Below are 115,343 nucleotides of genomic sequence, written 5' to 3' on the forward strand. Positions count from 1 at the left end.
GCAGTACCAGCGATAGTAGCAGCAGCAGTATGACCCATACCGATAGCTCCACCAAGAGCAGCAAGACCAAGACCAAGACCAGCAGCGATCATTGAGTAAGCCTTAAGTGTTTGGTTAGCAACATCGCCTTCAGCAGCGAAAGCAGCAGCAGAAAATGCTACCAATAAGAAAAGAATTTTTTTCATATATATCTCCATTAAATTATTACAATATCTTTCGGATAGCGTAACCCCATCGTTAAATGAAGCAACCCAAACATAAATGCCTAGATTTCCCTACTAGAAATTGATGGGCGCATTGTACCTAAAATCTAATAAAAAGTAACTTACGCTCTGCCTAGAGAGATTTTGTTACCTTTAAACTCCAATATTTCTACACTTATCTCTTCGCCCTCACTTAGAACATCGGAGACTTTCTCTACTCTTTGATCGGATACTTTTGAGATATGCAACAGTCCGTCTGTTCCATCTGGAAGCTCTATAAATGCACCGAAATCAACTATTTTTTTAACTATGCCTGGGTATTTATCGCCAACTTCATACTTGATTTTTGCAACTTTTGGAGTATTTACTATGCCTTCTATATGCTCTCTTGCTCCAGCAACACCGGTTTTATTTTTGCCGGTAACTTTTACTTTTCCTTCTTTTTTATCGATATCAATAGCAACTTCAAACTTCTCAATTATCTCACGAATTGTTTTACCTGCCTGACCGATTATCTCTCCGATAAAACTTGGATCTATATGAAAGAAGTCTGTACTTGGAAGAACTCCGTCATTAAACTCTATCTTTTGTTCAGCTTCTAGCATAATATCAATAATATGGCTTCTGCCTTCTTTGGCCTGATAAAGCGCTTCTTTTAAAACATCTAAAGAAATTCCACCGAGCTTGATATCCATCTGCATTGCAGTTATTCCGTCTTTTGAACCTGTTACTTTAAAGTCCATATCTCCATCATGGTCCTCTAGTCCCATGATATCCGATAGAATAGCATATTTATCACCCTCAGACACCATGCCCATGGCAATTCCGGCTACGGTATCAGAAGTTTCTATTTCAGCTGCGCGAAGTGCCATATAGCCACCACATACAGTTGCCATAGAAGATGAACCGTTAGACTCTAAAATCTCAGAAACCAAACGAACAGTCTGCCCATCTAAGTTTACTATAGGCTCCAATGCTCTTTTTGCTAGATTACCATGTCCTAATTCTCTTCTTTTTGTTCCCATGACAGGCGATGCCTCACCTACAGAAAATCCTGGAAAATTGTAATGAACCATAAAATTCTCATTTTGAGTTCCTTCATCTGTTAATGCTTCATACATTTGTGCATCTTTTGGTCCACCCATAGTAAGAACGACTAAAGCTTGAGTCTGTCCACGAGTAAACAGACATGATGAGTGAGCAGCAGGAAGGACATTTGTACTAATAGATATAGGTCTGATTTGTGTTAAAGTACGCCCATCTGCACGAACTCTTTCATTTAATATCTGAGATCTGACTTGCTCTTTTTTAACCTTTTCTATTGCATCTTTTAAAGCAACTTCTTGCTCAACATCTGCCCATTCCACTTTAGTGGTGATGATATTTTTTCTAAGTTGCCTTAGAGCAGTTGAACGCTCTGATTTTGCCATTTGATTCATAGCAGCTTTTATATCTGACAAATGATTTTCTCTAACAAAAGCGACCATCTCTTCATTTATTACATGTGCTTTATACTCTACAGTTAAAGTATCTTTTTTAAATGCTCTAAAAGAGTCTTCATATTTCGCATTAGACTCAAAAAGAACTATTTCAGTTTGCTCAAAAATTTTTATCAATTCATCTTCATTCATTGCATTTGAGGTATGGTTTACCAAAACAGGAACGCTCATAGTCGGGTCCATCAATGGGTCAACCATTAAAGTGTTATCAAATTCTTCACCGCCAAAACTTCTCATCTCAATCATAAGAAGGTCATCTTTTGTTCCGGATAAATATAAATCCAAAGTAGAACTATTAAGCTGAGACTGAGTTGGATTTAAAATCAACTCACCATCAACTTTAGCAGCTCTAACTGCAGATACTGAAGTGTTGATATCGATATCACTTATATATAGTGCAGCCGAAGCAGCATTAAGTGCCAATACTTGCAAATCTGACTCTTTATCAACACTAAACACCATTATTGTTATCTGTGTTGGATATCCGAAACCTTTTGGAAATAATGGGCGAAGTGAGCGGTCAACTATGCGAGATGTTAAAGTCTCAAAATCACTTGGTTTAGTCTCGCGTTTAAAAAATCCGCCTGGAATCTTACCTGCTGCATATGATTTTTCAATATACTGTACTGTCAGTGGTAAAAAATCATCTTTTACTATCTCTGTCTCATCAATTACAACCGTTGCTAGTATAACGGTATCACCACTTTTTATCCACGCCGAACCATTTGCCTGTTTTGCTACATCACCAAAATTATATTCTTCTTTTCTATTTAATAGCTCTACGCTCACATCATATTTCATTCTTATCTCCCAATAATTTTTCTATTCTCTCTTCATCAACTTTTTCAAAATCTTCATAATACAGTGATGTCTCAACATAATCATTTATACTATAAAGAAAAAATATATCATCTGCGAATGGCTCCAAAAGCTCAAGAACATCACTTGGTATCACAGGCACTGCAATATATACTGCTTTTGGTTTTTGAGCCAAAATAGTTTTAAGTGCCGTCATAAACTTCATACCAGTTTCACTGCCTTCATCTACAAGTAAAACTACTTGATTGTGCATTGATGCAAAAGGCTGACCTTTTCTATACTGATATATATAACTCAGTATTTTCTCTTCATGTTTTCTGCGTGCTTCACCGTAAATATAATCATACTGAATATTAAATGCAGAAACTAACTTTTCATTTATAACTATTTCTTCACTCTCACTAACTCTTGCAATTTCGCATTCACTGTTATTTGGGGCTTTTATAGATTCCGAAAATAAAAAATCTATACTGTTTTTGTATTTTTTACTAATATTATATGCGAGTTCTAAACCGCCTCTTGAGACTGAAATAAGCTTCCAGTTTTCATCTTTTAACCTCTGCATAGGTATAACTTCTGTGAGCTTTTGTGCAGCGTCATTGCGATCTTTTAATATATTTTTATACTTTTTCATAAACTTAGTTTCCTTTTGAACTGTCGGGAAGCTTGTATGCAAAACCAGAATTTTTATTCTCTGAAGTCATTATAGGTTTAAGCGCAATTGTCAGGTAAATATATCTATCGTAGATTGAACTTGAAGCTCCATTTATGTCAAGTATAGGTCTGTTGTTTTCAACATATCTGAGCCCAAAATCCCAACATCTTTTTTTATACAAAAATCCAACTTCCGCACTCTTTTTTTCACTACGCTCTAAGTCATAATCAAGCCTTACAAGATAAGAGTAATGTTTATTATACTTGTACTCAAGTCTTGAAGTTATGTAGCTGGTATATTTTGCATCATTGCTCTCCAAGAGAGAAAAGTTATTTCTATACATGTGAGAAATAGAAAAATCAAAACTCTTATCGTTATATGAGATTCTATTGAAATTTTTTGAAAAGTCATTTTCGTCATAATTATAAAACATGTTGTTATAAAAACTTATATTATCAGTAATCTGATAATCTAGCTCATTTTCTAACTCTCCGGCTCCTCCATTTATTTTTTCATAAGAGATGCTTTGAGCCAATCTGTGGTAAATTATCTGTTTACCGTCATCGCCATATATGTACTGTGAGAAATAAAACTGTACATTCTCTTCTATCTCTGAAATATTATAGAACTCACATATTGAATTATTTTGATTGGTTTCAATAGAACAATAATCCAACTGCTCTTCATAGTAACCATCTGCAGTATCAGAACCATCTACAGTATACTGGCTACCAAATTCTACTACATGTGTTAGTTCATCGTAAGCACGCGTAAGTTGTGTTGAAGCCGCAAATATATGATGAATTCTTCCAAAATATCCATCATTATATTCATTTAAAAATGGGTCTCCAAGCTCTGCGTCACCCTTAAACGAAGTATGTTGTGCATAAAGATATGGCTTATACGCTACATTTAAATACTCATCAAATAGTGATGTTTGAAGTGTGATTGGGATGTTTATATCTGTCTGGATAGCACTTTTACCAAGTTTTCTATAATAATTATTGCTTCTTACATCAAAACTATACAAAAGATGATCATCCAAAAATGTGTCTAAATAGCTGTGATATTGAATAGCCGGAAGATTTTGTAAAGTATTGTCGTTACTATCTAATGTCAAATCTTTATAATGTTTAAAATAAGCACCAAAATAATTATTGTCTGTATTGTAAAAAAGATTGATTCTTGAGAGAATCTGCGTTGTGGTTGCATTTTGTGTAGTGTCATTTGTTGAGAGATTAATATACTCAACATCGTTCATATTGGTTATGTCAGCGTATATACCTGATTGACCATCTAAATTTAGACCAAGCCACTGGTTCAAAAAATCACTGTTGTCATATTGAAAATTAAAACCATAATGGCTGTCATTTGCTAACTCTTTGTCTATAACATAATCTTGTTTTTCTTTGAAATATCCAAGTGATAATTCACCCTTTGAGACCTTGCTATCAACAAATCTAAATGTTGAATAGATACCCTCACCACGATTGGTTCTAACTTGAGGTTTTAACTCTAAATCCCACCAATTCTGCTCCGCAATAAAGAGTGCCTGCTCGTAGTAAAAACCTTCACTTTGAGAATATCCTATCATTGGAGGCAAAAGACCTGTTCTTCTTGTTGTATCTAAGGAGTAACCGAAATATGGAGTGTAAAAAACCGGAATATCATATATGTATATTTTTGTATTGTAAAGATTTAACCACTTAGTATCACTGTTGTAGTCAGATGAGCTAAACTCCATTTTCCAAAGCGGGTCATTGGGATTACACCCGCTCATAATACCGGACTCTATCTCCACATCTTTATCTTTTGAAAAACTTTTAGCTCCACTAAGCCAAACATTAGATTTTTTCTCTAACATGAAAAATGGTTTAAAGGTTCTCTCTTTTTGTCCTATGTTTAACCTGGCATAATCTCCAAGTACGCTAATCGAGTCTCCTTGAGTTGCACGAATATTTCCAAAAAGTTCCAGTTCACCGCTATTTCTGTCATAAACCGCTCTTTTGGCACTTAAATGATAGTCCTGATAAATTACAATTACTTCACCTGAAGCCTTTACAATATTACCTTGTGTATCCATTTGCGTAGCATAGACTTCAACTTTATCATTGGCGCTCAGATATGAAACCGTGAGTAAAAAAGCAAGAATAAACTTAAACATTTACAACCAATGTTTTAGCAGTTTTATCATGCCATGTTTGACGAGCAGGGTCCATCAATCCCCATACAAATCCAAGATAAAAGAGCATTTCGCTCACAACCCTAACTATCGCACGATTAAGTGCCACGATTACATTTGGTGTCTGCATTGTCTTAATCTCCACAACTCTTATTTTCATTGCTATTTTACCAAGTGAGGCACCATACTGCATAATAAAAAAAGCTTGATAAAAAATCTTCATAGCCATATATTCCAAGACAAATGTATTTGTAAGAATAATCATTTCCTCTACGGTTTTAGCCTCAAGAAAAGAGTCTCCCAAAGCAATAATAAGCAATAATGAAAGCAACATCTCGTCTATAAAAAAAGCCATAGCTCTCTTTTTTAAAGGCGCTAAAGTCATATCTTCACGATGAAGAATATTTTCAATCTCTTCGTTCACATTTCTACTTTCTACAGAGCTTGGTAAGCAATGTCTGTTCTTATCTTTTTACCTGCAAAATGAACTTGACCACATCTAAGATATGCTCTGTCTCTTGCCTCTTTTATACTATCACCAATGCCAACACAAACTAAAACTCTTCCACCATCAGCATAAAGAACATCGTCTTTTAAACTAACACCGGCAAATGAGATGTGAGTGTTTTTTTCTATCTCTTCATGATGAACATCATCTAAAATAATCTCAGCCGGAGTTGAACTACTATATGGATAGTTTCCGCTAGCCATAACAACACCTACAGCAAATTGCTTTGAGAACTCTACTTTAATCTCACCGAGTCTATTTGTTGCAGCTTTATAGAACATGTCACTTACGCTTGATGTCATAAGAGGCATAAGTATTTCACACTCAGGGTCTCCAAAACGAACATTAAACTCTAAAGTAATCGGCTCACCGTTTACAACCATAATCCCGATAAATAGTACGCCCTCAAAAGGTGCACCTTCTTTTTTCATACCATCTAAAGTTGGACGAATAATTCTGTCTTTTACTTTTTGATATAACTCTTCATCAACCAAAGGTGTTGGAGCATAAGCACCCATCCCCCCGGTATTTGGTCCCTCATCATTATCTAATAATCTTTTATGGTCTTGTGCTGCGGGGAGAAGTATGTAGTCATCTCCATCGCACACGGCAAACATAGAAAGCTCATAACCGTCTAAAAACTCTTCAACAATTACTTTAAGTCCTGCATCACCAAAACTTTTACCGCTTAACATTTCACTTATAGCGATTTTAGCTTCATCGTGATTTTGTGCGATTATTACACCTTTACCGCCACAAAGTCCATCTGCTTTTACAACAATTGGAGCAGTTAATGTATCTGTAAATTTAAAAGCATCTTCAATTGAAGAAGTCTCAATGTAGCGAGCAGTAGGAATATTATATTTTGCTAAAAAGTTTTTCATGTAAACTTTTGAACCCTCAAGCTGAGCAGCTTCTTTACTTGGTCCAAAAATTGTAAGTCCGTAAGATTTAAAGATATCAACAACACCATCAACAAGTGGAGCTTCCGGTCCCACTATTGTAAGTTCGATGTTGTTTTCTTTTGCAAATGCAGCTAACTCATTATAATCTTTAATATCTAAGTTAGTTCCTAAGTTGTTTGTTGCACCGTTTCCAGGTTGAAAAAAAAGCTCATGCTCAACTTTTTCGTTTGAGATTGCACGAGCTATTGAGTACTCTCTACCGCCATTACCTAAAATTAAAATCTTCATCCACGCCCCATAAAAATTAAAAATATTTTTTGAATTTACTAAATTTTTTAGATTATATCATATAGTGTATTAAAGTTAAATATTTGATTTAAAAGATGAAGAAAAGCCCGAGTGGCCGTCTCGCATTTGGCTTGGTTCTAAAAGCCGAATTTGGGTGAAGAGAGAACTCTCTAACGGCGGCAGTATCTCGACAGAGTTAACATATCTCAAACGATATCACCGACACACAAAAGCCCTACTTGTTCACAGTTTGAAAATGTAGAACCCTCATTAGTGCGATATCTCGAACCACTCAGACTATTAATATTATTATACTCTTTGCAAACTTGATTTTTTTTAAAGCGAAAGAGCTAATTCAATACAACTTTCAATAGAAGTCTTTTCGGATGTCAAATACTCTATACCATCTGGCAAAGAGTCGGCTGTTGTACTGCCAATAACGATAACTTTAGAATTCGGATTAATGGTATTGTTTTTTAAAAAGCACTCTATGGATGACGGAGATGTAAAGATAAGTGTAGAGTCATCATTTACTCTTACATCCAGTATCTCTTTTGAACATTCACTTACATAGCCTATCTCTTCATCTATATCGTAGCCGTCATTTTTACTTCTTTGAACAAAATCAGAAGCTATAAGTTGGGCTCTCAAATACAACCACTTAGTATCTTTGGGAAAATCTTTTATATTTTTAACAAGATTATCACCATAACCATCGCCGATATCTAAAATTTTACCGCCAATATTTTCATAAGCGGTTGCGGTTTTAACCGATACACATAGAGCAGGAATATTGATAAAATCTTTTTTATCATACTGCTCTAATGCTTTTACAGTCTGTTTTGATGTGATAATTAGATAATCATATTTGCTAAAATCGATTTTTGGTTTTAAAAACCTGACTTCAAGTGATTTTATACTCTTAGCATGTTCGCTTTTTGAGGTAGCAAATAAATAAATTTGTTTTTTCATGTAATGTATCCTAAATTAGTAATGATAAATAAAACGCTTAAAAAACTAAAATTTTTCTTAATTTATTCCCATTCGATTGTTGCTGGTGGTTTACTTGATATATCGTAAACTACGCGGTTAATTCCATCAACTTCATTTATTATTCTTCTGCTTATTCTCTCTAATAAATCATGTGGAAGATGGGCAAATGTAGCTGTCATTCCATCAACAGCCTCAACAACCCTGATACACACAGTATTGTCATAAGTACGGTTATCACCCATTACTCCAACACTTTTTACATTTAGTAAAACTGCAAATGCTTGCCAAGTCTTAGCATAATAGCCACTTGCTTTTAACTCATCAAGTAAAATAACATCAGCTTCACGAAGGATGGTTAAATCAGGTACATTTACATCTCCCATGATTCTAATTGCAAGTCCAGGTCCAGGGAATGGATGACGATTTATCATACCTTCTGGAAGACCAAGTTCTAAACCAATCTTACGAACCTCATCTTTAAAGAGTTCACGCAATGGCTCGATTAGTTCAAAATCCATCCAATCAGGTAAACCGCCAACATTATGATGAGACTTGATAACTTCAGATGGACCGTTTACAGAAATGGACTCGATAACATCCGGATAAAGTGTACCTTGAGCTAAAAACTTAATACCATCATGTTTCTTTGCCTCTTTTTCAAACTCTTCGATGAAAGTGTGACCAATGATTTTTCTTTTTTCTTCCGGATCAGAAACACCTGCAAGTTTGCCCAAGAAATTATCAACTGCATCTACGGTAATAAGAGGAGTTTTTAGGTTTATTTTGAAAACTTGTTCAACTTGTTCTCGTTCATCTTTTCTTAAAAGTCCGTTATCAACAAAAACAGGAATCAGTTGATCGCCGATTGCTTCGTAAAGCATCGCAGCAACAACAGAACTATCAACTCCGCCGCTTAATCCGCAAAGAACTTTACCATCACCTACTTTTTCACGAATGATTTTAATCTGTTCTTTTAAGAAGTGCTCCATTTTCCATTTTTCAGTAACTCCACAAATATTTTTTGCAAAGTTACGAAGCATCAAATAACCTTCCTCTGAGTGTTGAACTTCCGGATGATATTGCATAGCATATACGCGTTTTTCTTCATTTGCAATAGCTGCATATGGAGAGTTGGCAGAAGTTGCAATTGGGGTAAAGCCTTCTGGCAGCACATCCACTTTATCGGAGTGACTCATCCATACTATTCGGCCATTATCACAATCTTTTAGCAGAGGTGAGCAGTTATCTGCATCCTCTATATTGAGTTCAGCTTTTCCATACTCATGATGGTCTGAACGGATTACGCTTCCACCAAAATCAACTGCAATTCTCTGCATACCGTAACAGATACCAAGAACCGGAATACCCATCTTATAAACACCCTGGTCTACTTCATAAGCGTCTTTGTTATAAACAGAAGATGGACCACCGCTAAGAATGATGCCTTTAGGATTTTTTGCTTTAATCTCTTCAACTGAAGTATGATAAGGAAGAATCTCACAGTAAATTTTATCTTCACGAAGACGACGAGCTATAAGTTGAGTATACTGAGAACCGAAATCTAGAACTATAATGCTAACATTTGTCATTTAGTTGCCTTTTAATTTAATTTTAACGCCAAAGAAAGTAATTCCTTTAGCTACGCTAACCGCTATAGTACTAAAGCTTGCCTCGAAGAGGCAGAAGATTTTTAAAAATAATAAAAACTTTGAGATACTAAGACTAGCTTTGAGAGGGTATGTACCCTTTTCACATAGTGCAAGGATACAATAATTAATATTAATGTTTAATATAAAAACTTAATATCGCATACTAAACATACCGATACCGCTAGACCTATTTCTTAAGCGCTGCTATGCGTTCTTGTCATTTTTTTCTTCTAATATTGTATGTACACCGATTGATTTCTCTCTAGCCAATGCTGAAAGAACAATCTCTCTTGCGGTTAGTAATCGCAATTTTACAAGTTTGCCAATATTTTCTTTTAAAAGAGTATTGATTTGTTCTAAAGCCTTGTTTAATCCATCTTTTGTTCTTACAATCGAGACATTTTCCCACATTATTTTACGAAGTAGATTCTTCTTAGCTTTATCACCTTTTAGACTCATAACCTCATCACTTACTTCAAACTCTACAAATTTTTTCTTTCTGGCATCTTTTAAAATATGCTCTGCGGCTCTTTTTGCAAAAACCAAACCCTCTAAAAGTGAATTTGAAGCCAATCTATTTGCACCATGTACCTTTGTTGAAGCAACTTCACCAACTGCATAGAGGTTTTTTACATTTGGCACTCTACCATTCAAGTCAGTTTTTATTCCACCGATTGCATAATGAAATGCCGGAGATATAGGAACTCTCTGCGTTGGAACATCAAATCCTAAATCCTGCAGGTTTTTAAAAATATTTGGAAATCTTTGGATAAAGTAGTGATACTCAAAATTATTACATGAAAGATAAACTTTAAGACCTGTTTTTTTTCTGTAATCGTATAGAGCCTTACTTACTATATCTCGAGAAGCCAATTCGCCTCTTTCATCATAATCAAACAAAAATCTTCTTCCGTTTTCATCTTCTATTGTTGCACCCTCGCCGCGCAAAGCTTCGGTAAGTAAAAGTTTTTGAGCGTTTTCACTATTTACATATACCGTTGGATGAAACTGCATCATCTCCATATTTTCTAACTCTATGCCTTTTAAAACACTAAGTCCCTGCAAATCAGCACTAATGCACGGAGCATTTGTATGGTACTCATACAGCGAGCCGACTCCTCCACTTGCTATTATTACATTGTCAGCATAGATATTTCTGCTCTCTCTATGGTCAAGTACCGTAACGCCGTAGCATTCGCCATTTTTTATAAGCAAGTCAACTACTCTGGCATCTCCTAGCATAGGATGTGGATTTTTAGAGAGTAGAAAATGGTGCATATATCTACCCGTTGCATCTCCACCGGCATGCAAAATTCTTTCTCTTGAGTGCGCTGCCTCTTTTGTGTATAAAAGATTTCCATCTTTGTCGCTGTCAAATTCAAACCCGCTCTTTATCAAATCATCAATAGTACCTCTTGAGCTCTCGCTCAAAGTTCTTACTGCTTGCTCATCACAAAGACCGGCTCCAGCTTCTAGAGTATCTTTTACATGTAACTCAATATCATCATCGTCGACCGCAAGTGCAACACCGCCTTGTGCATAAAAACTATTACATTTAAAAGTCTCTCTTTTATTTATAATGAGGACTTTCTTATCGCGTGGCAAATACTGTGCAGCATAAAGTCCTGCTACACCTGCCCCGACTATTATTACATCATATTTCATCTATTTAGCATCACAACTTTCATTATTATCATTACGCTCATTTGTAGGTTTTTTAAGAATAAACTCTACATTTTCATCACTTACCGGTGCATCATCTACATAATATGGATTAGCTTTATAGCCACATCCATTCAAACTTAACAAAAACATTGCTATAATTGCTAAATGAAAAATGCTAGTCAAATTATTAACTCTATTCAAAATAAACCTCAATTTTCTAAACTATCTTATTATAAGTGTATCGATATAGTACAATCTATGTTTACGCCGCCTGTACAGAAGATGGTAAACTTTGCATATATAAAAAACAAAACTCTTTTTTTTGTATTTAATCACCCCGTTGGGAAACAAGAGTTTGATAATAATATACAAAGCATTAAAAGTGCTTTAAATTATCATATGCCTGATGAATGTGTGGACTGTGAAGATAAATTATTTGATGATATAAAAGCATTTGTTACACATACTCCTAAAAAAACTATACATGTACAAACTAAAGAGATTAAACAAACATATAAAGAGCGTGCAAGCGGAAATGTACATGTAGATATAAAAAATGAGAAACTAAATTCTCTTGTTCGAAGTATTCAAGAGATTATAAAAGCAAAAAATGACACTGACTGAGACCATAAAACAGCTCCCTGCTTCTGCCGGAATTTATCAATATTTTGACAAAGACGGACACCTGCTTTACATCGGCAAAGCAAAAAATCTATCTAGCAGAGTAAAAAGTTATTTTAACTTTACGCCATCGCTCAAAGCAAACTCAAACTTATCTGCCAGAATAACAAAGATGATAAGCCAAACTGCTTCTCTAAACTATATTGTAGTAAATAGCGAACATGATGCTTTGATTCTTGAAAATTCGCTTATTAAACAGTTAAATCCTAAATACAATATTTTACTTCGTGATGACAAAACATATCCCTATATTTATGTAGATAACTCACAAGAGTACCCAAGGTTTGAGATAACAAGAAAAATAGTCAAATCATCCGATATCAAGTATTATGGACCATACTCTGTCGGTGCTAGAGACATTCTGGACTCTATCTATGACATTTGCAAACTTGTGCAAAAAAAGGGCTCTTTAAAATCAAAAAAGCTTTGTCTTTATTATCAGATTGACAAATGTCTTGGTCCTTGCGAACTCGATATCTCCAAAGAGAGATATAAAAAAGAGTTAGATTTAGCTGTTGAATTGATTCAAAATAAAAAAACACTCATAAACAAACTAAAAGATAAGATGATGTTCTATGCTGAGCAAGAGCGTTACGAGGAAGCCGGTGAATTAAGAGACAGAGTTGAACGCATAAACAAAAGTGAAATTAAAAGTGAGATTGATTTTGCAACTAATGAAAACTACGATATTTTTGTACTTCAAAACACGCAAAACAGAGCAGTTGTAGTTAGAATATTTATGCGTAACGGTAAAATAATCTCATCCTCACATGATTACATACACTTAAATGAAGGTTATGATGAAAGTGAGTTGTATCAAAGAGTTTTAATGGAGTTTTACAAAAATGAAAAACCACCGATTATTGCACCTATTTTAGTTACTTCACAATTTGAAGGACTAGATGTTGTTCAGGAGCATTTAAGCACTGTTTTTGAGAAAAAAGCACAGATAAAAGTGCCACTAAAGGGAAATAAAAAGCATCTTATTGATTTAGCAATTTTAAATGCAAACGAGCTTTTAAAAAAAGAGAAAAATCAAGATAATACAAAGATATTATTAGAGATTAAAGAGCTATTTAATCTTGAGAGAATTCCATCTCGTGTTGAAATATTTGACAACTCTCACATGTCAGGAGTTGCAACTGTTGGAGCAATGGCAGTTTATGAGCATGGTAAGTTTGATAAAAAAAGTTATAGGATATATCATCTTGAGGCAAAAGACGAATATTCACAGATGAGAGAGACCCTCTCAAGAAGAGTTGAGAGCTTCTCGAAAAACTCTCCGCCAGACTTATGGGTTTTAGATGGTGGCGCAACCCTCTTGAAGTTAGCAGTAGAAATATTAGAATCAAACGGAATATTTTTAGATGTTATCGCCATATCAAAAGAGAAAGTGGATGCAAAAGCCCATCGTGCCAAAGGAAAAGCAAATGATATTTTATATACAAAAGATGATGTTTTTAGATTAAAAAATAGTGACAAAAGACTTCAATGGGCACAAAACCTTAGAGATGAAGCTCACAGGTGCGCTATAAACTTTCATAAAAAAACAAAATTAAAGCTGGATAAAGAGAGTAAACTTTTAACATTAAAGGGAATATCTCAAGCCAAAATAATAAAACTACTTAAACACTTTGGAACCTTTGAAGCATTAAAAGAGCTGAGTATTGAAGAGATTAGTTCAATTTTAAACCTAAAAGATGCAGAAATCATAAAAAAGATTTATATATAAGTTTTTTTTTAAACTATTAATGATATATTTAGTGCAATTTATAACAGTACTTAATAGAATGAAGGTTTTTTATGGACAAAATTGTACCTAAAGATGAAGAGTTTATATATGAAGGTAAAGTGGCAATCTCTCAGACAGATTTAAAGGGAAATATTACCTTTGTAAACAGAAAATTTTGTGAAATATCCGGTTACACAGTTGAAGAACTTGTAGGTAGCAATATAAATATCGTAAAACATCCAGATGTACCAGAAAAAACATTTGACAAAATGTGGATGGCTCTGCAAAGCGGACAAGTTTGGAACGGTCTTCTTAAAAATCTGCGTAAAGACGGTAGCTTTTACTGGGTTGACATGGAAATAGCACCTATAATGGATGAAAACGAACAGATAACAGGTTATATATCAGTAGGTAAGCCGGCTCCAAGAAAGAATATTGAAGATGTCGAAAAACAAAATAGTACAAAGTAAGGTGTTCATATGTTAATTTATAATTATAAAAAAGAGTTTTTAGGAATTGATGAGAGTGATTTAGAGGCTTTAGGACTTTCAGATTTAGCTCAGTTACGCGCTGAAGCTGGTGATTTTGCAGATTTGTTTGTAAAAACACCGGGTCATATACACAATTTTAAACATGTTCACTGGATTGATTATATTACATGTAACGAAACTGGTGTAGCGCCAAAAGTTATTATACATGTTAAAAACAAAAACTATACATCCAATATAGATGTCAAAACTATTTATCTTGTTGACAGCCCTTCTAAAAAAGCCTACATTGTAAACCTAACCAATCTTAGACCTCTCTCTCATACTCAAAGCGAGAAAATTTCTATTGATGTTTCACAAAGACCTGCCCCTACAGCAATGACTGAACCAGTTGAGCTATTTACAACTCCAGGTTCAATAGTTCATGAAGAGTCTCAAGAAGCTTCATTTGATCCATATGAATCAGATTTATCAGATACACCATCTAATCTTGTAGAAGATATTTATGAAAGCGATATACCGCCTGAAGATTTTGCTTCAGATGAGCCATTAGATATTGACTTTGGGGATGAAGAGATTGAAGTCGAAGATTTCCAAAAAAGCGAAACACAAGCGACACCTGAACCACAAGCTGTTGCTGAAGATAAAATTCAAGTCGATGAAAATGATCCTTTTGCAAACTATGTATTTGATCCGCATATTGCATCTGAAGAACTTGGTCTGCCGACTGACTTAGTTGAAGAGTTCATACAAGACTTTATTTCTCAAGCAAACAGTTTCAAAGAAGAACTATATGAAGCAACACAAAGAACAGACTTAGACAGTGTGAAAATTCAGTCTCATAAACTTAAAGGTGTTGCGGCAAACTTAAGAATAGAAGATGCCCTCGATGCATTAACAATCATAAATACTTCTGATGACACCAGCGTAATCAGTCATAATCTTGACAGACTATATAGAATAATTAATAAATTATCCAACACAGGCGCTGCTGTAAACCCAACTCCTGATATACAAAAAGAAACTACTGAAGAAGATGAAGAAGATTTTATTTTATCATTTAAAGATGATGAAGCTAAACCGGATGTTGAAGCTGACGAAATTAGTTTCGCTGATGATATTCCCGCTGCCAAAATTGAAATAGATGATTCGCAAGTTCCTGAGTCTATAGATATTCCTGAATTAGAAGATGATATGTTTTTAAAACAGGATGATAGTACGATACAAAGCGAAGTAGCTGATGAAGATTTATCTATACTAGATGATGTTTATGATACCCAAGAAGTTTTAGATACTACGATGCCATACGACAAAGAACTCGTGGCAAATGATATTGGTCTTGATATAGATAGTTTCAATGAGTTGTTTGAAGACTACATAAATGAATCTAGAGAACTTACAACATCTATGAAAAATGCCTTAACCGATGATGACTTCAATGCTTACAAACACTATGCGATTAAGCTAAAAGGCATGAGTGACAATATGAGAGTAAACAACTTTAATGATGACTTAGAAGCAATTATAAACTCTTCAGACATAAGCGCTACAGCTGATTCTCTTGATAATATTATACTAAAGCTTGAGCAAATCTCGACTACAGGAGATAAATAATGCAAATTGGATTAAAAAACAGACTAAGAGTAATCAGTCTTTTACCAATCATTGTACTAATCTCGGTAACAAGTTATTATGTTTATACCTCCTTTACAGAATACAAAATAGCACAGCAACTAGAAGACAGACTAGACCAAAACACTTTACTTAACGATGTTCTTGGTAATCTTGCTCGTGAGCGTGGTATGAGTGCCATGTATCTTGGTAATCAAACTGAAGGTATTAAAAAATCACTTATTGAGCAAAGAAAAGTCGTTGACCAAAAAGTAAATGCTTATCTTAGTTATTCAAAAAACAAAGAAGTCCTACATACGCATTCTGATTCTCAAGAAAAATCTACTTGTTTGGCTTGTAGCAACATAGAGACTGTGACTGAATCAATACAAAAAATAAAATCTATAAGACCTTTGGTAGATGAAAACAAGATAGATTTCACTGAAATGTTTATTGATATTTATAGTGCTGCTCAAGAGAAGTTTCTTAGACAGCTAGAGCAGATAACTACCAATCAAATAGATAAAGAGATCAATGAGTTATACGGCTTATACATCGCAATGGTTAATGCTAAAGAAGCTTCAGGTATTGAGAGGGGATATATGTCTTATAATATTTCCCGTTCAACAAAACTTACAGAAGATGATTTAAATAGATGGATATCCATTATCGGTAAAGCAGACTCACTAAGCTATGAATCTTTGCGCAACAAAGATTTAGTAAGCAAGCTTAATGCTATTTTCAAAAACGAAGAGAGTATTGAACTTTTTCAAGATATAAATGCAGAAAGAACAGCTATTATTACTGTTTCAGATACCGGAGAATATGATATTACTTCTGGTATCTGGTTTACTATGCAATCTGAAAAAATTAAAATTATTTCTCAAGCCGAAAACCTACTTTTATCAGCTATGGGTTCAAGAGCTGCAAAAGTTAAAGAAGAGACTCTGCAGTTCTTAATTCTTTCATTTACAATTTGGCTTGTTGCAATCGTTTTGGCAATACTGGGTTATTTACTATCAAATGAAATTGCTAAAAACATCAGACACCTTGAGGATGTACTCCAAAGGGTTGCTGAGGACAGCGAATCTGATTATTCTGATATTAACTTACAAACCGCAGAAGGTACAGATATGGCCTATGCACTTCTTGAAAATATCATTACACAAACAAAACAAGATAAAGAATCAGCTCAAGATGCAAGTGAAGCAAAATCTATGTTCTTGGCTAACATGTCACATGAGATTCGTACACCTCTAAACGGTATTGTAGGATTTACAGAACTTCTTAAAGACTCTGGTCTACAAGAAGAACAGAGCGAATTCGTAGATATTATTGAAAAATCATCTGAAAATCTTCTTGAGATTATCAATAATATTCTTGACCTTTCTAAAATTGAAAGTAACAAACTTGAGATTGAAGATATTGCATTTAATCCAATTGTTGAATTTGAGAGTGCGGTTGAAGTTTATGCCGTTAGAGCAAGTGAAAAACATATCAATCTTGGATGTTTTATAGATCCACAACTTGAGTTCCCTCTAAAAGGTGACCCTACAAAAATTAAAGAAATTATTATCAATCTTCTCTCTAACGCTGTTAAATTTACTAACAATGCCGGTTCTATTAATGTTAATATCAGAAAAGTTAAAAATACCGAGATTGGTAAAACAAAAATTAAGTTTGAGATTCAAGATAGCGGTATCGGTGTTACAAGTGAACAAAAAGCCAGAATCTTTGAAGCATTTAGCCAAGCTGATACATCTATTACCCGTAAATATGGTGGTACTGGTCTAGGACTTACAATTTCAAGTAGTTTTGTTGAGTTGATGGGTGGACAGCTTGATCTTGAAAGCCAGCCTGGTCAAGGTACTACATTCTTCTTTACACTTGAGCTTGAAGAAGTTGAAACACTAAATGAGAGTTCCCAAGATATGTTTAGCAGTCTTAACGCTCTAATTTTAAGTGATTCATTAAAACTTAAAAAACAAGACAAATATTTAAGAGAGTATCTTGATTATTATGGAGTGGGATACACAACTTTTAAAGATATAAGCAAAGTTCAACTTTTACAAAAAGACACGAACTATAATCTTGTGTTTGTTGATTATGATTATGTTACAGATGAGACGCTACCGGAATTTGCAAAACTTTCTCAAGAGCTTGTACTTTTAACAAAGTCTAATCTGATGAGAAAAGTAGATGCGATGGGTCTTGATATCTTTAAAATCCTATATGAGCCTATACACTCTACAAAAATTAAGCAAACATTAGAAAACTATACTCTTATGAATACGACTACACAAGTTGCTAAAAAGTCGAGTCGTAAAAAATTTGATTTACATACATCAAAATTTCATGCTAATGTTTTAGTGGCCGAGGACAATATAATTAACCAAAAGTTGATTCAGAGAACTCTTGAAGATTTAGGATTAACTATTACAATTGCAAATAATGGGCTTGATGCATTTCAAAAAAGAAAAGATGGAAATTTTGATATGATTTTCATGGATATACAGATGCCTTTTATAGATGGTGTTGAGGCAACTGCCGAGATACTGGAGTGGGAAGAGGATTATAATCAAGCACACATTCCTATTGTAGCATTAACAGCCAATGCTTTAAAAGGAGACAGAGAGAAATTCTTGGCTGCAGGACTAGATGAGTATACAACCAAACCTCTTGTGCGTTCAGAAATAATTGCTGTTCTTAACCAATTTTTATCTGATCATATAGTTGACGCCAATGCTGCTCCTAAAGCCTCTATTGAGATGCAAGAAGAGACAGATGAAGCTCAAGAGAAACCTGAAATAGCTGCAGATTTTGATGATCTTGAAACAATACATAATCAAGTCACTGAGCAGATTGAGCAAGAAAAACCTGAATATAGAGCAGATATATTAATTGCCAAAAAAAGTAACTTTGAGACAAAGCTTTATACAAAAGTAATTGAAGGAATGGATGGATTATCGTATGAAGTTGCTTCTTCGTTGATAGACTTTCAAGAGTTGATTCAAAATCACTCTTATAAAGTCGTTTTATTTGACAAAGAATATAGTGATTTAAATATAGAAGAAATAACATCAAGTATTAGAGAACTAAGCAGCTCTAACAATCTTGATTCACATATCGTAATGGTTGATGACTCATTGGAAAAAAATGCTGCTGAGTATGCAGGAAATGTTGATGAGATAATTAAAAACTCTGTAAATAAAGACTTGCTGAGATCTTTGTTTGCTAAATATATTTAAAAGGTAAACTTAATGTCAAAAGAACTAATAATTTTAGCAGTAGATGATGATATGATAAATCTGAAACTATTGAAGTCTATGTTAACGAAAAATCCGGATGTAAAAGAAGTGATAGAGGCAAAAAATGGTTCGGACGCCATAGGTCAGATTAAAGCTAGAAGCGATATTGATCTAATCTTGCTAGATATTATCATGCCTGTAATGAATGGCTTAGAAGTTCTAAAAGTTGTCCGCTCGGATGACAATATAGAGCAGATGCCTATTATAGTTTTAACAACTGATGAGACCAAAAGAAGTGAAGCTCTGGAGCTTGGGGCAAACGGGTTTTTAATGAAACCAATCAGAAATAATGATTTAATCGCAAAAATTAATTCTATTATAGTTTAATTATTAAAATAAAAGAAATGTTAGATTAAAATCTGATCTAACACTTCCTCTACTCTGCTAACAGGGATAATTTCCAAAGAGGCCTTAACCTCATCTGGAATATCATCCAAATCTCTTTCATAATTTTTTATCGGTATCAAGACTTTACTCATTCCAGCTTTATGTGCAGCTATTAGCTTCTCTCTTAATCCTCCAATTGGCAAAACATCACCGCTAAGTGAAACTTCACCTGTCATTGCAATTTCTGAACGAATTTTTTTGGAACTTAGTATTGATGATATTACACTAACCATTGCAATGCCGGCACTTGGTCCATCTTTTGGTGTTGCGCCGTCAGGAACATGTACATGTAAGTCGTAGCGTTTATAAACTTCGCTAGAATCTACTTTTGCCTTATCTTCTTTTTCTTTCAATGTAAGCGGGATATTTTTATCATCTACTTTGAGTTTATTGGTGTCTATAAGAGTCTTAACAACACTGTATGCTATTCTTGCCGACTCTTTCATTACCTCACCGAGACTACCGGTTAGCTGCATGGTCCCTTTGCCTTTTATGCGTATGCTCTCTATCTTTAAAACATCTCCGCCTACAGCTGTCCATGCTAAACCATTTGCAACTCCGATTACCGGAACTTTTGTAGTTTTTTCTATCTCAAACACAGTTTTGTCAAAATAATCTTTTAAATTTTTAAGAGTCAATGACACTTTAGAAATTTTTGGATCTTCCAATATTTCTCGTGCTACTTTCCTTGACATGTTAGCAAGACGGCGACGAAGATTTCTTACACCTGCTTCACGAGTATAGCTGTGTATCAACTCTTTTAATGCCGGCTTTGAAATACTTACTTCAGACTTTTTAAGTCCATGTTTTTTTAACTCTTGAGGAATTAAATATCTTGTAGCTATCTCAAATTTTTCCTGAGGAGTATAAGAACTTATAGCAATAAACTCCATTCTATCACGCAGTGGAGCAGGAATTCTACCAACATCGTTAGCAGTTGCAATAAATATAACTTTGGTAAGGTCAATATTGAAATTAAGATAATAGTCACGGAATTCTTTGTTTTGTTCAGGGTCCAATATCTCTAGAAGTGCAGCTGTAGGATCGCCTCTGCCTGTTTTAGCTACCTTATCTATCTCATCTAGTACAATTACAGGGTTCATCTTTTTTGCATCAATAAGCCCTTGTGTAATTCTGCCCGGCATTGCACCAACATAAGTTCTTCTATGCCCTCTTAACTCATTAACATCTTCTAAACCGCCAAGTGCAATACGAATAAGCGGACGCTTTAACGCTGTAGCAATTGAATTTGCCAGTGATGTTTTACCGACACCCGGAGGTCCTGAAAAACATAAAATTGCACCTGAGCTATCGCCGCCTTTTATTCCTCTTAGTTCCATCAACTCTTTTACGGCAAAAAATTCAGCGATACGCTCTTTTGGTTTTTCTAATGAAAAATGATCTTTATCTAATTGCTTTTCAACATCAGAAATTTTAAGTGCTCTTTTGCTCATCTCACCAAATGGAATCTCTAAAACCCAGTCCAAATATGTTTGAGTCATAGAAGCATCGGAAGAGTCCGGATGCATACGAGAAAATCTCTCTATCTGCTTATGAATCTCTTTATAAGCTTCTTCACTCATCTTGTCTTTTTTAGCTTCTAATTTTTTCTGATACTCTTCAATCTCCTCATCTCTTGAAGTATCCGATCCTAGTTCTTTTTGAATCTGTTTTAACTGCTCTTTTAAGAAGTATTCTTTGTTTACTTTTTCTATATGTGTATGAACTTTTGAACGAATCTCTTTTTGAAGCTTGTTCGCTTCGATTTCATCTATCAACTGCTCAATCAAGTCTAGAAATCTTTTCTCCGTATCAGCCTCTACAAACAGACTGTAAGCCTGATCTTTTTTTAACTTAATAGTGCTGCATATTAAATCAATGATGCGATTGTGATCATGATTTTCTTCTATGGTCTTAAGTAAATCCGGCGGAAAATAGTTACTTACACCAGAAAGTGTTCTAACCTTTTCTCTTACTATTTCTAAAATAGCATCAATTTTTAAAGAGTTTACATTTGTAGCATTTATAATATCCACATGTGCCACTAATGGATTTTCTGAAACCTTGCCAAAGGTTTTTGCACGAGCAAGACCTTGAAAAAGAACCTTAACTCTACCATCAGGCAGAGCTACTTTTCTCATGATAGAGCCAACTACACCGGCATCATAAAGCGAGTCAAAATCTCTCTGACCCTCTTTTGATGACTTTGTAGGACAGACTATCACTAATGAGCTCTCTTCTATTGCTCTTGTTGCAGCGGCAATATTGCTCTCATCGCTTAAAAAAAGCGGTGATATCATAAAGGGGTATAAAAATAGTTCATCTTCCGCTATTACAGGTATTTCTGCCGGGAATTCAGAATAATCACTAAGCTTCATAATTTTTTTTCTCTTTTAATTTATTTATATTATCTGCAAATGGATTCATAAAATCATACCAGTTAGATGTGTCATCTTCTTCTGTGTTAGACTCTGAGTTGAGCTCTTTGAGCTCATTTACTTCTGAAGCTTTTTTAGATTCATTAAGAGGCTCTGAATTTATTTCTTCCTCAGATATAGAGTTTCTTGAAACAACACTCTGTGTATCTGGAATCATAAAATCATACCAGCTAGATGTGCCATCGCCTTCAAACCATGCACGGTACCACGAGGCATTTGCTCTATCTATATCATCCCAAACTATCCAAGACTGTGGTTTCAATGATCTATAGTACTCAGCACTTTTAGGCTTATCGAGTCTTTCATACAAACTTACGATAGTCTCATTTAGAACTGCCTGTGCAAGATAAAGTCTTGTCATCATTGTATTTATAACTTCTATATACATCGAGTTTGGATAGTTGTTTTTAAACTTTATGCTCTCCTCTAGGGCTTCATCAATAAGAGCTTGATCGCGCCTAGGGTTTGGAAGAGCCATGTACTTTGCTTTTATCTTTAAAAATTCAGCTTCTTCTTTTTCATTTGCTGTTGCATATCTTTTTATATACTCATCCAAAAAATGCTCACTTAAAATGTACTCTTCATGATGCATATGCGCAATTGCCAAAATCATAGTAGCTTCAGGAAGCAGGGGTGAACCTATATGTTCACCTTGAAGAGAACTATAGTAATTGTCTGCTTGTTCTAAATCACCTGCAGAAATCTGCTCAACAATCTTAGAATACCAGTACATAGCCGGTTTATTATACTCTTCAACTTCTTTTGAACAACCTGTAAATAACATTGTCAATAGCAATGCACTTGCTATCAAATAACTTTTTAGTTTCATAAAATATATTCCTACTACATAATTAATTTGATATTCTATCTAAAAGATATATAACACTTATTAAACTAGGTACATTTTATGCTTTAGTATCTGATACAACAACTAAATTTAGTATAACTACTAAGAAAATAAGGGCTTTTATGAAATTTGATATATGCGCACCAATACTTGGCTTTGAAGATGTAAAACAAGTAACATTAGAAAAAATTGATGATATTTTTATGAAAATGCAATGTACGGACAATGAACATATTTCTTTTACTTTGATAAATCCTTTTGTTCTTCGAGAGTATGATTTTGAACTTCCAGATAAAATAAGTAAAACTTTAGATGCAAACAAGAATTCTAATCTTCTTGTCTTAAATATTGTTCTTATACAAACGCCTATTGAAGACTCTGTTGTAAACTTTATTGGACCAATGATTTTTAACACTGATAACAACAGAGCTGTACAAATACTATTGCCTGAATCCACAAAATACGGAGTTGCTGAGAAGATTTCTACTTTTTTAAAGAAGTAGAAACTATAACAAAAATATCGCTATTCAACTCGCCAAATTTATCTTTTAAATTATTTATATTTCTTTTAAATCAATGTTATATAGGCTAATACAAAGTATTAATATATCGCCATTATACTCGCCATATAATTATGATATAATTTGTTTAAATATTACAAAAGGATGTTAATGAACTTTACTCCGATAGCTCCTACAGATATAAATGGAAATATTAATTCTAGTCTTACATCTAAAGCTGATGAACTTTTAATCCAAAGCGCTAAATTAACGGGAACACATACACCACAAATTATTCAAACTGTAAAAAACCTTTTATACACAGTCAATAGTTATTATTCCAACAAGATAGAATCACAAAGTACTCATATAATAGATATAGAAAGAGCGATGCAAAATGATTACTCTAAAGACACAAAAGAGAGAAACTTGCAAATACTTTCACTTGCTCACATAGAGGTTCAAAAAGAGTGTGAAAACTATTTTAAAAACACTCCAAATAGCACACCGTATAGCAAAGAATTCATTTTAAATATTCACAAAAGCTTTTATAGTAAAAAAGGTATGGAAGCATTTTTACATGTATCACATAATGATTTAGAAGGCATAATAGTCCCTGGAGCTATTCGTAAACAAAGTGTTAAAGTTGGAAACCATATAGCCCCAAGCTATGATAAAGTTGAAAGTTTAATGAATGAATTTGAACATCTTTATAACAAATCATTAAACTCAAGTAATGCTCTTAAACTGATTTATGCACTTTCGTCTCACCATAGACTAATGTGGATACACCCATTTTTAGATGGTAATGGTAGAACTGCCAGACTGGCGTTGGATGGGGCATTTATAAGTATTGGCATGAGTGGCTATGGCATGTGGAATATATCGCGCGGACTTTCAAGAAATTCTCAAGAATATAAAAAATACCTCTCTCTCGCTGATATGCCACAACAAGGTCAGTTTGACGGTAAAGGCTCTCTCTCATCAAAAGCTTTATCGGAGTATGTGAATTTTATGCTTGATATTTCACTAGATCAGGTCTCTTTTATGAGTAAACATCTTAAACTGGATGCTCTTTCATCCAAGATTGAGTTATTTGTACAAAAAGCAGATGATGGCTTGCTAGATATAGAACCCCTGCCAAAACATAGCAATAAGATATTTCAATATTTACTGCTTAACGGCGAGTGTAAAAGAGGAAAAATCGCACAAATTATAGGAATGAAAGAGAGAACAGCCTCTAGGGTTACGGCTGAGCTATTAAAACGAAATTTTATAGAATCAGATTCAAAAGTATCTCCAATCAGATTAAAAATCGGAGCCTCCATGGCATCATTTCTTTTTCCTATGCTAGTTCCAGAAAAATAATATAGGCTCTGTAGTCAACTTATATGACCTATGATTTTTAACACCGACAACAACAGAGCTGTGCAAATACTATTGCCAGAATCCACAAAATACGGAGTTGCAGAGAAGATTTCTACTTTTTTAAATAATAAGTAATTTTTACATTTAAGAATTCACAATAAAAAATCATGTATAATATAACAGAGTGATTTAACAATCTGCTACTGAGCCCTGTGTTTGTGTGCAGAAAATTTCCTTCCATCCAAGGGGTCTGTTATGAATATTTTTACTAAAAAACTTTATTTCCCGCTGCTGTTTTTAACAATATTCTTTCCAACTTATATATTTGGTGCTGATGAATGTTCTAGTAGCGATTACAATTATTCTTTATCAGCTGCTTCTCCAACAACAACACATACTGTAGCAATGTCGGCGAATGAATCTATTAGCTACTATATACAGTCATCAGAGGCCGGAACTCTGACTATAACTACAAACAATGCTAACAATAAAATCAATTTAAATGGTTCAGAAAATAGCTGTCCAGCTGGAGTTGAATCTGGAACTACTTCTTTAGTATATACCCAATCCTTTGCTTTTGACATAAATATTGTTGTATTTGCAGATGGAGCTGCTACACATACATTAACAATTCAATTTACTCCTTTTGACTCATCTTCAGAAGGTCATCTAACTAAATATGAAAATCCATTTTCAATTATTTATGGTGGTGCTGGAACAAATATATATGGAGATTACTCTTCTATAGCTTCTTCTGTACAATGTGTTGATAATGGCGCTGGTGGATGTAATTATAACTATACTGGAGCACTATATAATGCTACAACAAAATATGAAAATAGCGTTGCAATTGCAACGATTCCGCTTAACTCATCTACTGAAACTTTAAATTTACCTGTTGATATTGATGGATCAGATATTTTATATGCTGGGTTATATTGGCAAGGTAACATTACTGGTCCAGATTCTAATGATTATGTAGTAGGAATAACTGGAAGAAATATTGTTTCACTTCTAGATTCAAGCGGTACAGTACACACTTTGACATCAGATGAACTTTGGTATCATGACTTTTGGGGAGATGGCACTGGTAGTGATGGAGGATATAGGTCTTTTTATCAAGGTTATAAAGATATAACGTCAATTGTACAAAATTCTTATGTAAAGGGAAATATAAATTCATATACTGTTGGTAATATTAAATCAACAATAGGTTCCGATTATGGAACATACTTTTGGGCTGATGATATATATGCTTATAATGGCATTAGAATTGGTTTTTGGGGAAATTGGAATTTAATTGTTGTTTATGAACACTCAAATGTCGGGGCATTATCTCCTCAACCAAAACCAAAAAATATTACTTTATTTCAGGGTTTTGATGCTCTTATTCCTCTTCAACAAGATAGCACTAAAAGTGTGAACCTTCCCTTAAGTGGATTCTTAACACCTTCATCAACACCAATTGAAGCAAAACTATTATTTTATGGTGCAGGGGCAGAAAAAGTACTGAATTATGATACATTTAAAATTCAAGATGGCACAACATCTAATTATATTGATCTGTCAAATGCTTTAAATCCTGTTGACAATGCTTTTAATGGCTCTGTAAGTAGTTTTGGTATTCCTATTGACCCTGCTATCAGTTACTATCCAGGTCTTGATAGTGATGAGTTTGATATATCTTTAGCTATGGTAATAAAACAGACATCAACAAGCTTAAGCTTAAGTGCTAAAAATGTAAGCGGTACAGGTGATCAAATTTTTCCTGGTCTCATAGCTTTTTCCACTGATGTATATGCACCAGAGTTTTGTTATGACTATGCTTATAAACAACAAGGCATATATTTTACTGAAGACAATAATGGAACACTAGATCCAAGAATATCTGGAGATGTTATAAGTGGTGAACCTATAGAAGTTAGTGTATTTATAAGAAACCTTGTTGATTCTGACATCGCTGTCACAGATATGTATGTCGATGTTTTAGATATCAATACAACACAAGCTACATATGTAACAAATACAACAAAACTTGCAAAAATTGGTGATTTAACTCCTACTGATTTGATTGATGGCACCGATATTACTATAGGGACAAGTTCTATAGAGGATATTACAATTGGAACCATAGACTCTAACGAACATTTTTATATTTATTACAGTCTAGATCCTAAGGATAGTTCTATTGATATGCCAATTAATGTTCAGACAAGATATAATCTAGTTGTTGGTGGAGAAACTATCCCATATACACTAAAACTTGGTTCCGAGATACCAATGTGTTCTTCCACTAACTTTACATATGAGCCAGAATATGGGTTATTTAATGTAGTTCATAATAGTTATTATAATTATGATACTGGAGGGGGTAATAGGTATTATAACCTTCCAACACAAGTAACAAATAGAGAAGGTAATTTTAAGGTTATTGCGATGGACCCGGCTGATCTAAATGAACTGCAAGGGAAGTCAACTTCTGTTGCAGTTGAATTGATAGATGCCTCAGCATTTCATGACACTTATGCATCTTGCCAAGAAGAAGAAAGTTCTATTAGTGAAAAAGTACAAGTATTTTTTGAGAACAATGCAACATCCGTTGCATTTAATCAAGCAGCACTACAAGATGCGATTAATGATGCTGTTACAAACTTAACTAGCACATCAGAGTTTTACTCAATGGCAAGAGAAAATGTTGCTTTTAGAATCTCTTATGGTCTAACAAATGATGGTAACGATTCTCTGGTACAGCATGAATACGATTCATCAAATGACGAGTTTAAAATACTAAACTTTACTCAACTTGTTCAAGATGTAGGAACTTGTGTACAAAGAGTAACTTACGACACAAGTCCTGTTAAAACCACAGAAAATGTTGCCGTTGCATGTGGTAATGCTGGAACATTTATATCTAAAAAACATTACTATGCATGTTTAGAATGCCTTTATGGAATCAACACACGATTTGAGTGTTCAAGAGACAATTTTGCCATAAGACCCGAAGCATTTATGATTAAAATAAATGATCAAAACCAAACAAATCCATCTTCACAGCTTAGACTTGCTGATAGTGTATCTGGTGTTGTTACCCCAGTAGCCACGGTTGTCGACTTGGCAGCTGGTTATGAGTATAATTTAGAAATAAACGCTACAAACCATTTAAACAACAACTCATCCACAGGATACACAAAATCTTTTGACCCAATTCTAACTGACAATGTTGAATATACCTGGCAACCTAGTGGTGCTCCTACAGGATGTAATGATGACAATAATCACTCAATTCCTATGAGATTTGTCAATGGTTCAGTTGATATAAACTCATCTCTTAATCAAGTTGGTGAGTATGGATTAAATATTACAGACACAACATGGACTATTGTTGATAATACACAGCCAGCTCACCATGTGGGTTCATACTTTTTAGGTGGAGCTGATTGTATTGCTAACAGCTCAACTACACAAGCTATTAATTCCGGTACTTTAAATGGCTGTAATATAAGTTCCAATCATGATAGTAGTGGTTCCTCTTTAAAATATAGAGACTATAACTTAGAGTTTAATCCATATAAATTCAATATAGGAATAACACCGTCACATGGTGAAAACAACAACACGATATTTGATGCAAATACTTTTATCTATATGTCTGACATGTCGCAAAGTCCAGAGATGTCTTTTCATTTAAATGGCTGGATTGGTGCAGTTGGTTATGATGATTCAACCTTAAGTAATTTTGTAGACAACTGCTATGCAAAACCGGTCACTTTAACCATAAATAAAAGCTTGGCTGACTCTAATGTAATTAATTATCAATACAATTTTCAAAATACAGACCCGGCGATAGTTGATAAAAATGGTACTATAAATGGCTTATCTGGTTTAATTAATTTAGCAACAAATGATTTTAATAAATCAAATAACGGTAATGTAAATACGGTCTTAAATCTAAATTTCGATAGAAATGTAACTACTGTTTTTAATCCAGAAGAGTTGACATTTACTACATACGATGCAAACTGTACAACTCCTGCGAATTGTAGAATGAATGCTGATTTAGATTCAACACATGAAGCAGAAGGTTATCGTGATTTAAATAGAACAGACATAGCAAATAATAGAATAACTCTCAAGCATTACTACGGTCGTACACATGCATCAAGACAGAGATATGACGGAAACACAGGAACAGCTAATATATACTATGAAGTATATTGTTTTGGCAGTATTAGCGGCAATACATGTAATCAGGCACTTCTTCAAAATCCTACAGGAACATTAAAAAGAACTGATGATATAAGATGGTTTATGAATGAAAATCACGATATCATAAATGACGGCAATGTTAGCATTGTTGTACAAAGAGGTGGAACAAACATCGCTGCTGATATTATAGATGCAACTGATAATCCTACTGGGAATCCATCTATCACCACTCTTAACTATGATGCAAGCAAAGGCTATCCATACAAAACTATAATGCAAAACATTGCTTCAGGTTGGTTGATATACAACCAAGATGATCCAACTGCTACAAGAAATGAATTTGCTGTAGAGTTTGAAGCTCCAGGAACTGGTTGGAGTGGCGAGCATGAAACAAATACTACTACTCAAGATGTAGGTGCAGTTAGAACAAATAGGAGAAGTAATTGGTAAGAAAAGCCGCTAGCAAACTTGCTTTTACTATGATTGAGCTGATATTTGCGATAGTTGTTATAGCGATATCTGTTATGTCTCTACCTATGATGATTCAAGTTACATCACAAGGAGTTGAAAGCAATATAGTCCAGGAGGCTATCTTTGCTGCATCTGCAGAACTTATGGGTGCTACTTCATACTATTGGGATGACAATTCTATGCAAGACATGAATATTAGCCATTTATCAAGAGTAATAGACATAAGTGGAGATTGCAATGGTGACAGACTAAGAAATGGACACATAGCCCAGCCGCTACATAGAAGATGCTTAGACTCAAATACAACAGGAGCCCGTAATGCTCCAGGCGGTATAGTTACTGATTTAAACGATGCAGCTATTACCCAGTCTATTTTTACCGATATTGGAAGCGCTGAGGGTTATAAAAATAACTATACAAGTACTATCAATGTTGCTCCTGATGGAGCTGATGCAAATATCAAGATAATTACATCAACTATAACAGATGCAAATGGAACCACTGTTGTAGTACTTAGAGCGCAAAGTGCCAATGTTGGTGAAATTGACTACTATAAGAGGAGATTTTAATGCGCCGTTGTGGTTTTACACTTTTAGAACTCATCTTTGTAATAGTTGTTATGGGTATACTTGCTAAATTTGGTGTTGAGTTTTTAAACCAAGCATACAGGGGTTTTATAGCTTCTAGTATTAACAACACTCTGCAAGCTCAAAGTGCTGCAGCAGTTGAGTCTGTTGCTTCAAGACTACAATACCGCATCAAAGATTCTGTCATTGGCAGAAAAAGCAGTGATGCTTCATTTTTACCAATAGGTAGTGCTAGTGGAAGTGAATATAATATCTTAGAATGGGTAGCAACTGACATAGAAAATCTTCGTGGAAACTCTCTTCCAAACTGGAGCGGAATTATAGATCTTTACCACCCATCAAGCACCTCCAATATTCTTGTTTCTCCAGGAACAGACACGACTGCCATAAATACAATGATACAAGTTCTTTCTCATAACAGTGGAACAACTATAAACAATGCAGCCCTTTATTTTATAGGTTCAGACAGTGATATCGTAAGTGGGTATGGATGGGATGGTAACTTAACTACTATCAATACTCAAAACGGAGCGATGCATCCTATAAATTCTGTAGGCGGACAACCAACTCAGTTTACTCCGGCCGTTGGCAATTTTACTGGTGTAGATGTATTTGAGTATTATCAGCTAGCATGGACTGCTTATGCAGTCGGTATAAGTGATTATAATGCCGGAACAGCTACTGGAACACTTATGCTTTATTATGACTATCAACCTTGGGAAGGTGAAAGTTATACAAATGGAAAAAGTGAAATTTTAATGGAAAATGTAAGTACATTTCAATTTAAATCAATTGGTTCTATTGTTAAAATACAAGTATGTGTAAACAGTGATGTAGTGGAGGATTATTCGTTATGCAAAGAAAAAACAATTTACTAAGAACTGCTACTTATAAAAAACAAGCTGGATTTAGATCTGGTATGGCTATGATTATGGCAATAGCGATTATAGTAATAATCGGTACTATAATGGCTCTTTCACTCGCACTTACTACACAAACAACTAAAAGAACAACTGATTTATATCTTTATGAGCAATCTGTTTTGTACTCCAAAAGTGCTGCTGAACTTGCTCTGTTGGATATCGCACAAGCAAATCCTTGTACGGTACCTACTGCAAACTATAGCTTTCCATCTGGATGTGTTGGTGCTGCATGTTTGTATGATGCCAATGTAACTATTAGATATGTGTATAGAGGTTTAGCTTGTGGTGATATTAATGGAGATGGTATCAATGATGACTACTTTACGACACTAACAACTGATGAACAAAACGGCTCTGTATTGATGGATATAACAGTCAGTACAAATGCTGGTACGGAACCTATACGATATTTTAGAAGAACTATACAAAAACTGTAGTTTATAAATCTTTATAAACCTTTTAATGCTATAATCCAAATATAATAACTTAAAAGGATTTTTAATGAATATCTCCCTAACTGGTAGACAATTAGAACTTACAGAGCCTATCAAAGCTCACATGAACGCATCTATCGAAACACTTAGAAAATACCACATGGATATTATCTCTGTAAATGTTGTAGCAACTGCTCAAACTAAAAAAGGCAAAGAACATTCAATGGTGGAATTCACTATACATCTTGCTCACAAAAACTCAATTATTATTAAACAAAATGATGATGACTTATATGCCGCTATCGATTTAGCTATTGCAAGAGCTCAAAAAGCTATGCGTCGTATGCATGACAGAGATACAAACCACTATAAAGATGGTATGAATGAAGCTAAAAACGAAGCTAACACTAAAATAGATTTAAGCGAAGCTAGTGAAGCTCTAGAAGATGAAATCGTTCCTGTTGAACTTAGTCTTTATAAACCTCGTGAGGTAGAAGATGTTTTAAATGACCTAAAAGAGACAAATAAAGTATTTGAAATATTTTTAGACAATGAAGATAAAACTCGTGTTCTTTACAAAAGAAATGACGGCAAATTCGGGTTGTATTAAACCTTATTAAGAAGTAAAGACTCCTTTACTTCTCTTACAATCTCTTCATCATCTGCCAAATCAACCCACTTAAACTGACTTCCACTTTGGTTGTGACCTTTTAGTAAATCACCGCTTTTTCTAAACTTTAAATCAAGATTTGCTATATCAAACCCGCTTGTTGTTTGTGTAAACTTATCCAATCTTACAGACTCGTTTTTATTTGTATATAAATAGCAGTAACCTTTAAGTCCGGTACGGCTAACACGACCGCGAAGTTGATGAAGTGTAGAGAGCCCCAATCTCTCTGCACCTACAATTACTACAGTTGAGAGCCTCGGAAGAGATATTCCCACTTCAACAACCGTTGTAGCTATTAAGATATCTCCTTTTTTACTAAACTCTGTTAATATTTCTTCTTTGTCTTTGTCTTTTCCGTGAGTAACATAAACATTTTCAAATTTACTCTCCCAGTATCCACGAGCCTCATCTATACTCTGATACTCTAAAACTTCACTCTGCTCTACTAATGGATAAACTAAAAGTACTTGATTTTTTTTAGCTATCTCATGTCCTATATGTTCCAGCAATTCCTTAAAATCACTCTTATGTATGACTTTACTGGTTATATCCTTTTTAAACGGAGTAGAAGTGATAAGAGATACATCAATATGAGCTGTCTCTATCATAGCCTGAGTTCTTGGGATGGGTGTTGCTGAAAACTGTAAGTAGTGTGGCTTCGCTTGTCCTCCTTGGTTGAGGGTTTCACCACTGCTTACAAGTTTTTCCAACATATTTCTTTGTGCTGTTCCAAAACGATGCTGTTCATCAACCATAACAAGTCCGGTTTTCTTGCCCTCCTTGGTTGAGGGTGGAAGTTCTCTATATAAAAGTGCGTGAGTCCCAATGATAAAATCATACTCATTTAAATCTATCTTTTTACTTTTATTCGTAATTAATACAGATTTGACATGTGGAAGAAATTTACGCGCTTCTTCAAAGAGTTGATTCGCAAGTATTGTCGTAGGTGCCATTAAGATAGAACGATTAGGCTGCATCATTACTACTGATGCTAAAATAACCATTGTTTTACCACTTCCAACATCTCCTACAATCATTCGTTTTGCTGCTATATTTTTACCAAAATCAGATTTAATGTCTTCAATTGCACCTATCTGCTCACCTGTTAGTTGAAACGGCAGAGTTAAGGCCCACTCTTTATAGTCTCTACATGTAGATGTTAAAGATTTGAAATATCTTCTTTTTGCAGATAGTTGTTTCATGTAAATAAATAGCTCCAAATACTTCAAAGCATTTATAGTATTTATATTTAAATCTTTTAAATTTGTAAGCGTTTCTTTTGGAAAATGTAATTTAAGTACTTCATCTATAATAGCATCACTTAAGCCCTCTGCTTTTAAGTTCTCTTTTGTAAGATTGTTTTGAATAAAACGAAGCATAACATCTGATCGTAAGGCTGATTTATACTTTGGCGTAATTGCCCCGACAGCTGTCACTTTTTTTGGCATACTCATACTGCAGACTCCAGTTTTACACTCAATCATTCCATAGTAATAATCTCTGTCACCGACTTTAAACTGATGAAGCATATAAGGTTTTGGACGGAATAAAACACCCGTAATTGCATGAGCAAAATTATGAGCATAAAAAGTTATCTGGATTGAATTTGGAGCACGATAAACTGACTCAACAGTTGCATCTATGAGTTGTAAAGTGTGTGTTTTTAGTTTGTTATGAAGTCGTAAATCCTCATAAGTGTAAGGTATCATAAGAGCAAGCTCGCACCAAGAGTTAATACCAAGTTTTTTAAATTTTTCTTCTTGCTCTTTTGTGAGGTTCATGTTAAATCTTTTTATAGAGTTATATATTAAAATACTACTCTAGTATCTCATTTTTGCTGTAAAATATTGCAAAATGAAATGTTTTAACTAATAATTTCTATTTTTTTCTGTAGTGCGATATAAAATAATTAAAAGAGTGTTTTAATGCCTTGTTTGTCAACTCTATAAAATCTTTTGCTTCTTTGTAGTTTTCTTCAGCTTTATGTGAGAATTCATCAAATTTTTCATGTGCTTCTTTATAAAGTTTCTCTAACTCTTTTGCACCGATATCAAACTGCTTCTTTGCTTCTACGCTTAAGTGAGAAGTAGCCTCTTTGAGCTCACTCATCTCTTTTTCAAACTGTTGTAACTGTTTTTTAGCCTCTTGAACCATCTCATCTTTTTTCATGATATATCCTTTTGAACTATAAGTTATTTATATAACTATAGCAGAAAAATTCTATTTTCTAAAGAAGTTTCACTTTGTAACTATCGCGAAACTCATTTCTAAAATCTCTTTATGCTCTTTTATGAACTTATTTAAATCTTTTAGTTTTAGTTTTTTTATCAGCTCCAGCTCTTTTTGAGAGTGATCCAACTCATGACCTTTGTAGTAGTCCATAAAAGTACGGTTTAGTCTTTGACTCATTGTCTCAACTCTTAGTGGCTCACTTCCAAGTAAAAACTTTTTAGTCTGTTCTAACTCTTCTTTTGTAACGCCGTTTTTTACAAAATCTGACATTACTTCATTAACTGTCTTTTTTGCATCTTCAAGAGAATCTAATTTTGTTTGAAGATAACCGCTCATATAAGAGCTTGATTTACTTACATGTACCTTTGCATATGCAGAATACGCTAGTCCTTTTTTAACTCTTATCTCTTCCATAAGACGAGAACCAAAGCCCCCGCTTCCCAAGATAAAAGTTGCAACTCTTGCCTTATAATAATCCTCCGAACCTACTGCCACATGATATGGAGAACCAAAATACATATAAGCCTGTTCTGTTTCTCTTATGAGTATCTTTTCTTTAGGTGATTTTCTAACTGAGTAGTTTTTTAGAGCAGTTGGTTTGCCTTTAGCCATTGTATCTATCACTTTAGAGATTTTATCTTTTACCTCTTGTAATTCTACATCGCCACCAAGAACAACAATTAGTCTAGAAGCAACTAGATGCTCTTTAACAAACTTTTTAACATCATCAACTTCGATGCTTTTTACACTCTGTACTGTTCCAGAAGATGGCTGTGCCAGTGCACTGCCTTCAAAAAGCAACGCTTTTAATTCAGTTGAAGCTATATAGTCAAAATCGTTCTCTTTTCTAGCTAAAGCACCAAGAGTTGTTGTTTTTACTTTACTTATTGCTTCTTCACTAAAGTTGGGGTCTTTTAAAAGTGAATCAAAATATTTCAAACCATTGTCAAACTCTTCTTTTAAACAACTAAGTTCCATAACAAAAGTCTCTTTACCTGTTGATGACGATATATGAATAGCTTTACTCTCAAGAGCCTCAGCAAAAGCACTGCTTCCAAGTTTTGAAGTACCCTCACCCATAACTCTTGCACTAAATTTTGCAAGTCCTGCTTTTGTGTCTGCTATACTTCCGCCATTTTCAAATATGAACTGCATAGTAACTAGTGGTAATCTTTTGTCTTCTTCAAAAATAAGAGGTATTTTCATACCTTTTACTTCAATATATTCTATTTTTGCTGCCATAATCGTTTGTCCTAACATTAGTAGTATAAGTAGTAGTATTTTCTTCATTTTATTCAAACTTTTCTAAAATCTCATAAGCTGTATTTCTCACAGCCGGAGTTTCACCTATGTCTTTTATGAGGTTTACCATCTCTTCTTTTGCCATTGTGTACGCAGCTCCTGCAGAGCTTACAACATTTTCTTCCATCATAGTAGAGCCCAAATCATTTGCTCCAAACATAAGAGCCATCTGACCTATGTATGGACCTTGTGTCACCCATGAACTTTGAATATTTGGCACATTATCAAGATAAAGCCTTGCAACTGCAAGAAGTCTCAAATAACGATTTGATGACGGCTTATCCATATCAGGTATCTGAGCCAGAAGTTCAGTGTTTTGCCCTTGAAAACTCCACATGATAAATGCTCTAAAACCACTTGTTTCATCTTGTAGATTTCTTACCATATCAAAGTGCTCTATTATATCTTCATCGCTCTCAACTGTTCCATACATCATAGTAGCAGTTGACATAATATCGAGCTTATGAGCTTGACGGTGAACATCTATCCAAACATCAGAGTCAATCTTTTTAGGTGCAATAATATCACGAACCTTATCAGAGAGAATTTCAGCTCCTGCTCCGGGAATTGATGCAAGACCTTTGGCTTTGAGACGAGCAAGAACTTCTTGAATTGTAATGCGAGAAACTTTTGCAATAAAGTCAAGTTCTATTGAAGAGAAACCATGGATAGTAATAGTAGGGTATTTGGTGTGAATATGTTCTACCAAATCTTCATACCACTCAATTTTTAGTTTTGGATGGACTCCGCCTTGAAAAAGTATCTGCGTTCCGCCGATTTCTAAAAGCTCATCTATCTTTTCATCAATCTCATCGAATGTTAAAACATAAGCATCCGCATCTTTTTCATGCCTGTAAAATGCACAAAACTTGCAATCAACCCAGCAGATATTTGTGTAGTTGATATTTCTGTCTACTACAAAAGTTGTTATACCTTTTGGATGTAACTCTTTTTTACGAGCAGTTGCCATTTTTCCCAACTCTTTTAAATCAGCATTTTTTATTAAGTCTAATGCCTCTTCTTTAGTTAATCTTTTTTGCATTGTCCCGCTTTAGTAGTTATTTTATCCATACCCGTGTTAACCTTCTGAACTTTTTTGGGGGCATCTATGTCATGTTTTTGTTCAAGCCATGAACCATCTCTATAAGCCATTTGAACACGATTTTCTTTATCTTTGTAAACAAGTATTCTAAGAGGAAGATCGAGTCCTATTTTCATCTCTTGGTTCATCAAAACAGTACCAAGTTTTGGATTCCCAAAAATTATCACTTTTGAAGGATTCATATCCATTTTGACCATATCTGCATTGGCTTTGTGATTTATAGTCGCAAATATAGTTGATCCATTTTTTTTAACTATTCGCTCAATATTTTCAACTGTTTCATCAAAACTGCATTGACTCTCTTTGACAATAATGTCATTTGCAAAAAGTGCTGTTGTAAAAACAACTAAAGCTATAATCTTCTTCATAAACTACTCTGGTTTGTCTTTGCTTATTGCGTCAAGAACACCATTAATAAATTTAGGGGATTGTTCTGTACCAAATGCCTTTGTAATCTCTACCGCTTCATTTATAACAACAGCAGAATCAAGTTCACCAAAAAGTATCTCATAAGTTGCTAGTCTAAGAGTAGCTCGCTCAATACTTCCGAGTCTCTCAAAATCCCAATCTTTTAAATGCTCAATAATCGCTTTATCACAAGCCTCAAGATTTGCCATAACACCCTCATAAAGAGCTAGTGCAAAGTCTTTTTGTTTGTTACGAATCTTTTTCTCTTCTAAAATCTCATCTGTGTGCTCTGCGATGTTTCCGTTACCTAAGTCATAAGCGTATAGCAGACTTACAACTGCCATTCTAGCGTGATGTCTAGTAGCCATTAAAGGTTCTCATACAAGTCAAGCATCTCAATAACAGTAGTCATTGCTTCAAAACCTTTATTTCCGGCTTTTGTACCGGCTCTTTCTATTGCCTGCTCGATTGTATCAGTAGTAAGCAGTCCGAATGAAACCGGTTTTTGATACTTAAGGCTCATAGTAGCGATACCTTTAGTCGCCTCAGCTGATACATAATCAAAGTGAGGAGTGGCTCCACGGATAACTGCACCTAAAGCACACACTGCATCATATTTACCAGATGCTAAAAGTTGGTCAACTATCATTGGAAGTTCAAATGCCCCAGGAACCAATACATGAGTCAAATCACTCTCTTCTCCACCATGACGATCAAATGCATCTTTTGCGCCTTCAACCAATCTGTCAACTATAAAGTGATTCCATCTTGTACTAACTATTGCAATTTTTTTGCCGTTTACTACTTTTAATTTACCTTCAACTAATTTCATACTATATCTCCTGTATCTTTTTAATTTTTATTATTAATTTTTCTAACTCATCAAGTTTTACCATATTTGGTCCATCGCTAAGTGCAATACTTGGGTCAAAGTGCGTCTCCATAAAAAAACCATCAACTCCAACCGCCGCTGCACCTTTTGCCAAGTATGGAACCATAGAACTGTCCCCGCCTGTTTTGCCGTCTTGTGCAGTTGGCATCTGAACAGAATGTGTTGCATCAAATATAACCGGTGCAAACTTTCTCATAGTGACTAAGTTTCTCATATCAACTACCATGTTGCCGTATCCAAAAGAGTTTCCTCTCTCACAAAGAAACACACCATGCTTTTTAGAGTTCTCATAAGTCGCCTCTGAACACCCTCTTGTTTGAAGGATTTTTAAAACTGGATAAAGCATAGCATCGCCGCTTAAAAACTGTCCTTTTTTGATATTGACTATTTTGTCGGTCTTTGCACAAGCTACCAGCAAGTCTGTCTGACGACATAAAAAAGCTGGAATTTGCAACATGTCAACTACCTCTGCTACTTGAGCAACTTGAGTAGACTCGTGTACATCAGTAACAATTTTATACCCAAAGTCATCTTTGACTTTTTGAAGTATACGCAGACCTTCATCGATACCAAGTCCACGAAAACTCTCTAATGATGTACGATTTGCCTTGTCAAAACTAGCTTTAAAAAAGAAGTCTATAGAATCATCTTCATGATACTGCTCTAAAGCTTTTGCAATTTTAAAAATATTTTCTTCACTCTCGATAACACAAGGTCCTGTGAGTAATGTCATTATTTACCTTTATAGCATTTAAAAATAGAGAGAGATTATATCATAATGGTTTTAATCTAAAATTACCACACCGTACTACTTAGTACGAGCAACCATAATTCCGGCAAAAACAATAAGAATTATTCCACATGTAGTTATCAAGTTAGGAAGAGAATCGCCGAGTAAAAGCCCTACTAATATAGCAAATACTATATTGCTGTAACTAACCGCTCCAACTATCCCTGCTTTGGTCTCTCCGTAAGCTTTTGTCATAAAAAATTGCGAGAGTGTTCCTAAAACACCCAAAGCGATAACATAAAACCAAACAATCCCCTTTGGCAAGACAAACTCACCAAGCATAAAATCAAGCTCTGACATGTAGAAATATTTTGATAATATAAAAAGGATAATCGGACCGATTGTTCCCACTAAAGTAAAGGATAAAACTATCGCTCTTGTGTCATAGTATTTTTTAAGTTCTCTAACAGAAGTGTAAGCCAGTGCCGCTCCGACACCGCTAAAGATGCCCAGAATATCATACTTTGTAAATCCAATCCCAGTTGGCCCAGTTATAAGAAGTATGCCTCCAAAACCGATAAATACAGCAAGCCACGCACTGAGTGAAAGCTTCTCTTTTAAAAACAGCCATGCAAATATTGCAGTAAAAATCGGTGCTGTTTTACTAAATGTGACTGCATCTCCAAGTGGAATATTTGCGATATTATAAAAGTAAGCCAATACGGCGACAAAGCCCATCACTCCTCGAAAAAGCAGTAAAAATGGCTTTCCGCCCTGCTGAATCATAGGTTTTTTGTATACAGCGTAGCCTATTATAGCCACGCCAAAGATATTTCTAAAAAAGACTACTTCGAGTGAACTCATATGTTCTGATGCAAGCTTGGCAAATGCACCCATAATTGCGAAAATAAATGATGCCAAAACCATATATTTAACACCACTGTTTAATTGTTTTATACTTTGCATAATGCAATTATAGCCATACTATTTTGTACTTTGTTTATTCAAATAGATTATGTTATAATTTATTTGAATTAAATAGGAGATGTTCATAATCATGAAAAAAAACAATAACATGTTATCGTTGCGCAACAGATATATTCCAGCTATGTTACTAGTTGCAATATTGTCGGTTTTTGCATACATAAATGTTGAGAGAATAATTGATTCGATTGAAAATGACTCTAGTATAATCAATACAAGCGGTCGTCAAAGAATGTTGTCCCAAAATCTTATACTTCTTGCAATAAAATATCTAGATAGCCCAACTCAAGAAAACAGACAAACTTTAGAAAAAAATATAAAACTTATGAAAGATTCTCATAACTATCTACTTAACAAAGATAAAAACACTCGATTAAAAATCATCTATGATGAAAAAAAACTATCCATAAAATTAAATACATTTTTAAATGAGCTTGGTGCAATTGTCAATCATAAAAACAAAGAAATTATTACAAAAATATCAGCTGATGCTGAACACTTGCTTCCTTTACTCTCAGAGGCTGTCCAAGAGTATGAAAATATAAACAATTTAAAAGTTGCTAATTTAAAACAAACTCAACTATACATCCTCATCATTACTCTGGCTCTTTTGATTTTAGAGGTAATTTTTATATTCCATCCGGCTAGTAAACAGATAAAAAAGAACAGTGATGAATTAAAAGAGCTTAACAGCAATCTACAAAAGAAAGTAAAAGAAGAAATTGATAAAAATAGAAAAAAAGAAGAACACTTAATACAACAATCACGAATGGCTCAAATGGGAGAGATGATTGCTATGATTGCTCATCAATGGAGACAGCCACTCGGGGCAATCAGCAGCATTAATTCTACTATTGAAGTAGATGCTATGCTTGACTCCTTAGATAAAGATGCAACCATAAAAAACACAAACAAAATATCTAAATTGGTACAACACCTAAGCCAAACAATAGATGATTTTAGAGAGTTTTTTAAACCAAACAAACAAAAACAAAAAACTAATTGTGACGAAGCCATAGCAAATACACTCAATATAGTTGGAAACTCTTTAAAAACCAAGAACATAACACTAAAAAAAGAACTAAACTGCAACGAAGATTTTCATACACATAGAAATGAGTTGATTCAAGTTGTTTTAAATCTAATAAAAAATGCCGAAGATGCCCTACTTGAGAATGAAATTAAAGACCCTTATATTAAACTATCTTCATATAATGAAAATGAAAAAAATATAATAGAAGTTTCCGACAATGCCGGTGGTATTCCAAATGATATTATTGAAAAAATATTTGATTCGTATTTTAGTACAAAAAAAGAAAAAGATGGCACCGGTCTGGGGCTGTATATGAGTAAAACAATTATAGAAGATCATTGCGGTGGAAAACTTACGGTTTTCAATAATACACAAGGTGCCGTTTTTCAAATATCTCTACCACAAAATAATTAATTACATATGGCATATTTAATTTAATAAAGATATAATTTAAAGACAATAACAAAAGGGGAAATTTTGTCCTTACGCATGATAGCTGTTTTGCTATGCTTGTTTTTAATTTCTCAAGCAGTTGCAGACACCAATACTACAACTCAAACTTTTGAAGAGTATATTGACGAAAAGCAAAAAAAGATATCAGAAAAAGTTGTTGACTGGTCATACAATATAGACAATGGACTAAGCCGCTGGATTTACAATGCAGATGATGAAGCTTATTGTGAAGAACAAGAAAAAATACTAAATGAAAGATTTTTTGAAGATAGTGACATTTCTGTTGATGATTTTTTTAAAAATGAGAAGTTTATTGAAGAGACTGAAAAAAGATTCGTTCGTGTTCGATTTGGTGCAGATTTTCAATCAAAAGAGTCAACTGACTTCAACTACAAAATAAGAGTTCAAATACCCCTGAGCAAAACCAAAAAAAATATTAAACTGTTTTTTGACAATGTAGAGCGAGATTACTTTACCGGTGATGCTTCTGATGAAGAAAAAACTCCAGATGTTGGACTTAGCTACTTTTCACCAGACTACTATAAACTTAAATCAAAATACTCAATAGGAACCAGCGGATTAAACGGGTATCTTCGTGCTAGATACTCTAGAGCTTATCTAAGCGGAAAATGGAAAATCGAGCCTACGCAACAGTTTAAATACTCAATAGATGATGGCTGGCAGGAAGAGACTAATGTATATTTTGACAGAGCACTCGAAGAGTCTTCACTTTTTAGAACCACCCTGCATCGTAAAACAAGAGCACATGTAGACGGAATGGACTACAGCCTAGGTTTTTCTTACTTTTTTATACAGTCAAAAAAATCTGGATTAAGCTTATCACAATCATTTTGGGGAAATACAAAATATAGAACTCTTGATAAACCAGAGTCATACTCCGGCATAAGTAACTATAGTACCACAGTTGGTTGGCGTCAGAGTATTTGGCGTAAATGGTTTGCATATGAGATACAGCCTGGAATCAGCTTTCATAGGCAATATGATTATGAACCAAACTACATATTGAAATTTTATGTTGATTTTTATTTTGGAAACATTTGATATAATATATATTATATGAAGGGGTTTGAAGATGAAAATTTTTGTAATTATATTCTTGTTGACTAGCTCTTTTTTTGCTCAAAGCTATTCGACGCGTTATGATGTAAATGTTGGTATGTTTGGGAGAGTCGGGTATGCTGATTTTACATTAAAAGTAAATGGTGACAACTACGAAGCTAAGCTCTCGGCAATCATGGTCGGTGTTGCTGCGACACTTACCGGAAATTGGGTTGAAACTTTCACAAGCAATGGTAACATAGTCGATGGAAAATACATTCCGCAGAAATTTATAAAAACCAAAAACACTACGAGAAAAAGCAGAATTCAAACCTATTATTTTGACCATGATAAAAAAGAAGTAAAATTAGTAGAAGAAAAGACAAAAATAGTAAGCAAGTCTAGATTTGATACTACAGATTTTCAGATTTGTTATGAGGATGTTAATGAGACATCACATAAAGAAGAAGTCCTTGAGACTTATATTGCAGATGATTCTCTTAGTGCTTATTTAAATACTAAACTAAACGCCAATGCCAAAAATAAAATTTACAATTTAGTAGCTATCGGCGCGCACAATGATGAAAACAATGTCACTTTATCTTTTTTAGACGGCTCAGAAAAAGAGTCTGCGCTGCTTAACTTTTCAAGTGATATTGAGACTGTTTACAATATACATGTAGAGCCTTTTGATAAGGAGGACAAGATAGTGGATGTGCTTGTAGCCTTTGATAAAGATGGTTATATGAAAGAGGCCCTGCTTGGTGAAGTTTTTTGGATAGGAAAGATTACTGCAGACCGAGTTGATCAAAATATTGCAATAAAATAAATCTATTTATTAACTTCTATTTCCTATAATAATATGATTAATAAAGGATAATTATGGGCAATTTAATACTACTGGCTGTAATAGGTGGCTTTTTTTACTGGATATTTAAGAGCTATTTGAGATATACGGCTTACTCGCGAGAAGCGTTTAAAAACTTCTCTGTTTCAAAAGAATCTCTGCAAAAAAGTGATTTGGGTCTGTTTGTTGCATTAGTAGCAAAAGTAGCAAAAGCTGATGGAAGAGTAGATGCATTAGAGGCTCAACTAATCGGGATTATGTTTGATGATATTTCGGCAGTTTTTCCCCAGCCGCAAAAAACAAAAGATATTTTAAAAGAGATTTTCAACGAAGAAAAAGACAGGTTTGATAACCTGCAAAGCATTGCACAAACTCTTGGGTCTGCAATAAAAAGAGACAGAGCAAAACAGCAGCAATTTATGGGCTTTTTGATTCAACTGGCGTTTATTGACGGAGATGTCAGTAAAAATGAAGAGCAGGTACTTGTAACCATTGCCGAAGCTTTTGAGTTTGACCCTAATGCCTACCATGCTATTTTTGATCAGTTTGAGAAAATGATGAAAAATGTGCAGCCAAAAGCAAATATAGAAGATGCCTATAAACTTCTAGGTGTAAATGAGAGTGATGATATGAGTGTAATTAAAAAAGCGTATAGAAAGCTTATACGAGAGTATCATCCTGACATTATAAAATCTCAAGGAAAAGATGAGACATACATGCAAGAAGCAACAGCAAAAACTCAAGAGATAAATCAAGCATATGAGATGATAAAAGCTAAAAGAAAATAGTTACATGTATGTAAAATACTTTCTACTTTTTTCAATACTTGTCTACAACTTACAAGCCAATGATATGAGAGCTTTACTCTTTCACGGTAATTGTACTACCTGCCATTTTGAAAATAAAACAGTATCTGCTCCATCAGTACTTGAATTTAAAAACAGATATATGCAAGCATTTAAAGACAAAGAAGATTTTGTTAGTTACATGTCAACTTGGGTAAAGCATCCAAAAGAAGAGACTTCGCTTATGCATGACGCTGTTAAAAAACACGGTCTTATGCCTGAGCTAGGCTATGATATCAACACACTAAAGGAGATTTCTGCCTACATATATGAGACTGATTTTACTAAACATCACGAAGGACACAAAGATTAACCTTTAAAGTCCCTCTCCCAAAAAAATTCTATCCACTACTACTAATTTCACACAAAAAGAAGTGATTCTTTTTGCTACGCTAGACGCTATGTCGCTAAAGATAATGCTAAGCATTACAAGAGCGTATAAAATCTTTTTCCCAAAAAAATTCTATCCACTCTTCAGCCTCATTTATCCAAAAATCAGGTTCATAGATAGATGTTTTTTTATAAAACAGTGTTGCACAAGAGAATTCTATATCTTTAAAATTGTTTTGCAAATACTTCATAACTGTTTTTATGGTGTCTCCGCTATCTGCAATATCATCAACAACTAAAACTTTTTTTGCGCTTTTAAAATCACACTCTGCAAATAGAGTGATTTTGTCTCGTTTATCTGTTTTATCATAAAGTTCTGTTCTTATGCTTTGAACCTGACGAATGTCTAATCCCTCCGCCATAACATGTGAAAGGGTAAGCCCGCCTCTTGCAATAGCAACGATCCCCTCAAAGTCTGAACTTCTGACTTTTTCTATTAAACTATTTGTATCGTTTTTAAAATTTTCATAGGAGTAATATTTCATAAATTGAATTATACTATGTTAAATCTTTTCTGATAGAATTTCTTCCAAACAAGGATTGTTTATGTATAAAAATATTTTACTAGCAATAATCATAGCAATTATAACCGGTTGTTCTGCACCAAAGCCTGAGCAGGCACCAAGCTGGTACACAAATATACCTCAAGATGATAAGTTGTTTTACGCAGTTGGAGCCGCTGATACAATTGATAAAGCTAAAAATAATGCTATTGCTTCAATGAGAGAAAATTTAGCTGAACAAATTGACAACTCATTTAAAGAAGTAACTCATAAACTTTTGCCCATAGACAATACGATACTTCAAAATATTTTTAAACAAAATCTAGATATATCTAAAAAACTGTTTTTTAAAAATATAACACTGGCTAACTCGCAAAGTTTTAAAGGAGAAAAACTAGTTCTTATAAGCATATCCAAACAAGATTTATTTAAAAAACTAAAAATAATCTCAGATGCACAATTTCTTCGCACAAAACAAGAGTATGCCGTAACACGAAACAGTGCCACTTTAAAAAGATTTATCGTACTTGATGAACTAATGGAAAAGTTTGCGCATATTGCATCCCTAGCCGAGTACAAAACATTTTTACTCTCTACTTATAATTCAGATGATGAGTTTGAATTTTTAAAAAACATGAAAAATGAATATGACAGATTAAAAGCATCAATAAATATTTATGTTCTTACAGATAGTAACTCGAGAATATTTTCAAAGATAATAAAAAACTCACTAAACGAAAAAGGCTTGAGCACAAAAAACAGTTTTGAAAATGAAGTTTCTTTAAAGCTTTTAATTACTTCTGAGACAACACAGTCACAAGAATACTCTTTTAATCAATCAAAATCTCTTGTGAAATTCACACTCTTTGATAAGCAAAAGACACTGCTATCTTTACGCCAACACACCTTTATAGGAAAATCAAGAAAGAGTTATGAAGATGCAAAAATACAATCAGCTGTATATCTAAAAAATAAAATCAACAAGCTTGGTATATTTGACTTTATTGGAATTGAAAAATAATTGATTTTTTTGTTAATAAATGTCATTTAAGATTAAAACTGCTACAATCGTTACAATTAAATTAAGGACATCTCAAATGACTAAAACCATTTCATCAGCACTGTTAGCTGGCTTACTTACACTTGTTATGACAGGATGCGATAAAAAACCAACCCCTGAAGAAGAAGCAGGATTTGATACAAGCAACTTTGGTTGTAAGCAAGAAAATGTTTTAGCTCCTAAGTGGACTTGTGTTCCAGATGTAGATGGTTTTTACTCCGGTGTCGGAATTGCAGAAAAAAGTAAGGCCGGTATGGCTCATATGAGAAGAGTCGCTACGGCAAACGGTCGTTCTGATTTAGCACAACAGATACAATCTCAAGTAAAAGATAAAATCACTGTATACAGCGGTACGACCGGTGTAGCTGAGGGTGAAACTGTAGATCAGGTTGCTGAAGCTGTGACTAAGCAAGTTGCCAAAGTCGACCTAGTAGGCTCAAAAGCTGTTGACTCTTGGACTTCTCCATCAGGTGCACTTTACTTACTTGTGACTGTCCCAAAAAGCTCTACTAACAAACAGATAAAAGAAAATATAAATACTAGCTATAAAAACGATAGAGCATTATGGCAGCAGTTTAAAGCTAAAAATGCACTAGAGAGTCTTGAAAAAGAATTCGATGAGTAGTAAAAAGCTTCTCTCTTTTGAGAGAATCTTTGCAAACAATTTTTAATCCCCTCTAATTTCGATATAATTCCAAATAAACTACAAATTTTTCTTCACATAGAATAAGGCAACAATTATGAAAAAAATCGCCATTATTGGTCGTCCAAATGTTGGCAAAAGCTCACTTTTCAACAGACTGGTTAAAAAAAGAGATGCTATTACTTCCGAACAAGCCGGAACAACTAGAGATGTTAAAAGACGAGATGTCATTATCATAAACAAAGAAGCACTTCTTTTAGATACAGGCGGACTGGATAGAGGCTGCGAACTGTTTGACAAGATAAAAGAGATGTCTCTTAAAGCAGCTTATCAAGCAGACATTATTTTATATATGGTTGATGGAAAAGGCTTGCCTGAAGAAGAAGATAAAAAACTTTTTTATGAACTTCAGGCATTGGGAAAAGATGTAGCATTAGTTGTCAATAAAATAGACAACGACAAAATGAAAGAAAAACTTTGGGAGTTTTATGAGTTTGGTACCGATGCTATTTTTGGCATCTCAGTAGCTCACAACAGAAATACGGTTGAACTTCTTGAGTGGATAGCAAGTAAAATTCCGGATTCTGACATAGTCAAAGAGGTTGAAGAAGAAGTTGAACAAGACAACAATATAACTATTATCCGCGAAGATTTAAGCGATGAAGATTTCTTTGCAAATATAGAAGCTCAAGACGAAGAAGATGATGGTTTTACTTACTGGGACGAAGATGAAATGGACGGTACCATTGATGATGAAAATTCCATTTTTGCTCAAAATGATAAAATTAAAGAATTTAATGAAGATGATGTTAATCATATAAAAATCTCTATCATCGGTCGTACAAATGTAGGCAAAAGTTCACTTTTAAATGCGCTTCTTGGAGAAGAACGATCAGTTGTAAGCAGCGTTGCCGGAACAACGATAGACCCCATTGATGAAAGCATCAACTACAAAGGTAAACAACTCACATTTGTTGATACAGCAGGTCTCAGGCGTCGCGGTAAAATCATAGGTATTGAGAAATTTGCGCTTATGAGAACAACAGAGATGCTTGAGAATTCAAATATGGCACTTGTAGTATTAGATGCTAGTGAGCCTTTTTTAGACCTTGATGAGAAGATTGCAGGACTTGTTGATAGTAACAAGTTGGCTTGTATCATTGTTTTAAACAAATGGGATATAGCTAAAAGAGAAGAACACGACAAAATCATCCAAACTGTAAGAGATAGATTTAAGTTTTTAGCTTATGCTCCTATTATAACGCTATCTGCAAAATCTCATCAAAGAGTTGATAAACTTAATGATATGATTTTAGAGATTAACGAAAATTACTCTCAACGCATCCCAACTTCACAACTAAATGCAGTTATGGACAAAGCTATGAGAAGACATCAGCTTCCGTCTATGCATGGACAAGTTATACGCATCTACTATGCAACACAGTATGAAACTAGACCGCCAAAAATTGCTATTGTCATGAATAAACCAAAAGGTCTGCATTTTACATATAGAAGATACTTGACAAATAAACTAAGAGAGGCTTTTAACTTTACGGGAACACCTCTTCTTTTTAAAGCTAAAAAACGCGGGGAAAAGTAGAAAATAAACCGTTGTTAAAACGGTTTAAATACAACCAAGAACACTATTGCAAGAAGCAGTAGTGTCGGAACTTCGTTATAGACTCTGAAAAACTTTCCGCTTTTGTCACATTCATCATTTAAAAACTTAATCCTATAATATCCGAGTGAAAAAAAGTAAGCCATCAATATAAGAACTAAAAATATCTTTGTGTGTATCCAGCCGTTGCCGCTAAAGCCAAATTCGTAAGCCAAATAAGCACCACTGATTATGGTAGCCCACATGGCAGGAACACCTATATATTTATAGATCTTCATCTCCATGACTTTTACTACTTTAACAAAACCTTCATTTTCAATGTTTTCAGCATGATAAACAAAGAGTCTCGGCATGTAAAAAAGTACAGCAAACCACGAAGTGAACGAAAGTATATGAAACCAGAAAATCCAACTATACATGTATTAACTATCTAGGGTTTCTAAATCTTTTACAGATCCATTTCTATGTGAAACAACTTTCTCATGTAAACGACGAAGGGCTTTTGTTGCTCTATCTACTGCTAAGTCAATAGCAGCGTCTAAGCTGTCATCTGCTTGAGAAATAACAACCGGTTTAGCGTGAGCAACATGAATATCAAACTCTATTGATACACCTTTTTTCTCAGCAGCTATGTGTACATTAACCGAAGTAATCTCTAAAGAATATTTTGAAAAACTCCCTATTGCAGACTCAATATGAGCTCTTGTGTTTGGTTGAAGCGTGATGCCTTTTGCATGAACTTGTACATTCATCATAAATCCTTTAGTTGAGTAACTTTTTACTCTATATTAGCTATATGATAGCAAAAAATAGTTAAAGAATGTATAATGTCAAAAAAAATTAATAATTTGTTTGGAGTTATATATATGAGAGTGTTCACAGGTATTCAGCCCTCTGGTGATTTGCACATAGGAAACTATTTTGGATCTATTAAACAAATGGTTGATGCGCAAGAGGATAATGATACATTTGCTTTTATAGCAAATTATCATGCGATGACAAGCGGTGCGAAAGACTTATCGAAACTTACAATGCAAGCTGCTACAGATTTTTTAGCACTTGGAATTGATCCAAACAAATCAACATTTTGGGTTCAATCAGATGTAAAAGAAGTTTTAGAGCTTTACTGGATATTATCGGGCTTTACTCCAATGGGTCTTTTGGAGCGTGCTCACAGTTACAAAGATAAAACAGCTAAAGGCATCGCGGCAAACCATTCACTTTTTTCATATCCTGTTTTAATGGCAGCGGATATTTTACTTTTTAACTCCGAAGTTGTTCCTGTTGGAAAAGACCAGATTCAACATGTAGAAATAGCAAGAGATATAGCTACAAAATTTAATAATCAATATGGTGACATACTAACTATGCCGGAGTTTCGTGTTCAAGAAGAAGTTCAAACAGTTCCTGGAATCGATGGACAAAAAATGTCTAAGAGCTATGGAAATGTTGTAAATATCTTTGGTGAAGAAAAAAAACAGATGAAGACAATCAAAAAAATCGTTACTGAAAATGTAGCTATGGATGAGCCTAAGGAGTTTGAGACATGTAATGTTTATAATATGGCAAAACTGTTCTTAGAGGGCGATAATCTGATAGCACTTCAAGATAGATATAAAAAAGGCGGCGAAGGTCACGGTCATTTTAAAATCTATCTAGCAGAAGTTATGTGGGAATACTTTAAAGAGTATAGAGAAAAAAGAGAGTATTTTGAAAACAATCAAGATGAAGTTAGAGAGATTTTAACTATTGGCGCAAACAAAGCAAGAGAAATTGCAATGCCAACAATCCAAAAAATTAGAAGTGTTACAGGGATAAAATACTAAATATCTTTTTTTGATAATTTAATTATATTTTTAGTAAAATTCAACTAATATACACATAATAAATTTTAGGAGAATTATATGAAAGAAGTAAGAAAAGTATTAGGTGCATTAATTGCCACAACTGTATTGTCAACTTCGGTGTTAGCAGCTGATAAAGAGTTCAAAGTTTTACCGGTATTTACTGATGGTAACTGGTGTGGACAAACAGAGGTTGCAGTTGTTGTAGGAAGCAGTAACTTTGACAAAAACGAATTAAGCACAGGTGTCAATTATGGCGTTGAAGTGTCATTTGACTGCCCTATATTCACTCTTCCTGGTGATCATTTGCTTCGTCAACAAGTAAGTCTGAGTCGTTATGACAAAAACAACTTTACTGTTACTGTTATCGAGATGAACCCTTACTACTTTTTTGATATTACTAAAGACTTAGTTCTTGGTGTTGGACCTGGTATAGCTGCAGTTCATGGAGATGCAGACAATGCAGAGAGTAAATGGGCTTTTGCTTATCAAGCAGGTGCAGGTTTAAAATACTATATGGATGATTTTCTTGTTGGGTTAGATGTTCGTTGGCAATGGACTGATGAAAAAGATTTTGGCGCTGGCAAAGAAGACCTAGATAATATGAGAGTTTTACTAAAAGCCGGTTACAGATTCTAAAAAACTTTTGGGAAGTAACTACTTCCCAACACTTCTTTGTTTATCTAACCAAGCCATCAAACCTTTTTGAGCATGCAGTCTGTTCTCAGCTTCATTAAAAATTATTGCCGAATGTTTCTCAAAAACTTCTTCACTAACTTCTAATCCTCTATATGCAGGAAGACAGTGTAAAAATTGCGCATCTTTTTGTGCTAATGACATCATCTCACCATCAACCATAAAACCGCTAAATATCTTGATGCGTTCTTCTTTTTCTTCTTCTTGCCCCATTGAAGTCCAAGTGTCTGTTGTAACAACTGTTGCACCTTTAACGGCCTCTTTTGGGTCATTAGTCGTAGTGATAATTGCTCCGCTACTCTTTGCGATTTCAAGTGCTTCATTTAAAATATCTGTATCGACTTCATAGCCTTTTGGAGTGGCAATTCTAAGCTTAAAACCAAGTTTTGCAGCAAGCATCATCCAAGAATGCGTCATATTATTTCCATCACCCACATAAGCAGCAACTATATTTTTTGATGCGCCATGTTCAACAAGAGTCATATAATCAGCCAGAAGTTGTACAGGATGATATGAATCAGTCAGCCCATTGATAACCGGTACACTTGAATAGCGCGCAAACTCTTCTATCATAGAGTGTTCAAAAGTTCTTATCATTACCATATCACACATACTAGATATTACACGAGCCGTATCTTTTACAGGCTCTCCGCGACCAAGATGAATATCACGATTTGACAAAAACAGAGCATGACCGCCTAACTGAAACATACCGGTCTCAAAACTAACTCTTGTTCTAGTTGAGCTTTTTTCAAAAATCATTCCAAGAGTCTGGTTTTGCAACTCTTTATTATATATTTTTGATTTAAGATTTTTCTTTATCTCAAGACCAATATTGATAATTTCCAATATCTCTTCTTTAGTAAAATCTTTAAGTGTTAAAAAATGTCTCAATTATTGTCCTTGTGTAACTTCCATAAATTCTCAAAATGTTTACATTTTGTAGCTTTAGGGGGTTGTAGGGACTCTTATCCCTACCACGAAATTGGGCTTTGCTCAATTAGTGTTAAAATAATAAAAGCTGTAATTATACCCTATATTTACTTTTGTAGCATCTGCGCAACTTCTTTTGCATGGTAAGAGATGATTATATCTGCTCCTGCGCGTTTAAAACTCATCATTGTCTCCATTAAAACTCTATCATAATCAATCAAGTCTTGAGCGCCGGCCATTTTTAGCATTGCATACTCGCCACTTACATTATAAACTGCCATTGGAAGTGATGTGTTGTCTTTAATCTCTCTAACAATATCTAAGTATGCTAAAGCCGGTTTAACCATAAGTATATCTGCACCTTGAAGCTCATCTGATATGCTTTCGTTTATTGCTTCTTTTCTGTTAGCCGGGTCCATCTGATAAGTTGCACGGTCACCAAAACTAGGAACAGATTCTGCAACATCACGGAATGGTCCATAATATCCAGATGCAAACTTTGTCGAATAAGACATAATAGGAAGGTTTTCATATCCTGCCGCGTCAAGAGCATCTCTTAAAGTTTCAATAATACCGTCCATCATTCCAGACGGTGCTATCATATCTGCTCCGGCTTTTGCATGTATGACTGCTTGTTGTCCGGAAATTTCCAGTGTTGCGTCATTGTTTACAGTTTCATTTTCTTCATCAATAATTCCGCAGTGTCCATGGTCTGTGTATTCACAAAAACACAAATCTGTTACAACAAACATGTCAGGATGTTTCTCTTTTACCGCTCTAATTGCTTTTGCAATAATTCCGTGTTCGCATAATGAGTCTGAACCGATAGAGTCTTTAACATCCGGGATTCCAAATAGTATAATAGAGTAAAGTCCAAGTTTTTTCAACTCATCACACTCTTTTAAGACCTCATCGATACTCATTTGAAAAACACCCGGCATTGAAGCCACTTCTGTTTTTATACCTTCTCCTGTACGAACAAAAAGCGGATAGATAAAATCATTCACACTTACATTTGTCTCGCGTACAAGTGCGCGAAGATGACTATTTAGACGAGTTCTACGAAATCTTTGAAACATAATAAACCTTTTTTAGCTATAATTCTGAAAAATATTTTACCGTTTTAAAGTTAAAATTAGGGTACATTAATTGAAAATAGAGATTTCAGAAGTTGCAAATCTACCGTCAAAATTCGGTGATTTTAAAGTAAAAGCCTTCAAAGAAGGAAATAAAGAACATTTAGTTATTTATAAAGATAAGTTAAATGAAACTCCAATAGTCAGAGTTCACTCTGAGTGTCTAACCGGCGATGCAATTGGAAGTTTAAAGTGTGACTGTGGAGATCAACTGGAATTTGCCCTTACTCTTGCACAAGAGACCAATGGAATGGTTATTTACCTCAGACAAGAAGGTCGCAATATAGGTCTGTTAAACAAGATAAATGCATATGCTCTTCAAGACAGCGGATTAAACACCATAGAAGCAAATCATCAATTAGGATTTGCTTCAGATGAGAGAACATATGAGATGGTTACATACATACTCCACCATTTCAACATACATAAAATCAGGCTTTTAACAAATAATCCAAATAAAGTAAACTCCATCAGCGATATCGAAATTGTTGAGCGTATCCCGATTATAATGAAGTCAAATAAGCACAATAAAGAGTACTTGAGTGTTAAAAAAGATGACATGGGTCATCTGCTCTAAGGGATATTTTTGGATTTAAAATCAGCACTGAAAAGTGATAACATCACATTGCCGGATAATTTTTTTTATAATATTCAAAAATATAAAGAACACCTTTTTAAGTGGAATAAAATTCACAATCTAACCGGTGCAAAAGATGAAAAAACAATAGATGAGTTTATCTATGATGCAATTTTTCCTATAAGCTTTTTACCTAAAACTAAAAATCTTTTAGACATAGGCACAGGTGCAGGTTTTCCGGGTATGATACTAGCTATAGGACTTCCTGATACAGAGGTAACTCTAGTTGAGCCCCTTACTAAAAGAGCAAGTTTTCTTCAATTTGTGAAAGCAGATCTTGGGCTTGATAATGTTAGAGTTGTTAAAAAAAGAGTTGAAGATATGCAGAGTGAGATTTTTGAGCTTGTGACATCAAGAGCGGTAACAGATACTGATATGCTTCTAAAACTAAGTGAAAATTTTCGTGATGAAAATTCAAAGCTTCTTTTTTATAAAGGTGAAAAAGTATATGATGAAGTTCCTAAAGATTTAAAACATAAAATAATAAAAACAAGAAACAGACACTATTTACTAATTGGAGAAGATTAATGTCACCACAATGGATTGTAGTTATCGGACTTATCGCAGTTGTATACTTTTTCTTTATTAAAAAAAGACCAACTGTTACAAAGTCCGATAAACATGACAATAAACAAAAAAAAGATGAAATTTCAAGCAATGATATGGTCGAGTGTAGTGCATGTGGTATTTACTGTGAACTTGATGATGCCATACTAAGCAACAATAAATACTACTGCTCTGATGAGTGTTTGGAGAAAAAATAATGTTATTGTTCGGACATAGGTTTATAGATAGTGAGAATATTTTTCATATACAAAGTATTGATGCTATACAAAACACACCACCTTCTTCAACTCTCTTGGTAGATTTTAACGAAGACAATTTGGACATAATCAAACATGCTGCTATTAACTCTATACCCCTGGCAATAAATGTAGAAAATATCACTCAAATAATATATGCATCATCTCTTGGAGCTGCGTATATTGTTTTGCCTAAAGAGCTTGCAAAGACGGCTCAAAACTTAGCAGACAATTACCTTTTTGATGCAAAAATTCTAGTACATGTAGAACAAGAAGATGAGATTGAAGAGCTTGCCCTTTTGGGAGTGGACGGTATTATATTTTCTAATGCTATCATCAAAGTAAACTCTTAAGAAAATTATCAATCTAGGACAATTCACATACATTATAATATTATTGTGATATAATAGTAACTTATTTACATAATGGTGACTATATGACTAATATATTAAACGATAAAATTTTAAAAGCAATTCCTGTCATATTCTTTGTATTGATCATTCTTAAGATATTGTATACCTATTATGATATCAAAGATAAAGAGTATGAGTTTGCAAAAAAAGAGGCAGAAGTTTTAAATAGCTATGCTGTTTCTAATAGACATTATTATCAAAATCTCTTTTTAAATGGTACCTTAAAATTAGACGAAAGAACTCTTCAGGCTCTTCCGGCTTATAGCTCAAACATAATATCTGATATCTTTTCCAAAAATAACCCCTTTAACATTACTTTACAAGCTGTATCAGACAGAGCAAGAAATATTGACAACTCTGCCGATGAAGAAGAACTTAAAGCTATTAAATTTTTCAATGAAAACAAAGAAGCAAATGAGCACTTCAGCGATGACAACAGTGAATACTACCAGTACAGCAGTGCTTTAAGAATCAATAATGATTGCTTGAAATGTCACGGTAAAAAAGAGGATGCTCCTAAGTTTATCCAAGAGACTTACGAGGATGCTTATAATTACAAATTAGGTGAAGTTAGAGGTATTATAAGCATAAAAATACCAACCGAAAATATACAAAAGTATTTCATATCTAACTTTTTTCACACTGTGATTCAGGACATGATTATTCTTATAACAATATTTATAGGAATTGGTTTCTTGTTGAGTAAATCTAAAAAAATAAATAACTTACTATCCTCTAAAGTGGCAGAAAAAACTAAAGAGCTCCAAAAATCATTTCTCTTTGAAAGATTAACTCTTTTACCAAACAGATTAAAACTTATACAAGATATTATGCTTAATTCAGACTCAAAATCTATGCATTTAGCTCTAATCAATATAGACAGTTTTAAAGATATAAATGATTTATATGGCTATGATGTTGGCGACAAAATAATCAAGGATATTGCTTATAAGATAAAAGATTTGTGTAACAATAAAAGTATAGTTTATAAATTGCCTACTGATGAGTATGCAATATTTACAATAGCAAATATATCACAAACAGAATTTTTGCATAAACTACAAGATATTATTAAAAAAATACAAGAATCAAAGCTTGAAGTAAATGACAATTCAGTTTTTATAACACTTAGTTGTGGTGTTGTTTCAAATGAAAATGATTTAATGACTAAAGCAGATGTTGCTCTTCAAATCGCTAAAAAGGACAAAAAAAGTATTGTTGTTTATGACAACTCTATCAGCACAAAAGAAAAAATAAGTAAAAACATGGAAGCTCTGAGTCTTCTAAAAAAAGCAATTAAAAAAGACAGAATCACTCCGTACTTTCAGCCGATATACAATACACACACGAAAAGAATAGACAAGTATGAATGTCTAGTTAGAATAATTTTAGACAATGGTGAAGTAATAACGCCTTTTGTATTTTTAGATATTGCTGTAAAATCTAAACTATATCCTGAGATAACAAAGGCAATGATAAAAAAATCATTTGAATATTTTAAAGATAAAGATTATCAGTTTTCAATAAATATCTCTATGAATGATGTGCAAGATAAAAATACTTTACAATTTATAACTGACTCTCTCATGGCCTTTAAAGAACCAAAAAGAGTAGTCTTTGAAATATTAGAAAGCGATAGAATACAAAACTATGAAGAGCTAAAAGTCTTTATACAAGATATCAAAAGATTTGGTTGTCAAATAGCTATAGATGACTTTGGAAGCGGGTATTCCAACTTTTCACATATATTTGAGTTAAATGTGGATTATCTTAAAATAGACTCTTCGCTAGTAAAGTTTATTACTACGGATGACAACTCAAGAATCATTACCAAGACCATTGTAAGCTTTGCATCAAACCTTGGACTAAAAACAATTGCTGAGTTTGTTGAAGACAAAGACTCTCTTGACCTGCTAGAAAAAATGGGTGTAGATTTTATTCAGGGTTATTACATTGGTAAACCAAGTCCTGAATTAAACACCGATTACGATTAACAAAAATCTCGTCTAATATCCGGCTTTAAAGATGTTAAGACTTCATAGCTGATAGTCTTGGCATACACGGCTGCATTTGCAGCATCATCAAAAATCAAAAGTTCTTCTTCATCACTTAAAAATGAGCTGTTATCCATAGATACTCTGCCAATAAGTTCTACACCATTTGGTGTTTTATAGCCATTGGCACAACTTCTCAAAAAACCGTCACCGTAACCAAAATCATAGTTGCCTGCTATGCAATCTGTAGTTGCTTCATAATCACCGCCATATCCAACTCTATCACCGGCTTTTAATTCTCTTGATGAAACTTTATTTGCATATATAGACAAAACCGGTTTTAGAGCATCTATATTTAGAGCATTTGGAAGTTTCATGCAACCATAAGCAGCTATGCCGACTCTTGCCATATCCTCATCAAAATCAGAAGTTCTAAAAAGTGATGGGGAATTTGCAGAGTGAAATCTAAGGTTTTCAAAGCCAAACTCTTGAGCTAAATATATAGCCTCTTTTTTTACAGATTTGAAATTATCGTTTTGCCAAAACCATTCACTCGTTAATTCATCAGCACTTCTATGGTGAGTAAAAACAGCTTCTAAAATTAGTCCTGCTTCTTTTATCTTGGTAAATGCAACTTTGAGTTGACTCATGTCTATACCGTTACGATGCATTCCGGTGTCTACTTTTAACTCTACTTTTGTACCGCTTGGAAATCTGCTTATGTTGTTTATATCGTTAATCGTATATCTTATCTTTTCACTTTTAATCTCTGGGATTTCACCTAAGACTAAAATATACTCAAAAAAATCTTCTACTTCTTTTGCTTCTTGACATGTACGAACTACAGCTTTTTTGACACCGTACTCTTTTGCCAATGATGACATCTCTAAAAGCCCATGTCCATAAGCATTATCTTTTAAAACTAATGCTATTTTATCTACACTTTTGGTACGATTCGCAATAATATCAAGGTTGTTAAAAAAATTGTTTTTATTTAAAGTTATGTAAGCCATAAGGAAATTATACACTATGAAAAGGTTAATCGCAGAATTTGAAGAACAAAGTTTTACACAAATCATATTTCCACACTCTAAAACTGATTGGGTAGACTATCTGGATGAGGCACAAAACACTTTTGTAAACATTATAAACGAAATTATCAAGTATCAAAAATGTCTTGTAGTCTGCGATAATATTGAGAGTGTTAAGAGTAGATTTAAAGAAGATAAAAACCTCTATTTTGCAAAGTATGAAACAAACGATACATGGGCAAGAGACTGCTCTGCTTTATGTGTTGAAGAAGATAAAAATATAAAACTTTTGGACTTTACATTTACAGGTTGGGGCGGTAAGTTTGAAGCCTCAAAAGATAATGCAATGAGTAAATCACTTGCCCGATATTACGACAAAGAACTTATACAAATAGGCTTGATTTTAGAAGGCGGAGCAGTTGAGAGCAATGGAATTGATACCATACTTACAACATCAGAGTGCATGTTAAATAAAAACAGAAACTCAACACTTTCTAAAGAACAGATGACACAAAGACTCCAAGATGAATTTGGAGCGAAAAATATCTTATATCTAAATCATGGATATTTAGCAAGTGATGATACTGATTCACATGTAGATACTTTGGCTAGATTTATTGATGAAAAAACTATAATGTATATTACATGTCAAGATGAGAGTGATGAGCATTACAAAGAGTTAAAACTTATGCAAGAAGAACTTCAGCTTATGGCATCCGTTCACAACTTCACTCTTATTGCTCTTCCAATGACAGATGCAATCTACTTTGAAGATGAAAGACTTCCTGCCACTTATGCAAACTTTCTTTTTGTTAACGGCGGGGTTTTAGTTCCCACTTATGGAGTAAAACAAGATGAAGAAGTACTAGAGATTTTTAGAGAGACTTTTAAAGATAGAGATGTAGTTGCCATTGACTGCTCAACTCTTATAAAGCAGCACGGCTCACTTCACTGTGTTACTATGAACTTCGCTGCCGGCGTTACCCTGAGCGCTCTCTTGATTTAATATTGCAAAACCACTCATCAACAGATAGGTGGCTAGTGCAAATCCTATCGCTATCAAGATTACTCTTTTTATTTTTTCTATTTTACTCATAATGCAATTTTATCCAATTTTTTTAACACTTATGTAACAAAAATTTTATACTATACATTAATTTAAATTTTCAAGGTTTATACTATGTCATATAAAAAAATAATCCCCCTATCTTTGGCTGTAATCGCTATTGCACATGCTGCTGAAGTTGAAATTCCTAAAATCAATGTAGAGTCTACTCTAATTACTGAAGTTAGCCAAAATGCTCAAGTATCTGCCGATTTGGCAGAAGCTCTTAGCTCAAGCGTTCCTAGTATTGATATGAACCGCAGAAGCGGCATTGCAAACGACATCTATATTCGTGGTCAAAAAAGAGACAATATCTCTGTTGAAGTTGATGGAACAAAAGTTCAAGGTGCCTGTGTAAATAGAATGGACCCACCTGTATCTCATGTACTGACAAATCAAATAGAAGAAGTTGAAGTGATTGAAGGTCCTTATGATGTTGAGACTTTCGGAACACTAAGCGGTGGTGTTAAGATAAAAACTAAACAACCGACAAAAGAGGTGCACGGTGAAGTGAACTTTGGTCTTGGAAGCTTCAACTATAAAAAGATTGGTGCTACTGTTAGTGGCGGTAACGATATAGTTCGTCTTTTAGTAAGCACCTCTTATGAGTCGAGTGATCAGTATGAAGATGGTGATGGAAATACAATAGCAGAGCAGATAGACAAGGCTGTCTTAGCGGGCACTGCTCCAGCCGGAACAAAATACCAAACAGCATATCACGATATGGAGGCATACACAAAGAAAAGTGTTATGACAAAAGCATTTGTAACTATTACGGATGACCAAGAACTTCGCTTAAGCTATACTGCAAATAGAAGTGATGATATTCTTTATGGTAACTCAAAAATGGATGCTCTTTATGATGACTCAAACATTTATAGTATTGAGTACAATATAAACAACCTTACTGACAAATATAAGAATTTAAATATCCAATTTTACGCTTCAGATGTTGATCACCCAATGGGAACTGATTATAGAATGTCATCTTTTGGTGCCAATCCGATTATGACAAACTGGCTTACAACAGATATGAGGGGTCTTAAACTCAAAAACAGTTTTTTACTGGACGATTACAAACTTTTAGTCGGTCTTGATGGCAGCGAGAGAAAATGGGATGGAAAGTATCTAAACAATGGACTTCCTCATGCTGGCGGCAGAAAAAGTATAGATGACGCTGTAACTGAAAATGCAGCAATTTTTGCAAAACTTGAAAAAACTTTCGGCGCATTTGATGTTAGTGCGGGAGCTAGATATGACTCAACAGATATAACTAACGGAGGCGGCTTACAATCAAACAGTTATAGTGCTCTGGGTGCAAATATTTTTGCATCATATAACATAGACAAAGAGAACAAAGTTTTTTTAGGTATTGGTCGAGCTTCTCGTGTTCCTGATGCTAGAGAGCTTTACTTTATGAGCTCAAACGGTACTATTACCGGCACGCCAAACTTAGATCAAACTACAAACACAGAGATAGATTTTGGATATGAAGCTAAAAATAACATGTATAACTTTAAGATTAAAGGTTTTTACTCAATGTTAGATGATTACATCTACTATAACAATGATTTAGCTTCAAATAAATTTGTAAATATTGACGCAACAGTATATGGTGCTGAATTAAGTGCATCTTATTTTGCAACAGATGAGATAACTCTTAACATGGGTGCATCATACAAAGTAGGTAAAAAAGACAATGCTTTAGCCGGTCAAACAGACAAAGACTTAGCAGACATGGCTCCTCTTCGTGGAAATATAGCGCTTGACTATGAGTATATGAACAATAGCATGGCAACTATTGAAGTGCAGGCTTCTGACAAATGGAGTGATATTGATGAAGATAACGGCGAGCAGGTACTAAAAGCTTGGGCTGTTTTAAATACAAAAATCAAACATGAAGTAAATAAAAACACAGAAATCACAGTAGGTATTAACAACCTGTTTAATCAAACTTACGAAGTAAATAACACTTATAAAGATTTAATTCTTATTGTAAACGGAACATCTGATGTTATGCTTATGAACGAACCTGGGAGATATTTTTACACAAACCTAACATTTAAATTTTAATCCTTTTTATTTCTACATGTAAATCACATGTAGAAATAAATAAAGCACTCTTTTATACCAAAGTGGTTAAAATCTCCTTATGATAAAAAGAATCCCAACTAAACAAATTTTTGTAGGTGATGTTGCTGTCGGTGGTGACGCACCTATAAGCACGCAGTCTATGACATTTTCAAAAACTTCTGATGTAGAAGCTACAGTTGAGCAGATAAAAAGACTGCATTTTGCAGGTTGTGATATTGTCAGAGTTGCTGTTCCAGATATGGAAGATGCACTTGCACTAAAAAGTATAAAAGACCGTATTTCTCTGCCTCTTGTAGCAGATATCCACTTCAATCATAGACTTGCTTTAGTGGCTGCTGAAGTTGTTGATTGCATCCGTATCAACCCCGGTAATATTGGTTCAAAACAAAGGGTTGCTGAAGTTGTAAAGGCTTGTCAAGCTCGCAATATCCCTATACGAATCGGTGTTAATGCCGGTTCTTTAGAGAAAGAATTTTTAAACAAATATGGTCAAACTGCAGAGGGTATGGTTGCTTCAGCCGAGTACAACATCAAATATCTTGAAGATTTGGGATTTACTGACATAAAGATATCTCTAAAAGCCAGTGATGTTCAGCGAACCGTTGATGCGTACAGAATATTAAGACCAAAAAACAACTACCCTTTTCATCTTGGAGTGACAGAGGCCGGAACTCTTTTTCATGCAACTGTTAAAAGTTCCATCGGTCTTGGTGCACTTTTGCTTGATGGTATCGGCGATACGATGCGGGTTTCTATCACAGGCGAACTTGAACAAGAGATAAAAGTAGCACGGGCAATACTAAAAGACAGCGGTGCGGTTAAAGACGGTCTAAACATCATCTCTTGTCCTACATGCGGCAGGATTGAAGCTGATTTAGTCACTGCAGTTGGTGAAATAGAAGAGCGAACTGCTCACATAAAAGCACCTCTAAATGTATCTGTTATGGGATGTGTTGTAAACGCCATAGGCGAAGCAGCTCACGCTGATGTAGCCATTGCATACGGTAAGGGAAAAGGTCTAGTAATGGTAAAAGGTGAAGTAGTAGCTAACCTTGATGAGAATGAACTTGTTGACAGGTTTGTTAAAGAAGTTGAAAATGCAGCTAAGGAAGTAGAATAAGATGCAAGATAATTTATATAATTTAGCCTTTGAACGCTCAATACTGAGTTCAATTGTTTTTGAACCTGGACAGTTTGATGAACTGAGCGTTGCTCTTAAAGAAGATGATTTTTATCTTCCTGCTCATCAAGATATATTTAAGGTCATGACTCTTCTGCTTCAAAAAGACCAACCGATTGATGAAGAGTTTATAAAAAAAGAGCTTATCAAACTCAAAAAATTTGACGAACAGACTATGCTTGAAATTTTATCTGCAAATCCAATTTCAAACACGAAAGCTTATGTTGATGAAATAAAAGACAAATCACTAAAAAGACATCTTTTAACGCTCACGACAGAGATAAAAAGAGTTACAGTAGAAGAAGAGTTGCCAAGCGCTGAAGTTGTTGATATCGTAGAAAAAAAGCTTTATGAGATAACTCAAAACAATCAAACAAGTGATTTTAAAGACTCTCCAAAGATGACATTTGACACCATGGAGTACATTAAAGAGATGAAAGCCCGCGGGAACAGTGTTCTTGTCGGTGTTGATACTGGTTTTCACGAACTAAACAAGATGACTACCGGTTTTGGTAAGGGTGACTTGGTCATTGTGGCTGCAAGGCCTGCGATGGGAAAAACTTCTTTTATTCTAAACACAGTAAATTCTCTTATCCAAGATGGAAAAGGTGTAGCTTTTTTCTCTCTTGAGATGCCAGCTGAACAACTTATGCTCAGACTTCTGTCTATTCAAACTTCCATTCCTCTTCAAAAACTCCGCGTGGGTGATATGAATGATGACCAGTGGAGTTCACTAAACGGTGCAGTAGACAAAATGAATGATGCTAAACTTTATGTAGATGATCAAGGCAGCATAAACATCAATCAGCTCCGCTCAAAACTAAGAAAACTAAAAAACCAACATCCCGAGATAGAGATAGCGGTAATTGACTACTTACAGATTATGAGCGGTGTTGGAAACCAAGATAGACACCTGCAGGTTTCTGAAATGTCTCGTGGTCTAAAAATGCTTGCTCGTGAGCTAAACATGCCTATTGTTGCACTTTCACAGCTTAACCGTGGACTAGAGTCTAGAAACGACAAAAGACCTATGCTAAGCGATATTCGTGAGTCTGGTTCGATCGAGCAGGATGCTGATATCATTCTCTTTGTTTATCGTGATGATATTTACCTCTATAAAGAAGAAAAAGAGCGTGAAAAAGCTGCAAAAGCAGAAGGTAAAGAGTTCATTCCTACTTATGTAGAAAAAGAAGAAGAAGAAGCTGAGATAATAATCGGAAAACAAAGAAACGGTCCAACCGGACATGTTAAACTGGTATTTCAGAAAAAACTCACTCGCTTTGTTGATGCACCCGCTTATGCAAAAGGTGTTGAGACAGTCTATGAAAATGTAGACACACGCTCCGCCAATGTCGATATGGGAGAATCCTCTATATCAATGACTCCTATCTAAGATGATTGAAAGAGTCTCGCTTTTTAACACAAAGAGAGACTTTCTTTTATTTCTTTTAATATCTAGCTTTATACTCTTTTACTCTCTTTTGATAGAATATCAAAACTTTCAACAACTAACCCGCTTTGACTCACAGATTTTAGAAGCTACAGTTATAAAACAGTATGAAAAAACTTCACTCTCTACGAAAAAAAAATCCAAAACATTTCAGATATTGAAATTAAAATCCAAAGAAGGTTTGACTTTTTATACAGGCGCAAAAAAATCATTAGAAAATATCAAAGGTAAAATTGTTAAGCTTGAAGTCTGGGCAGGAAAAATAAGCTTCTATGAGTATCTAACAAGTTTTTATGCATACTCAAAAATAAAATATATCTACAAGACTCCTACTCTAAAACAAAAAATAAATTCAACTATATCATCCTCACATGTCAATCAAAATATATCCAATATCTACCAAGCTCTATACACCGCAGCACCTCTGAGTAAAGAGCTCCAAGCTACTTTTTCTACATTGGGAGTTTCACACCTGCTGGCAATAAGCGGTTTTCATCTTGGGGTGCTTAGTGCCCTGCTCTTCTTTTTTATAAGACCTATCTATACTTTTTTTCAAGACAGATATTTTCCATACAGAAATTCAAAATTAGATATCTTCTTAATCATATCTGCATTGCTGCTCTCATATCTAATATTTTTAGATTCACCTCCATCACTTGTGCGTGCTTTTGGGATGCTTCTTGTAGGTTTTGTTCTTTATGACAGAGGTGTTAAAATCATCTCAATGCAAACTCTATTTTTAAGTGTGATATTACTTTTAGTTTTCTTGCCAAAATTAACCTTTACGCTTGGTTTCTGGCTCTCCGTTAGCGGCGTTTACTTTATCTTTCTTTTTTTAATACACTTCAAAGATTTAAATAAAATCTGGCAATTTATCTTGGTGCCTTTTTGGGTTTATCTTTTAATGCTGCCTTTTTCGCTGGCTATATTTGGAAACTTTAGCATTTACCACCCTCTTTCCATACTGTGGACAACACTCTTCACTCTATTTTATCCTATTAGTATATTTCTACATGTCATAGGATTTGGAAATCTGTTTGATGGCTTGCTAGAGAGTTTAATAATCTTAGGTCAGCAAAGTTCACATGTAGAACTAAGTTATAACCTTCTAGCTCTACATGTCACTCTTTCTTTGCTTAGTATATGGAAAAAAAGTTTTCTTTATATTTTACTCACTTTTAATCTCTCTTTTTTTATATATGCGGTCTATCATGTAACATAATTTCAGACCATATATAAATATAATCCAAGAGACATATATCCATAAAAACAAAAACATCAAGATTGCAAATGATCCATACATAGTTGTATATGACTTGTTATAAAATACATACTCAATAAAAGCATTTTTAGAAATACTAAATACTATTGAGATTATAAATGAGCTTATTAAAGATGCTTTTGCATTGACTTTTGTATTTGGCCCGATTTGATAGATTAGAAAAAAGAGTGCCCAAATGATTATATAAGGAACGATAGGCAAAATTTTTATACCAGAGGTTATTGAGCTTGACTCTATCACAATAGCCAATTTTGCCGATATGAAAAATGATACTCCCAAAGCTATTGGAGTCAGAGTCATCAATGTCCAGTAAGTTGTAACGGACTGCCAAAGAGCTCTAGGTTTTGCATGAAAAATTTTGTTTGCTATGTACTCGAAATTTTCAAAAAACAAAAGTGAAGCAACTATAATCATAACAAGACCGATAATACCCATTTTTGCAGAGTTTGCTAAAAATTTATCAATATGCCCCATAATCGCTTCTGAATTTACAGGCATAAGGTTCGAGAAGATAAACACCTTAATAGTCTCATAATATTCTGCAAATGATGGCAATGATGTAAGAAGTGTCAGCATAATCAGCAAAAGAGGAATAATAGTAAAAATTGTATAGTAACTAAGGCTAGCGGCAAAAAGCGTAAGCTCTTTGTCTGTAAAGGCACTGATAAAAAATCTCGTATGTTTTAAAAGTTTTTTGAGATTAAGCATCTTTATATGGCTCCCGAATTTATATAATATACTTTATTATGACACAATTATATTTTTTTGCAAAATCATATAACACAATAGTAAAAACTATTTATATCAATATATAATTTTTTAATTATATGATATAATCATCCGGTTTTACAATTAAATGAATATTTTAAAGGCTTATTTGTATGGGAACAAGACAAAAAATAACACTAATACTATCAGGGCTATTTCTTACATTCTTAATTTTAATGGTTATAATCGTATCGCTAAATTTTAGAGATTTTGGTATTAAGAGTGCTGAAAAAAGGGCTTTATTGACAGCAGAGGTTGTTAAAGGCGGCTTAACTGCTCACATGGTAAACGGGATGATGGATAAACGCGGCTATTTTCTTGATCAAATAGAAAACATAGAAAATATCAGTGCTTTATGGATTGCTCGTTCTCCTACTGTCATAAAACAATACGGTGAGGGATTCAATAGCGAGATAGCCAGAGATGAGATAGACAAAAAAGTGCTTAAATCCGGAAAGATTGAAGAGGTTATGACAGAGACTGCCACAAAAAGCACCATGCGTATGACCATACCTTTTACAGCAACAGCATTTGGCGCAACAAACTGTCTTACATGTCATAGCGCTAAAGAAGGTGAAGTGCTTGGAGCCATCAGTATGGTTATTGATGTCAGTGATGTTCGTGGGAGCAGTTTTATAACTGTAGGATATATTGCCGCATTTGCAATTATATTTATGATTTTAGTTCTTATTATTGTAAATAAATTTTTCAAGCCTTATATAAATATTTTTTACTCCATTAAAGATGTGATGAAAGCTGCATACCATGGAAATTACTCAAAACGAGTAGATGGCGGGAGTCTTACTGAAAGTAATGCTGTTGCAAATATGCTCAACTCTTTACTTGAAAAACTGCAAAAAGTATTTGAAGAGATTGATAAAAAGGTATATATATTTGTTCAAAATAAAAATAAAGAAATATCCAATGACCCTCTAATAAATATAAATAAAACTATAGATCAACTCTCTGAAATATATAAATTCAAACAAACAATAGAACATGATGAAGAGCTAGATGATATATATGAGAGATTAGCCTATGTTTTTAAAACTAAATTCTCTCTTGAAGACTTTAGCATTATTGAAGCAGATACTCACAGCGGCATCAAAAAAGTTGTATATAGCGTCAACGGTTGTCATTGTGATGTAGAAGCCGGTAAATGTCGTGCTGATCGTATCAATATGATGGTTGACTCAACAATATTTGATAATACATGTCCGGTATTTAATAAACCTGACTTACAGTATCTATGTATCCCGTACTCTATTTCAAATGAGCTAAATCTTATTATATCAATAGTTACAAAAGATGAGCAAGAGAGCCTAAGAGTTAGAAGCATTGTAGGCTTGATTGAAGATTATATTGCAACCGCTCAACCTGCTATTGTAAGTAAAAAACTGATGCAAATTCTAAATAAAATGGCAAGAGTCGATCAGTTAACAGGAATGTTCAACCGTAAATATCTTGATGAATTTGTCGAAACAGCGATTCCTCAAGCACTTAGAACAAATACTCCTTACGGTATATTGATGATAGATATCGACTTCTTTAAGATGATTAATGACACTTACGGCCATGATGTAGGTGACGAAGGTATAAGAATAGTATCAAGAGTTATCAAAGAGTCAATTCGTTCGTCAGATATTGCCATTCGTTTTGGTGGAGAAGAATTTATAGTACTTCTTTACAATTGTGATAAAAACTTTGTAAAAGAGGTTGCTGAGAAGATTCGTATAAATTTTGCAAAACAAAAGATTTCAGCCGGTGCTGAATCATTTAGTAAAACTCTCAGTGTTGGTGCTGTTATGTTCCCTGATGATAGTGATAGTATTTGGAAGTGTATCAAATACGCTGACATGTCACTATATTATGCGAAAGAACATGGTCGTAATCAGGTTGTATGTTTTGATAAAAGCATCATCAAAGATGACTCTATGCAGGATTCATTTTAAAAAAGTAAAGAATTTAATTCTTTACTTTTAATTTAATCCCATCTTAGCAGGATTTAAAATATTATTTGGATCAAACGCCATCTTAATTGATTTAAACAAACTCATCTCTTCTTCTGTAAAAGCCATTCTCATATATGGCGCTTTTGCAAGACCTATCCCATGTTCACCGCTTAGAGTCCCGCCCAAATCAATAGTTGCTTGAAAAACTTCTTCTATCGCTTTGTAAGCAATTTTTACTTGCTCAGGGTCACTGCCGTCAACCATTACATTTGTATGGACATTTCCATCGCCTGTATGACCGAAACATGGGATATTTATCTCATACTTATCGGCAATAGCATAAAACTTCTCTAAAAGTTCAGGCAAGGCTGAACGAGGAACTGTTACATCCTCATTTAGCTTTTTACTTCCATAAACACTAAGAGCCGGAGATGCATTACGGCGAGCAAACCAAATGTCCGCGGCTTCTTTATCATCTTTAGCTATTTTAAACTCACTGCATCCATTTTCAAAAAATACTTTCTCGATTTGTGAAAGTTGAAAATTTAGATCTTCTTCAAGATTTCCATCAACATCAGTAACTAAAAGTGCACCTGCATTTACAGGCAGACCTTTATGAAAAGTCTGCTCAACAGCACGAATTGTCAAATTGTCTAAAAATTCCATGGCAACTGGTGTAATTCCGCTTGCCATTGTTTTATAAACTGCATTCATAGCATCATTGACAGTGTCAAAAATACCCATAGCTGTTTTAGTCAATTTTGGTTTTGGAATAAGTCTTAATGTTACTTCACTTAAAACTGCCAGAGTTCCCTCTGAAGCTATTAAAATACCGCTTATGTTATAGCCGGCTACATCTTTAATAGTTCTTTTTCCAGCCTTGATAATATCACCGTTTGGAAGAACTGCGCGAGTTGCCATCACATAGTCTTTTGTTATTCCATACTTTGCAGCACGCATTCCACCCGCATTTTCACTTACATTTCCACCGATTGTTGAGTAGTCTTGAGAAGCTGGATCAGGCGGATAAAAAAGACCTACTTCTTCTACAGCACGCTGCAAGTCCATATTGATAACACCCGGTTGAACAATTGCTACCATATTTTTCATATCAATCTCAAGGATTTTATTCATATGTTTTTCCATTGCAAGAACAATTCCACCGCTACTTGGAAGTGCTCCACCGGTAAAACCGCTTCCTGCACCACGAGGAACTATAATGATTTTATGCTCATTACAGTATTTTAGAATCTTACTAATATCATCTTCATTTCTAGGAAAAATAACTGCATCAGGCTCAAAATGCTCTCTTGTTGCATCATAAGAGTAGGCTATAAGATGTGCTTTATCATTATAGATGTTATCATCACCGACAATACTGCTGAAATGTTTTAAATGTTTAGTATCAATCATATCTCTTACTCCTTTATATCAAACTCTTCAAGTGCATCTTCGAGTTTTTCTCCGCCGTTTTTTACTATTTTGTAAAGTTCTGTGTTTTTAGGATTTGCTTTTGCCATTAGTTCATAGTAGTGAGGCTCATACTCATCAAGATGACTACTGCCCTCTCCAAACCAGTTAGCATCTATTTCAGGTACTCTAGTATAAAAAGGCAAATTAACAGCACCTTCTTCCAATTTAGCCTCTGTCATAGCTAAAATTTTAAAACTTTTAGAATCAAGTGTATAAACTATTTTATCCAAATAAATATAAACCAATCCAACAGAAGAAGCTATGCTCATCTGAGTAAAATCTTCTCTTAATGGTGTCGGATGTCCGTTAAAAGAGAGTAAAGTAGCAAAAATATCCGGATGTATCCACTGAAGCTTAGAGTTTTTAGTCACCCTATAATATATATCTTCATTAGGTGCTATTAGCAAGCCTCTTGTATAACCAAAGGCTAAGACAGCTGTATCTCCAACTTCTACTTTCCAGTTACCGTTAGGAAGTGCGCTGTTACTAAGAGCATTAAATTCACTCAGTTTAAGAGTTGCTATCTTAGTCTCTTTGTTGTAATTACTAACAATTGCATTGTTTAAAATACTTGTACGCCCTTGTGCAATTTTATGAACAACAAAACCACTTACCCCGACATCTATCTTCTCAACTTCAATTGTAACCTCTGTTTTTTCTTCATTTACACTTATAATAGGAGATTCAACAACAGCTCCAAACAGTTCTAACATAAGGATTGACACTAAAAATATATACTTCATATCTCTCTACTTTATAATAATGTAATGCGATTATATCAAACAAACCTCATACTAAGGCAAATTTTGTTAGAGTTTTGGAATTATTTTTAAAATTTTATACTTATGGTTATTTTTATGATGCGTTTATTTCTACTTTTTTTATTTGTTACATCTCTATTTGGGTCTAAAGTTGAGAGTTTTAGATGGTCAAACGGAGAGACTTACTTGATGTTTTTAGAAAAACACAATCTTCCTCTAAAATCACTCTACTACAACCTAGACAGAGATGACCAGTTACTAACTCAAGAGATGCGTGCCGGTATCAATTATCAGATTTTAAGAGATAGTGAGAAAAAAATTCTACAGATGCTGCTTCCACTAAATGATGAATTACAAATCCACATATATATAGATAAGGGTGCATATAAATTTGAAGTCATTCCTATCATCAGTTCTACAAAAACTGAAGCATTTACCATAAAGATAAATCATTCTCCCTATTATGATATCGTAAAAGAAACAGGCAGCAAAAAACTCGCAGAAATTTTTGTATCAAGCTATAAATACTCACTGAATTTTAAAAGAGACTTACGAAAAGGCGATACTCTTATCATGATTTATGATCAAAAATATCGTCTAGGAAAACCTTTTTCTATGCCAACTCTAAAAGTTGCAATGATAGAAATGAAAAATAAAAAACACTATATATATCTAAACGATGATGACAGATACTATGACGAACAAGGCAATGAAGTAGAAGGATTTTTACTAGCTCGTCCTGTTCGCGGTGCTAGAATCTCATCATACTTCACAAAAAGAAGATTCCACCCTATTTTAAAAAAATGGAAAGCTCATTTGGGTGTTGATTATGCCGCAAGAAGAGGTACGCCGGTTGTCGCAGCCGGAAGCGGAAGAGTCATATATGCAGGAAGACTTGGAGCTTATGGCAACCTTATCAAGATTAAACATGACGATGGATATGAAACAAGGTATGCGCATTTAAAATCATTTCGCAGAGGTATAAAAAGAGGCAAATATGTTAAAAAAGGTCATACCATCGGTTATGTAGGTTCAACCGGCCGCTCAACGGGACCTCACTTACACTTTGAACTAAGAAAAAGAGGAAGTGCCACAAACCCGCTTAGAGTCGTTCAGGTAACAACCAAAAAATTAAAAGGTAAAGAAAAAAAAGCATTCTTGATTCTAAAAGAAAATTATAATCAAAGTGTAGACCTGCATCTAAAAAATGAGACAAAATTTGTAAGAGTGTCTAAACCTGATACAGTCTGTTATTTCTTTAATGGAGAACAATGTGAGCCAAATAAACTCAACTGAAGAATTAAAAAACCCAAAATTTATAAAACCTATACTTATAAATTACTCAGAAGACGGAATAAAGAAAAAATGGGAAGCAGTTATAAGTTATGACAGCGTTGCCGTACTTCTCTACCATACAGACAAAAAAGCTTTTATACTTGTAAAACAACTCAGAGCAACTGTACTAAATAAAAATAAAACAAACGGTATGATGTACGAATTATGCGCCGGTATTGTAGACAAAGATGCCAGCAATGCACAAATTGCTAAAGAGGAAATACTAGAAGAGTGCGGCTATGATATTCCGGTTGAATCCCTAGAAAAAATTAGCTCATTTTATACAAATGTCGGCATATCCGGAACTCACCAAACTCTGTATTTTGCTTCATGTGACGATAGTATGAAGGTTAACGATGGCGGTGGACTATATGATGAAGAGATAGAAGTTATATCTGTTCCAATAGAAGAATCCAGAGAGTTTATGTTTGATGAGAGTTATCAAAAAACAACAGGTGTTATGATGGCATTTTACTGGTTTTTTGATACAAAACAGCACCTACTTTAAAATTAAATAAATAATTTGTCTAGTAAATAGTTTTAGTACGAGGCATATTTTTGAAGGACTACTATAGTAGTTCAAAAAAATCTAACGAAGTAATAGAGCTGTTAACTAGCCAAATTCTATTGGGTCCATATCTATTTCTGCTAGTTGATTTCTACATGTAGAAATCGCTTTTATAATATCCGTACTCTTATCAGCTCTTAGAAGTATTTCAAATCTATACTTATTTGCAACTCTCTCCACAGCGCACTTGCCGTATCCGACTATTTCAACCCTCGACCAAGGAGGACAAGTATTTGATACTTTTTGCAGGCTCTCTTGCATCTCATTCATAGCTTCAGCCGCTTTTGCACCATTTTTATGCGAAAAAAGTATACGACAGAGTTTTTTATATGGAGGATATAGCTCTTTTCTATACTCTTTTTCTTCATTTAAAAACTCTTCATAGTTGTCTATATATGTTTTGAAAAACTCTTCGTTAAAAGTCTGAACTAAAACCTTGGCATTTGCTTTTCGTCCGCTTCTTCCTGCTACTTGAATTAGCGATGAGAGGGCTTTTTCTCTAGCTCTATAATCACTCATATTTAACATGTTATCCATCCCAAGCACAACTCCGAGAGTAACACCGTGATAATCATGCCCCTTAGATAACATCTGGGTTCCCACCAATATATCAGTCTCTCTGTCGTTAAATCTTTTTAGAGCTTTTTTTAATTTATTGGAAGTTGTAATCACATCTCTATCAAACTGCTCAACTTTTGCATCTTTAAACTCTTGGCTTATAACTTTTACAGCCTCTGCAGTTCCAAGTCTGCTACTTGTAAGAGAGTCTCCTTCGCACTCTGAACACACTTGTGGAATGGCTTGCGAAAAGTTGCAGTAGTGACACTTAAGCGCTCGTGATTTTTGATGAATACTCATACCTACACTACAAAACACGCACTCATAAGTATGTCCACAATCTTGGCAGATAAGATACTTGAAATTTGCGCGGGTTGGAAGAAATACAATTGATTGCTCTTTAGCAATCAAGTTATGCTTTAAACTATCCATAATTATAGGAGAAAGGTTCTCAACTGAGCGTTCATATATAAACTCTTTTTTCGAAGTAAAGTGTCCACCTTTCAATCTGACATGTGGAAATTTTACATATGTATTAAGTGATGGCGTAGCACTTCCTAAAACAACTGGCACATCATATAATTTACCCATATAAATTGCTATATCTCTTGCATTGTAACGAGGTCTTGAAGATGATTTATAACTGTCATCATGCTCTTCATCTACAACTATCAGTCCCAAATCTTTTATGGGCAAAAACAGAGCTGAACGAGGACCTGCAATTATTTGAGCGGTTCCATCATTAATTTTTTGTAGTGCTTCTTTTTTTTGTTTTGGAGTCAGTTTTGAATGCCACATAACAACTCTATCCCCAAAATGCATATCCAGTCTATGACTCATCTGCGGTGTCAAAGAGATTTCAGGCATTAAAAAAATAGAGCGTTTACCCTCTTTTAACATGTCATGAAAATACTGCATATAGATTTCAGTTTTTCCGCTGCCCGTATCACCAAAAAGAAGTGAGACTCTGTATTGTTTTAAAAATTTTAGAGCATCAGTTTGCTTATCTGAAAGAGTTAATATGGGATTCGAATATGTGGCTTTTAGGAATGCTACCCCTTGGCATTCTCCACTTTGAGCCTCACCTATTTTGATTCCCATTACAGGTACGACTGAAGTCGTATATCCGCAACTATACGCAGTCATCACTCCAAGAGCCTCTCCGAGTGAGCAGATATAATAAGTAGATATAAACTTAGCTAACTCCAGTTGTTTTTTAGAATAAAAAGAGTCGTATACTTCTAAAATCTCACTGGTATCAAACTCTGGCTTTTCACAAGTAGAAATTATTACACCCTTAGAGTTCTTATTGCGAAGATTTATATTTACTACTGCACCTGTTTTTATCTCTAAATCAGAGTGGTATGTAAGCGTAGATAGAGGGGATGAGAGGATTGCTAGTTCATAAAAATACAAAACAATCCTCTAGCTGATAAGTTATTAATCAGTTAAAAGTTTACATGTAGCATTTGCTGTATTACATGTAAATGCACCTGTATTAGGATTATATGTAAATGCTACATCAGTTCCCTGAACATTAAAAGTATAGTCCAGTCCATTAGCATTACCCTGCCAGTGACCTGAACCAGTTCCTGCTGCTATACCATACATCAACAGTGTCTGATTAGCATCCACTCCAGTAAAAAGGGTTGTAGTACTGTTACTTAGTTTTGCTATCCAAGCACTATCTCCAGTTATAAGACGACCTTGTCTTTCAGTTACAATAGCAGAACGAATTGCAGCAATATCGGCACGCCCTTTTGTTATCTCAGCATCAGTACGAGTTGCTGCAAATCTAGGAACTGCCACAGCTGCCAATATCCCCAACACGACTATAACAAATACAAGTTCTATCATTGTAAAAGCACTTTTTGATTTTTGCATAAAAATTCCTTAAGTTAAATAATATATCAATTATTTAATATATTAACATTTTTTAGATTATTTAAGTTTGAAGTTTGTAAAAAGATTTAGATTTTTTAACTGTATATGTGCGTTCCCAAGCGGGAGCTTGGGAACAAGAAAAAATTAACGAACTACAGCTGAACCTGTTAAAGAAACATTATGGTCAACCATATTAGCAAATAAAACACAACCACCAGTCTGCGTTTGAATATCAACAACTAGAATTTGGTCTGTACCTGACGCTGTATTTGTACCAGTTGCACAAACTGTACCACCAGCGCTATCTGTTCTTGCAGTAATTACATTAGCAGCAACACCTAAATTTGTACCAGGGTCAACAATAGTCGTAAAATCAGGCACACTACCAGTCGCGGTCGTACTAGCTTGAATCTGATTAATAGCCGTCTTAAAAGTTGCTAAAGTTGCAGTAGCAGTAGCATCTTCACGCGTAGCAGCAAGTTTTGGAATAGCAACAGCTGCTAAAATACCTAAAATAACAATAACAAAGATCAATTCGATCATAGTAAAACCAGCTCTTTTCATAAGAACTCCTTGAATTAAAAAAATTGGGTTACACTAGCAACCTTAAGAAGTATTATGTAGCAGATGTCATTAAAACTTGCTTAAATATATTAATTAAACTAATACATGTAACCTACTATTTTTCAATATCTTTTTTGGAACTAAAATTGCTTGTAGAATTGAACTAACACAAAACAAGGTGACTTATCTCGCCAAAGGCGTAGCTTTAGTGACTGAATAAAGCCTGGATTAGTTCAGGTTTTATGAGATGATAAATAGGGGAGAAGATGAGTATTGAGATTTCTAGAACACATGGATTACTTGCAAAAGCTATGGACTATAGAGCAATTCGTCAAGATATGATATCTTCTAACATAGCAAATGCTGACACTCCTTTTTATAGACCAAGGGATGTGAGATTTGAAGAGTATCTGGCACATGAAAAAGCAAAAGCACTAGATACGAACAGTAACAAACTTGAGATGGCACAGACCAACAGTGCACATATGGCACTTCAAAATGAAAAAACATCATACAAGCCAACTACTTACTTCAGAGATGGGCATATGGCAAGAAATGATGGCAATAGTGTAGACTTAGATGTAGAGACAACAGAGATGAGTAAAAACTCGGTTATGTTCAATGCTCTCATTCAGACAAACAAAAAATCCGGTGCAATCTTTAAAAGTGTTATAGAAGCATCACAAAAAGTAAGTTAGGATTGAATTATGAGTAATTTTTTTAATAGTTTTGATAAGTGTTTTCAGAATAGGTTGTGCAGATGAGTAACTTTTTAAATAGTTTTGATATTAGCGGTTATGGCTTGTCGGCTCAGCGTGTTCGTGTAAATACAATTTCACAAAACATTGCAAATGCGCAAACAACAAGAACTGATGAGGGTGGCCCTTACAGAAGAAAAGAGGTTGTTTTTAAAGCTATAGATTTCAACCAACAGTTTAACAATGCAATAAACTCAATGACGGATAGCACAAAATTTGAAGACCCTTTAAATGAAGGCAATTTTGGCAAAAAGGTAAATCCTGCTATAATGAGCGTAGTAGTTGATAAAATATCACGCGATGACAGAGAACCGAAAATGAAATTTGAACCAGCGCATCCAGATGCTGATGCAAATGGCTATGTTGCGTATCCAAATATTAATCCTGTTATCGAAATGGCCGATCTAGTAGAAGCGACTCGTTCTTACCAAGCAAATGTGGCTGCATTTGAGAGTGCGAAAAATATGGCAAACAGCGCAATTTCGTTGTTGCAGTAGAGGAGGAGGTAAATTATGAGTGAATTTGGAAAAATTGATGGTCTTGGCGGAACATCAACAGCTGAATTATTAAAACAAAAAAACAAAGTCGAATCTACCGGTGGTGAAGCTTTTGCAAAACATCTTAAATCAGCTATAAATGAAGTAAATGAAATTCAAGAAAAAAGTGAAGTAGCTGTAGCTGATATGGCGACAGGACAAGTTAAAGACTTACACCAAGCAGCATTAGCAATTGGTAAAGCAGAAACAAGTATGAAACTAATGCTTGAGATTAGAAATAAAGCTCTAAACGCTTACAAAGAGTTAGGTAGAACACAGTTATAACCTCTTCTTCGCTACTTAACCACCTCATAAATATTTACATGATATAATCTTCTAAAAAAGTATATATGAACAATCAAAACAAAAGCAAAAAAATATTTCTTTTATACACGCTTATAAGTATAGGATTTTTAATATTCTTGGGTGTGATGCTTCTTACAACACTTAAATCTCGTAATCTTCCGTCATTATATACTAAAGAGAGCTCAAAAGCTGTTCGCGGTTCTATCATAAGCGCTGATGGTTTTCATATAGCTACGACAAAAAAATTATATAAAGCAATTGTAAATACTCACTACATTGACCCTCAAAAAAAAGAATTGTTTGTTGAACTATTTAGTATCTATTCCGGCATGAAGGCAGAAGATATTAAAAAGAAACTTAGCAAGCGCAAAGGTGTTGTTGTTCTTAGTTACAACATACCGCAAAAACAAGCACAATATCTAAAGCGCCTTGCTTATGAACTAAGACGATTTAATGTATTTGTTGAGAGAAAAGACTCAAGAACCGGCAGGACATCATTACATGGTCTTAGTATTATCGAGAGTGGAGAGAGCAGAGAGTATGCTTACGATGATTTATTAACTCCAATAATTGGTTACCCGCACAAACTTGAAGAAGATGGTTATACATATATAAAAGGTGTTAAAGGTCTAGAGAAAAGATTTGAGGGAGAGCTTCAATCAAAACAAGATGAACTCTCGCAAGGTCCAAGAGATGTAAATAGCTACATTATATTAAATAAAGACAGTTTTACTAAGCCAAGCATAAATGGTCTTGATATAAAACTAAATATACCTGTTTCCCTTCAAATAAGAGTAGAAAAGATGCTTGATACTATGAAAGAAGAGTTAGAAGCTAAACAGATTATGATTGCTATCATGAACTCTAAAAATGGCAAAGTCATTACAATGGCTAGTTCAAATAGATTTTCTCCCAAAAATATAAAAAGAAGTGACTATCCATCTCTAAATGCTGCAATGATAGAGTATAGTTTTGAGCCAGGAAGTGTTATTAAGACCATTACCTTTTCTATTTTACTGGATAAGGGACTAATAAACCCTTACGACTTAGTCAATGGACACAATGGGCGCTTTAAGATTGGTAGAAAAGTCATAACAGATGAACATAGGTTTGACTGGTTGTCTGCTGAGAATGTTATTGTCCACTCATCAAACATAGGTATAGCACAGCTAGCTCAAAAACTCTCCGGAGCAGAGTTTTATAATGGTTTAAAAAAATTTGGATTTTCCCAGAAGTCTACACCAGATCTAATTTATGAAAAAACTGGTTCTTTGCCGCATGCGCAGAGATTGAACAATGAAATTTATAAAGCGACATGTTCTTACGGATATGGTATGCACGCAAATCTTATGCAGATTATTCGGGCATATAGTGCCTTTAGCAATAACGGTAGAATTGTAACGCCAAAAATCGTATATAGCTTTATAGACAACTATAAAAAAGAGATTATCATTCCGGATGAAGAGCAGATTCAAGTTATTAAAAGTACAACGGCTCAAAGAGTAAAGAAAATTTTAATAAAAACAGTTAATGAAGGAACAGGAATAAAAGCCAAAACAGATGGTTTAGAAATTGGCGGGAAAACAGGAACAGCACATATAGTTGAAAAAGGCAAGTATGTAAATAAATACAATACTGCTTTTGTTGGTTTTGCTAACGATGAAACAAGTAAATACACTATTGGTGTAGTTGTAATTCAACCAAAATCAAGCCAATTTGCATCAAAAACCTCTGTGCCGGTATTTAAAAAAGCTGTTGACATTATGGTTGAAGAAGGTTATTTAAAGCCAAATATTATCGAGTAATCTCGTAGTCCCAACTTTTACTTCAACCAAAATAACTGTATTTCCAATCTCTACATGTGAGATTTGTTCAAAATCACGATTTAAAACTTCTACATAAAAAATTTCCAATGGGCTAAGAATTTCTCTCATTTTTTTTACAATTTCTTTTGAATCTAAAATTTTTTTACTTACCATCATACTCGCAGAATGCAGCGATGCTGATATTTTTAAAGCTTCTTGCCTCTCATGTACACTTAAATAAGCATTTCTGCTGCTAAGTGCCAAACCGCCACTCTCTCGAACTGTGTCAACAGCAACTATCTCTACGCTCATAAAAAGTTGTTTTACCATCAAAGAGATTAGGTTAAGTTGTTGAGCATCTTTTTTCCCAAAGTAAGCTCTAGTTGGGTTAACTATGTTTAAAAGCTTCATAACAACTGTTAAAACACCGTTAAAATGAGATGGTCTGCTGTTTCCCTCTAAAACAAAACCTCTAACCTTTGGAGCATTGATAGTCACTTCATCATCACCATAAATATCTTCAGCTTTTGGGAAAAAGAGGATATCAACACCGCTTAATTTACAAATATGTTTATCGGCTTCATCTTTTTTAGGATATGTGTCTAAGTCTTCGCCCTTTAAAAACTGTGTGGGGTTTAAAAACACAGATACAACTACTAACTCATTTTGCTCTTTAGCTTTTTTTATAAGAGATATGTGCCCCTCATGCAGAGCACCCATAGTTGGAACAAATCCAACTGTCTCGTTTTTATTTTTTAAATACTCTTTTAATTCAAATGGATTGGAAATAATCTTCATAAATTATACCTTGGTGTGTTATAATCGCAATTATACAATAATGGAGCAGATTTATGGACAATTATGAATATACAGAGCTGCTAAAAAATATTACTATCAAAATGGACAATATCACCGATGTAGTTGAGCCTGAAAAACTTCAAATAAGATTAGACGAAATACAAGAGCTAGAAAATGATCAGAACTTTTGGAATGATGCCACAAATGCTGCAAAAATTCAAAAAGACAAAACACAGATTGAGCGTAAGCTTAGTAAATATTTTATAGCTAAAAATGCCATTACAGATGCAGTTGAACTTTATGAAATGGCTAAAGAAGAAAATGATGAAGAGTCTATAAATGAGTGTTTTAACAGTGCTGAGGAGTTGGAACAACAAATACTTAACATGGAAATAGAAGTCCTTTTAAATCAAGAGATGGACTCCAATAATGCTATTCTTTCTATTCATCCAGGAGCTGGAGGAACAGAGAGTCAGGATTGGGCTGCAATGCTTCTTAGAATGTATAAAAGATGGGCAGAGAGGCGAGGATTTAGTGTTGAAGTATTAGATTACCAAGTCGGGGATGAAGCTGGCATCAAAGATGCGTCAATCCTTGTAAAAGGTGAAAATGCTTATGGCTACTTAAAAGTGGAAAATGGCATTCATAGGCTTGTTCGTATCTCACCATTTGATTCTAATGCAAAAAGACACACTTCTTTTAGCTCTGTCATGGTATCACCTGAAATTGATGACAACATCAATATAGAAATAGAAGATAAAGATATTCGCGTAGACACTTATCGTGCAAGTGGTGCAGGTGGACAACATGTAAACAAAACAGAATCAGCAATCAGAATCACTCATATTGAGACAGGAGTAGTTGTACAGTGTCAAAACGACAGGTCTCAACATAAAAATAGAGCGACTGCGATGAAGATGCTAAAGTCTCGTCTTTATGAATTAGAATTAGAAGCTCAAAAAGCAGAAAATGCCGGTATTGCTAAAAGTGAGATTGGATGGGGACATCAGATTCGTTCTTATGTTATGCAGCCATATCAACAGGTCAAAGACACAAGAAGCAATGAAGCTTATTCAAATGTATCTGGCATACTAGATGGTGATATAGACAAGATGATAGAGGGTGTGCTTATTGCTCAGAATCGAGCTTAGTCTTTTTATCTCTGTTAGGTTTTATAAAACTATACACTAAAAATCCAGCTCCAAAAATCATTGTTAATATAACAAAATACCGCACCTGTTTTTTTTGAGCTTCTTTAAACTCTTTTAAAAACTTAGTACTGCTTGGCTTTGATACTGTAGTGGAGCTGCTGCCTCTCAAGACACTCGCTTCCATTCTTGCTACATTAGCTGCTGCGATTTCATTTTGAGTCAAAGCTTCTTTTGGAGTTGTCCAAAAATAGATTGCAAAACCGACAATGAGCATTAATGAACCTAGAGTTCTAAAAATTAAAATTTTATTTTTTAAAAATATTTCTTTCATATATATACCTTTTTCTAATGAAAATTATGTCAGACTTTTAGTATGAATATACTTAAAGAATTTTTGACTAATGATAAATGCTCGTACTTGGATGACAAGCAACAAATTACTCATTATAAAGTTATAGACAGCTGTTCGACTCTGCAGTGCCAAGAGTTAGTTGAGCGTGGTTATAGAAGATTTGGCAAAATGTATTTCAGACCTACATGTATCTCATGTGATGAATGCAAAAGCATAAAAATTGATGTAGATAATTTTGAATTTTCAAAATCTCAAAGAAGAGTTATGAGAAAAGCTTCAAATATTAAGAGCTATATTCAAAGACCGTCTCTAAGTAAAATTCACCTTGAGCTGTTTGATAAGTACCATTTATACATGAAAGATAAAAAAGGCTGGGAACATTCTACGACAAGTGCACAAGGTTACTATGGCTCCTTTGTCGATGCTCATAATGATTTTGGATATGAAATTCTTTACTATGATGAGGACAGATTAATAGGGGTGGACCTTATTGATATTCTCGACGATGGAATATCTTCAATATACTTCTACTATGATCCTGATTACAATAAGTACTCTTTGGGTAAACTTTCACTATATAATCAAATTATGTATGCTAAAAATTCTAATAGAAAGTGGATTTATTTAGGGTATTATGTTCAAGGGTGCCCATCTCTTTCATACAAGTCGCACTACAAACCATATCTTACGCTTGATGGAAAACCAAGCTTAGAAGAAGATTTCAAATGGTTTTAGTTTTCAATTAACTCTTTTCTTTGCCGTTCACGAATCTCTTTCTTTTTTTGTTTTAATTCAATTTCAAGTTGTTTTATTTGAGCTTCTTCTCTTAGTTTATCTTTTGCTCGCAATCTTTTTATTTTTTCTGATTCAACTTCTTTTTTATAAGCCTTGTTAGCTTCTTGGCGTTTTTCAATCGCTAAATCCTCACTTATAAAATATTCTATTATTCCAGAAGGATTAATCTCATCACTATGATTATTGTAATAATCCAGAATCTCAGCCCTGTGGGCTTTAGTATCCATTAAGCCTGAATTGACAACTGCTAGAAAAAGTCTGCTATTTTCACTTTCAACAGATGATTTAAAACTACTGCTAACACTTCTTTTAAAGTAAGTATATGTGCTTGAAAGCTCTCTTAAGCTCTCTAGATAGGAATCTTTATCTGCATTTTTATCAGCAGAGTCTATTGCAACACCTTCTTCTCTAAGATTTTGAACATCTTTTATATACTTATCTATTTTATCGTTTAGATGTGAAAATTCGGGTATATATTTTAACTTTTGTATATTTTTAACACTGCTATATATTTCATTGCCTAACGATGAATACACATTAGGTGCCTGCGCAAATATAAGTGTTGCTAAAAGGGATAAAGTAACAAAAAATTTCATGAACCTACCTGTTTTTTTATTTTTTTAATCATAGATTGATATAATCATATTATGATTAAAAAAATAAAAATTGAACTTATATACTTCACATGTATATTAATAATCCTAGCTCTGTTTCAACACTCAGACTTACTAACATCTCCACTGGCAAGAATTGATGCAATGGTGCAAAAAGAGAACTATTTTCATCCATTGCTATGGACATCCATCGTATATCTTGTAGTCGGACTTGTAAGATTTATTGTCAAGTTTCTATTTTATCTAAAAAATAGAAATAAAAGCTAATTGACTAAAGCAATATCGGCAAGTTTTGATTTGTTTTTAGAGTTAAAATTTAAAAATAAGTAAATAGAGAGTATGTAAGATACTAACAGCATTAACTGCTGTTAGTAGGAAAAATGGTTAGATATTAACCATTTCTTTTTTTCTGAATCTCTTCAGAAACATTTTTTGGAACTTCTTCATAATGATCAAATTCCATAGAGTATGTAGCTCTACCTTGAGTTGCTGAACGAAGGTCAGTTGAATAACCAAACATTTCTGCAAGTGGAACAAATGCATCAACAATTTTGTTTCCGCTTCTGTCGCCCATAGAGTTAACTTGTCCACGACGACGGTTAAGGTCTCCGATAACATCTCCCATGTTTTCTTCAGGAACTTCAACTTCAACTTTCATCATTGGCTCTAAGATTGATGGTCTAGCTTTACGACAACCCTCTTTAAATCCCATTGATGCAGCAAGTTTAAATGCCATTTCATTTGAGTCAACATCATGGTATGAGCCATCATATAATGTAACTTCAACATCTTCCATCGGGTATCCTGCAAGTACACCGGCACCCATTGTTTCAACACAACCTTTTTCAACTGCAGGAATATATTCTTTAGGAATTGCCCCACCTTTGATTTCATTGTTGAAAACAAAACCACTATCAGGAGCACCTGGCTTGATTCTAAGGTAAACATGACCAAATTGGCCACGACCACCAGATTGTTTAGCATATTTGTACTCTTGTTCAACTTCGTCTTTAATAGACTCACGGTAAGAAACTTGAGGAGCACCAACTTCAGCTTCAACAGCAAATTCTCTTTTCATTCTATCAACAAGGATTTCAAGGTGTAACTCACCCATCCCTGAAATAATAGTCTGACCAGTCTCTTCATCTGTATTAACTCTAAAAGATGGATCTTCAGCAGCTAGTTTACTTAAAGCGATACCCATTTTTTCTTGGTCAGCTTTAGTTTTTGGCTCAACTGCAACAGAGATAACAGGCTCTGGGAAGTCCATTCTCTCTAACACAACTTTCTCTTCACCCAAACATAAAGTATCTCCTGTTGTAGTACTCTTTAGACCAACAACTGCACCGATTTCACCAGCATAAATCTCTTTAACTTCTTCACGCTTAACAGCATGCATCTTAACGATACGGCCAACACGCTCTTTTTTATCTTTAGTAGAGTTGTGAACAAATGAACCTGCTTCTAATGAACCACGGTAAACACGAATAAAAGTAAGTACTCCCACGAATGGATCTGTCATAATTTTAAATGCTAATGCCGCAAAATCACCATCATCAGTTGAAGGAACAACTACTTCTTTTTCTTCATCGTCCATCAAAGTACCTGTGATAGGTGCTGATTCAACAGGAGATGGTAAGTATGCAACAACTGCGTCAAGTAAAGTTTGAACACCTTTGTTTTTAAATGCTGTACCAGCAGTCATAGGAACAATATGCATAGCAAGTGTAGCTGCTTTTATACCAGCCACAATTTCTTCCTCAGTAAGTTCTTCACCCTCTAAGTATTTTTCTGCTAATTCTTCATTACCATCAACTTCAGAGATTGATTCAATCAACTTTTCACGGTATTCTTGAACTTTATCAACCATATCTGCAGGGATTTCTTCAACATGGTAGTTAGAACCCATTGCTGCATCAACATCCCATACTATAGCTTTCATTTTTACTAAATCAATAACGCCCATAAACTTATCTTCAGCACCGATTGGCAACTGAATAGGAACCGGATTACCTTTTAGTCTGTCACGAATTTGACGCTCTACTTCATAAAAATCCGAACCTGTTCTGTCCATTTTATTAACAAAAACAATAGATGGAACTTTATAACGGTTTCTCTGTCTCCAAACTGTTTCTGATTGAGGTTGAACACCACCAACAGCACAGAAAACTGAAACAGCACCATCAAGTACACGCATTGAACGCTCAACTTCAATAGTGAAGTCAACATGGCCCGGTGTATCGATAATATTTATCTGTTTACCAGCCCATTCACAAGTAGTCGCAGCAGAAGTAATCGTAATACCTCTTTCTTGCTCTTGTTCCATCCAGTCCATAGTTGCAGCACCGTCATGAACTTCACCAATTTTATGTTCACGACCAGTATAGAATAAAATTCTTTCTGTCGTTGTTGTTTTACCTGCATCAATGTGAGCAGCGATACCGATATTTCTTACATCATTAAGTTTATGTGTTCTTGCCATAACTTATCCAATTACCATCTATAGTGAGCAAATGCTTTATTTGCTTCAGCCATACGATATGTATCTTCTTTTTTCTTAAATGCATTACCTTTATCAGACGACGCATCCATTAATTCATTTGCTAATCTCTCAGCCATAGTTCTTTCATTTCTCTTACGAGCAGAATCAATTAACCATCTAATAGATAATGATAGTTGTCGTACCGGGCGTACTTCTACTGGAACTTGATAAGTAGCACCACCAACACGGCGACTTTTTACTTCAATAATTGGTTTAATATTCTCAATAGCCTCATTAAATGTATCTATACCTGTTTTTTCACCTCTAGAGCTAATGATATCCATTGCACTGTATATGATTTTTTCAGCTGTAGATTTTTTACCATCTAACATAATCTTGTTTATAAATTTCGTCAGTATTTTGCTTCCATAAACTGGATCTGGCATAACTGGACGAACGGGAGCTTTTCTTCTTCTCATTTGTTATTTTCCTTCTTCAATTTTCTCAAATTTACTCAAAGCACCAAGTGCCCTGTAGCTAGCTTGAATATTTGGCTTTATAGCCTACTTAGTCTAAATGACTATTTTTTAGGACGCTTTGTTCCGTATTTAGAACGAGCAACCATACGATTAGCAACACCAGCAGTATCTAATGCACCACGAACGATGTGATACTTAACACCAGGTAAATCTTTAATACGACCACCACGAACAAGAACGATTGAGTGCTCTTGAAGGTTATGACCCTCACCACCGATATAAGAAATAACTTCAAAACCTGAAGTTAATCTAACTTTTGCAACTTTTCTTAAAGCCGAGTTAGGTTTTTTTGGTGTAGTTGTGTAAACACGAGTACAAACACCACGACGCTGTGGACACGATACAAGAGCCGGTGATTTTGATTTTTTAATCACGCGTTTACGCTCTTTACGAATCAATTGATTGATTGTAGGCATACAATTCCTTTACTTAATTTTTTCCAGTAGAATTTAACTCACTATTTTTTAGGGAGTTATAGACGCGTAATAATACAGAAGATGTAATTAAAGTTAGCTTATTTTAAGTGTAAATTAATATTTGTAGTTTTAAGTGAGAAGTAAAGGATAGAAATCGACATGTAGAAAATCTACATGTCAAAAAAGAGAGGTAAGCTTATCTTACTACTCTTCTTCACTATTGAACATTATTTCTTGATCTTTATATATACCGGTTCCAACAGGAATAGTACGACCAATAATAACATTCTCTTTAAGATCATTAAGATCATCGATTTTAGCCGATACTGCAGCTTCTGTCAATACTTTAGTAGTATCTTGGAATGATGCAGCAGATATAATCGAGTCAGCTGAAACAGCAGCTCTTGTAATACCGACAAGGAATGGCTCAGCAATCGCAGGACGACCGCCAAGACGCATAATTTTTTCATTCTCTTGTGCAAATTTAGCTTTAGAGATTAGATCTCCTTGAATAAACTTAGTGTCCCCAGATTTAATAATCTTAATCTGTCTAAGCATTTGAGTAAAGATAACTTCGATATGTTTATCAGCAATATTAACACCTTGAGAACGGTATACTTGTTGAACTTCAGACACTAGGTAATTATAAAGTGCTTTAACACCCATAATTCGAAGAAGTTCATGTGAAGAGATAATACCTGAAGTAAGTCTCTCTCCGGCATGTACAAAGTCACCTGATGCAACAACTGCAACATGGGATTTATCAACAAAATATTCTTTAACAATACCCTCAGTAGAGCTTACAACGATTCTAACTTTTCCACGAAGCGATTTACCAAAACTAACAGTACCGTCTATCTCAGAGATAAGTGCAGTTGCTTTAGGACGACGACCTTCAAAAAGTTCAGATACACGAGGAAGACCCCCAGTGATATCGCTTGATTTTTGAAGCGCCTTTGGTGTTTTAGCAATAATATCTGCAATCTTAACAGTTGCGCCATCTTCAACATAGATAGATGATTTTGACTCAATTTGATATCTTATAAGTTCACCATCTTCACTAGCTAAAACAACAGTTGGTTTAAAGTCAGAAGACAAGTGATCGTTAATCATTAAACGAGTTTTACCGGTCAATTCGTCAAACTGCTCACTTGCAGTTGTTCCAATAATAATATCTTCAAATTTAACCGTACCGCTAGTCTCAGAAATAACTGGATTAGAGTATGGGTCCCATTCAGCAATTACAGTAGAGTCATCAGTTTTTGGCTTAGCAATAACTGTTTTAGTATCAACAACAGCATCATCTTCTGTAACAATTACAGATCCACGAGCAATGTAATGTCTTACAGCTTCACGATTGTTATTGTCAACAACTGTTGCAAAAAGACCTTTTTCAACTACTTCATATCCAGCTTCTACGCCTTCAAATCTTTCTAAATAATCACCTTTAAGCAAGAAGTATTTAACAGTACCATCTTCTTTAGCAAAAATTTTCTGAGTAACAGGAGCGCCATCAGCAACCAACAGCTCAGAAGCATATGGGATACGAGATGGAACATTCCAACCATCTTTAATGGTTTCTACGATTGATTCATGTTCAACAACTTCTGATCCATTTTCATATGGGAAGTAGTATTTACCTTCTATTTGTCCACCAATACCAGCTAGCTCATTAGGTTTAGCAATCTCATTTTTACGAAGCACATAACGAACTGTATCTTTTTTAGATGCAACACTTATGATAACTTCATCATGAATTGTTTTAATTTCTAACTTACCTGCAAATGGAGCTTTGATTTTAGGTTCAACTAAAAGTACAGCAGCATTTCTACGATTAGCAACTATATGTTTACCCTCTTTAGAAACATAAGTTTTAAGGTTGTAATAACGAATAAAACCTTCTTTTTCTGCAATAACTTGTCTCTCTTGTGCCGTGCTAGAAGCAGTACCACCAACATGGAATGTTCTAAGCGTAAGCTGTGTACCAGGCTCACCGATTGACTGTGCGGCAATAATACCAACAGCCTCACCTGTACGAACAATATAGCCAGTAGCAAGATTAACACCATAACATAAAGCACAAATACCATTTTCACTTTTACATGTAGTAGGTGTTCTAATATGTGCTGTTTTGATACCGGCTTCAGAGATTACTTTAGCTGAAACTTCATCGATAAGAGTTCCTTCAGCGTAAAGAATTTCATTGCTTATTGGATCAATTACATCATCAGCCAAAACTCTACCGTTAAGTCTATCTTCTAAAGACTCAATTAGAGTATTTTGGTCTGAAATATCAGAAATCTCAATACCCTCATGAGTATGACAATCATGCTCTACTACTTTAACATTTTGAGCAACATCAACAAGCTTACGAGTAAGATAACCCGCATTCGCTGTTTTAAGTGCAGTATCGGCAAGACCTTTTCTAGCACCGTGAGTTGAAATAAAGTACTCAATTACATTAAGTCCTTCTTTAAAGTTAGAAATAATCGGTGTCTCAATAATCTCACCACTTGGCTTAGCCATAAGACCCCTCATACCGGCAAGCTGACGGATTTGTGCAGCAGAACCCCTCGCACCTGAATCAGCCATCATATGTATAGAGTTGAAGCCATCTTTATCAGTTTGAACTAAATCCATCATCTGAGTTGCAAGAGTGTTGTTTGTATCTGTCCAAACATCAATAATCTTATTGTATCTCTCTTGTTCAGTTAAAAGACCTGCTTCATACTGTTTTTGAATCTCAATAACTTTATTTTTACTTTCCGTAATTTTAGCCGGCTTAGTCTCTGGAACAATAATATCATCAATAGAGATAGATACACCAGACTCTGTTGCATGCTTGAAACCTAAATCTTTAAGTTTATCAAGGAAACCGGCAGTAATACCAATACCACCATGTTTTTGAACATAGTCAACAATCTCATTAATAGCTTTTTTCTTCATAACTTTATTCCAAAGCTCAGCAGGAACAAAGTCTGGAAGGATTGCTTTTAAAAGCATTCGTCCAGCCGTAGTATGAATAATTCTTCCATCAATTCTAGTTCTTACTTTTGCATGTAAATCAAGTGCATTATGCTCTATGGCAATTCTTACTTCATCAACATTTGCAAAAAGTTTATTTGAACCTTTTACACCGTTTTTCTCTAAAGTGATGTAGTAGATACCAAGAACCATATCCTGTGAAGGTGTAGCTATCGCTTTACCTGATGCAGGAAGCAAGATGTTCATAGAAGCCATCATGAGTACTTTACACTCTGCTATTGCAGCAGAAGATAAAGGTACATGTACAGCCATTTGATCCCCATCAAAATCGGCATTAAATGCAGCACAAACTAAAGGATGAAGCTGTATAGCTTTACCCTCAATTAGTTTAGGGTGAAATGCCTGAATAGAAAGCTTATGAAGTGTCGGTGCACGATTAAGCATAACCGGGTATCCATCAACAATCTCAGCTAGACACTCCCAAACTTCGTTTGTTTTGTCTTCGATCATTTTCTTAGCAGCTTTAACTGTAGTTGCGTAACCTTTATCTTCTAGCTTAGCAATCAAATGTGGCTTAAACAGCTCTAACGCCATTTTTTTCGGTAACCCACACTCATCCATTCTTAAATTCGGTCCAACAACAATTACAGAACGCCCAGAAAAGTCAACACGCTTACCAAGTAAGTTTTGACGGAAGCGCCCTTGCTTACCTTTAATAATCTCACTTAAAGATTTTAGCGGGCGTTTGTTAGCACCTTTTACTGCATTAGCACGGCGACCGTTGTCAAATAGTGCATCAACAGACTCTTGAAGCATTCTTTTTTCATTTCTTACAATAATTTCAGGAGCTTCTAGTTCTACTAAACGCTTAAGTCTTTGATTACGGTTAATAACTCTTCTATATAAATCATTTACATCACTAACTGCAAATTTACCGCCATCTAAAGCAACTAGCGGTCTTAAATCAGGTGGAAGAACAGGAAGCACCGTTAACATCATCCACGCAGGATTATTTCCAGAATTTAAAAATGACTCGATTACTTTAAGTCTTTTTGCAATTGTTTTTCTTTTAGCTTCAGATTTTGTCTCTTCAATATCTTCTTTAAGCTGAGTAAATGCATCAACTAAATCAATAGAGTCTAATAAATCGCGAACAACTTCACCACCCATACGAGCTTTAAAGCCTAACTCACCAAATCTTTGAACTAAAGTACGATACTGCTCTTCATTTAAAACATCATATTTAAGTACAGGTGTTTTTGCTTCAGCATCATAGTATGCTTCCCCACCGGACTCAACTATATATGCTTCATAGTAAAGTACGCGCTCAAGGTCTTTCATCTTGATACCAAGCAGAGTACCGATTCTTGAAGGCAATGAACTAACATACCAGATGTGTGCAACAGGAGTTACAAGTTCGATATGACCCATGCGGATACGACGAACTTTAGTGCTTGTTACTTCAACACCACACTTCTCACACACAACACCTTTATAGCGCATTTTTTTGTATTTGCCACAAAGACACTCATAGTCTCTAACTGGACCAAAGATTTTTGCACAAAATAAACCGTCGCGCTCAGGTTTGAGAGTTCTATAGTTGATAGTCTCAGGTTTTTTTACTTCACCGTGACTCCAAGACATTACTTTCTCAGGAGAAGCTAATCTAAACTGCAGCTGCTTAATATCTTTTGGTCTGTTTTCTTCAGTTACTGCTATAGGTACTAATTTACTCATCGTCTTCAACCTCGTCAAATATTTCTACATCAAGAGCTAGTGACTGAAGCTCTTTAGTTAATACAAATAGTGTTTCAGGAATACCTGAAGCTGGCACTAATTCACCTTTTGTCAGTGCTTTATATGCACGAACACGACCATCAACATCATCAGATTTGATAGTTAACATCTCTTTAAGAACCGCAGAAGCACCATAAGCTTCTAAGGCCCATACTTCCATCTCTCCAAATCTCTGACCACCAAACAGTGCTTTACCACCAACTGGTTGTTGAGTAACAAGAGAGTAAGGTCCAGTAGAACGAGCATGAATTTTCTCATCAACTAAGTGATGTAGTTTAAGTATGTACATGTAACCGACATTTACACGCTCTTTTATCTTCTCACCCGTTAATCCGTTATAAAGTACAACTTTACCGTCAGTGTCCATTTTTGCAAGTTCAAAAAGTTTTTCAAACTCACCGGCATCAACACCTTCAAAAATCGGAGTTGCAAATTTAACACCATTTGACCAGTCACGAGCAAATTTTAGAAATTTTTCATCACTCATCTTACCAATAACTTCTTTAGCATTCATCATGCGAGCAACATCAGCTATTTCTATCATTTTAGAACGAAGGTTTTGAATAAAATCTTTTTGTTTTGACTCAAACTCTTTTGTAATCTGATGTCCTAGTTCACGACCTGCCATACCTAAGTGCATCTCTAAAATCTGACCGATATTCATACGAGACGGAACACCAAGTGGATTTAGACATACATCTACTCCTCTTCCATCTTCCATATACGGCATATCAACTTCTGGTACGATTGTTGAAACGATACCTTTGTTTCCGTGACGACCAGCCATCTTATCACCAACTTTTAGTTGGCGCTTAGTTGCTATGTATATTTTTACATATTTAACTACACCATTTGGAAGGATGTCATCTTTTTCTAAAATATTTAGCTTCTCTTCGTGTTCATCACGGAAAAGTCTTTTCTCTTTTTGAAAATAGTTTTTAGTCTTGTTGTACTCATCTTGAATCTCTTGAGAGAATGACTTGATGATTGCATTCATAGCAAAACGATTTACTTCAAGTAAATCTTTACCATTGATAATATCACCGGCTTTATAATTTACTTTACCGATTGTTATATCTGAAACCAATGCTTCTTTAGTAAGAAGTTTAGTAACTCTTAGCATCTCTTCTTTATCTATCATTAGAAGTCTGTCATAATGCTCACGCTCTAAATAATCTCTCTCTTCTTTTTCTAGTTCAAGTGCACGAGGGTCTTTGTCATAACCTTTTTTAGTAAAGATTTTAACATCAACTACAACACCTTCCATACTCGGAGGACAGTAAAGTGATTTATTGATAACATGTCCGGCTTTTTCACCAAAGATTGCACGAAGCAGGCGCTCTTCCGGAGTTGGTTTAACTTCACCTTTTGGAGAAACTTTACCGACTAAAATCATACCGCCGCTAACATTTGTACCGATTTTAATAATACCGCTCTCATCAAGATGAGCTAGTTCATCATCTCTTACATTTGGAATATCACGAGTAATCTCTTCTACACCATGTTTGAGCTCTCTAGCTTCAACTTCTTTTTCATAAATGTGAACTGAAGTAAATGCATCTTTTCTGATTAGTCTCTCTGAGATTACAATAGCATCCTCAAAGTTATAACCGTTCCAAGGCATAAAAGCAACCATTGCATTAACACCAAGTGCTAACTCGCCTTGATCCATATTTGGACCATCTGCAATAATTTGACCTTTAGTAACTTCTTCGCCAACATTAACTATTGGTTTTTGTGCAAAAGAAGTATTTTGATTTGTGCGAAGATTTTTTTGTAATGGGTAATAGTCTATATAGATATCTCCATCTTCTTCGCCCATAATATATATATGTTTTCCATCAACTTTTTCTACTTTACCGGCACGCTTAGCTTTAACACATTCCCATGAATCACGAGCAACAAGCTTTTCAACACCTGTTCCAACCATTGGAGCCAATGGTCTTAAAAGAGGTACTGCTTGACGCTGCATGTTTGATCCCATAAGTGCACGGTTGGCATCATCATGTTCTAAAAATGGAATAAGCGAAGCTGCAACACCGACAACCATATGAGACGAAAGGTCTGCATATTGTGACTCAGTGCTTGGACGAAGCAATATCTCTCCATCTATTCTAGTTGTAACTAGATCATCAACAAACTGACCATTATCATCTAACTTATTAGATGCTGCGGCAATTTTCTTACCCTCTTCTTGTGTAGCTGTAAGATAAACAATTTCTGAAGTTACCTTACCATCTTTAACTACTTTATATGGAGCTTCAATAAATCCATGCTCATTAACTTTAGAGTAAGTTGCAAGAGTATTAATAAGACCAATATTTTGTCCCTCTGGAGTCTCAATAGGACAGATTCTACCATAGTGAGTCGGATGAACATCACGCACTTCAAAGCCGGCTCTTTCTTTAACTAGACCACCTTCACCAAGAGCCGATAGACGACGCTTGTGAGTAACCTCTGAGAGTGGATTCGTTTGATCCATAAACTGTGAAAGTTGTCCACCGGAGAAGAATTCCATAATTGTTGATGTAATCATTTTTGAGTTGATTAGATCATGTGGCATAAGTTCAGACATTGGTCCACTCATAGTAGATAATTTATCACGAATCGCTTTTTGCATTTTTATAAGACCGTTATGTAACTCATTACCTAAAAGTTCGCCAATTGAACGAATACGACGATTACCTAAATGATCTCTATCATCTAAATGACCTTGACCGTTTTTAACTTTAATAACATATTTAACAGATTCAATAACATCTTCATGAGTTAAAACAGTTACATATTCAGGAATATTAAGTCCAAGTTTATGATTCATCTTCATACGACCGACTTTAGTTAAGTCATATCTTTCAGGATCAAAGAAAAGCTGGTTAACAAAAGATTTAGCAGCCTCTTTAGTTACCGGTTCGCCTGGTCTCATAACTTTGTAGATACGAATAGCAGCTAAGTCATTCTCATCTTCAATATCTTCAGTCTGTTTTAGCAGTTTAAGTGAATCAGCATCGGCATTAAATGCATTAATGATTGATCCATCAACACCTTCAGCTAAATCATTTGCTACTTTAAACTCTTTTACACCAATCTCAGACATCTTTTTAAGTTTAGTCTCGTCTATATGAGTCATAGTGTCAAAAAGAATTTCCCCTGTTTCAGGATCAATAATCGGTTGAGCTAAATAACGATCCAAAAGTACTTCAAGCGGATATTCAACCTCTTTAAGTCCATCATCAAGAAATTTTTGTGCTTTTTTAGCTGAAAGTCTTTTCCCAGTTCCCAAAAGTATATTGCCATTGGTATCAACTAAATCATATACCAATCTTGATGAGTAGTCTGTTGGAACAAACTCCATAGAAAATTTATTATCTGAAATTTTAATTGTTTGAATAGGATAAAAAAGTTTTAAAATATCTTGTTTAGAGTAACCAAGTGCACGGAACATAATAGTTACAGGAACTTTACGACGCTTATTGATTCTCATATATAAAATATCTTTAGGGTCATACTCAAAATACAACCATGAACCGCGATCTGGAATAATTTGACCGGTATATATCAGCTTATTGCCGGCTGTTGTTGATTCTTCTTCTTTGAAAATAACACCAGGTGATCTGTGAAGTTGATTTACAACAACTCTTTCAACACCATTAATAATAAATGAAGTTCTATCTGTCATAAGTGGGATATCACGAACAAATATACTCTGCTCTTTAATATCCTTAACACCTAATCTTTCTTTTGTATTTTCATCTCTGTCCCATAAAACAAGACGAGTTTTCATTCTTAAGCTTACTGCGTATGTAAGACCACGCTCCATACACTCACGAACAGTATATTTTGGTTTACCAACTTCAGAACCGATGTACTCAACAGTAAGTCTATTTTGAGCATCATGAATAGGAAAAACTGATTGAAATACTGTTTCAACGCCACTAGCTGATCTATCTTTATCATTTAGCATTAAAAAGTTGTTATACGAACTTTGTTGAAGTTGTAATAAGTTTGGTACTTCTATCTGTTGAGGAGTTTTAGAGAAGTCTACACGAAGACGATTTCCAGAGTATAAAGTGTTTAACATAGGCTACCTCGATGAGTTGTTAATTATCATATCAAGCGTCCTTGAATGATTTATGTGTGGCTCTATAAAAAGAGCTTGTTTTACAGTGCTTATAAACGACATAAGGGCACTTTTACAAAAAGACAAATATCTCTTTGCAAAAGCGCCCATAATTTTAAAGGATGCGCACAAGAAAATAATTTTCTCGTGCATCACGCTTTTAGGTACAGTTGATTATTTAACTTCTACAGTTGCACCAGCTTCTTCTAGAGCAGCTTTTGCTTCCTCTGCAGCTTCTTTGTCAACACCCTCTTTGATTGTCGACGGTAATGCTTCAGTTGCTTCTTTTGCTTCTTTTAGTCCAAGACCAGTAAGAGCACGAACAGCTTTAATAACACCAATTTTCTTAGCGCCAGCATCAGTTATAATAACACTAAATTCTGTTTGCTCTTCAGCAGCAGCTCCACCAGCAGCAGCTCCACCAGCAACAGCTACAGGTTGTGCAGATACGCCAAATTTTTCTTCAAATTCTTTTACTAACTCAGAAAGTTCTAATACAGAAAGTCCTGAGATAAACTCTAATACATCTTCTTTTGTTACAGCCATAATATAGCTCCTTAATTTTATTTTTAATGAAGCATTTACTTCATCTGTTTGGTCTGAATACTCAGACATTCTCTAAAAAATATCAACTGACTAAGCAGATTCTTCTTCTTTTTTTTGTCTAAGTGCATCAAGACCGATTGTAAAGTTTGCAATAGGAGCCATCCAAGTTGCAGCAAGCATACCAAGTAACTCTTCGCGTCCTGGAAGTTTAGCAAATGCTTCAATTTTAGCTACATCAGCAGGTTCTTTATCTAAATAACCGGCTTTCATAACAAATAATTCATTACTTTTTGCGAAATCTGAAGAAACTTTTGCAGCATTGATAACATCATCAGACCAAATAAAAATATTTGTATCTTTAATCTCAACACCAGTCATTCCTGCATTATTTAATGCGATTGTTGCTAAAGTATTTTTAACAACCTGAACTTTCGTATCTTTTGCATTAGCAGCTTTTCTTAATTCTTCTAATTTACTAACTGTAAGACCTTTGTAGTCACAGATAACTACAGCGGTAGTGTTAGCAAATGAATCAGTTAAGTCAGCAATAACTTCTGCTTTTTTTGCTTTTAACATATAATCTCCTTTCCAGACATCAAACTTCAAGTTGAGCGGTATATAACCAATTAAGCTTTCGCCTGCAACTGTCTTTAGTCTATAAAATAAATGAGTCTTATTTAAGTCTCAAATCGGAAATCTGGATAGATTGCCTACATAAAATCTAAATAAGGATTGGGATTATATCGAAATATTATTTAGAGTTTGCTTTAATTAATATAATAATCTAATAAGTTGTTTAATAAGTTTATTTTGAATATAGTTTTCAAATATATTTTTTAGATATAACTATGAAGGTAAAGATTGAAACTGGCAATCCAGTTAAAAAAACTAAGCGGAGAATCCACTTAGTAAATGTAATAATAATTATTTGATATCAGCTAGTTCTAAAACATCAAGCTTAACAGCAGGACTCATTGTTAAACTAAGCACACCATTTTTAATGTAACGACCTTTAGCAGAAGCCGGCTTTTGTTTGTTGATTGCTTTAATAAGAGAAACAAGGTTTTCAGCTATCTGAGTAGCTTCAAAACTTGCTTTGCCGATACCTGCATGAATATTTCCTTTTTTATCAACACGGAAATTTACTTGACCACCCTTAACATTTGTAACTGCAGTTGCAACATCTGGAGTAACAGTACCAGTTTTAGGATTAGGCATCATACCTTTTGGTCCTAAAATACGACCGATTTGACCAACTAGCCCCATACAGTCAGGAGCAGCAACAACTACATCAAAGTTAAAAATTCCCTCTTTGATTTGTGCTACTAAATCATCAGTACCAACAATATCAGCACCAGCTGCTTTTGCTTCATCAGCCTTAGCACCCTTAGCAAAAACTGCAACACGAACTGTTTTACCAGTTCCATGAGGAAGCACGATTGCACCACGAACCATTTGATCAGCATGTCTTGGATCTACATTTAAGTTAAGTGCCACTTCAACAGTCTCATCAAACTTTGCACTTACTAAACTCTTTACTGTAGAAGATGCGTCAGTTACACTATATGCTTTAGTTGCATCAATTTTTTCTATTAATTGTTTATATCTTTTACTCATTTTCAAATTCTCCATATAAATTCTTCCACATTATTTTAAATCATTGTGGTTTATGATATCTTAATATTAGTCTACTATTTCTATACCCATTGAACGAGCTGAACCAGCTAAAGTATTAGCAGCCATCTCTTTATCATCAGTATTTAAATCTTCAATTTTAGCATCAACAACTTCCATTAATTGTGCACGAGTAATTTTTCCAACTTTGTTTAAAAGTGGATTATCCGTACCTTTTTTAAGTCCAGCCGCTTTCATAAGAAGAGCAGCTGCCGGTGGTTGTTTAGTGATAAAAGAAAAACTTCTATCTGTATAAACAGTAATAACAACAGGAACTTTAAATCCCATTTTATCTTTTGTTTTTTCATTAAATGCTTTAGTGAATTCCATGATGTTAACACCACGCTGTCCTAAAGCCGGTCCTACTGGTGGTGCAGGGTTTGCTTTACCAGCTTCAATATGTAGCTTGATATAATCCATAACTTTTTTTGCCATGTTTGTTTCCTTATTATTATTTTACTTATACAATCTGAACTTGGCTCAGACCGCTACGCTAACGCTAAGTTCTCTTCAGCAGAATGCTCGCGCGACTAGTCGCTTTAAACTACGCTAAAGTTAAACTTTCAGTCAAAGTCTAACTTTAGCGTAGTGTATAGCTAGTTAAATTATTTTTTCAACTTGAGTATAAGAGATATCAACCGGAGTTGCTCTACCAAAAATTGAAACATTTAGTTTTAGAGTTCCGTGCTCTAAGTCATACTCGTCAACAGTTGCAGTAAAGTTTGCAAATGGACCATCTATAATACGAACTGTCTCACCATTATCAAAAAATACTTTTGGTTTAGGTGCCGCACGGTTGTTAACTCTGTCAAGAATTACATTGATATCATGTTCACTTAAAGGAGTAGGATGACTTCCTTCACCAATAAATCCGGATACCTTTGGAATAGTTTGAATAAGGTGTTGTATTTCTGTATTTAGGTCTATTTTTGCAAAAACATATCCTGAGTACAATGAGCGTTCAGATATTTTTTTCTTGCCATCTTTAACTTCAATAACATCTTCAGTCGGTACTATAACATCAGTAATAGCATCTTGAAGACCCATCTCTTCGATCAGATTGAAAATTGCATCGCGTACAGATCTTTCGCTTCCATATGTTTGGATAGAGTACCATTGGTGATTACTTGTTTTTTCTTCCATCGTTACTCCTTAACCTAAAATTGCTGACATAATAGACGACATTGCCAAATCAACTAAAGCTAAAAAAGCAGCTACAACCGCTACTACAATAACAACTGATATGTAAGCTTGTTTAACCTGACCTTTTGTAGGAAAAATAACCTTGCTAAGTTCTATTCTTGCATTTCTAATATGTGTACCGATATTCATTTAACTTTCCTATAAGTGCATTAGTTAAATATAAAGCTAAAAAAGCTTTACAATTAATTAATGGTGGCAGGCGTAGAGAGACTCGAACTCCCAACACCCGGATTTGGAATCCGGTGCTCTACCATTGGAGCTATACGCCTAGACTCCTTAATTTTACAAACAAAATCAAGGGAACTTTCTTATTATATTAACTTAAAGAGCTAAAACTGATTTACAGTTTCATCTCTTTATGTGTTGTATGTTCTCTACAGAACTTACAGTATTTTCTTACTGAAAATTTTTCAGTATGAGTTTTTTTATTTTTTGTTGTGTGATAGTTTCGTCTAGTACATTTTTCACAACCTAAGTGAATTGCTTCTCTCATATTAATTAACCTTTAAAGGATTAATGCAAATTAGCCCAAGGCTAATTATGCAAGAATCTCAGCAACAACACCAGCACCAACAGTTCTACCACCTTCACGGATAGCGAACTTAGTACCTTGTTCCATTGCAATTGGGTGAATAAGTTCAGCAGTAATACTTACATTATCACCTGGCATAACCATCTCAGTACCTTCTGGTAAAGTGATTGCGCCTGTTACATCAGTTGTACGAACATAAAACTGAGGACGGTAACCGTTAAAGAATGGAGTATGACGACCACCCTCATCTTTACTTAGTACATAGATCTCAGCAGTAAATTTAGTGTGAGGTGTGATTGTACCTGGCTTACATAGTACTTGACCACGCTCAACATCGTCTTTACCAATACCACGAACTAAAATACCACAGTTGTCACCAGCTTCACCTTGATCCATTTCTTTACGGAACATCTCAACACCAGTTACAGTAGTTTTTTGAGTATCACGGATACCAACGATTTCTACTTCTTCACCAACTTTAACAACACCACGCTCGATACGACCAGTTACAACTGTACCACGACCAGAGATTGAGAAAACATCTTCAACAGGCATTAAGAAATCTTTGTCTGTTTCACGAGTAGGCTCAGGGATATAAGCATCTACTTCAGCCATAAGTTTTTGGATTTTCTCAGACCACGGTCCAAGAGTACCAGTTTTTGCTTCTTCAAGAGCTTTAAGAGCTGAACCAGCTACGATTGGAGTATCGTCACCTGGGAAGTCATACATGTCAAGAAGTTCACGAATTTCCATCTCAACTAATTCCATTAACTCTTCATCATCAACCATATCTTCTTTATTCATGAAAACAACGATATATGGAACACCAACTTGCTTAGAAAGTAGAATATGCTCACGAGTTTGTGGCATTGGGCCATCCGCTGCAGATACAACTAAAATAGCACCATCCATTTGCGCAGCACCAGTAATCATGTTTTTAACATAATCGGCGTGACCCGGACAATCAACATGTGCATAGTGACGACCATCAGTCTCATACTCAACATGTGAAGTAGCGATAGTAATACCACGCTCTCTTTCTTCTGGTGCATTATCGATTGCATCATAATCCATAAGTGCTGCACCATTAGTTACTGCTAATACTGCAGTAATTGCTGCTGTTAATGTTGTTTTACCATGATCAACGTGACCAATAGTACCAATGTTTACATGCGGTTTATTACGCTCAAACTTTTCTTTTGCCATAGTGTCCTCCGACTGTTTATTGTGAATTGAAACGGGATTATACCCAAAAATCATTCAATTATTGCTTAAATTACATTAAAACTTATTATTATGGTGCTGACGGTGGGAATTGAACCCACGGCCTCTTCCTTACCAAGGAAGTGCTCTACCCCTGAGCCACGACAGCTTCAGCAGTAAGTTTTAAGCAATAATTGCATGATTCTTTATATTAATAGTAAATTAGTTTTTTGATTAGATTTAAAGCTATATAGATATTTATATAATATTCTATATAATGAAGTAATTTGGTTGAAATTGTACTTCAGCTTCCAGAATGATTATTCAATGGAGCGGGTGAAGGGACTCGAACCCTCGACCCTCAGCTTGGAAGGCTGACGCTCTAGCCAACTGAGCTACGCCCGCATGTGCCATTGAACTATGGTGGTGAGAAGAGGAGTCGAACCTCTGAACCCATAGGGAGCAGATTTACAGTCTGCCGTCGTTGGCCACTTGACTATCTCACCATTTATCTGGTCTAACACTGTTTCTAATATTCTATTTCAATGGTGCTGACACGAGGATTTGAACCCCGGGCCTGTTGATTACAAATCAACTGCTCTAGCCAACTGAGCTATGTCAGCATCGAAATTGAGCCAGAATTATAGTGCAATATATTTTTAATGTCAATAGTTTTTATTAGAAATTTATAATATCTGAATCATTTAGTATAATTGGTTTCCAATCACCCCTATACTGACTTATTTCTTCTTTTATTTTTTCCAGATAATTAGGTTTTAAGTGATTAATATATAAGTTAATATCATCTCTTTTTAGCTTTTTAAGTTCTTTGAAGAGTAATTTAGGAGTTAAATGTTTAGATTTTTTTGCCAATTTCTCCATATCTGATGAAAAGGAACATTCTAAAACCATTGATTTAATCTCTTTATCGTTATTAACTTTATCTATGAGTGTAGCTAATGAGCATGTATCAGCTGTTATAATAACTGCTCTTTTGTTTTTTTTGTATATATAACCACAACTAGGCACTGTATGATCAGTTTTGAACGCTTCTATTGACTCACCCTTTCCTATGATGTTTTCAACTCCCAACTCCAACTCGACATACTCCACTACCATTTTATCCGAGTTTTGTAGAGCTATTTTTGAAAAATCAGGCCATATTAAATCATTAAAAAAATGTTTCTTAATAGCTTGAATTGTTTCTGGCAAGCCAATAATATTTAAAGTTTTTTCTCTTATATCAAAGTAATTATCTAATATATATGCTATATCGCTAATATGATCAAGATGAGAATGAGTTAACCAAATGTTTTCAATATTTGCAGATTTCTCCTCTAAAGGATTTAATAAATTACCTGCATCAATAACATTAGTTTCATTTAATTCAAAGGCGCTTGTTCCATGCCCTTTTGCTTTTGTTCCATGCGCTCCAAGTATCTTAATGCTATTTTTAGAAGATTTTTTTTGATTTTCATCTTCTATATAATTATCTTTAAACTCTTCTCGTACTTCTATTATCTTATTTAGGTTTTCAAAAAAGATGTCTACTAGTTCTGGGTCAAACTGTTTGCCTTTTTCCTCTTTGAAGAGGTTGAATATCTCCATATCATTCCAAGCTTTTTTGTAAACTCTGTCACTTCCCAAAGCATCAAAGACATCCGCAATTGCTGTGATGCGACCATATATATGTATTGTTTCTGCTTTTAGCCCTTGTGGGTAACCTTTCCCGTCCCATCTCTCATGGTGCTCGTATGCTACTATTGAAGCAGCTTGTAGTAGTGGTCTGTCAGAATTTTTTATCATTGAGTGTCCCAATTCTGCATGACGCTTCATTATTTCAAATTCACTATTTGTAAATTTCCCCGGTTTATTTAAAATAGCGTCAGGAATTGCAATTTTTCCTATATCGTGCATAGGACTGGCTTGCTTCAACAACTCAGCTTTTTCTTCACTCAAACCATAAGCTAATGCAAGTATTTTAGAGTACTCAGCTACTCTCTTAACATGATTTCCTGTCTCTTTACTTCTGCTCTCTCCAATAGCTCCCATTGTAAACACAACTTCTTTTTGCGTATCTTCTATCTCTTGTGCAAGTGTGGCTGAGACAATACTCTCTGCGGCATATGTACTAGCAAGCATAAGACGCTTCATATCTCGCTTTTCAAATATGTCACTTTCACCTTTGTGATTTATAACTTGAAACGCACCGATTATTTTACCCCTAGAATCAGACATAGGAATAACCATCATACTTTTAGTTGTATATCCTGTTTTTTTATCTATTTCAGAATTAAATCTTTCATCTTGATATACATCATCAATAATTATTTTTTCACCTGTTGTAATACTATGGCCAACAATTCCAGAATCCATAGGAAGCTCCACGGCATCCATTCCGTGAGCTACTTTTGTCCATATTGTCTTCTTATCATCATTTACAATCCAAACCGTACATCTGTCTGCACTTGTAAGTGCTCTCCCCATATTTGCTAAAACTATAATAATATCATCGTGTTCTCTTAAAGAAGTGATCTCGGTTAAGTAAACAAATATAAGCTCTAATATCTCATTTGCATTTAAGCTTTTAGTATGTTTCATCATCGTATTTAAGGCCTGTAAAAGAGTTTATTAAATCATTATAATTAAAAAATATTAAATAAATATTAATATTTAATTGACATTCCATTTTCCAAAAACTCAACGCTATCTTATTCAAAAAAATGAATTTTTATCAATAAATCTAAAAACATAAAACAGAAATGAAATGGAATAAACAACTATTGAACTTTCACTTTGAATTAATAAAATATAAAAAACAATAGTGCTAAACTATGTCAATATAAAAAAAGGATTAATACCATGAAGATACTCTTCGTATTTTTATTACCTATTTATCTGTTTTCATCAGAAGTAGATGTGTCAAATGATTTAGGAGATAATTATTCCAAAGGGATGCAACATTATAAGGTTAATGATTTTACAGCAAGTTACGATTTCTTTTCAAAAATATATCTTGAGAAACTCTCAGACATTAAATTCAACTTTTATTTTGGTAGAAGCGCTTATGAAACCGGTCACTACCAGACTGCTTTAGCTGCTTTTGAGAGAGTTGAAATGCAGGATGGTTCAAACCTTAGAAACAGACTTGAAATGGCACGAACTTATTTTATGTTAAAGATGTATGAAGATTCTGAGAACGCATTTAAAGATGTACTATCAAGTCCAAATATTCCTGATAATATTCGAACAAATATAGAATTGTCTCTCTCAAGAGTATCGAAAGTTCAACAAAAATCATTTACTTACGCAACTGCACTGGTAAATATTCTTTATGATTCTAATGTGAATTATGGTTCTATTGGAGACTATGAGTATGGTGGAGGAACTCACCCTCAAGTCGATGAAATCTCAGATAATGCTGTTGAAGCCTATGTAAATCTCGTAAATATTTATGACATCGGTGATAAAAATGGGTTTGCAATCAAAAACTCTTTGGCTGGATATCTAAAAGACTATAACACACAAAATGATTATAATGTCAAATATTTGGCTTACATGCCAAGTTTAATCTACCAAGAAACTAAATATCTAACTGAACTGGTTCTGGGAGTAGACACACTCTCATTAGGCCAAAAAAATTATCTGTCTACTTTGTTTATAATACCAAGATTTGAATATAAACATACAGATACACTCAAAAGTATCTCTTATTTTAAATATCAAGTAAAAACATTTAAACAAACAGCGCAACATGATTTAGATGCTAGTCGCTATGAACTCTCCTACGGTTTACAAACCATTTTGTCTCCACGCTCATATTTTCAAGCAAATGTTATAGGTATAAATGAGCATAAAAAACATGGAACCAATATATTGGTAGATTTTAATGAAGTTAAACTAAATGCCGTATATGCAAGCCAGTTCACTTCAAACTACGGTGTAGAACTTTTTCTAGAAGGAAGAAATAGACTATATGATGATTATAGTTCCAATTTTGATTCTACAAGAAATGATATTGGCGGAACTGTAAGTGTTAGTTTTTCAGCAAAAATACTACCAACATTAAGATTTAAAATAAAGACTGCCTATGAATATATTAATTCAAATCAAGACAGATTTACTTATGCAAAACACACAGCTACTGCTGGTTTTGTGAAAACATTTTAGGAGCCTAAAGATGAAAATATTTAAAATAATCATTTTATCAAGTATCTTACTCAGCATAAACCTCCTGGCAAATAGCGTGGCTACAATAACTGCTTTAAAAGGGCTGGCTGTTATTGAGCGGGCGGGCGAGAGTATAGAAGCTTCTCTTGGAGCCAAACTGGAAGCCAAAGATACAATTATCACTAAAGAAAAATCTAAACTACAGATAATATTTAAAGATGAGACCATTATAAGCTTAGGGAAAAACAGTAATTTTTCCATAAAAGAATATTTGTTTGAGGACAATCAAGCTCCAATAGCCAAGTTTGGAATGCTTAAGGGCGCTATGAGAGCTATTACCGGTAAAATTGGAGAAATAGCACCTGATAAATTTACAGTTCAAGCAAAAACAGCAACCATAGGAATACGAGGTACTAACTTTAGTGTTGTTGTAGGAGATGATGGTTCTTACCAAATTTACTGTACATACGGTACTATAAGTGTGTCTATAGGAGGAAAAGAGTATATAGTAAAGCAGGGCTTTTATATTAATATATCCCCTGATGAAATTGTTGAAATAAAAGAGTTTTCTGCAGAAGATTTAAAAAATATGAGAGACAAGAACTTTGGCAAAAATGAACAAAAAGAAAGTGAAGTGTCCAAAAGTGATACAGCAGAATCAGATAATAATGAACAGTTAAATCTAACTGTCACAGAAGACAGCGCAATTATTATTAAAGATGTTTCTGATATTACTACTGACAATATTCAAATAAGTGCTACTGATCTTCCTAGTTTATTGGCTTCATACAGTATGAACAATGCTCTGTATTCTGGAACCTACACTACCATAAGTGGGGTGTCTGGTCTAGGGGCTAATGGCAGTGCTGAGTTACTTGTAAACTTTGGAGCTGATACGGCTACATTGACTCTTAATGGAGGAACAGCAATATACAGTCAAAACCCTACTTTTAGCGGAACAGATTTCAGTTTAGGTTTAACAACTGCCGGTACTGGCAGCTCTACTGGTACCTTTGAAGGTCCAACAGGAAATAGTGCTATAGGAAATTTCACATATAATGATGGAAATGCGGATAGCGGTACATACAATGTGAGCACATCTCAAAAACTTCACTAAATAATGAAAAATAAGTATAAAGTCCTAACCCTTCTCTTTATACTTATCTTATTAACCATATCTTCTGCATATTTATACTTGCCAAACCATTTCCAATCATTAGATAACAGAGTACGAGACTTTTATTTTAAATATCGTGGTCCAGAAAAAGCAAGTGATGATATTATTATTGTAGATATAGATGAAAAAAGTATTAAAGAACTTGGTCAGTGGCCTTGGGAAAGAGATAAGTTTGCTCAAATTTTAACAAACTTGACAAATAGCGGTGTCGGAATTATTGGTCTAGATATTGTTTTTGCAGAAGCAGATAAAACATCACCCTCTAAGTTTGCTAAAGATTGGGGTATTACCTCAACACATATGCCAGACTATGACATGATTCTTTCTCAAGCTATTGCTGATACTCCTACAATTTTAGGTTATATTTTTGATTTTGATACTAACGAATACAAAAACGATGCCCCGCAGATTCCTGCCATATTTATTGAAAAAAATAAAAGTACCTCAGAATTTTTTCCACATGCAAAAGGTGTGCTGACTAATCTTCCTGTTATTCAAAATGAAGGGTACTCAAGCGGCTTTATGAATAATATTCCAGATGCTACTGGAATCATAAGAAGTGTCCCTTTAATGATAAAATATAATGAAATTATATACCCATCTCTTGCATTTGAGATGTATAGGATAGCTTCAAATTCTAAAAAAGTCACTGTTTCTTACAGTGATGCAGGAATTGAAAACATACAACTAGGCAAACAAAATATAGCAAGTGACAGATTTGGCAGATTGCACCTCAACTTTAGAGGACCTTCTAAGAGTTACAAATATATTTCTGCGGTGGATGTACTTAACAATAAAATGTCAAAAGAAGAGATAGAGGGGAAGTTTATTCTTATTGGAACATCAGCTTACGGCTTAATGGACCTTCGTTCAACACCTATGGACGATGTGATTGCTGGTGTTGAGATACAGGCAAACCTCATTGACAATTTACTCAACAATGACATGTTAATCAGACCATCATGGAGTGAGCTAGCAGATTTAAGCATGATAGTTATACTTTTATTTATAGTATTATTTTTATACTCAAGACTCTCTTTTTTCAAGCTTTTTATTGTTTTTACAGCTTCTTTTATATCTTTGTTATTATTTAATTACTACTTGCTATTTTCACAGCACCTGATTTTAAACTCTATTTTTCCAATCATTACTATGATAGTTTCACTTATAACCGTTCTTGGTGTAAATTATATGTTTGAGTTTCGTCAAAAAGAGATGGTAAAAAACAGTTTTTCAAAAAAAGTATCTAAGCAGGTTATGGAAGACTTACTCTTACATTTAGATGACACAGATCTCACTTCTAAAGAGGTGCAAGCAACTGTTTACTTTTCGGACATAAGAGGCTTTACCTCAATATCTGAAGATTTAAAATCTCCAAAAAGAATTACTGATTTTTTAAATTTTTATATGAACGCTATGGTTGCAATAGTTGAAGAGAACCAAGGGACTATTGATAAATTCATCGGTGATGCTATTATGGCTTATTGGAATGCACCTTTAAAAATTGAAAATCATGCTGATAAAGCAGTTCATACAGCACTAAAACAAATTGAGCAAAGAGATATACTAAACAAAACTATTAATAAAGATTTTGGTTTTGATGTTGACTATGGTATAGGAATAAATACAGGTGATGTTGTTGTAGGAGAAATTGGCTCGCATGGAAGATCTGACTATACAATTATAGGAGACTCTGTAAATCTTGCTTCTAGACTGGAAGGTCTTTGTAAGGAATATAAGGTCAGATTGGTTATTTCTGAATTTACAAAAGAAAAATTAACACTGCCATATGTTGTCCAACTCTTAGATATTGTAAGAGTTAAGGGCAAGAATAAGCCCATCAAGATATATGAAGTCTTATCAATTGGAATGCCAACTCAAGAGAAGCAGTTAGAACTACAAAAATATAATGAAGCTTATGATTTGTATACAAATGCCAAGTTTAGAGAAGCTTATGAAACTTTCAAAAAGTTATATGAAGTTTACAAAAAGCCGTTATACGAAATGTACGCTAAAAGATGTGAAAATCTTTTAGACATAGGTTTAAAAAACTTTGATGGTGTTTTTGAGTTTACTACAAAATAAAATAACTACTAATTTCATGATAACTCCTGTATAATTCTGAATAATTATATAATTTAAAGGATTTTACTTACATGTTAAAAATACTGTTCTCTCCGGCAGAGGGTAAAAAGAGCGGCGGGGATGAATCTGCCAAAGAATTACTTGGTTCTAATAGTGCGAGAGAAAATATACTAAATACATATAACTCTATTGTGCAAAACGGCAACGAAGATGAGATAAAAAAGCTATTTGGATTTAAAAAGTTTAGCGATTGTGAGCCATATATAAATGATATATTTAATTCGCCTCTTATGTGTGCGGTTGAAAGATACCAAGGCGTTGCGTATGAGTATCTAAAGTTTGACTCACTTGATGAAAAAGCCAAAGAGTACATAAAATCAAATACTATAATTTTTTCAAATCTTTATGGTCCAATACTGGGCGGGGACCCTATTGCTAACTATAAAGTAAAACAGGGAAATGATATTGGTGAAATAATCCCTGATAAATTTTATAAAGATAGATTTTCATATCAGCTTGATTTGTATCTTAGAGGGAGCGACATCTTAGATCTTCGTGCAGGCTATTATGATAAATTTTACAAAGTGACAAAGCCTTACACTACTCTAAAGTTTTTAAAAGATGGTAAAACTGTCAGTCATTGGGCAAAAGCTTACAGAGGTTTGGTTTTAAAAGCAGCAGCTCTAAACAACATCACCTCAATGGAAGAGTTTATGTCACTCGAAATGGAGGGTTTAAATGTTGCCGAGATAAAAGTAATCAAGAATAAGACCGAGATTATCTACAATATAGTTTAAGGTTTAAAAACCCTTTACAAGACCGTAGCGCTCTCGAAGTGTTTTAGTATAAAATACAAACCCAGATGAAAGTGTAAAAAGAATCACACCGCCAAGTATAATGGCCATTCTTGTCCAAGCATGCCCTATATGTTCTCTTATATTAATAAGATTTAGCACCGTATCAACCCAAACAAATGCTGCTACAACTAATGCAAGCTGTAAGATACGAACAACAATCTTGCTTTTAATAAATAAAAGAAACGGAAGCATGAGACAAATAGCTACTTCTACCATATTGGCATATCTCAAATAATGGGCACTGAGTATTAACATACTCAAAACAATAGGTAAAAGTTGTAAAAATACAATCAGTTTTTGTTTCAAAATAGACTCCTCTTCAGAATGAAAAATATTTTAGCATTCTACAATCTCATTTTAAAGCTTATACTGACCTATATCAAGATTTATTATATTTAATTATATTAAGCAGCAAGAGAGAACTCACTCAGGACATATAAATTTGATAGTTACTTTTTTAATATTATCGTTAAAATCATTTCCATTAGGGTTTGAGAAGGATACAGTAGTACTCTCTTGGCTGTTTTCATCTACTATTTCATACTTTCCATTACACTCTGCATACATTTGGTAATAGGCATCTTTTTTTCTTGCATCTATAATAGCAGCATCCCCTGACTCTATATAGCTTACATATCCATAGTCTTCTTCTGTTACTACGGGCACTTCAACTGGTACTGTTTCAGCAACTTTTTCCTCACCCCATGGCCAGTACTCTGTTACAGTGCTGCAGCCGGAAAATATAATTGTTAGTATCATCGCTTGAAATATTATAAATTTCATCATTTCTCCAAAATTTTTCTAAAAAGATTATATCACAAATCATAATATAATGATTTCCAAGCTATATAGTGTAAAAATAGTGTAAAATTCTATATATAAAACTAAAAGGCTTAGCTTGCAAGATTCACAAGAGTACTTAGATAAAAAAGCATATTTTGAGAAAATAATAACTCTGTATGGTAGAAATGTTGTAATAGAAGTCTTACAAGATGACACAATTGAGGTTCATAAACTTCACATGTCAAACTCAAACCAGACTGACGGTGCTGTAAAAACAATCCTGTCACTTGCTAAAAAAAGAGCTATTGAAGTGACTTATCACGATAAAAATGCACTAAGCCGCATAAGCAAAAATGCAAAGCAAGACCAAGGTGTGGCCATTGACATCATCGCAAACTCTTACCAAAGTGCAAAAGAGATAAAAAATATGAAAAGCTTCAGGCTTATTGCTCTTGATGGAATCCAAAACCCTCAAAACCTTGGGATGATTATCCGCTCATGTGCTGCAGCAAGTGTAGACGGCATAATACTTCCTAAAAAGAGTTCTGCAAAAATTTCTCCACTTGTTATAAAAGCAAGTGCCGGAACACTTTTTAAACTTCCTATTTATTACTGTAACACTCTTGATGAAGTTCTGCCAAACCTAAAAGATACAAAAATATACTCTCTGTCTTCACATGCAAAAACTAGTATATATGATGTAAAACCAAGCGAGAAGTCGATATTTGTTCTAGGAAATGAAAGTGATGGAGTCTCTAGCGAAGTTGAAAAACTTTGTAATGATTCTATAGCTATACCTATGAATAGGGGTGTTGAGTCTTTAAATGTTGCAGTGACTGCTTCACTTATAGCTTTTATGCAATAGTTATGAAGTCATAATGTCGTAAGGGCGTTTAATCTCTCTTATGACCTCATCAACACTCATATTACGAGATTTTCTCAAAAATTCTTTGCCATCTAAAAATACTAAAGCTGTTGGTATTGCATAAACATTAAAATGCGGTGCAATATCTTCGTGAACTGATATATCAACACTAACTATCTCAAACTCTTTAAAGTTAGCATTGAGAGCTTCAAGCAGCTTAGGTTTGAGTGCATGGCACACATTACATGTAGGTGCTGAGAAGTAAACCATCACAGCAATATTTTGCTCTATAATTTTATTAATATCTTCAATTGTTTGCATCAGTACCAAATCTCACTAGCTATCTTTATTTTAAATAGAAGATAAGTAATTAGCTATAAGGCAAAGTTTTACAGGACTAACTAGTTAATCCAAGAAGCTTTAACGCAGTAGATGATTACTTATCTTTTACCCTAAAGGGCGAGCATATTGTATCATATTGCTTCGTTAAAAATCCTTGAAGCTACAGGTAGCAACTGCAAATTTTTGCCTAGCTCTACAATACAATATGCTCGTTTAACATCTGGATAACTAGTGAGATTTGGTACAAAATTATATTATAATACAGCTATGAGTTCAATTATATTTTCAATTTTAGGTATCTATGTCTTTATACTTTTGGGTTATGTAGCCAAGAAAAGTTTCAAAGATGATATTGATGACAAAACTATAACCCTGATAAATGTTTACTTTTTACAAGTCTTTTTAACATTTTGGGGGCTTTTGGTTCGTCCTGTAGATATTACACTGATTTTTGCACCATCTATCTACCTTGTTATAGTAGTTTTGATTTTAATTATCTCAGCCGTAGTAGCCAAAAAACTTTTTAAAAACCAAAAAGAGTACTCCATTGCTGCAGTAGCAGCTATCATCGGCAATACCGGAAACCTTGGAATTCCACTCGGTATTGCCATCTTTGGAGAAGAGTCTATCCCGTACACGACCGTTATAAACCTTGTAAATGTGTTTATCGTCTTTACAGTTGGTGTCTACTACTATTCTCGCGGCAGTTTTGATGTTAAAACATCTCTTAAAAACATAGTAAAACTTCCAATACTTTGGGCAGCCGCTTTTGCGATTATACTTAGTGTAAATGATTATAAACCTAGTGAAGTGGTTATGAATACACTAATGATGGGTGCATATGCATCTATGACTATGCAGCTTTTTTTGTTTGGTCTTTATCTTTACGGAGTACAAATTAAAGAGATTAGCAAATCTTTAGTAATTTGGGTTTTATCATTTAAATTTTTGATTTTACCTCTTGTGGCATTTTTGGTACTTTACAATATTAAACTTGATTCGATGATAAAAGGGATAATATTTATAGAACTAATGATGCCACTAGCCATTGCAAATGTAAACTTTGCTTCGCTTTATGACTGTCAGCCTAAAGTAGTAACAGCGCTGGTGTTTATATCATCACTTGTTTTTTTAGGGGCAATATTTTTAGGTGTAAAGGTTTTAGCATTTCTGTGAATAAAATATACAAAATATATCGGCTACTTTATAAAACCTATGGTCCGCAGGGTTGGTGGCCTTTTATAAACTTACAAAAAAGCTATCATCCTTTAGACTACTCTTTTCCAAGAAACTCCGATGAGATATTTGAAGTATGTCTAGGTTCAATCCTTACTCAAAACACAACTTTTATATCAGTTGTAAAATCACTAAATAATCTACATGTCAAAGAAGCACTAAATCTAAATACAATAGAGTCTATGGATATAGATGAGCTAAAAACAGCAATCAGACCATCGGGTTATCACAATCAAAAAGCCAGATATATTTTAGAGTTTATCAAGTTTTACAGAAGTTTAGACGGTGCGATTCCTACAAGAGAGGCGCTTTTACATGTAGTAGGCATCGGCCCTGAGACAGCTGACTCCATTCTACTTTATGGCTACAATCAATGTGAATTTAAAGTAGATGCTTATACGCAACGATTGTTGCTAACACTAGGGCTCATAGATGAAAAAGCAAAGTATCATGATATAAAATATTTAATGGAAGATTCTTTAAAAGAGTGCATAAAAGATGAAAAAGAGCTACTAATAACTTATCAAGAGTTTCATGCTCTCATCGTAAACCATGCAAAAAAATTCTACTCAAAAAAACCCTATGGCGAAAGATGTTTCTTAGAAGAAGTGCAGAGTTCGTTATAAGCGAGTTTACGAATCCAGTCGTTAAATTTGATATCATTTTTTATGCAGTAATTTGCAAAATCTTTTAGCTCAGACGGAGTTAACATCAACTCCACTTCTACAAGTTTTTGGTTTTCTTTGATTAATGTTTCTATAGTTTTATAATCTTTCATGATGAACAACTTAGTTTAATATTTTTAGCTTCCATTGGAGCTGATTTAAATGCGGTGCTAGTGTTTTATCATCTAAAATATTAAATAGAGCTACAATAATATAATAAACTTTTTTTTAGAGCTACAATTAAGCATGGTTAATTTAAACTTATTGAATGAATAAATCACTTCAAATAGTTTATGAGTACCACGAGACAACAAAACATACACAAAAGCGCTATGCTCGTTCACTTGGGTATATGGACTGGAGCACTCAGCCCGATCCCTTTAGAACTTACAATGGAGCTCAAACTATAAAGCTTCCTTTAGCAATAGACAACACAACTCCACCATATCATATGCTAGATGATGAATTGCCATCTGCTCCGCTTGTAAGGGAGTCTATATCTCAGCTTTTACAGTTTTCTATGGGAATTGCTGCATGGAAGGAATCAGGCGGAACTTCTTGGGCAGTAAGATGTAACGCTTCAAGCGGAAATCTTCATCCTACGGAGAGTTATGTAATCTTGCCTCCCATTTTAAAAGAACAAGGCAATTCTACATGTATATATCATTACAGACCAAAAGAGCATGCTTTAGAAAAATTAGCAGATTTTGAGACAGAATTTTGGAACACTCTGCCGGAAAAAAGTTTTATTATCGGGCTTTCTAGCATTACCTGGCGTGAAGTTTGGAAATATGGAGAACGGGCATTTCGCTACACTCAACTCGATGCAGGTCATGCCTGGCAAGCTTTTGTAGTATCGGCAAAGATGCTGGGATGGAAACTAACACGATTAGACTCCCTTAGCGATGATGACATGTCAACTCTTTTAGGTCTTGGACAAAAAGATAGATTTTTTGAGAGTGAGAATCCTGACATGTTGTTTGTAGTATCTCATGAGGGAGTTGACTCTTGTTTAAATATTGACGCTCTTTTAGAGGCTATTCCTTTAAAATTTGAAGGTATTGCAAACAGATTAAGTTCTAGTATGCAAAATTGGGATATCATCCCAGCCATAGAAAATGCAACTAAAGAGCTTGAAATACCCCAAAAAACTCACACACAAAGTATAGTAAAAAAACATCCTACAAAAGAGTCCAAAGATGTTGTACTAAACAGACGAAGCGTACATGTCATGCAAAACGACATGTCAAAAATCACTAAAGTAGAGTTTCACAACATGTTAAAAAGTGTAGTTCTCTCTCAAGACTCCAAAGAAAACTCAGCTCATTTTGCGATATTTGTACATCAAGTGGAGGATTATGAAAAAGGTCTGTATATTTTAATACGAAATGAAAGAGATAAAGATGCTTTAAAAGAGCAGATGCGAGATACATTTGAGTGGAGCCAAACAGAGCTAGAGAACCTTTATCTTTTGGAATCAAAAGACTTTAGAGTTACTTCAAAAGCTATAAGCTGCTCTCAAAATATTGCAAGTGATGGAGCTTTTAGTCTGGGAATGCTTTGTAATTTTTCACAGCAGCTGCAAGAGCATGGCGCTCACAGATACAAAGAACTTTACTGGGAGTGTGGAGCCATAGGTCAACAACTATATCTTGAAGCTACATCAATGGGACTCTCAGGAACAGGAATAGGATGTTTTTTAGATGATGATATGCACAAAGTTTTAGGACTTCAAGATAATCGCTTTACGGTTCTTTACCATTTTACGGTTGGTCGCGGTTATGTAGATAGCAGGATTTTGACTAAGCCAACATATAATTAATGACAATTACCTTTGAAATTTTTAGAAGTAAACAGCCAATAGTGTAAAATTCTTTAAAAAGGATTAACATGAGTCAAAATATAAATATGGAAGCACTTTATACTTCTGCAGATAAATTTATCTCTCTAGCTAACGAGATTGCTCAAAAAGATACATCAGGAACAGTTGGTATGGGGTTACGCTATGCGGCTGCTCGGTATAGTGCATTTGAATCATCTATGATGACAAAAGATATGGCTAAAGAAAAAAATAAGATCAAAGAAGCTCTTTTAAAAGATTATGAAATGATGCTTGAAGAGAATTTAACTATGTACATTAAACATCTAGCATCTCAAACTACACAAAAATAATCTGTGTAGTTTGTAAAATTATTTAATTTTTTCTATTATAGAATCGACCGAGAAACCAAACTTCTCAAAAAGCTGACCGGCTGGAGCAGAAGCACCAAAGCTCTCCATAGCTATTACTTCATCAGCAAGTCTGTACCACTCTAAACCACGAGCGGCTTCAATAGCTACTCTTTTTGTATCTGGTTTGATGATAGAGTCTATGTACTCTTTTTCTTGCTCTATAAAAAGATCGTAACACGGCACGCTTACAACATTAACAGGTACATCTTTAGCGTTTAATGCTTCTTTAACCTTAAGTGCCAGTTCTACTTCACTCCCTGATGCCATTAGAGTCATTACAGCGTTTTCATCACTCGCAAGAAGATATCCACCCTGAGATGCCTTGCCTTTTAGTGCACTTGGAAGAACTGAAAGGTTTTGTCTTGAGCATACAAATGCAGATGGAGAATTTTTCATCTCTAATGCAGTTTTCCAAGCTTCAATGTTTTCGGCTCCATCTGCAGGTCTCCAAACATAGAAGTTTGGAAGTGCACGAAACTGTGAAAGATGCTCAATCGGCTGATGAGTCGGACCATCTTCACCAACACCGATACTATCATGTGTCCAGATAAAAAACTGCTGAATTTTGCTAAGAGCAGCTATACGAGCGGCAGGTTTTAGGTAATCTGAGAAGACAAAAAATGTAGCAGAAAAAGGCATTAACGGACCATAAAGTGCGATAGCATTAGTGATTGATGCCATAGCATGTTCACGAATACCAAAGTAAATATTTCTGCCTTTTGGAAACACGCCCATATCGTTTAGGTTTGTTTTGTTTGACGGACTTAAATCAGCTGAACCGCCTAGAAAACTAGGAATAGCTTTTGCGATTGCATTCATAACTTTTCCGTTTGTGCTTCTAGTTGCATCAGCCTTATCAAACAACGGCCACTCTATACGAGAAAAATCTGGGTTTTCTAAAGCACTTAGAGCTTCATTTTGCTCCATAAGAGGAAGAGTTTTTTGAGAATGAATCCACTCACGCTCCAACAAATCACCCTCTTCTATCGCACATCTGAATCTAACCATAACATCCGCGTCTACATGAAAAGTTTTTTCCGGGTCAAATCCAGCAGCTTTCTTAGCTTCAGCGATAATCTCTTCACCAAGAGGTGCACCGTGAGAGTGATGAGAACCTTCTAATTTTCCCGCACCTTTTGCTATGATAGTATTTGCAATGATAATTGTAGGTTTTGTATTTGCTTTGGCTGTTGTTAAACAAACATCAACCTCATCAAAGTTATGACCGTCACACTCTAGTACATCCCAGCCTTGAGATTCAAATCTCATACTAATATTTTCACTTATACTTAACGATGTTGAACCTTCGATTGTGATACGGTTAGAGTCATAAATCAAAATTAGATTATCTAGTTTATTGTGCCCTGCAATTGAACAAGCTTCATAAGAGACACCCTCTTCTAAATCACCATCACCGCACAGACAGTAAACATTATGGTCTATTAATTCTGCAGTCTCAGAGTTAACTTGAGCACCAACAAACTTAGAAGCCATTGCAAAACCAACAGCATTAGCAATACCCTGACCTAATGGACCCGTAGTAATTTCGATGCCTTCCGTATGTCCATACTCAGGATGACCTGGAGTTTTAGAATCTAGTTGACGAAAGTTTTTAAGATCTTCAATCTCTAAACCATATCCCCAAAGATAATAAAGTGAGTAGATAAGACCGGTTGCATGACCGCCGGAAAAAACCAATCTGTCACGATTTAACCAGTTAGGATTTTTAGGGTTGTGTTTTAG

At 34.5% G+C, this 115,343-nt stretch carries 106 protein-coding genes, 5 tRNA genes and 1 pseudogene (1 of these 112 running past the window's edge); 52 read left to right on the plus strand and 60 right to left on the minus strand.

Going from position 1 to position 115,343, the window contains the following annotated elements:
• The 10 genes and pseudogenes from OQK60_RS02380 to OQK60_RS02425 form a co-directional block, all read right to left on the minus strand.
• A pseudogene (locus OQK60_RS02380) lies at positions 1-185 on the minus strand (F0F1 ATP synthase subunit C); the annotation flags it as partial.
• A 140-nt stretch (positions 186-325) separates the two neighbouring features.
• Complete coding sequence (locus tag OQK60_RS02385; RefSeq protein WP_297683699.1) at positions 326-2,503, minus strand: polyribonucleotide nucleotidyltransferase; 2,178 nt, start codon at positions 2,501-2,503, stop codon at positions 326-328.
• The gene (locus OQK60_RS02390) at positions 2,493-3,155 is read right to left on the minus strand and encodes a phosphoribosyltransferase family protein (RefSeq protein WP_297683701.1); all 663 of its coding nucleotides are present in this window, start codon (positions 3,153-3,155) and stop codon (positions 2,493-2,495) included. The genes OQK60_RS02385 and OQK60_RS02390 overlap by 11 nt, the downstream gene beginning before the upstream one ends.
• Before the next feature lie 4 nt (positions 3,156-3,159).
• Positions 3,160-5,340 (minus strand): LPS assembly protein LptD, encoded by a 2,181-nt coding sequence (lptD, locus tag OQK60_RS02395; RefSeq protein ID WP_297683703.1) that lies wholly within the window; start codon positions 5,338-5,340, stop codon positions 3,160-3,162.
• Positions 5,333-5,782 (minus strand): RDD family protein, encoded by a 450-nt coding sequence (locus OQK60_RS02400; RefSeq protein WP_297683705.1) that lies wholly within the window; start codon positions 5,780-5,782, stop codon positions 5,333-5,335. The genes lptD and OQK60_RS02400 overlap by 8 nt, the downstream gene beginning before the upstream one ends.
• An 11-nt stretch (positions 5,783-5,793) precedes the next feature.
• Positions 5,794-7,059 (minus strand): phosphoribosylamine--glycine ligase, encoded by a 1,266-nt coding sequence (gene purD, locus OQK60_RS02405; RefSeq protein WP_297683707.1) that lies wholly within the window; start codon positions 7,057-7,059, stop codon positions 5,794-5,796.
• 336 nt (positions 7,060-7,395) lie between these two features.
• The gene (locus OQK60_RS02410; protein WP_297683709.1) at positions 7,396-8,031 is read right to left on the minus strand and encodes a uroporphyrinogen-III synthase; all 636 of its coding nucleotides are present in this window, start codon (positions 8,029-8,031) and stop codon (positions 7,396-7,398) included.
• A 62-nt stretch (positions 8,032-8,093) separates the two neighbouring features.
• Complete coding sequence (guaA, locus tag OQK60_RS02415) at positions 8,094-9,641, minus strand: glutamine-hydrolyzing GMP synthase (protein WP_297683710.1); 1,548 nt, start codon at positions 9,639-9,641, stop codon at positions 8,094-8,096.
• Positions 9,642-9,905: 264 nt separating this feature from the next.
• Positions 9,906-11,366: an L-aspartate oxidase gene (gene nadB, locus OQK60_RS02420; protein ID WP_297683711.1), complete on the minus strand. Its 1,461-nt coding sequence runs from the start codon at positions 11,364-11,366 to the stop codon at positions 9,906-9,908.
• Complete coding sequence (locus OQK60_RS02425) at positions 11,367-11,567, minus strand: hypothetical protein (protein ID WP_297683712.1); 201 nt, start codon at positions 11,565-11,567, stop codon at positions 11,367-11,369.
• 57 nt (positions 11,568-11,624) lie between these two features.
• Here OQK60_RS02425 and OQK60_RS02430 point away from each other — a divergent pair, with 57 nt between their 5' ends.
• The 6 genes from OQK60_RS02430 to OQK60_RS02455 all read left to right on the plus strand — a co-directional run bounded on the left by OQK60_RS02430 (position 11,625) and on the right by OQK60_RS02455 (position 19,513).
• Complete coding sequence (locus OQK60_RS02430) at positions 11,625-11,990, plus strand: hypothetical protein (protein ID WP_297683714.1); 366 nt, start codon at positions 11,625-11,627, stop codon at positions 11,988-11,990.
• Positions 11,977-13,779 (plus strand): excinuclease ABC subunit UvrC, encoded by a 1,803-nt coding sequence (gene uvrC, locus OQK60_RS02435; protein ID WP_297683715.1) that lies wholly within the window; start codon positions 11,977-11,979, stop codon positions 13,777-13,779. The genes OQK60_RS02430 and uvrC overlap by 14 nt, the downstream gene beginning before the upstream one ends.
• 71 nt (positions 13,780-13,850) lie before the next feature.
• The gene (locus OQK60_RS02440; RefSeq protein WP_297683717.1) at positions 13,851-14,249 is read left to right on the plus strand and encodes a PAS domain-containing protein; all 399 of its coding nucleotides are present in this window, start codon (positions 13,851-13,853) and stop codon (positions 14,247-14,249) included.
• Positions 14,250-14,258: 9 nt separating this feature from the next.
• On the plus strand, positions 14,259-15,881 hold the full coding sequence (locus OQK60_RS02445; RefSeq protein WP_297683719.1) for an Hpt domain-containing protein: 1,623 nt from the start codon (positions 14,259-14,261) through the stop codon (positions 15,879-15,881).
• A complete protein-coding gene (locus tag OQK60_RS02450) occupies positions 15,881-19,126 on the plus strand; it encodes a nitrate- and nitrite sensing domain-containing protein (RefSeq protein WP_297683721.1) in 3,246 nt (1,081 codons plus the stop codon). The genes OQK60_RS02445 and OQK60_RS02450 overlap by 1 nt, the downstream gene beginning before the upstream one ends.
• Before the next feature lie 12 nt (positions 19,127-19,138).
• Complete coding sequence (locus OQK60_RS02455) at positions 19,139-19,513, plus strand: response regulator (protein ID WP_297683723.1); 375 nt, start codon at positions 19,139-19,141, stop codon at positions 19,511-19,513.
• A gap of 20 nt (positions 19,514-19,533) precedes the next feature.
• On the opposite strand, the gene lon is transcribed toward OQK60_RS02455, so the two are convergent.
• On the minus strand, positions 19,534-21,951 hold the full coding sequence (gene lon, locus OQK60_RS02460; protein WP_297683725.1) for an endopeptidase La: 2,418 nt from the start codon (positions 21,949-21,951) through the stop codon (positions 19,534-19,536).
• The gene (bamD, locus tag OQK60_RS02465) at positions 21,941-22,840 is read right to left on the minus strand and encodes an outer membrane protein assembly factor BamD (protein WP_297683727.1); all 900 of its coding nucleotides are present in this window, start codon (positions 22,838-22,840) and stop codon (positions 21,941-21,943) included. The genes lon and bamD overlap by 11 nt, the downstream gene beginning before the upstream one ends.
• 140 nt (positions 22,841-22,980) lie before the next feature.
• On the opposite strand from bamD, the gene fliW reads away from it, so the two are divergent.
• The 7 genes from fliW to raiA (OQK60_RS02500) all read left to right on the plus strand — a co-directional run bounded on the left by fliW (position 22,981) and on the right by raiA (OQK60_RS02500) (position 31,957).
• Complete coding sequence (gene fliW, locus OQK60_RS02470; RefSeq protein WP_297683728.1) at positions 22,981-23,361, plus strand: flagellar assembly protein FliW; 381 nt, start codon at positions 22,981-22,983, stop codon at positions 23,359-23,361.
• A gap of 168 nt (positions 23,362-23,529) precedes the next feature.
• On the plus strand, positions 23,530-24,726 hold the full coding sequence (locus OQK60_RS02475) for a Fic family protein (RefSeq protein WP_297683729.1): 1,197 nt from the start codon (positions 23,530-23,532) through the stop codon (positions 24,724-24,726).
• Positions 24,727-24,981: 255 nt separating this feature from the next.
• Complete coding sequence (locus OQK60_RS02480; protein WP_297683731.1) at positions 24,982-29,382, plus strand: hypothetical protein; 4,401 nt, start codon at positions 24,982-24,984, stop codon at positions 29,380-29,382.
• A complete protein-coding gene (locus tag OQK60_RS02485; RefSeq protein WP_297683733.1) occupies positions 29,376-29,972 on the plus strand; it encodes a hypothetical protein in 597 nt (198 codons plus the stop codon). Before OQK60_RS02480 ends, OQK60_RS02485 begins: the two co-directional genes overlap by 7 nt.
• A complete protein-coding gene (locus tag OQK60_RS02490) occupies positions 29,972-30,868 on the plus strand; it encodes a type II secretion system protein (RefSeq protein ID WP_297683735.1) in 897 nt (298 codons plus the stop codon). The genes OQK60_RS02485 and OQK60_RS02490 overlap by 1 nt, the downstream gene beginning before the upstream one ends.
• Positions 30,844-31,350: a hypothetical protein gene (locus OQK60_RS02495; protein WP_297683737.1), complete on the plus strand. Its 507-nt coding sequence runs from the start codon at positions 30,844-30,846 to the stop codon at positions 31,348-31,350. The genes OQK60_RS02490 and OQK60_RS02495 overlap by 25 nt, the downstream gene beginning before the upstream one ends.
• Before the next feature lie 64 nt (positions 31,351-31,414).
• Positions 31,415-31,957: a ribosome-associated translation inhibitor RaiA gene (gene raiA, locus OQK60_RS02500; protein ID WP_297683738.1), complete on the plus strand. Its 543-nt coding sequence runs from the start codon at positions 31,415-31,417 to the stop codon at positions 31,955-31,957.
• On the opposite strand, the gene recG is transcribed toward raiA (OQK60_RS02500), so the two are convergent.
• The 9 genes from recG to OQK60_RS02545 form a co-directional block, all read right to left on the minus strand.
• On the minus strand, positions 31,954-33,798 hold the full coding sequence (gene recG / locus OQK60_RS02505; RefSeq protein ID WP_297683740.1) for an ATP-dependent DNA helicase RecG: 1,845 nt from the start codon (positions 33,796-33,798) through the stop codon (positions 31,954-31,956). The genes raiA (OQK60_RS02500) and recG overlap by 4 nt on opposite strands.
• A 97-nt stretch (positions 33,799-33,895) precedes the next feature.
• Complete coding sequence (locus OQK60_RS02510; RefSeq protein ID WP_297683742.1) at positions 33,896-34,186, minus strand: hypothetical protein; 291 nt, start codon at positions 34,184-34,186, stop codon at positions 33,896-33,898.
• 69 nt (positions 34,187-34,255) lie between these two features.
• Positions 34,256-35,491 carry a pitrilysin family protein gene (locus OQK60_RS02515; protein ID WP_297683744.1) on the minus strand — a complete coding sequence of 412 codons (1,236 nt, stop codon included), beginning with the start codon at positions 35,489-35,491 and terminating at the stop codon, positions 34,256-34,258.
• Positions 35,492-35,540: 49 nt separating this feature from the next.
• On the minus strand, positions 35,541-36,593 hold the full coding sequence (locus OQK60_RS02520; RefSeq protein ID WP_297683746.1) for a dehypoxanthine futalosine cyclase: 1,053 nt from the start codon (positions 36,591-36,593) through the stop codon (positions 35,541-35,543).
• Positions 36,578-37,021 (minus strand): DUF302 domain-containing protein, encoded by a 444-nt coding sequence (locus OQK60_RS02525; RefSeq protein ID WP_297683748.1) that lies wholly within the window; start codon positions 37,019-37,021, stop codon positions 36,578-36,580. Before OQK60_RS02525 ends, OQK60_RS02520 begins: the two co-directional genes overlap by 16 nt.
• 3 nt (positions 37,022-37,024) lie before the next feature.
• A complete protein-coding gene (gene nusB, locus OQK60_RS02530; protein WP_297683750.1) occupies positions 37,025-37,429 on the minus strand; it encodes a transcription antitermination factor NusB in 405 nt (134 codons plus the stop codon).
• Positions 37,429-37,893: a 6,7-dimethyl-8-ribityllumazine synthase gene (ribE, locus tag OQK60_RS02535; RefSeq protein WP_297683752.1), complete on the minus strand. Its 465-nt coding sequence runs from the start codon at positions 37,891-37,893 to the stop codon at positions 37,429-37,431. Before ribE ends, nusB begins: the two co-directional genes overlap by 1 nt.
• 1 nt (position 37,894) lies before the next feature.
• Entirely contained in the window at positions 37,895-38,686 is a 792-nt protein-coding gene (gene kdsA, locus OQK60_RS02540; RefSeq protein ID WP_297683754.1) for a 3-deoxy-8-phosphooctulonate synthase, read from the minus strand.
• 75 nt (positions 38,687-38,761) lie between these two features.
• Positions 38,762-39,649, minus strand: coding sequence for a DMT family transporter (locus OQK60_RS02545; RefSeq protein WP_297683756.1), 888 nt, complete (start codon positions 39,647-39,649; stop codon positions 38,762-38,764).
• Positions 39,650-39,740: 91 nt separating this feature from the next.
• Between OQK60_RS02545 and OQK60_RS02550 the strand changes: the two genes are divergently transcribed.
• The 5 genes from OQK60_RS02550 to OQK60_RS02570 all read left to right on the plus strand — a co-directional run bounded on the left by OQK60_RS02550 (position 39,741) and on the right by OQK60_RS02570 (position 44,217).
• On the plus strand, positions 39,741-41,114 hold the full coding sequence (locus OQK60_RS02550) for an ATP-binding protein (RefSeq protein WP_297683758.1): 1,374 nt from the start codon (positions 39,741-39,743) through the stop codon (positions 41,112-41,114).
• 63 nt (positions 41,115-41,177) lie between these two features.
• Complete coding sequence (locus tag OQK60_RS02555; protein ID WP_297683760.1) at positions 41,178-42,215, plus strand: hypothetical protein; 1,038 nt, start codon at positions 41,178-41,180, stop codon at positions 42,213-42,215.
• A 31-nt stretch (positions 42,216-42,246) separates the two neighbouring features.
• The gene (locus tag OQK60_RS02560; RefSeq protein WP_297683762.1) at positions 42,247-43,041 is read left to right on the plus strand and encodes a DUF3108 domain-containing protein; all 795 of its coding nucleotides are present in this window, start codon (positions 42,247-42,249) and stop codon (positions 43,039-43,041) included.
• Positions 43,042-43,094: 53 nt separating this feature from the next.
• Positions 43,095-43,847: a TerB family tellurite resistance protein gene (locus tag OQK60_RS02565; RefSeq protein ID WP_297683764.1), complete on the plus strand. Its 753-nt coding sequence runs from the start codon at positions 43,095-43,097 to the stop codon at positions 43,845-43,847.
• Between the two features lie 64 nt (positions 43,848-43,911).
• Positions 43,912-44,217, plus strand: a complete 306-nt coding sequence (locus OQK60_RS02570) for a cytochrome C (RefSeq protein WP_297683767.1) — start codon at positions 43,912-43,914, stop codon at positions 44,215-44,217.
• A gap of 106 nt (positions 44,218-44,323) precedes the next feature.
• Here the strand turns inward: OQK60_RS02570 and OQK60_RS02575 are convergent, their stop codons facing one another.
• A complete protein-coding gene (locus tag OQK60_RS02575) occupies positions 44,324-44,779 on the minus strand; it encodes a phosphoribosyltransferase family protein (protein WP_297683769.1) in 456 nt (151 codons plus the stop codon).
• A gap of 61 nt (positions 44,780-44,840) precedes the next feature.
• Between OQK60_RS02575 and OQK60_RS02580 the strand changes: the two genes are divergently transcribed.
• The 3 genes from OQK60_RS02580 to der all read left to right on the plus strand — a co-directional run bounded on the left by OQK60_RS02580 (position 44,841) and on the right by der (position 48,100).
• Positions 44,841-45,818: an LPP20 family lipoprotein gene (locus OQK60_RS02580; protein WP_297683771.1), complete on the plus strand. Its 978-nt coding sequence runs from the start codon at positions 44,841-44,843 to the stop codon at positions 45,816-45,818.
• Positions 45,819-45,894: 76 nt separating this feature from the next.
• Positions 45,895-46,482 carry an LPP20 family lipoprotein gene (locus OQK60_RS02585; RefSeq protein ID WP_297683773.1) on the plus strand — a complete coding sequence of 196 codons (588 nt, stop codon included), beginning with the start codon at positions 45,895-45,897 and terminating at the stop codon, positions 46,480-46,482.
• Positions 46,483-46,597: 115 nt separating this feature from the next.
• Positions 46,598-48,100, plus strand: a complete 1,503-nt coding sequence (gene der / locus OQK60_RS02590; RefSeq protein ID WP_297683775.1) for a ribosome biogenesis GTPase Der — start codon at positions 46,598-46,600, stop codon at positions 48,098-48,100.
• Positions 48,101-48,114: 14 nt separating this feature from the next.
• On the opposite strand, the gene OQK60_RS02595 is transcribed toward der, so the two are convergent.
• Together OQK60_RS02595 and raiA (OQK60_RS02600) are read right to left on the minus strand one after the other, a co-directional pair.
• Positions 48,115-48,537, minus strand: a complete 423-nt coding sequence (locus OQK60_RS02595) for a CopD family protein (RefSeq protein ID WP_297683777.1) — start codon at positions 48,535-48,537, stop codon at positions 48,115-48,117.
• A 3-nt stretch (positions 48,538-48,540) separates the two neighbouring features.
• Complete coding sequence (gene raiA / locus OQK60_RS02600) at positions 48,541-48,870, minus strand: ribosome-associated translation inhibitor RaiA (protein ID WP_297683779.1); 330 nt, start codon at positions 48,868-48,870, stop codon at positions 48,541-48,543.
• 114 nt (positions 48,871-48,984) lie between these two features.
• On the opposite strand from raiA (OQK60_RS02600), the gene trpS reads away from it, so the two are divergent.
• Both trpS and OQK60_RS02610 read left to right on the plus strand, forming a co-directional pair.
• Positions 48,985-49,944: a tryptophan--tRNA ligase gene (trpS, locus tag OQK60_RS02605; RefSeq protein ID WP_297683924.1), complete on the plus strand. Its 960-nt coding sequence runs from the start codon at positions 48,985-48,987 to the stop codon at positions 49,942-49,944.
• 78 nt (positions 49,945-50,022) lie between these two features.
• A complete protein-coding gene (locus OQK60_RS02610) occupies positions 50,023-50,601 on the plus strand; it encodes an outer membrane beta-barrel protein (RefSeq protein WP_297683781.1) in 579 nt (192 codons plus the stop codon).
• A gap of 18 nt (positions 50,602-50,619) precedes the next feature.
• Here OQK60_RS02610 and argF read toward each other — a convergent pair whose 3' ends face one another.
• Positions 50,620-51,552, minus strand: coding sequence for an ornithine carbamoyltransferase (gene argF, locus OQK60_RS02615; RefSeq protein WP_297683783.1), 933 nt, complete (start codon positions 51,550-51,552; stop codon positions 50,620-50,622).
• A 146-nt stretch (positions 51,553-51,698) separates the two neighbouring features.
• Complete coding sequence (hemB, locus tag OQK60_RS02620; RefSeq protein WP_297683785.1) at positions 51,699-52,670, minus strand: porphobilinogen synthase; 972 nt, start codon at positions 52,668-52,670, stop codon at positions 51,699-51,701.
• A gap of 70 nt (positions 52,671-52,740) precedes the next feature.
• Between hemB and ribA the strand changes: the two genes are divergently transcribed.
• From ribA to OQK60_RS02645, 5 genes are all read left to right on the plus strand, one after another.
• On the plus strand, positions 52,741-53,304 hold the full coding sequence (gene ribA / locus OQK60_RS02625; protein WP_297683787.1) for a GTP cyclohydrolase II: 564 nt from the start codon (positions 52,741-52,743) through the stop codon (positions 53,302-53,304).
• Positions 53,305-53,313: 9 nt separating this feature from the next.
• Positions 53,314-53,892 carry a 16S rRNA (guanine(527)-N(7))-methyltransferase RsmG gene (rsmG, locus tag OQK60_RS02630; protein WP_297683789.1) on the plus strand — a complete coding sequence of 193 codons (579 nt, stop codon included), beginning with the start codon at positions 53,314-53,316 and terminating at the stop codon, positions 53,890-53,892.
• Positions 53,892-54,128 (plus strand): PP0621 family protein, encoded by a 237-nt coding sequence (locus tag OQK60_RS02635; protein WP_297683791.1) that lies wholly within the window; start codon positions 53,892-53,894, stop codon positions 54,126-54,128. The genes rsmG and OQK60_RS02635 overlap by 1 nt, the downstream gene beginning before the upstream one ends.
• Positions 54,128-54,520, plus strand: a complete 393-nt coding sequence (locus OQK60_RS02640; protein WP_297683793.1) for a hypothetical protein — start codon at positions 54,128-54,130, stop codon at positions 54,518-54,520. Before OQK60_RS02635 ends, OQK60_RS02640 begins: the two co-directional genes overlap by 1 nt.
• 83 nt (positions 54,521-54,603) lie before the next feature.
• Complete coding sequence (locus OQK60_RS02645; RefSeq protein ID WP_297683795.1) at positions 54,604-56,574, plus strand: EAL domain-containing protein; 1,971 nt, start codon at positions 54,604-54,606, stop codon at positions 56,572-56,574.
• Here OQK60_RS02645 and OQK60_RS02650 read toward each other — a convergent pair.
• The gene (locus OQK60_RS02650; RefSeq protein WP_297683797.1) at positions 56,571-57,587 is read right to left on the minus strand and encodes an alanine racemase; all 1,017 of its coding nucleotides are present in this window, start codon (positions 57,585-57,587) and stop codon (positions 56,571-56,573) included. The two genes, OQK60_RS02645 and OQK60_RS02650, sit on opposite strands and share 4 nt — an antisense overlap.
• A 16-nt stretch (positions 57,588-57,603) precedes the next feature.
• Between OQK60_RS02650 and OQK60_RS02655 the strand changes: the two genes are divergently transcribed.
• The 5 genes from OQK60_RS02655 (at position 57,604) to OQK60_RS02675 (ending at position 64,656) form a co-directional block, all read left to right on the plus strand.
• Positions 57,604-58,611 carry an agmatine deiminase family protein gene (locus OQK60_RS02655; protein WP_297683799.1) on the plus strand — a complete coding sequence of 336 codons (1,008 nt, stop codon included), beginning with the start codon at positions 57,604-57,606 and terminating at the stop codon, positions 58,609-58,611.
• A gap of 174 nt (positions 58,612-58,785) precedes the next feature.
• Positions 58,786-60,783: a TonB-dependent receptor gene (locus OQK60_RS02660; protein WP_297683801.1), complete on the plus strand. Its 1,998-nt coding sequence runs from the start codon at positions 58,786-58,788 to the stop codon at positions 60,781-60,783.
• A 79-nt stretch (positions 60,784-60,862) separates the two neighbouring features.
• Positions 60,863-61,924: a flavodoxin-dependent (E)-4-hydroxy-3-methylbut-2-enyl-diphosphate synthase gene (gene ispG, locus OQK60_RS02665; RefSeq protein WP_297683803.1), complete on the plus strand. Its 1,062-nt coding sequence runs from the start codon at positions 60,863-60,865 to the stop codon at positions 61,922-61,924.
• Position 61,925: 1 nt separating this feature from the next.
• The gene (locus OQK60_RS02670) at positions 61,926-63,377 is read left to right on the plus strand and encodes a replicative DNA helicase (RefSeq protein WP_297683805.1); all 1,452 of its coding nucleotides are present in this window, start codon (positions 61,926-61,928) and stop codon (positions 63,375-63,377) included.
• Position 63,378: 1 nt separating this feature from the next.
• The gene (locus tag OQK60_RS02675; protein WP_297683807.1) at positions 63,379-64,656 is read left to right on the plus strand and encodes a ComEC/Rec2 family competence protein; all 1,278 of its coding nucleotides are present in this window, start codon (positions 63,379-63,381) and stop codon (positions 64,654-64,656) included.
• On the opposite strand, the gene OQK60_RS02680 is transcribed toward OQK60_RS02675, so the two are convergent.
• On the minus strand, positions 64,603-65,424 hold the full coding sequence (locus tag OQK60_RS02680; protein WP_297683809.1) for a YihY family inner membrane protein: 822 nt from the start codon (positions 65,422-65,424) through the stop codon (positions 64,603-64,605). The two genes, OQK60_RS02675 and OQK60_RS02680, sit on opposite strands and share 54 nt — an antisense overlap.
• A 173-nt stretch (positions 65,425-65,597) precedes the next feature.
• Between OQK60_RS02680 and OQK60_RS02685 the strand changes: the two genes are divergently transcribed.
• A complete protein-coding gene (locus tag OQK60_RS02685) occupies positions 65,598-67,436 on the plus strand; it encodes a GGDEF domain-containing protein (RefSeq protein ID WP_297683811.1) in 1,839 nt (612 codons plus the stop codon).
• Positions 67,437-67,463: 27 nt separating this feature from the next.
• Here OQK60_RS02685 and OQK60_RS02690 read toward each other — a convergent pair whose 3' ends face one another.
• Positions 67,464-68,849, minus strand: coding sequence for an FAD-linked oxidase C-terminal domain-containing protein (locus OQK60_RS02690; protein WP_297683813.1), 1,386 nt, complete (start codon positions 68,847-68,849; stop codon positions 67,464-67,466).
• A gap of 5 nt (positions 68,850-68,854) precedes the next feature.
• Positions 68,855-69,652, minus strand: coding sequence for a plasminogen-binding N-terminal domain-containing protein (locus OQK60_RS02695; protein ID WP_297683815.1), 798 nt, complete (start codon positions 69,650-69,652; stop codon positions 68,855-68,857).
• A gap of 114 nt (positions 69,653-69,766) precedes the next feature.
• Between OQK60_RS02695 and OQK60_RS02700 the strand changes: the two genes are divergently transcribed.
• Complete coding sequence (locus OQK60_RS02700; RefSeq protein WP_297683816.1) at positions 69,767-70,966, plus strand: M23 family metallopeptidase; 1,200 nt, start codon at positions 69,767-69,769, stop codon at positions 70,964-70,966.
• Positions 70,944-71,513, plus strand: coding sequence for an NUDIX hydrolase (locus OQK60_RS02705; protein ID WP_297683818.1), 570 nt, complete (start codon positions 70,944-70,946; stop codon positions 71,511-71,513). Before OQK60_RS02700 ends, OQK60_RS02705 begins: the two co-directional genes overlap by 23 nt.
• 105 nt (positions 71,514-71,618) lie before the next feature.
• Here OQK60_RS02705 and OQK60_RS02710 read toward each other — a convergent pair whose 3' ends face one another.
• From OQK60_RS02710 to OQK60_RS02720, 3 genes are all read right to left on the minus strand, one after another.
• Positions 71,619-73,547 carry a primosomal protein N' gene (locus OQK60_RS02710; protein ID WP_297683820.1) on the minus strand — a complete coding sequence of 643 codons (1,929 nt, stop codon included), beginning with the start codon at positions 73,545-73,547 and terminating at the stop codon, positions 71,619-71,621.
• A 24-nt stretch (positions 73,548-73,571) separates the two neighbouring features.
• A complete protein-coding gene (locus OQK60_RS02715) occupies positions 73,572-74,015 on the minus strand; it encodes a type II secretion system protein (RefSeq protein ID WP_297683822.1) in 444 nt (147 codons plus the stop codon).
• A 144-nt stretch (positions 74,016-74,159) separates the two neighbouring features.
• Complete coding sequence (locus tag OQK60_RS02720) at positions 74,160-74,579, minus strand: type II secretion system protein (RefSeq protein ID WP_297683824.1); 420 nt, start codon at positions 74,577-74,579, stop codon at positions 74,160-74,162.
• Between the two features lie 266 nt (positions 74,580-74,845).
• Here OQK60_RS02720 and flgB point away from each other — a divergent pair, with 266 nt between their 5' ends.
• The 4 genes from flgB (at position 74,846) to OQK60_RS02740 (ending at position 77,984) form a co-directional block, all read left to right on the plus strand.
• Positions 74,846-75,277 carry a flagellar basal body rod protein FlgB gene (gene flgB / locus OQK60_RS02725; protein ID WP_297683826.1) on the plus strand — a complete coding sequence of 144 codons (432 nt, stop codon included), beginning with the start codon at positions 74,846-74,848 and terminating at the stop codon, positions 75,275-75,277.
• 62 nt (positions 75,278-75,339) lie between these two features.
• Positions 75,340-75,834, plus strand: coding sequence for a flagellar basal body rod protein FlgC (gene flgC, locus OQK60_RS02730; RefSeq protein WP_297683828.1), 495 nt, complete (start codon positions 75,340-75,342; stop codon positions 75,832-75,834).
• 15 nt (positions 75,835-75,849) lie between these two features.
• On the plus strand, positions 75,850-76,158 hold the full coding sequence (fliE, locus tag OQK60_RS02735) for a flagellar hook-basal body complex protein FliE (protein WP_297683830.1): 309 nt from the start codon (positions 75,850-75,852) through the stop codon (positions 76,156-76,158).
• Between the two features lie 65 nt (positions 76,159-76,223).
• Positions 76,224-77,984: a penicillin-binding protein 2 gene (locus OQK60_RS02740; RefSeq protein ID WP_297683832.1), complete on the plus strand. Its 1,761-nt coding sequence runs from the start codon at positions 76,224-76,226 to the stop codon at positions 77,982-77,984.
• Here OQK60_RS02740 and panC read toward each other — a convergent pair.
• The gene (gene panC / locus OQK60_RS02745; RefSeq protein WP_297683834.1) at positions 77,961-78,782 is read right to left on the minus strand and encodes a pantoate--beta-alanine ligase; all 822 of its coding nucleotides are present in this window, start codon (positions 78,780-78,782) and stop codon (positions 77,961-77,963) included. The genes OQK60_RS02740 and panC overlap by 24 nt on opposite strands.
• Positions 78,783-78,835: 53 nt before the next feature.
• Between panC and prfB the strand changes: the two genes are divergently transcribed.
• On the plus strand, positions 78,836-79,933 hold the full coding sequence (gene prfB, locus OQK60_RS02750; protein ID WP_297683836.1) for a peptide chain release factor 2: 1,098 nt from the start codon (positions 78,836-78,838) through the stop codon (positions 79,931-79,933).
• Here prfB and OQK60_RS02755 read toward each other — a convergent pair.
• Positions 79,911-80,264 (minus strand): hypothetical protein, encoded by a 354-nt coding sequence (locus OQK60_RS02755; RefSeq protein ID WP_297683838.1) that lies wholly within the window; start codon positions 80,262-80,264, stop codon positions 79,911-79,913. The two genes, prfB and OQK60_RS02755, sit on opposite strands and share 23 nt — an antisense overlap.
• 42 nt (positions 80,265-80,306) lie before the next feature.
• On the opposite strand from OQK60_RS02755, the gene OQK60_RS02760 reads away from it, so the two are divergent.
• Positions 80,307-81,020: an arginyltransferase gene (locus OQK60_RS02760; protein WP_297683840.1), complete on the plus strand. Its 714-nt coding sequence runs from the start codon at positions 80,307-80,309 to the stop codon at positions 81,018-81,020.
• Here the strand turns inward: OQK60_RS02760 and OQK60_RS02765 are convergent.
• A complete protein-coding gene (locus OQK60_RS02765; protein WP_297683842.1) occupies positions 81,017-81,676 on the minus strand; it encodes a hypothetical protein in 660 nt (219 codons plus the stop codon). The genes OQK60_RS02760 and OQK60_RS02765 overlap by 4 nt on opposite strands.
• Before the next feature lie 51 nt (positions 81,677-81,727).
• On the opposite strand from OQK60_RS02765, the gene OQK60_RS02770 reads away from it, so the two are divergent.
• On the plus strand, positions 81,728-81,961 hold the full coding sequence (locus OQK60_RS02770) for a hypothetical protein (RefSeq protein ID WP_297683844.1): 234 nt from the start codon (positions 81,728-81,730) through the stop codon (positions 81,959-81,961).
• A 124-nt stretch (positions 81,962-82,085) separates the two neighbouring features.
• Here the strand turns inward: OQK60_RS02770 and fusA are convergent, their stop codons facing one another.
• From fusA to OQK60_RS02865, 19 genes are all read right to left on the minus strand, one after another.
• Positions 82,086-84,176: an elongation factor G gene (gene fusA, locus OQK60_RS02775; RefSeq protein ID WP_297683846.1), complete on the minus strand. Its 2,091-nt coding sequence runs from the start codon at positions 84,174-84,176 to the stop codon at positions 82,086-82,088.
• 11 nt (positions 84,177-84,187) lie between these two features.
• Positions 84,188-84,655, minus strand: a complete 468-nt coding sequence (rpsG, locus tag OQK60_RS02780) for a 30S ribosomal protein S7 (RefSeq protein WP_297683849.1) — start codon at positions 84,653-84,655, stop codon at positions 84,188-84,190.
• Between the two features lie 101 nt (positions 84,656-84,756).
• Positions 84,757-85,131, minus strand: a complete 375-nt coding sequence (rpsL, locus tag OQK60_RS02785; RefSeq protein ID WP_294963212.1) for a 30S ribosomal protein S12 — start codon at positions 85,129-85,131, stop codon at positions 84,757-84,759.
• Between the two features lie 204 nt (positions 85,132-85,335).
• Entirely contained in the window at positions 85,336-89,853 is a 4,518-nt protein-coding gene (gene rpoC, locus OQK60_RS02790; RefSeq protein WP_297683852.1) for a DNA-directed RNA polymerase subunit beta', read from the minus strand.
• Positions 89,846-93,991: a DNA-directed RNA polymerase subunit beta gene (gene rpoB, locus OQK60_RS02795; protein ID WP_297683854.1), complete on the minus strand. Its 4,146-nt coding sequence runs from the start codon at positions 93,989-93,991 to the stop codon at positions 89,846-89,848. The genes rpoC and rpoB overlap by 8 nt, the downstream gene beginning before the upstream one ends.
• Positions 93,992-94,204: 213 nt before the next feature.
• On the minus strand, positions 94,205-94,576 hold the full coding sequence (gene rplL / locus OQK60_RS02800; RefSeq protein WP_297683856.1) for a 50S ribosomal protein L7/L12: 372 nt from the start codon (positions 94,574-94,576) through the stop codon (positions 94,205-94,207).
• A gap of 90 nt (positions 94,577-94,666) precedes the next feature.
• On the minus strand, positions 94,667-95,152 hold the full coding sequence (gene rplJ, locus OQK60_RS02805) for a 50S ribosomal protein L10 (RefSeq protein ID WP_297683858.1): 486 nt from the start codon (positions 95,150-95,152) through the stop codon (positions 94,667-94,669).
• Positions 95,153-95,500: 348 nt separating this feature from the next.
• Entirely contained in the window at positions 95,501-96,193 is a 693-nt protein-coding gene (rplA, locus tag OQK60_RS02810) for a 50S ribosomal protein L1 (RefSeq protein ID WP_297683860.1), read from the minus strand.
• 66 nt (positions 96,194-96,259) lie between these two features.
• Complete coding sequence (gene rplK / locus OQK60_RS02815) at positions 96,260-96,685, minus strand: 50S ribosomal protein L11 (RefSeq protein ID WP_297683862.1); 426 nt, start codon at positions 96,683-96,685, stop codon at positions 96,260-96,262.
• Positions 96,686-96,850: 165 nt separating this feature from the next.
• Positions 96,851-97,393 carry a transcription termination/antitermination protein NusG gene (nusG, locus tag OQK60_RS02820; protein WP_297683864.1) on the minus strand — a complete coding sequence of 181 codons (543 nt, stop codon included), beginning with the start codon at positions 97,391-97,393 and terminating at the stop codon, positions 96,851-96,853.
• Positions 97,394-97,402: 9 nt separating this feature from the next.
• A complete protein-coding gene (secE, locus tag OQK60_RS02825) occupies positions 97,403-97,582 on the minus strand; it encodes a preprotein translocase subunit SecE (protein WP_297683866.1) in 180 nt (59 codons plus the stop codon).
• Positions 97,583-97,646: 64 nt separating this feature from the next.
• A tRNA-Trp gene (locus OQK60_RS02830) sits at positions 97,647-97,722 on the minus strand.
• 71 nt (positions 97,723-97,793) lie between these two features.
• On the minus strand, positions 97,794-97,946 hold the full coding sequence (gene rpmG, locus OQK60_RS02835; RefSeq protein ID WP_294963186.1) for a 50S ribosomal protein L33: 153 nt from the start codon (positions 97,944-97,946) through the stop codon (positions 97,794-97,796).
• 45 nt (positions 97,947-97,991) lie between these two features.
• On the minus strand, positions 97,992-99,191 hold the full coding sequence (gene tuf, locus OQK60_RS02840; protein ID WP_297683869.1) for an elongation factor Tu: 1,200 nt from the start codon (positions 99,189-99,191) through the stop codon (positions 97,992-97,994).
• Positions 99,192-99,282: 91 nt separating this feature from the next.
• Positions 99,283-99,357, minus strand: a tRNA-Thr gene (locus tag OQK60_RS02845).
• A gap of 159 nt (positions 99,358-99,516) precedes the next feature.
• Positions 99,517-99,593: transfer RNA gene (locus OQK60_RS02850), tRNA-Gly, on the minus strand.
• Positions 99,594-99,609: 16 nt separating this feature from the next.
• Positions 99,610-99,694 (minus strand) — tRNA-Tyr (locus OQK60_RS02855).
• Positions 99,695-99,734: 40 nt separating this feature from the next.
• Positions 99,735-99,811 (minus strand) — tRNA-Thr (locus tag OQK60_RS02860).
• A 55-nt stretch (positions 99,812-99,866) separates the two neighbouring features.
• A complete protein-coding gene (locus OQK60_RS02865) occupies positions 99,867-101,792 on the minus strand; it encodes an HD domain-containing phosphohydrolase (protein ID WP_297683871.1) in 1,926 nt (641 codons plus the stop codon).
• A gap of 258 nt (positions 101,793-102,050) precedes the next feature.
• Between OQK60_RS02865 and OQK60_RS02870 the strand changes: the two genes are divergently transcribed.
• The 4 genes from OQK60_RS02870 to OQK60_RS02885 all read left to right on the plus strand — a co-directional run bounded on the left by OQK60_RS02870 (position 102,051) and on the right by OQK60_RS02885 (position 107,417).
• On the plus strand, positions 102,051-103,358 hold the full coding sequence (locus OQK60_RS02870) for a tetratricopeptide repeat protein (RefSeq protein ID WP_297683873.1): 1,308 nt from the start codon (positions 102,051-102,053) through the stop codon (positions 103,356-103,358).
• Between the two features lie 10 nt (positions 103,359-103,368).
• Positions 103,369-104,475: a FecR family protein gene (locus OQK60_RS02875; RefSeq protein ID WP_297683875.1), complete on the plus strand. Its 1,107-nt coding sequence runs from the start codon at positions 103,369-103,371 to the stop codon at positions 104,473-104,475.
• A gap of 3 nt (positions 104,476-104,478) precedes the next feature.
• A complete protein-coding gene (locus OQK60_RS02880; RefSeq protein ID WP_297683877.1) occupies positions 104,479-106,620 on the plus strand; it encodes an adenylate/guanylate cyclase domain-containing protein in 2,142 nt (713 codons plus the stop codon).
• 71 nt (positions 106,621-106,691) lie between these two features.
• Positions 106,692-107,417 (plus strand): YaaA family protein, encoded by a 726-nt coding sequence (locus tag OQK60_RS02885; RefSeq protein ID WP_297683879.1) that lies wholly within the window; start codon positions 106,692-106,694, stop codon positions 107,415-107,417.
• Between the two features lie 3 nt (positions 107,418-107,420).
• On the opposite strand, the gene OQK60_RS02890 is transcribed toward OQK60_RS02885, so the two are convergent.
• Positions 107,421-107,783, minus strand: coding sequence for a hypothetical protein (locus OQK60_RS02890; protein ID WP_297683881.1), 363 nt, complete (start codon positions 107,781-107,783; stop codon positions 107,421-107,423).
• Between the two features lie 117 nt (positions 107,784-107,900).
• On the minus strand, positions 107,901-108,260 hold the full coding sequence (locus OQK60_RS02895) for a hypothetical protein (protein ID WP_297683883.1): 360 nt from the start codon (positions 108,258-108,260) through the stop codon (positions 107,901-107,903).
• A gap of 115 nt (positions 108,261-108,375) precedes the next feature.
• Here OQK60_RS02895 and OQK60_RS02900 point away from each other — a divergent pair, with 115 nt between their 5' ends.
• Positions 108,376-109,125, plus strand: coding sequence for an RNA methyltransferase (locus OQK60_RS02900; protein ID WP_297683885.1), 750 nt, complete (start codon positions 108,376-108,378; stop codon positions 109,123-109,125).
• Here OQK60_RS02900 and OQK60_RS02905 read toward each other — a convergent pair whose 3' ends face one another.
• Entirely contained in the window at positions 109,126-109,446 is a 321-nt protein-coding gene (locus tag OQK60_RS02905; RefSeq protein WP_297683887.1) for a thioredoxin family protein, read from the minus strand.
• Between the two features lie 252 nt (positions 109,447-109,698).
• Between OQK60_RS02905 and OQK60_RS02910 the strand changes: the two genes are divergently transcribed.
• Both OQK60_RS02910 and OQK60_RS02915 read left to right on the plus strand, forming a co-directional pair.
• Positions 109,699-110,643: an AEC family transporter gene (locus OQK60_RS02910; protein WP_297683889.1), complete on the plus strand. Its 945-nt coding sequence runs from the start codon at positions 109,699-109,701 to the stop codon at positions 110,641-110,643.
• Positions 110,640-111,329, plus strand: coding sequence for an endonuclease III domain-containing protein (locus OQK60_RS02915; RefSeq protein ID WP_297683891.1), 690 nt, complete (start codon positions 110,640-110,642; stop codon positions 111,327-111,329). The genes OQK60_RS02910 and OQK60_RS02915 overlap by 4 nt, the downstream gene beginning before the upstream one ends.
• On the opposite strand, the gene OQK60_RS02920 is transcribed toward OQK60_RS02915, so the two are convergent.
• Positions 111,284-111,481, minus strand: coding sequence for a hypothetical protein (locus tag OQK60_RS02920; RefSeq protein ID WP_297683893.1), 198 nt, complete (start codon positions 111,479-111,481; stop codon positions 111,284-111,286). The genes OQK60_RS02915 and OQK60_RS02920 overlap by 46 nt on opposite strands.
• A gap of 155 nt (positions 111,482-111,636) precedes the next feature.
• On the opposite strand from OQK60_RS02920, the gene OQK60_RS02925 reads away from it, so the two are divergent.
• Positions 111,637-113,190 (plus strand): SagB/ThcOx family dehydrogenase, encoded by a 1,554-nt coding sequence (locus OQK60_RS02925; protein WP_297683895.1) that lies wholly within the window; start codon positions 111,637-111,639, stop codon positions 113,188-113,190.
• A gap of 68 nt (positions 113,191-113,258) precedes the next feature.
• Entirely contained in the window at positions 113,259-113,540 is a 282-nt protein-coding gene (locus tag OQK60_RS02930; RefSeq protein WP_297683897.1) for a DUF3144 domain-containing protein, read from the plus strand.
• An 18-nt stretch (positions 113,541-113,558) separates the two neighbouring features.
• On the opposite strand, the gene tkt is transcribed toward OQK60_RS02930, so the two are convergent.
• On the minus strand, positions 113,559-115,343 hold the 3' portion of the coding sequence (gene tkt, locus OQK60_RS02935) for a transketolase (protein WP_297683899.1). It continues 141 nt past the right edge of the window; 1,785 of the gene's 1,926 nt are visible here — the last part of the coding sequence; the start codon falls outside the window, past its right edge — the gene reads right to left on this strand; the stop codon is at positions 113,559-113,561.

Origin of the sequence: Sulfurimonas sp. (assembly GCF_026196735.1) — a bacterium.
Lineage (GTDB): Bacteria > Campylobacterota > Campylobacteria > Campylobacterales > Sulfurimonadaceae > Sulfurimonas.

What these genes read in the sequence shown, in the direction of transcription:
- OQK60_RS02675 (WP_297683807.1), top strand. Translation starts at nt 63,379, where the DNA reads ATGATTGAAAGAGTCTCGCTTTTTAACACAAAGAGAGACTTTCTTTTA.
- OQK60_RS02875 (WP_297683875.1), top strand. Translation starts at nt 103,369, where the DNA reads ATGAAAATATTTAAAATAATCATTTTATCAAGTATCTTACTCAGCATA.
- OQK60_RS02765 (WP_297683842.1), bottom strand. Translation starts at nt 81,676, where the DNA reads ATGAAATTTTTTGTTACTTTATCCCTTTTAGCAACACTTATATTTGCG.
- lon (WP_297683725.1), bottom strand. Translation starts at nt 21,951, where the DNA reads ATGAAGCTTAGTGATTATTCTGAATTCCCGGCAGAAATACCTGTAATA.
- OQK60_RS02570 (WP_297683767.1), top strand. Translation starts at nt 43,912, where the DNA reads ATGAGAGCTTTACTCTTTCACGGTAATTGTACTACCTGCCATTTTGAA.
- OQK60_RS02475 (WP_297683729.1), top strand. Translation starts at nt 23,530, where the DNA reads ATGAACTTTACTCCGATAGCTCCTACAGATATAAATGGAAATATTAAT.
- rpsG (WP_297683849.1), bottom strand. Translation starts at nt 84,655, where the DNA reads ATGAGAAGAAGAAAAGCTCCCGTTCGTCCAGTTATGCCAGATCCAGTT.
- recG (WP_297683740.1), bottom strand. Translation starts at nt 33,798, where the DNA reads ATGAACCTCACAAAAGAGCAAGAAGAAAAATTTAAAAAACTTGGTATT.
- prfB (WP_297683836.1), top strand. Translation starts at nt 78,836, where the DNA reads ATGGACAATTATGAATATACAGAGCTGCTAAAAAATATTACTATCAAA.
- bamD (WP_297683727.1), bottom strand. Translation starts at nt 22,840, where the DNA reads ATGAAACTAAAAAGTTATTTGATAGCAAGTGCATTGCTATTGACAATG.
- hemB (WP_297683785.1), bottom strand. Translation starts at nt 52,670, where the DNA reads ATGTTTCAAAGATTTCGTAGAACTCGTCTAAATAGTCATCTTCGCGCA.
- OQK60_RS02450 (WP_297683721.1), top strand. Translation starts at nt 15,881, where the DNA reads ATGCAAATTGGATTAAAAAACAGACTAAGAGTAATCAGTCTTTTACCA.
- ribE (WP_297683752.1), bottom strand. Translation starts at nt 37,893, where the DNA reads ATGAAATTAGTTGAAGGTAAATTAAAAGTAGTAAACGGCAAAAAAATT.
- nusG (WP_297683864.1), bottom strand. Translation starts at nt 97,393, where the DNA reads ATGGAAGAAAAAACAAGTAATCACCAATGGTACTCTATCCAAACATAT.
- OQK60_RS02715 (WP_297683822.1), bottom strand. Translation starts at nt 74,015, where the DNA reads ATGCAAAAATCAAAAAGTGCTTTTACAATGATAGAACTTGTATTTGTT.
- OQK60_RS02490 (WP_297683735.1), top strand. Translation starts at nt 29,972, where the DNA reads ATGCGCCGTTGTGGTTTTACACTTTTAGAACTCATCTTTGTAATAGTT.
- guaA (WP_297683710.1), bottom strand. Translation starts at nt 9,641, where the DNA reads ATGACAAATGTTAGCATTATAGTTCTAGATTTCGGTTCTCAGTATACT.
- purD (WP_297683707.1), bottom strand. Translation starts at nt 7,059, where the DNA reads ATGAAGATTTTAATTTTAGGTAATGGCGGTAGAGAGTACTCAATAGCT.
- OQK60_RS02640 (WP_297683793.1), top strand. Translation starts at nt 54,128, where the DNA reads ATGTTATTGTTCGGACATAGGTTTATAGATAGTGAGAATATTTTTCAT.
- fliW (WP_297683728.1), top strand. Translation starts at nt 22,981, where the DNA reads ATGAAATTTGATATATGCGCACCAATACTTGGCTTTGAAGATGTAAAA.
- fusA (WP_297683846.1), bottom strand. Translation starts at nt 84,176, where the DNA reads ATGGCAAGAACACATAAACTTAATGATGTAAGAAATATCGGTATCGCT.
- OQK60_RS02520 (WP_297683746.1), bottom strand. Translation starts at nt 36,593, where the DNA reads ATGCAAAAAAGATTAACTAAAGAAGAGGCATTAGACTTAATAAAAAAT.
- rplJ (WP_297683858.1), bottom strand. Translation starts at nt 95,152, where the DNA reads ATGTTAAAAGCAAAAAAAGCAGAAGTTATTGCTGACTTAACTGATTCA.
- OQK60_RS02680 (WP_297683809.1), bottom strand. Translation starts at nt 65,424, where the DNA reads ATGCTTAATCTCAAAAAACTTTTAAAACATACGAGATTTTTTATCAGT.
- OQK60_RS02575 (WP_297683769.1), bottom strand. Translation starts at nt 44,779, where the DNA reads ATGAAATATTACTCCTATGAAAATTTTAAAAACGATACAAATAGTTTA.
- OQK60_RS02685 (WP_297683811.1), top strand. Translation starts at nt 65,598, where the DNA reads ATGGGAACAAGACAAAAAATAACACTAATACTATCAGGGCTATTTCTT.
- OQK60_RS02580 (WP_297683771.1), top strand. Translation starts at nt 44,841, where the DNA reads ATGTATAAAAATATTTTACTAGCAATAATCATAGCAATTATAACCGGT.
- OQK60_RS02740 (WP_297683832.1), top strand. Translation starts at nt 76,224, where the DNA reads ATGAACAATCAAAACAAAAGCAAAAAAATATTTCTTTTATACACGCTT.
- trpS (WP_297683924.1), top strand. Translation starts at nt 48,985, where the DNA reads ATGAGAGTGTTCACAGGTATTCAGCCCTCTGGTGATTTGCACATAGGA.
- kdsA (WP_297683754.1), bottom strand. Translation starts at nt 38,686, where the DNA reads ATGACATTACTCACAGGACCTTGTGTTATCGAGAGTGAAGAAAATATT.
- raiA (WP_297683779.1), bottom strand. Translation starts at nt 48,870, where the DNA reads ATGAATGTACAAGTTCATGCAAAAGGCATCACGCTTCAACCAAACACA.
- tuf (WP_297683869.1), bottom strand. Translation starts at nt 99,191, where the DNA reads ATGGCAAAAGAAAAGTTTGAGCGTAATAAACCGCATGTAAACATTGGT.
- rplK (WP_297683862.1), bottom strand. Translation starts at nt 96,685, where the DNA reads ATGGCAAAAAAAGTTATGGATTATATCAAGCTACATATTGAAGCTGGT.
- OQK60_RS02495 (WP_297683737.1), top strand. Translation starts at nt 30,844, where the DNA reads ATGCAAAGAAAAAACAATTTACTAAGAACTGCTACTTATAAAAAACAA.
- OQK60_RS02755 (WP_297683838.1), bottom strand. Translation starts at nt 80,264, where the DNA reads ATGAAAGAAATATTTTTAAAAAATAAAATTTTAATTTTTAGAACTCTA.
- OQK60_RS02700 (WP_297683816.1), top strand. Translation starts at nt 69,767, where the DNA reads ATGATGCGTTTATTTCTACTTTTTTTATTTGTTACATCTCTATTTGGG.
- OQK60_RS02455 (WP_297683723.1), top strand. Translation starts at nt 19,139, where the DNA reads ATGTCAAAAGAACTAATAATTTTAGCAGTAGATGATGATATGATAAAT.
- OQK60_RS02895 (WP_297683883.1), bottom strand. Translation starts at nt 108,260, where the DNA reads ATGAAATTTATAATATTTCAAGCGATGATACTAACAATTATATTTTCC.
- OQK60_RS02905 (WP_297683887.1), bottom strand. Translation starts at nt 109,446, where the DNA reads ATGCAAACAATTGAAGATATTAATAAAATTATAGAGCAAAATATTGCT.
- OQK60_RS02650 (WP_297683797.1), bottom strand. Translation starts at nt 57,587, where the DNA reads ATGGCTTACATAACTTTAAATAAAAACAATTTTTTTAACAACCTTGAT.
- OQK60_RS02635 (WP_297683791.1), top strand. Translation starts at nt 53,892, where the DNA reads ATGTCACCACAATGGATTGTAGTTATCGGACTTATCGCAGTTGTATAC.
- fliE (WP_297683830.1), top strand. Translation starts at nt 75,850, where the DNA reads ATGAGTGAATTTGGAAAAATTGATGGTCTTGGCGGAACATCAACAGCT.
- OQK60_RS02430 (WP_297683714.1), top strand. Translation starts at nt 11,625, where the DNA reads ATGTTTACGCCGCCTGTACAGAAGATGGTAAACTTTGCATATATAAAA.
- OQK60_RS02545 (WP_297683756.1), bottom strand. Translation starts at nt 39,649, where the DNA reads ATGCAAAGTATAAAACAATTAAACAGTGGTGTTAAATATATGGTTTTG.
- OQK60_RS02770 (WP_297683844.1), top strand. Translation starts at nt 81,728, where the DNA reads ATGATTAAAAAAATAAAAATTGAACTTATATACTTCACATGTATATTA.
- uvrC (WP_297683715.1), top strand. Translation starts at nt 11,977, where the DNA reads ATGACACTGACTGAGACCATAAAACAGCTCCCTGCTTCTGCCGGAATT.
- OQK60_RS02510 (WP_297683742.1), bottom strand. Translation starts at nt 34,186, where the DNA reads ATGAAAAAAGATGAGATGGTTCAAGAGGCTAAAAAACAGTTACAACAG.
- OQK60_RS02865 (WP_297683871.1), bottom strand. Translation starts at nt 101,792, where the DNA reads ATGATGAAACATACTAAAAGCTTAAATGCAAATGAGATATTAGAGCTT.
- OQK60_RS02390 (WP_297683701.1), bottom strand. Translation starts at nt 3,155, where the DNA reads ATGAAAAAGTATAAAAATATATTAAAAGATCGCAATGACGCTGCACAA.
- secE (WP_297683866.1), bottom strand. Translation starts at nt 97,582, where the DNA reads ATGAATATCGGTACACATATTAGAAATGCAAGAATAGAACTTAGCAAG.
- rpmG (WP_294963186.1), bottom strand. Translation starts at nt 97,946, where the DNA reads ATGAGAGAAGCAATTCACTTAGGTTGTGAAAAATGTACTAGACGAAAC.
- OQK60_RS02585 (WP_297683773.1), top strand. Translation starts at nt 45,895, where the DNA reads ATGACTAAAACCATTTCATCAGCACTGTTAGCTGGCTTACTTACACTT.
- rplL (WP_297683856.1), bottom strand. Translation starts at nt 94,576, where the DNA reads ATGGCTGTAACAAAAGAAGATGTATTAGAGTTTATCTCAGGACTTTCT.
- OQK60_RS02925 (WP_297683895.1), top strand. Translation starts at nt 111,637, where the DNA reads ATGAATAAATCACTTCAAATAGTTTATGAGTACCACGAGACAACAAAA.
- OQK60_RS02660 (WP_297683801.1), top strand. Translation starts at nt 58,786, where the DNA reads ATGTCATATAAAAAAATAATCCCCCTATCTTTGGCTGTAATCGCTATT.
- OQK60_RS02670 (WP_297683805.1), top strand. Translation starts at nt 61,926, where the DNA reads ATGCAAGATAATTTATATAATTTAGCCTTTGAACGCTCAATACTGAGT.
- OQK60_RS02885 (WP_297683879.1), top strand. Translation starts at nt 106,692, where the DNA reads ATGTTAAAAATACTGTTCTCTCCGGCAGAGGGTAAAAAGAGCGGCGGG.
- rplA (WP_297683860.1), bottom strand. Translation starts at nt 96,193, where the DNA reads ATGAGTAAAAGATATAAACAATTAATAGAAAAAATTGATGCAACTAAA.
- OQK60_RS02880 (WP_297683877.1), top strand. Translation starts at nt 104,479, where the DNA reads ATGAAAAATAAGTATAAAGTCCTAACCCTTCTCTTTATACTTATCTTA.
- ispG (WP_297683803.1), top strand. Translation starts at nt 60,863, where the DNA reads ATGATAAAAAGAATCCCAACTAAACAAATTTTTGTAGGTGATGTTGCT.
- OQK60_RS02690 (WP_297683813.1), bottom strand. Translation starts at nt 68,849, where the DNA reads ATGATTGATACTAAACATTTAAAACATTTCAGCAGTATTGTCGGTGAT.
- panC (WP_297683834.1), bottom strand. Translation starts at nt 78,782, where the DNA reads ATGAAGATTATTTCCAATCCATTTGAATTAAAAGAGTATTTAAAAAAT.
- OQK60_RS02870 (WP_297683873.1), top strand. Translation starts at nt 102,051, where the DNA reads ATGAAGATACTCTTCGTATTTTTATTACCTATTTATCTGTTTTCATCA.
- nadB (WP_297683711.1), bottom strand. Translation starts at nt 11,366, where the DNA reads ATGAAATATGATGTAATAATAGTCGGGGCAGGTGTAGCAGGACTTTAT.
- OQK60_RS02480 (WP_297683731.1), top strand. Translation starts at nt 24,982, where the DNA reads ATGAATATTTTTACTAAAAAACTTTATTTCCCGCTGCTGTTTTTAACA.
- OQK60_RS02560 (WP_297683762.1), top strand. Translation starts at nt 42,247, where the DNA reads ATGAAAATTTTTGTAATTATATTCTTGTTGACTAGCTCTTTTTTTGCT.
- rpsL (WP_294963212.1), bottom strand. Translation starts at nt 85,131, where the DNA reads ATGCCTACAATCAATCAATTGATTCGTAAAGAGCGTAAACGCGTGATT.
- lptD (WP_297683703.1), bottom strand. Translation starts at nt 5,340, where the DNA reads ATGTTTAAGTTTATTCTTGCTTTTTTACTCACGGTTTCATATCTGAGC.
- OQK60_RS02655 (WP_297683799.1), top strand. Translation starts at nt 57,604, where the DNA reads ATGAAAAGGTTAATCGCAGAATTTGAAGAACAAAGTTTTACACAAATC.
- flgC (WP_297683828.1), top strand. Translation starts at nt 75,340, where the DNA reads ATGAGTAACTTTTTAAATAGTTTTGATATTAGCGGTTATGGCTTGTCG.
- OQK60_RS02410 (WP_297683709.1), bottom strand. Translation starts at nt 8,031, where the DNA reads ATGAAAAAACAAATTTATTTATTTGCTACCTCAAAAAGCGAACATGCT.
- OQK60_RS02920 (WP_297683893.1), bottom strand. Translation starts at nt 111,481, where the DNA reads ATGAAAGATTATAAAACTATAGAAACATTAATCAAAGAAAACCAAAAA.
- OQK60_RS02565 (WP_297683764.1), top strand. Translation starts at nt 43,095, where the DNA reads ATGGGCAATTTAATACTACTGGCTGTAATAGGTGGCTTTTTTTACTGG.
- OQK60_RS02595 (WP_297683777.1), bottom strand. Translation starts at nt 48,537, where the DNA reads ATGTATAGTTGGATTTTCTGGTTTCATATACTTTCGTTCACTTCGTGG.
- OQK60_RS02720 (WP_297683824.1), bottom strand. Translation starts at nt 74,579, where the DNA reads ATGAAAAGAGCTGGTTTTACTATGATCGAATTGATCTTTGTTATTGTT.
- rpoB (WP_297683854.1), bottom strand. Translation starts at nt 93,991, where the DNA reads ATGTTAAACACTTTATACTCTGGAAATCGTCTTCGTGTAGACTTCTCT.
- der (WP_297683775.1), top strand. Translation starts at nt 46,598, where the DNA reads ATGAAAAAAATCGCCATTATTGGTCGTCCAAATGTTGGCAAAAGCTCA.
- nusB (WP_297683750.1), bottom strand. Translation starts at nt 37,429, where the DNA reads ATGGCTACTAGACATCACGCTAGAATGGCAGTTGTAAGTCTGCTATAC.
- OQK60_RS02440 (WP_297683717.1), top strand. Translation starts at nt 13,851, where the DNA reads ATGGACAAAATTGTACCTAAAGATGAAGAGTTTATATATGAAGGTAAA.
- rpoC (WP_297683852.1), bottom strand. Translation starts at nt 89,853, where the DNA reads ATGAGTAAATTAGTACCTATAGCAGTAACTGAAGAAAACAGACCAAAA.
- OQK60_RS02695 (WP_297683815.1), bottom strand. Translation starts at nt 69,652, where the DNA reads ATGAAGTATATATTTTTAGTGTCAATCCTTATGTTAGAACTGTTTGGA.
- OQK60_RS02550 (WP_297683758.1), top strand. Translation starts at nt 39,741, where the DNA reads ATGAAAAAAAACAATAACATGTTATCGTTGCGCAACAGATATATTCCA.
- raiA (WP_297683738.1), top strand. Translation starts at nt 31,415, where the DNA reads ATGAATATCTCCCTAACTGGTAGACAATTAGAACTTACAGAGCCTATC.
- OQK60_RS02930 (WP_297683897.1), top strand. Translation starts at nt 113,259, where the DNA reads ATGAGTCAAAATATAAATATGGAAGCACTTTATACTTCTGCAGATAAA.
- OQK60_RS02610 (WP_297683781.1), top strand. Translation starts at nt 50,023, where the DNA reads ATGAAAGAAGTAAGAAAAGTATTAGGTGCATTAATTGCCACAACTGTA.
- OQK60_RS02385 (WP_297683699.1), bottom strand. Translation starts at nt 2,503, where the DNA reads ATGAAATATGATGTGAGCGTAGAGCTATTAAATAGAAAAGAAGAATAT.
- OQK60_RS02525 (WP_297683748.1), bottom strand. Translation starts at nt 37,021, where the DNA reads ATGAAGAAGATTATAGCTTTAGTTGTTTTTACAACAGCACTTTTTGCA.
- OQK60_RS02645 (WP_297683795.1), top strand. Translation starts at nt 54,604, where the DNA reads ATGACTAATATATTAAACGATAAAATTTTAAAAGCAATTCCTGTCATA.
- OQK60_RS02760 (WP_297683840.1), top strand. Translation starts at nt 80,307, where the DNA reads ATGAATATACTTAAAGAATTTTTGACTAATGATAAATGCTCGTACTTG.
- flgB (WP_297683826.1), top strand. Translation starts at nt 74,846, where the DNA reads ATGAGTATTGAGATTTCTAGAACACATGGATTACTTGCAAAAGCTATG.
- OQK60_RS02515 (WP_297683744.1), bottom strand. Translation starts at nt 35,491, where the DNA reads ATGGCAGCAAAAATAGAATATATTGAAGTAAAAGGTATGAAAATACCT.
- OQK60_RS02445 (WP_297683719.1), top strand. Translation starts at nt 14,259, where the DNA reads ATGTTAATTTATAATTATAAAAAAGAGTTTTTAGGAATTGATGAGAGT.